Annotated in this window: 115 protein-coding genes and 1 tRNA gene (2 of these 116 running past the window's edge); 25 read left to right on the top strand and 91 right to left on the bottom strand. The window is 37.9% G+C overall.

The genetic code is table 11. The features are described 5' to 3' along the window. Positions 1-1185, bottom strand: the 5' portion of a protein-coding gene (locus BQ5341_RS09400) for a PD-(D/E)XK nuclease family protein (protein ID WP_071131729.1). 2454 nt of this gene lie to the left of the window's left edge; 1185 of the gene's 3639 nt are visible here — the first part of the coding sequence; it begins with the start codon at positions 1183-1185; its stop codon lies beyond the left edge, outside the window. 203 nt (positions 1186-1388) lie between these two features. Here BQ5341_RS09400 and BQ5341_RS09405 point away from each other — a divergent pair, with 203 nt between their 5' ends. Further along, a complete protein-coding gene (locus tag BQ5341_RS09405; protein WP_071131730.1) occupies positions 1389-1991 on the top strand; it encodes a nitroreductase family protein in 603 nt (200 codons plus the stop codon). Between the two features lie 96 nt (positions 1992-2087). Here BQ5341_RS09405 and BQ5341_RS09410 read toward each other — a convergent pair whose 3' ends face one another. Then, positions 2088-2297: a hypothetical protein gene (locus tag BQ5341_RS09410; RefSeq protein ID WP_071131731.1), complete on the bottom strand. Its 210-nt coding sequence runs from the start codon at positions 2295-2297 to the stop codon at positions 2088-2090. Positions 2298-2484: 187 nt separating this feature from the next. On the opposite strand from BQ5341_RS09410, the gene BQ5341_RS09415 reads away from it, so the two are divergent. Then, a complete protein-coding gene (locus BQ5341_RS09415) occupies positions 2485-3012 on the top strand; it encodes an HdeD family acid-resistance protein (protein WP_071131732.1) in 528 nt (175 codons plus the stop codon). 24 nt (positions 3013-3036) lie between these two features. On the opposite strand, the gene BQ5341_RS09420 is transcribed toward BQ5341_RS09415, so the two are convergent. From BQ5341_RS09420 to BQ5341_RS09445, 6 genes are all read right to left on the bottom strand, one after another. Beyond that, entirely contained in the window at positions 3037-3687 is a 651-nt protein-coding gene (locus BQ5341_RS09420) for a DUF805 domain-containing protein (protein WP_071131733.1), read from the bottom strand. A gap of 151 nt (positions 3688-3838) precedes the next feature. Further along, a complete protein-coding gene (locus BQ5341_RS09425) occupies positions 3839-5230 on the bottom strand; it encodes an L-cystine transporter (protein ID WP_071131734.1) in 1392 nt (463 codons plus the stop codon). Between the two features lie 219 nt (positions 5231-5449). Beyond that, positions 5450-5635, bottom strand: a complete 186-nt coding sequence (locus BQ5341_RS09430) for a hypothetical protein (RefSeq protein ID WP_071131735.1) — start codon at positions 5633-5635, stop codon at positions 5450-5452. Between the two features lie 110 nt (positions 5636-5745). Next, positions 5746-6132, bottom strand: a complete 387-nt coding sequence (locus BQ5341_RS09435; RefSeq protein WP_071131736.1) for a DUF1149 family protein — start codon at positions 6130-6132, stop codon at positions 5746-5748. Between the two features lie 4 nt (positions 6133-6136). Then, a complete protein-coding gene (locus BQ5341_RS09440) occupies positions 6137-6751 on the bottom strand; it encodes an HAD-IA family hydrolase (protein ID WP_083378665.1) in 615 nt (204 codons plus the stop codon). 361 nt (positions 6752-7112) lie between these two features. Continuing rightward, positions 7113-7826, bottom strand: a complete 714-nt coding sequence (locus tag BQ5341_RS09445; protein ID WP_071131737.1) for a hypothetical protein — start codon at positions 7824-7826, stop codon at positions 7113-7115. A 222-nt stretch (positions 7827-8048) separates the two neighbouring features. On the opposite strand from BQ5341_RS09445, the gene BQ5341_RS09450 reads away from it, so the two are divergent. After that, positions 8049-8633: a type IV toxin-antitoxin system AbiEi family antitoxin domain-containing protein gene (locus BQ5341_RS09450; protein WP_071131738.1), complete on the top strand. Its 585-nt coding sequence runs from the start codon at positions 8049-8051 to the stop codon at positions 8631-8633. Beyond that, the gene (locus tag BQ5341_RS09455; RefSeq protein WP_071131739.1) at positions 8626-9471 is read left to right on the top strand and encodes a nucleotidyl transferase AbiEii/AbiGii toxin family protein; all 846 of its coding nucleotides are present in this window, start codon (positions 8626-8628) and stop codon (positions 9469-9471) included. The genes BQ5341_RS09450 and BQ5341_RS09455 overlap by 8 nt, the downstream gene beginning before the upstream one ends. A 191-nt stretch (positions 9472-9662) precedes the next feature. Here BQ5341_RS09455 and BQ5341_RS09460 read toward each other — a convergent pair whose 3' ends face one another. Next, positions 9663-10139 (bottom strand): sigma-70 family RNA polymerase sigma factor, encoded by a 477-nt coding sequence (locus tag BQ5341_RS09460; protein ID WP_071131740.1) that lies wholly within the window; start codon positions 10137-10139, stop codon positions 9663-9665. 264 nt (positions 10140-10403) lie between these two features. Here BQ5341_RS09460 and BQ5341_RS09465 point away from each other — a divergent pair, with 264 nt between their 5' ends. Beyond that, the gene (locus BQ5341_RS09465; protein WP_071131741.1) at positions 10404-11108 is read left to right on the top strand and encodes a hypothetical protein; all 705 of its coding nucleotides are present in this window, start codon (positions 10404-10406) and stop codon (positions 11106-11108) included. A 225-nt stretch (positions 11109-11333) separates the two neighbouring features. Here the strand turns inward: BQ5341_RS09465 and BQ5341_RS09470 are convergent, their stop codons facing one another. The 19 genes from BQ5341_RS09470 to BQ5341_RS09565 form a co-directional block, all read right to left on the bottom strand. Continuing rightward, on the bottom strand, positions 11334-12017 hold the full coding sequence (locus BQ5341_RS09470) for a hypothetical protein (RefSeq protein WP_071131742.1): 684 nt from the start codon (positions 12015-12017) through the stop codon (positions 11334-11336). Positions 12018-12112: 95 nt separating this feature from the next. Continuing rightward, a protein-coding gene (locus tag BQ5341_RS09475) for an IS3 family transposase (RefSeq protein WP_106396145.1) occupies positions 12113-13284 on the bottom strand; the annotation gives its coding sequence in 2 pieces (ribosomal slippage) (positions 12113-13008 and positions 13008-13284; 1173 coding nt in all). A 57-nt stretch (positions 13285-13341) separates the two neighbouring features. Beyond that, complete coding sequence (locus tag BQ5341_RS09485) at positions 13342-13755, bottom strand: hypothetical protein (protein WP_071131743.1); 414 nt, start codon at positions 13753-13755, stop codon at positions 13342-13344. A gap of 109 nt (positions 13756-13864) precedes the next feature. Then, positions 13865-14782, bottom strand: coding sequence for a WaaS/CpsH family glycosyltransferase (locus tag BQ5341_RS09490; protein ID WP_071131744.1), 918 nt, complete (start codon positions 14780-14782; stop codon positions 13865-13867). Positions 14783-14791: 9 nt separating this feature from the next. Continuing rightward, entirely contained in the window at positions 14792-15772 is a 981-nt protein-coding gene (locus tag BQ5341_RS09495) for a nitroreductase family protein (RefSeq protein ID WP_071131745.1), read from the bottom strand. A gap of 1 nt (position 15773) precedes the next feature. After that, positions 15774-16874, bottom strand: a complete 1101-nt coding sequence (locus BQ5341_RS09500; RefSeq protein WP_071131746.1) for a polysaccharide pyruvyl transferase family protein — start codon at positions 16872-16874, stop codon at positions 15774-15776. Then, positions 16861-18279 carry a lipopolysaccharide biosynthesis protein gene (locus BQ5341_RS09505; protein WP_071131747.1) on the bottom strand — a complete coding sequence of 473 codons (1419 nt, stop codon included), beginning with the start codon at positions 18277-18279 and terminating at the stop codon, positions 16861-16863. The genes BQ5341_RS09500 and BQ5341_RS09505 overlap by 14 nt, the downstream gene beginning before the upstream one ends. After that, on the bottom strand, positions 18272-19546 hold the full coding sequence (locus tag BQ5341_RS09510; RefSeq protein ID WP_158661770.1) for an O-antigen polymerase: 1275 nt from the start codon (positions 19544-19546) through the stop codon (positions 18272-18274). The genes BQ5341_RS09505 and BQ5341_RS09510 overlap by 8 nt, the downstream gene beginning before the upstream one ends. A 189-nt stretch (positions 19547-19735) precedes the next feature. Continuing rightward, on the bottom strand, positions 19736-20683 hold the full coding sequence (locus tag BQ5341_RS09515) for a glycosyltransferase (RefSeq protein WP_071131749.1): 948 nt from the start codon (positions 20681-20683) through the stop codon (positions 19736-19738). 39 nt (positions 20684-20722) lie between these two features. Then, positions 20723-21868, bottom strand: a complete 1146-nt coding sequence (locus tag BQ5341_RS09520; protein ID WP_071131750.1) for a glycosyltransferase — start codon at positions 21866-21868, stop codon at positions 20723-20725. 37 nt (positions 21869-21905) lie between these two features. Beyond that, positions 21906-22736 carry an NAD-dependent epimerase/dehydratase family protein gene (locus BQ5341_RS09525; RefSeq protein ID WP_071131751.1) on the bottom strand — a complete coding sequence of 277 codons (831 nt, stop codon included), beginning with the start codon at positions 22734-22736 and terminating at the stop codon, positions 21906-21908. Between the two features lie 5 nt (positions 22737-22741). Next, complete coding sequence (locus tag BQ5341_RS09530; RefSeq protein ID WP_071131752.1) at positions 22742-23356, bottom strand: sugar transferase; 615 nt, start codon at positions 23354-23356, stop codon at positions 22742-22744. 8 nt (positions 23357-23364) lie between these two features. Beyond that, a complete protein-coding gene (locus tag BQ5341_RS09535) occupies positions 23365-25185 on the bottom strand; it encodes a polysaccharide biosynthesis protein (RefSeq protein WP_071131753.1) in 1821 nt (606 codons plus the stop codon). A 51-nt stretch (positions 25186-25236) separates the two neighbouring features. Next, entirely contained in the window at positions 25237-26004 is a 768-nt protein-coding gene (locus BQ5341_RS09540; RefSeq protein WP_071131754.1) for a tyrosine-protein phosphatase, read from the bottom strand. A gap of 311 nt (positions 26005-26315) precedes the next feature. Then, positions 26316-27011 carry a CpsD/CapB family tyrosine-protein kinase gene (locus BQ5341_RS09545; RefSeq protein ID WP_071131755.1) on the bottom strand — a complete coding sequence of 232 codons (696 nt, stop codon included), beginning with the start codon at positions 27009-27011 and terminating at the stop codon, positions 26316-26318. Between the two features lie 9 nt (positions 27012-27020). Beyond that, on the bottom strand, positions 27021-27815 hold the full coding sequence (locus BQ5341_RS09550; RefSeq protein ID WP_071131756.1) for a YveK family protein: 795 nt from the start codon (positions 27813-27815) through the stop codon (positions 27021-27023). Between the two features lie 58 nt (positions 27816-27873). Beyond that, entirely contained in the window at positions 27874-28938 is a 1065-nt protein-coding gene (locus tag BQ5341_RS09555) for an LCP family glycopolymer transferase (protein WP_083378667.1), read from the bottom strand. Positions 28939-29272: 334 nt separating this feature from the next. Beyond that, positions 29273-29473: a cold-shock protein gene (locus tag BQ5341_RS09560; RefSeq protein ID WP_071131757.1), complete on the bottom strand. Its 201-nt coding sequence runs from the start codon at positions 29471-29473 to the stop codon at positions 29273-29275. Between the two features lie 496 nt (positions 29474-29969). Next, positions 29970-30578 carry a superoxide dismutase gene (locus BQ5341_RS09565; protein ID WP_071131758.1) on the bottom strand — a complete coding sequence of 203 codons (609 nt, stop codon included), beginning with the start codon at positions 30576-30578 and terminating at the stop codon, positions 29970-29972. Positions 30579-30775: 197 nt separating this feature from the next. On the opposite strand from BQ5341_RS09565, the gene BQ5341_RS09570 reads away from it, so the two are divergent. Continuing rightward, the gene (locus BQ5341_RS09570; protein ID WP_071131759.1) at positions 30776-31594 is read left to right on the top strand and encodes a DUF1189 domain-containing protein; all 819 of its coding nucleotides are present in this window, start codon (positions 30776-30778) and stop codon (positions 31592-31594) included. 47 nt (positions 31595-31641) lie between these two features. Continuing rightward, on the top strand, positions 31642-32607 hold the full coding sequence (locus BQ5341_RS09575; protein ID WP_071131760.1) for an NAD(P)-dependent oxidoreductase: 966 nt from the start codon (positions 31642-31644) through the stop codon (positions 32605-32607). Positions 32608-32659: 52 nt separating this feature from the next. On the opposite strand, the gene BQ5341_RS09580 is transcribed toward BQ5341_RS09575, so the two are convergent. After that, positions 32660-32956, bottom strand: a complete 297-nt coding sequence (locus tag BQ5341_RS09580) for a HesB/YadR/YfhF family protein (protein ID WP_071131761.1) — start codon at positions 32954-32956, stop codon at positions 32660-32662. A 152-nt stretch (positions 32957-33108) separates the two neighbouring features. Between BQ5341_RS09580 and BQ5341_RS09585 the strand changes: the two genes are divergently transcribed. Further along, a complete protein-coding gene (locus BQ5341_RS09585; RefSeq protein ID WP_071131762.1) occupies positions 33109-33540 on the top strand; it encodes a hypothetical protein in 432 nt (143 codons plus the stop codon). Positions 33541-33630: 90 nt separating this feature from the next. On the opposite strand, the gene BQ5341_RS09590 is transcribed toward BQ5341_RS09585, so the two are convergent. The 6 genes from BQ5341_RS09590 to mltG all read right to left on the bottom strand — a co-directional run bounded on the left by BQ5341_RS09590 (position 33631) and on the right by mltG (position 38753). Next, positions 33631-34293, bottom strand: coding sequence for a potassium channel family protein (locus tag BQ5341_RS09590; RefSeq protein ID WP_071131763.1), 663 nt, complete (start codon positions 34291-34293; stop codon positions 33631-33633). A 131-nt stretch (positions 34294-34424) separates the two neighbouring features. Continuing rightward, positions 34425-35057 carry a response regulator transcription factor gene (locus BQ5341_RS09595; RefSeq protein WP_071131764.1) on the bottom strand — a complete coding sequence of 211 codons (633 nt, stop codon included), beginning with the start codon at positions 35055-35057 and terminating at the stop codon, positions 34425-34427. Then, positions 35050-36120, bottom strand: coding sequence for a sensor histidine kinase (locus tag BQ5341_RS09600; protein WP_071131765.1), 1071 nt, complete (start codon positions 36118-36120; stop codon positions 35050-35052). Before BQ5341_RS09600 ends, BQ5341_RS09595 begins: the two co-directional genes overlap by 8 nt. Beyond that, positions 36117-36851, bottom strand: coding sequence for a cell wall-active antibiotics response protein LiaF (liaF, locus tag BQ5341_RS09605; RefSeq protein ID WP_071131766.1), 735 nt, complete (start codon positions 36849-36851; stop codon positions 36117-36119). The genes BQ5341_RS09600 and liaF overlap by 4 nt, the downstream gene beginning before the upstream one ends. A gap of 158 nt (positions 36852-37009) precedes the next feature. Beyond that, positions 37010-37489 (bottom strand): transcription elongation factor GreA, encoded by a 480-nt coding sequence (gene greA / locus BQ5341_RS09610; RefSeq protein ID WP_071131767.1) that lies wholly within the window; start codon positions 37487-37489, stop codon positions 37010-37012. A gap of 169 nt (positions 37490-37658) precedes the next feature. After that, a complete protein-coding gene (gene mltG, locus BQ5341_RS10775; protein WP_071131941.1) occupies positions 37659-38753 on the bottom strand; it encodes an endolytic transglycosylase MltG in 1095 nt (364 codons plus the stop codon). Positions 38754-39967: 1214 nt separating this feature from the next. Here mltG and BQ5341_RS09620 point away from each other — a divergent pair. Beyond that, positions 39968-41473 carry a L,D-transpeptidase family protein gene (locus tag BQ5341_RS09620; RefSeq protein WP_071131768.1) on the top strand — a complete coding sequence of 502 codons (1506 nt, stop codon included), beginning with the start codon at positions 39968-39970 and terminating at the stop codon, positions 41471-41473. A 49-nt stretch (positions 41474-41522) separates the two neighbouring features. On the opposite strand, the gene BQ5341_RS09625 is transcribed toward BQ5341_RS09620, so the two are convergent. From BQ5341_RS09625 to BQ5341_RS09635, 3 genes are read right to left on the bottom strand one after another with little or no spacing between them, the layout of a single operon-like run. Further along, positions 41523-42221 (bottom strand): NTP transferase domain-containing protein, encoded by a 699-nt coding sequence (locus BQ5341_RS09625; protein ID WP_071131769.1) that lies wholly within the window; start codon positions 42219-42221, stop codon positions 41523-41525. A gap of 25 nt (positions 42222-42246) precedes the next feature. Next, positions 42247-43221 carry a DMT family transporter gene (locus BQ5341_RS09630; RefSeq protein WP_071131770.1) on the bottom strand — a complete coding sequence of 325 codons (975 nt, stop codon included), beginning with the start codon at positions 43219-43221 and terminating at the stop codon, positions 42247-42249. After that, positions 43211-45076 (bottom strand): phosphotransferase, encoded by a 1866-nt coding sequence (locus BQ5341_RS09635; protein ID WP_071131771.1) that lies wholly within the window; start codon positions 45074-45076, stop codon positions 43211-43213. Before BQ5341_RS09635 ends, BQ5341_RS09630 begins: the two co-directional genes overlap by 11 nt. A 242-nt stretch (positions 45077-45318) precedes the next feature. Between BQ5341_RS09635 and BQ5341_RS09640 the strand changes: the two genes are divergently transcribed. From BQ5341_RS09640 to BQ5341_RS09650, 3 genes are all read left to right on the top strand, one after another. After that, on the top strand, positions 45319-47781 hold the full coding sequence (locus BQ5341_RS09640) for an N-acetylmuramoyl-L-alanine amidase (RefSeq protein ID WP_071131772.1): 2463 nt from the start codon (positions 45319-45321) through the stop codon (positions 47779-47781). A 16-nt stretch (positions 47782-47797) separates the two neighbouring features. Further along, positions 47798-49384 (top strand): glucosaminidase domain-containing protein, encoded by a 1587-nt coding sequence (locus BQ5341_RS09645; protein ID WP_071131773.1) that lies wholly within the window; start codon positions 47798-47800, stop codon positions 49382-49384. Positions 49385-49498: 114 nt separating this feature from the next. Beyond that, positions 49499-50239 (top strand): CDP-alcohol phosphatidyltransferase family protein, encoded by a 741-nt coding sequence (locus BQ5341_RS09650; RefSeq protein WP_071131774.1) that lies wholly within the window; start codon positions 49499-49501, stop codon positions 50237-50239. 302 nt (positions 50240-50541) lie between these two features. Here BQ5341_RS09650 and BQ5341_RS09655 read toward each other — a convergent pair whose 3' ends face one another. The 11 genes from BQ5341_RS09655 to BQ5341_RS09705 all read right to left on the bottom strand — a co-directional run bounded on the left by BQ5341_RS09655 (position 50542) and on the right by BQ5341_RS09705 (position 64340). After that, positions 50542-53751, bottom strand: a complete 3210-nt coding sequence (locus BQ5341_RS09655; protein WP_071131775.1) for a KxYKxGKxW signal peptide domain-containing protein — start codon at positions 53749-53751, stop codon at positions 50542-50544. Between the two features lie 651 nt (positions 53752-54402). After that, on the bottom strand, positions 54403-55647 hold the full coding sequence (locus tag BQ5341_RS09660; protein ID WP_071131776.1) for a flippase: 1245 nt from the start codon (positions 55645-55647) through the stop codon (positions 54403-54405). A 16-nt stretch (positions 55648-55663) separates the two neighbouring features. Beyond that, positions 55664-56389 carry a glycosyltransferase family 2 protein gene (locus tag BQ5341_RS09665; protein ID WP_071131777.1) on the bottom strand — a complete coding sequence of 242 codons (726 nt, stop codon included), beginning with the start codon at positions 56387-56389 and terminating at the stop codon, positions 55664-55666. Then, positions 56382-57407 (bottom strand): WaaS/CpsH family glycosyltransferase, encoded by a 1026-nt coding sequence (locus tag BQ5341_RS09670; RefSeq protein WP_071131778.1) that lies wholly within the window; start codon positions 57405-57407, stop codon positions 56382-56384. Before BQ5341_RS09670 ends, BQ5341_RS09665 begins: the two co-directional genes overlap by 8 nt. Then, positions 57407-58543, bottom strand: coding sequence for an SDR family NAD(P)-dependent oxidoreductase (locus BQ5341_RS09675; RefSeq protein WP_071131779.1), 1137 nt, complete (start codon positions 58541-58543; stop codon positions 57407-57409). The genes BQ5341_RS09670 and BQ5341_RS09675 overlap by 1 nt, the downstream gene beginning before the upstream one ends. Then, a complete protein-coding gene (locus BQ5341_RS09680) occupies positions 58536-59594 on the bottom strand; it encodes an acyltransferase family protein (RefSeq protein WP_071131780.1) in 1059 nt (352 codons plus the stop codon). The genes BQ5341_RS09675 and BQ5341_RS09680 overlap by 8 nt, the downstream gene beginning before the upstream one ends. 20 nt (positions 59595-59614) lie before the next feature. Further along, positions 59615-60643: a dTDP-glucose 4,6-dehydratase gene (rfbB, locus tag BQ5341_RS09685; protein WP_071131781.1), complete on the bottom strand. Its 1029-nt coding sequence runs from the start codon at positions 60641-60643 to the stop codon at positions 59615-59617. 9 nt (positions 60644-60652) lie between these two features. Further along, positions 60653-61225, bottom strand: coding sequence for a dTDP-4-dehydrorhamnose 3,5-epimerase (rfbC, locus tag BQ5341_RS09690; protein WP_071131782.1), 573 nt, complete (start codon positions 61223-61225; stop codon positions 60653-60655). 4 nt (positions 61226-61229) lie between these two features. Beyond that, complete coding sequence (rfbA, locus tag BQ5341_RS09695) at positions 61230-62102, bottom strand: glucose-1-phosphate thymidylyltransferase RfbA (RefSeq protein WP_071131783.1); 873 nt, start codon at positions 62100-62102, stop codon at positions 61230-61232. A gap of 70 nt (positions 62103-62172) precedes the next feature. Beyond that, positions 62173-62988, bottom strand: a complete 816-nt coding sequence (locus BQ5341_RS09700) for a glycosyltransferase family protein (RefSeq protein WP_071131784.1) — start codon at positions 62986-62988, stop codon at positions 62173-62175. Continuing rightward, positions 62988-64340, bottom strand: a complete 1353-nt coding sequence (locus BQ5341_RS09705) for a hypothetical protein (RefSeq protein WP_235836398.1) — start codon at positions 64338-64340, stop codon at positions 62988-62990. Before BQ5341_RS09705 ends, BQ5341_RS09700 begins: the two co-directional genes overlap by 1 nt. Positions 64341-64524: 184 nt before the next feature. On the opposite strand from BQ5341_RS09705, the gene BQ5341_RS09710 reads away from it, so the two are divergent. Beyond that, positions 64525-65646 carry a glycosyltransferase family 4 protein gene (locus BQ5341_RS09710; RefSeq protein ID WP_071131785.1) on the top strand — a complete coding sequence of 374 codons (1122 nt, stop codon included), beginning with the start codon at positions 64525-64527 and terminating at the stop codon, positions 65644-65646. 28 nt (positions 65647-65674) lie between these two features. Here BQ5341_RS09710 and BQ5341_RS09715 read toward each other — a convergent pair whose 3' ends face one another. Next, on the bottom strand, positions 65675-66598 hold the full coding sequence (locus BQ5341_RS09715) for a YihY/virulence factor BrkB family protein (protein ID WP_071131786.1): 924 nt from the start codon (positions 66596-66598) through the stop codon (positions 65675-65677). A gap of 119 nt (positions 66599-66717) precedes the next feature. Next, positions 66718-67482: a type I methionyl aminopeptidase gene (gene map, locus BQ5341_RS09720; RefSeq protein ID WP_071131787.1), complete on the bottom strand. Its 765-nt coding sequence runs from the start codon at positions 67480-67482 to the stop codon at positions 66718-66720. Positions 67483-67622: 140 nt separating this feature from the next. Between map and BQ5341_RS09725 the strand changes: the two genes are divergently transcribed. Continuing rightward, positions 67623-69485 (top strand): alkaline phosphatase family protein, encoded by a 1863-nt coding sequence (locus BQ5341_RS09725; RefSeq protein ID WP_083378670.1) that lies wholly within the window; start codon positions 67623-67625, stop codon positions 69483-69485. A gap of 53 nt (positions 69486-69538) precedes the next feature. Next, on the top strand, positions 69539-69982 hold the full coding sequence (locus BQ5341_RS09730) for a flavodoxin (RefSeq protein ID WP_071131788.1): 444 nt from the start codon (positions 69539-69541) through the stop codon (positions 69980-69982). Between the two features lie 64 nt (positions 69983-70046). Here BQ5341_RS09730 and BQ5341_RS09735 read toward each other — a convergent pair whose 3' ends face one another. After that, the gene (locus BQ5341_RS09735) at positions 70047-72257 is read right to left on the bottom strand and encodes a bifunctional metallophosphatase/5'-nucleotidase (RefSeq protein ID WP_071131789.1); all 2211 of its coding nucleotides are present in this window, start codon (positions 72255-72257) and stop codon (positions 70047-70049) included. A gap of 181 nt (positions 72258-72438) precedes the next feature. After that, on the bottom strand, positions 72439-72987 hold the full coding sequence (locus tag BQ5341_RS09740) for a TetR/AcrR family transcriptional regulator (RefSeq protein WP_071131790.1): 549 nt from the start codon (positions 72985-72987) through the stop codon (positions 72439-72441). A gap of 271 nt (positions 72988-73258) precedes the next feature. Between BQ5341_RS09740 and BQ5341_RS09745 the strand changes: the two genes are divergently transcribed. After that, complete coding sequence (locus tag BQ5341_RS09745; RefSeq protein WP_071131791.1) at positions 73259-74494, top strand: aminopeptidase; 1236 nt, start codon at positions 73259-73261, stop codon at positions 74492-74494. Positions 74495-74548: 54 nt separating this feature from the next. Here BQ5341_RS09745 and BQ5341_RS09750 read toward each other — a convergent pair. Next, positions 74549-74622, bottom strand: a tRNA-Arg gene (locus BQ5341_RS09750). A 180-nt stretch (positions 74623-74802) separates the two neighbouring features. On the opposite strand from BQ5341_RS09750, the gene BQ5341_RS10600 reads away from it, so the two are divergent. After that, positions 74803-74964, top strand: coding sequence for a hypothetical protein (locus BQ5341_RS10600; RefSeq protein WP_162840228.1), 162 nt, complete (start codon positions 74803-74805; stop codon positions 74962-74964). A gap of 93 nt (positions 74965-75057) precedes the next feature. On the opposite strand, the gene BQ5341_RS09755 is transcribed toward BQ5341_RS10600, so the two are convergent. The 10 genes from BQ5341_RS09755 to sfsA form a co-directional block, all read right to left on the bottom strand. Further along, a complete protein-coding gene (locus BQ5341_RS09755; RefSeq protein ID WP_071131792.1) occupies positions 75058-75471 on the bottom strand; it encodes a DUF3284 domain-containing protein in 414 nt (137 codons plus the stop codon). Between the two features lie 2 nt (positions 75472-75473). After that, a complete protein-coding gene (locus BQ5341_RS09760) occupies positions 75474-75689 on the bottom strand; it encodes a hypothetical protein (RefSeq protein WP_071131793.1) in 216 nt (71 codons plus the stop codon). A 9-nt stretch (positions 75690-75698) separates the two neighbouring features. Further along, positions 75699-75926 carry a hypothetical protein gene (locus tag BQ5341_RS09765; protein WP_071131794.1) on the bottom strand — a complete coding sequence of 76 codons (228 nt, stop codon included), beginning with the start codon at positions 75924-75926 and terminating at the stop codon, positions 75699-75701. Between the two features lie 71 nt (positions 75927-75997). After that, complete coding sequence (locus tag BQ5341_RS09770; protein WP_071131795.1) at positions 75998-77428, bottom strand: PTS sugar transporter subunit IIC; 1431 nt, start codon at positions 77426-77428, stop codon at positions 75998-76000. 88 nt (positions 77429-77516) lie between these two features. Continuing rightward, positions 77517-77837, bottom strand: a complete 321-nt coding sequence (locus tag BQ5341_RS09775; RefSeq protein ID WP_071131796.1) for a PTS lactose/cellobiose transporter subunit IIA — start codon at positions 77835-77837, stop codon at positions 77517-77519. A gap of 87 nt (positions 77838-77924) precedes the next feature. Then, positions 77925-78245, bottom strand: a complete 321-nt coding sequence (locus tag BQ5341_RS09780; protein WP_071131797.1) for a PTS sugar transporter subunit IIB — start codon at positions 78243-78245, stop codon at positions 77925-77927. Positions 78246-78379: 134 nt separating this feature from the next. After that, positions 78380-81088 (bottom strand): sigma-54-dependent transcriptional regulator, encoded by a 2709-nt coding sequence (locus BQ5341_RS09785; protein ID WP_071131798.1) that lies wholly within the window; start codon positions 81086-81088, stop codon positions 78380-78382. 80 nt (positions 81089-81168) lie between these two features. After that, positions 81169-82425: a DEAD/DEAH box helicase gene (locus tag BQ5341_RS09790; RefSeq protein ID WP_083378671.1), complete on the bottom strand. Its 1257-nt coding sequence runs from the start codon at positions 82423-82425 to the stop codon at positions 81169-81171. A 28-nt stretch (positions 82426-82453) separates the two neighbouring features. Continuing rightward, on the bottom strand, positions 82454-83470 hold the full coding sequence (locus BQ5341_RS09795) for a Gfo/Idh/MocA family protein (protein WP_071131799.1): 1017 nt from the start codon (positions 83468-83470) through the stop codon (positions 82454-82456). Between the two features lie 71 nt (positions 83471-83541). Beyond that, positions 83542-84255: a DNA/RNA nuclease SfsA gene (gene sfsA / locus BQ5341_RS09800; protein ID WP_071131800.1), complete on the bottom strand. Its 714-nt coding sequence runs from the start codon at positions 84253-84255 to the stop codon at positions 83542-83544. A gap of 127 nt (positions 84256-84382) precedes the next feature. Between sfsA and BQ5341_RS09805 the strand changes: the two genes are divergently transcribed. Then, positions 84383-86272 carry a M13 family metallopeptidase gene (locus tag BQ5341_RS09805; RefSeq protein ID WP_071131945.1) on the top strand — a complete coding sequence of 630 codons (1890 nt, stop codon included), beginning with the start codon at positions 84383-84385 and terminating at the stop codon, positions 86270-86272. 307 nt (positions 86273-86579) lie between these two features. Here the strand turns inward: BQ5341_RS09805 and BQ5341_RS09810 are convergent, their stop codons facing one another. The 3 genes from BQ5341_RS09810 to nagB form a co-directional block, all read right to left on the bottom strand. After that, the gene (locus tag BQ5341_RS09810) at positions 86580-87752 is read right to left on the bottom strand and encodes an MFS transporter (protein ID WP_071131801.1); all 1173 of its coding nucleotides are present in this window, start codon (positions 87750-87752) and stop codon (positions 86580-86582) included. 124 nt (positions 87753-87876) lie between these two features. Further along, a complete protein-coding gene (locus tag BQ5341_RS09815) occupies positions 87877-88242 on the bottom strand; it encodes a DUF4828 domain-containing protein (protein WP_071131802.1) in 366 nt (121 codons plus the stop codon). A 247-nt stretch (positions 88243-88489) separates the two neighbouring features. Next, the gene (gene nagB, locus BQ5341_RS09825; protein WP_071131804.1) at positions 88490-89200 is read right to left on the bottom strand and encodes a glucosamine-6-phosphate deaminase; all 711 of its coding nucleotides are present in this window, start codon (positions 89198-89200) and stop codon (positions 88490-88492) included. Between the two features lie 159 nt (positions 89201-89359). On the opposite strand from nagB, the gene BQ5341_RS09830 reads away from it, so the two are divergent. Continuing rightward, positions 89360-90016 carry a metal-dependent transcriptional regulator gene (locus BQ5341_RS09830; RefSeq protein WP_071131805.1) on the top strand — a complete coding sequence of 219 codons (657 nt, stop codon included), beginning with the start codon at positions 89360-89362 and terminating at the stop codon, positions 90014-90016. An 84-nt stretch (positions 90017-90100) separates the two neighbouring features. After that, the gene (gene zwf, locus BQ5341_RS09835) at positions 90101-91588 is read left to right on the top strand and encodes a glucose-6-phosphate dehydrogenase (RefSeq protein ID WP_071131806.1); all 1488 of its coding nucleotides are present in this window, start codon (positions 90101-90103) and stop codon (positions 91586-91588) included. Between the two features lie 54 nt (positions 91589-91642). On the opposite strand, the gene folP is transcribed toward zwf, so the two are convergent. Genes folP through pepA form a run of 8 tightly spaced genes read right to left on the bottom strand, consistent with a single transcriptional unit; the run spans position 91643 to position 96523 of the window. After that, the gene (gene folP, locus BQ5341_RS09840; protein WP_071131807.1) at positions 91643-92425 is read right to left on the bottom strand and encodes a dihydropteroate synthase; all 783 of its coding nucleotides are present in this window, start codon (positions 92423-92425) and stop codon (positions 91643-91645) included. Continuing rightward, complete coding sequence (locus BQ5341_RS09845) at positions 92422-92997, bottom strand: non-canonical purine NTP pyrophosphatase (protein WP_071131808.1); 576 nt, start codon at positions 92995-92997, stop codon at positions 92422-92424. Before BQ5341_RS09845 ends, folP begins: the two co-directional genes overlap by 4 nt. Next, positions 92994-93593 carry a GTP cyclohydrolase I FolE gene (folE, locus tag BQ5341_RS09850; protein WP_071131809.1) on the bottom strand — a complete coding sequence of 200 codons (600 nt, stop codon included), beginning with the start codon at positions 93591-93593 and terminating at the stop codon, positions 92994-92996. The genes BQ5341_RS09845 and folE overlap by 4 nt, the downstream gene beginning before the upstream one ends. Beyond that, entirely contained in the window at positions 93587-94072 is a 486-nt protein-coding gene (gene folK, locus BQ5341_RS09855; RefSeq protein ID WP_071131810.1) for a 2-amino-4-hydroxy-6-hydroxymethyldihydropteridine diphosphokinase, read from the bottom strand. The genes folE and folK overlap by 7 nt, the downstream gene beginning before the upstream one ends. Further along, complete coding sequence (folB, locus tag BQ5341_RS09860; RefSeq protein ID WP_071131811.1) at positions 94069-94434, bottom strand: dihydroneopterin aldolase; 366 nt, start codon at positions 94432-94434, stop codon at positions 94069-94071. The genes folK and folB overlap by 4 nt, the downstream gene beginning before the upstream one ends. Before the next feature lie 56 nt (positions 94435-94490). Further along, on the bottom strand, positions 94491-95099 hold the full coding sequence (gene ytpR, locus BQ5341_RS09865) for a YtpR family tRNA-binding protein (protein ID WP_071131812.1): 609 nt from the start codon (positions 95097-95099) through the stop codon (positions 94491-94493). 23 nt (positions 95100-95122) lie between these two features. Then, positions 95123-95437 carry a thioredoxin family protein gene (locus BQ5341_RS09870; protein ID WP_071131813.1) on the bottom strand — a complete coding sequence of 105 codons (315 nt, stop codon included), beginning with the start codon at positions 95435-95437 and terminating at the stop codon, positions 95123-95125. Positions 95438-95446: 9 nt separating this feature from the next. Further along, the gene (gene pepA / locus BQ5341_RS09875) at positions 95447-96523 is read right to left on the bottom strand and encodes a glutamyl aminopeptidase (protein ID WP_071131814.1); all 1077 of its coding nucleotides are present in this window, start codon (positions 96521-96523) and stop codon (positions 95447-95449) included. Positions 96524-96691: 168 nt separating this feature from the next. On the opposite strand from pepA, the gene BQ5341_RS09880 reads away from it, so the two are divergent. Continuing rightward, positions 96692-97027 carry a hypothetical protein gene (locus tag BQ5341_RS09880; protein WP_071131815.1) on the top strand — a complete coding sequence of 112 codons (336 nt, stop codon included), beginning with the start codon at positions 96692-96694 and terminating at the stop codon, positions 97025-97027. A gap of 219 nt (positions 97028-97246) precedes the next feature. Continuing rightward, positions 97247-98425 carry a DUF998 domain-containing protein gene (locus BQ5341_RS09885; protein WP_071131816.1) on the top strand — a complete coding sequence of 393 codons (1179 nt, stop codon included), beginning with the start codon at positions 97247-97249 and terminating at the stop codon, positions 98423-98425. Positions 98426-98460: 35 nt separating this feature from the next. Here the strand turns inward: BQ5341_RS09885 and BQ5341_RS09890 are convergent, their stop codons facing one another. From BQ5341_RS09890 to yycF, 5 genes are read right to left on the bottom strand one after another with little or no spacing between them, the layout of a single operon-like run. Beyond that, positions 98461-99267, bottom strand: coding sequence for an MBL fold metallo-hydrolase (locus tag BQ5341_RS09890; protein WP_071131817.1), 807 nt, complete (start codon positions 99265-99267; stop codon positions 98461-98463). Between the two features lie 47 nt (positions 99268-99314). Then, positions 99315-100142 (bottom strand): two-component system regulatory protein YycI, encoded by an 828-nt coding sequence (gene yycI, locus BQ5341_RS09895; RefSeq protein WP_071131818.1) that lies wholly within the window; start codon positions 100140-100142, stop codon positions 99315-99317. Beyond that, on the bottom strand, positions 100143-101432 hold the full coding sequence (locus BQ5341_RS09900; RefSeq protein WP_071131819.1) for a YycH family regulatory protein: 1290 nt from the start codon (positions 101430-101432) through the stop codon (positions 100143-100145). Further along, positions 101429-103270 carry a cell wall metabolism sensor histidine kinase WalK gene (walK, locus tag BQ5341_RS09905; RefSeq protein WP_071131820.1) on the bottom strand — a complete coding sequence of 614 codons (1842 nt, stop codon included), beginning with the start codon at positions 103268-103270 and terminating at the stop codon, positions 101429-101431. Before walK ends, BQ5341_RS09900 begins: the two co-directional genes overlap by 4 nt. 12 nt (positions 103271-103282) lie before the next feature. Further along, positions 103283-103978 carry a response regulator YycF gene (yycF, locus tag BQ5341_RS09910; protein ID WP_071131821.1) on the bottom strand — a complete coding sequence of 232 codons (696 nt, stop codon included), beginning with the start codon at positions 103976-103978 and terminating at the stop codon, positions 103283-103285. A gap of 183 nt (positions 103979-104161) precedes the next feature. Between yycF and lepB the strand changes: the two genes are divergently transcribed. Then, on the top strand, positions 104162-104671 hold the full coding sequence (lepB, locus tag BQ5341_RS09915; protein ID WP_071131822.1) for a signal peptidase I: 510 nt from the start codon (positions 104162-104164) through the stop codon (positions 104669-104671). 123 nt (positions 104672-104794) lie between these two features. Here lepB and BQ5341_RS09920 read toward each other — a convergent pair whose 3' ends face one another. From BQ5341_RS09920 to dnaX, 11 genes are all read right to left on the bottom strand, one after another. Continuing rightward, on the bottom strand, positions 104795-105403 hold the full coding sequence (locus tag BQ5341_RS09920; protein WP_071131823.1) for an alpha/beta hydrolase: 609 nt from the start codon (positions 105401-105403) through the stop codon (positions 104795-104797). 263 nt (positions 105404-105666) lie between these two features. Continuing rightward, positions 105667-106782: a DNA polymerase IV gene (dinB, locus tag BQ5341_RS09925; RefSeq protein WP_083378673.1), complete on the bottom strand. Its 1116-nt coding sequence runs from the start codon at positions 106780-106782 to the stop codon at positions 105667-105669. A gap of 70 nt (positions 106783-106852) precedes the next feature. Further along, positions 106853-107770 carry a 16S rRNA (cytidine(1402)-2'-O)-methyltransferase gene (gene rsmI / locus BQ5341_RS09930; protein ID WP_083378674.1) on the bottom strand — a complete coding sequence of 306 codons (918 nt, stop codon included), beginning with the start codon at positions 107768-107770 and terminating at the stop codon, positions 106853-106855. 48 nt (positions 107771-107818) lie between these two features. Further along, on the bottom strand, positions 107819-108157 hold the full coding sequence (locus BQ5341_RS09935) for a DNA replication initiation control protein YabA (protein ID WP_071131824.1): 339 nt from the start codon (positions 108155-108157) through the stop codon (positions 107819-107821). Then, positions 108150-108968 (bottom strand): PSP1 domain-containing protein, encoded by an 819-nt coding sequence (locus BQ5341_RS09940; protein ID WP_071131825.1) that lies wholly within the window; start codon positions 108966-108968, stop codon positions 108150-108152. Before BQ5341_RS09940 ends, BQ5341_RS09935 begins: the two co-directional genes overlap by 8 nt. Before the next feature lies 1 nt (position 108969). After that, positions 108970-109872 (bottom strand): DNA polymerase III delta subunit-related protein, encoded by a 903-nt coding sequence (locus BQ5341_RS09945; RefSeq protein WP_071131826.1) that lies wholly within the window; start codon positions 109870-109872, stop codon positions 108970-108972. 40 nt (positions 109873-109912) lie between these two features. Continuing rightward, on the bottom strand, positions 109913-110242 hold the full coding sequence (gene darA / locus BQ5341_RS09950; RefSeq protein ID WP_071131827.1) for a cyclic di-AMP receptor DarA: 330 nt from the start codon (positions 110240-110242) through the stop codon (positions 109913-109915). A gap of 34 nt (positions 110243-110276) precedes the next feature. After that, the gene (gene tmk / locus BQ5341_RS09955; protein ID WP_071131948.1) at positions 110277-110915 is read right to left on the bottom strand and encodes a dTMP kinase; all 639 of its coding nucleotides are present in this window, start codon (positions 110913-110915) and stop codon (positions 110277-110279) included. Between the two features lie 53 nt (positions 110916-110968). Continuing rightward, positions 110969-111565 carry a recombination mediator RecR gene (gene recR / locus BQ5341_RS09960; RefSeq protein WP_071131828.1) on the bottom strand — a complete coding sequence of 199 codons (597 nt, stop codon included), beginning with the start codon at positions 111563-111565 and terminating at the stop codon, positions 110969-110971. A gap of 60 nt (positions 111566-111625) precedes the next feature. Beyond that, complete coding sequence (locus tag BQ5341_RS09965; RefSeq protein ID WP_071131829.1) at positions 111626-111934, bottom strand: YbaB/EbfC family nucleoid-associated protein; 309 nt, start codon at positions 111932-111934, stop codon at positions 111626-111628. 89 nt (positions 111935-112023) lie between these two features. After that, a complete protein-coding gene (dnaX, locus tag BQ5341_RS09970; RefSeq protein WP_071131830.1) occupies positions 112024-113853 on the bottom strand; it encodes a DNA polymerase III subunit gamma/tau in 1830 nt (609 codons plus the stop codon). Positions 113854-114020: 167 nt separating this feature from the next. Here dnaX and BQ5341_RS09975 point away from each other — a divergent pair, with 167 nt between their 5' ends. After that, a complete protein-coding gene (locus BQ5341_RS09975) occupies positions 114021-115304 on the top strand; it encodes an SPFH domain-containing protein (RefSeq protein WP_071131831.1) in 1284 nt (427 codons plus the stop codon). A 24-nt stretch (positions 115305-115328) separates the two neighbouring features. Further along, positions 115329-115343 carry the beginning of a TFIIB-type zinc ribbon-containing protein gene (locus BQ5341_RS09980; RefSeq protein WP_071131832.1) on the top strand. The gene runs 1122 nt beyond the window's last position, so the window shows 15 of its 1137 coding nt (coding positions 1-15); the start codon lies at positions 115329-115331; the stop codon falls past the right edge of the window.

Consider the following 115343-nt stretch of genomic DNA (forward strand, 5'->3'; position numbering starts at 1 on the left):
TCGCGCCACATCTTGGTAGCGAAAATTACCTTCATGCACTAAAAATAAACTTTCCAAAAATTCCACTAAAGGATGTTGTTTCATCGTTAAACTTTGACTAAACATCATAGGAATTTCGTTTTGAGCAAAAATATTTTCAATTAATTCTTGATACAAAGAAAAATCCCGCAAATAAAGACCGATATCTTTATAGCGCACGCCACTTCGCACTAAGCGTTTGATTTCTTTGGCCACCCACAACACTTCTTCATAGGCGCTTTGTCCTTCGATTAAATGTAAAAAATCATCTACTGCTGGTATTTTTTGTGGTTCTGGCATTTTTTGAAAAGAATCCCGCCAAAAGGTCGCCACTTCTTGGGCCGCTGAATTTTCCGGTTCGGCCACTTCTTGCACCCACTGGGAAATATTTAATTCTCGAGCTACTTCTTGAAATTGCGCCACGTCAGAAACTAACCAGTTTAAAAAATCCGGCGCTTGTGGATCGTAGACTTGATCTAAAACTACCGTGGCGTTTCCAGCCATTAAAGAATTAATCACGCGACGTTCTTCAGGATTAAATTGTTGAAATCCTAAAAAAGTAAAACCTGTCTGACTAACATCTTCTGTCGCTATAAATTCAGATAAAGCTTGCAGCAAACTAGTTTCTCTAAGTTTAAAATTTGGCAACTCTTTGACATATTGCTCGTATAAAAAAAATAATTCCGTCAGTTTTTCAGCTTCTACTCGTTTTAAACTTGGTAGTTGACTCATTTCTAATAAGTCGCCGGCCGTTAACGCCCCTTGTTGCAACTCAGTAAATAAACTTTGCAGCTGGTCAATGAAACCTGGCGCGTTGACTTGGCTTTTTAAGAGCACCAATTCTTCTTGATTTTCTAGCAAGACTTTTTTAATTAGTAAGGGCATCCCCACTTCAGAAATCGCCTGATTCCCAAAAAAAGCCGAGTTTTTCAAATAAAACCAAGCTAAACGCGAGAAACTAAAGACTTGAATATTTAAAAAGGCGTTTTGCTGATTGAAGTCTTTGATTTTTTTCAACAAAGAAACTTCTTCTTGAAACTTAATATGGTTAGGCGCCACAAAAAAGAGCGACTTGATTTGTCCACTCTCTAAATCTGCCAGTCCGCGTTTGACTAGTTGATCTTGATGCAATGCTAAAATTGAACCTTGGGCAATCGTTAAACTCACGGTATTCACCTAATTTCTATATTTTTTCTTCATTAGTTACATTTATTTTCAAGTCATTTTTTTGTTTACTTTCAGAGTCCCTTTTGTGATTTCATTTTAACATATTTTCCCGCAAAAAAATTTATCGAGCATATCACTTTACTTACTTTTAGTTAGCTGTTAAACTTACAAAGTAAAATCAAATCGCAAAGGTGGAATTTAATATGTCAACTCAACAATTTTTAGAAAATCTTAAATTACGTCGCTCCATTTACTCATTAGGTAAAGACGTTACTTTATCCAAAGAAGATATCGTGGATTTAATTGAAGGTGTTGTAAAAGAATCGCCAACAGCTTTCAACTCTCAAACACAACGGGTCGTTATTTTGTTCGGTCAAGATCATGAAAAATTATGGGACATCACTGCTGAAGCTTTGAAACCATTAACACCAGCGGAAGCTTATCCTAATACTTTGAAAAAATTAGACAGCTTTAAAGCCGGCTTCGGAACAGTCTTATTTTTCGAAGATCACGATGTCGTGAAAAATTTACAAGAACAATTCACACTTTATGCTGACAACTTCCCTGTTTGGAGTGAACAAGCATCTGGTTTAACTACTGAAAATGTTTGGGTTTCCTTATCCATCGCCGGTCTTGGCGCCAACCTTCAACATTACAATCCAGTAATTGACGAAGCAGTTGCTAAAGAATGGAACACACCAGCTAATTGGAAATTACGTTCCCAACTTGTTTTCGGTTCTGTTCAAGCGGAAGCTCCTGAAAAAGAATATATGGACGATGCCGATCGTTTTAAAGTATTCGGCTAAAATGCAAAAAAAAAATTCGTTGGGCCTCCCAGGTCCGACGAATTTTTTTGATTAAAAAAACACTTGTTTTGATTTGTTTTTCATTTCACAACGTTATTATTCATATTCAGAAATAAAATCACAATAACGTACAACAACTTTAGAAGCTTTCTCAACGACGGCAATTTTGTCACATTGCGCATGATGACGAACATAAATAATACTGCTTCTTTCAAATTTACTAATGACATCCCCAATGACAGCGCCCTTTATACCAACTGCTTCACACAAATAACTTTTCCCTATTTCAATTTTCTCTTGATCCATAAAATCTTCCTCTCTATTTAAGTTGAGTTTAGAATAACATACCTTTCTAGAAAATGAAACGTTTTTTAAAAACACTGTTGTTATTTAATTATGAATTAAAAAACACTCTATTTTTTAAACTTATTTTTGGCATTTTTTACCAAAATTCGTTACAATTAGGTCGAGAAATGATAAAGGAGGAATAATCATGCGTTCATTTATTGCAGCCCTACGCAAATATCAATTACTACAAGCTTTCGTTTATATTGTTTTAGGCATTTTTTTATTAATCAATCCCGACAGTTTTTTCAAAATAATGATTTATTTGTTGGGAGGTTACTTCATTGTAATGGGCCTTTTAGGACTGATCAGTGAAATCCGCACCAAAATGCCTAACCGAAGTTCAGTCGTCTTACAAGTTTTACTTATGTTGACAGGTGTTCTTGTCATTATCTTTTTACCAACTTTAATTGGCCTGATGAATGTGATCTTCGGATTATTTATTTTCGCTCATGGTATTGGTAAAATCTTTGACGGCTTGAATTTGCGCAAAGAAGTTATTAACACCGGTCGTTCCATTATTTTATACGGCGCCCTTTTAGCGATATTAGGGTTAGTCATTTTATTTAATCCATTTGCTACCACCTTATTTCTATTCCAAATCACCGGCCTGATTCTTATTATTACCGGCCTGATTGATTTAGTCAGCTACTTTGGCTTACGAAAATATTTCTAAATAAAAAACAGTGGAGACTCTCAATTAAGAGAAGTCTTCACTGTTTTTTATTTCCTCCACATCTTCTGGCGGATCAATAAAACTAGATTTTTGTTTGAAAAAGAAATTAGCTACACCACTTGTTTTCTCGGTAGTAAAAGTTCCTGTTGGCAAAAGCGTCACAATAAATAGTCCCAAGGTGAAAATCATTTGAATCGGACTATAGGAAGCTCCTGTTTGATATCCGTTTTGAACAGTTGTCGCAATATTAACAGTTGTAAATGAACCAAAAAGAATATTTATAATAATCAGCAACACTTGGGCGCGACCGCGAATCCCCACGTCCCGCACGCGGCGCACTTGTAAAGCAAGGTTTGGCACAAAAATAGCTAAAGAAAAAATAACTAAAACGATCAAAGGACCCATTGAACCCCATAACGATTGGAGAAATTCACGCTCACTTAACTCATCGACGACACTGCTTGCATTGCTACTAGAAATTGCCGTCAAAACAAAACTAATCAGCGGAGCAACTGCCCAAACAATTAAAAAGATACTAATGATTCCAACAATCAGTTGCATCCACCAATACCCTGCTCGCGTGCTTCGACCTTTAAAATCAACATATCCTTTAAAAAAATCAAGGAAAGCTGTTTTAAAAGTTACTTTACCTGGCCGTTCTTGAATTTGTGCCATTTTAATTCCCTTCTTTCTATAGAAATACTTTTATTTAATATTAGGCTAAATACTAATATTTAGCAAGCTTGAAGGCCATTTTTACTACGATTTTCCCCACAAAAAAAAGCGAGCACGCAGCTCGCTTTTTCATTTTTATTTTAAATTTATTTTATTCGTTTTCAGCAATAACGGCTTTCGGATCGTTTAAGACTTCGCGATTCAGATCTTTCACCCGAGCGCTAGTTAATACACCGGCGACCATTGAGCCAGAAACATTGACAGCTGTCCGCGCCATATCGATCAAAGGTTCCACAGAAATGACTAAACCGACAATGGCGATTGGCAAATTCATTGAACTTAAAACGATTAAAGAAGCGAACGTTGCGCCTCCGCCGACACCAGCCACACCGAAACTAGAAATCGTGACGATAGCAACTAACATCAAGACAAATTGTAATGAGAAAATATCAACACCAACTGTTGGCGCCACAATCGTTGCTAACATGGCTGGATAAACACCAGCACAGCCATTTTGCCCAATGGACAAACCAAAACTTGCGGAAAAATTAGCTGTAGCATCATCGACACCTAATGCTTCTGTTTGCGTTTGAATATTTAAAGGCAACGCACCGGCTGAAGACCGGGAAGTAAAGGCGAAGCTCAACACTGTCCAAGTTTTTTTCAAATAAGTAATCGGTGAAACTTTAACCAAGCCCAATAATAGAAAATGAACTAACATCACGACGATTAAAGCCGTGTACGAAGATAAAACAAATTTTCCGAGATTGACAATGGCTGCAAAATTTGACGTTGCCAAAACTTTCGTCATTAAGGCAAACACACCAAATGGCGTTAAGCGCAAGACTAAAGTGGTAATGCGCATTACTAATTTATACAAAGAATCCATCAGATCGGCAAAAAATTGTCCTTCTTTAGGTGCTTTGCGTTTAATTCCAAGATAAGCCACACCAACAAAAGCGGCGAAAATTACTACACCAATCGTTGAAGTTGCCCGTGTGCCAGCAAAATCGGCGAACACGTTACGGGGAATAAAGTTTAAAATTTGTTCAGGAATTGATAAATTTTCTACTGTTTCTTGGCGAGTTACTAGTTCCGCAATCCGCGCAGTTTCAGCAGAGCCTTCTGTAAATGCTGCCCCGTTTAAACCAAAAAGTAAAACCGATCCGTATCCGATTAGAGCGGCAATCGCCGTTGTCCCGAGTAATGACATTAAGACCGTTGAAGAAATTTTTCCTAATTTCTCCGTGACTTTCAACCGGGTAAAGGCTGAAACAATTGAGACAAAGACCAGCGGCATAACGAGCATTTGTAAAAAGGCTACGTACCCTGATCCAACAACATCCATCCACGAAACCGCCGTGGTGGTGACATTACTTTCCGTTCCTAGCGTCAATTGTAAAATGACCCCAAAAACAATCCCTGCGCCTAATCCAATAAATACTCGTTTAGAAAATGACGCGTGCTTTTTTTGCATGTAATACAGACCGTAAAGTCCAGCTACAAAAATCGCGAGAACTAACAAAATCAATGCAAGTTCCATTTCCATTCCTCCATTACTCAAAAATTTTTAGCTGCAAGAGAGTAAAGGTCTCTGATGGCTGACTAAAGCCATCCTGAAGTTAATCAGTAACTCGTTTAGTTTACCAAAGATTGAAAGATTGCGCTAGCCAAATCCCTTGAAAAATCGGCGAATTTCTATAAAAATTCTCGAAAACCCTTTCGAAAAATGATTAAAAAAAAGAGCCGCAAAACTTCTGCGTCAATCAGAAGTTTCACTGTTCCTTTTTTTATCTAAGCCAATAATTTCTCGTTGTTTACGATTGGCCTCATCAGCAATATATTTCATCACAAATTTAAATTCTTTGGCAGTGGCGTTTTCTGATAAATTAGCTACACTTTTATTGTATTTATTAATAATTTGTTGGACTTGCTCTTTTTCAGTCATCTAATTCTTCCTCCAATTTTTCTGGGGTAAATTGCAATGCCAAAATAATATTTTGAAAAAAACGACGGTACATCTTTAAAAAATCAGATGTCCGCCGTTTTTTATTTCAATTATTGTTCTGATTTGCCTTCAAAAAAGTTCAAGCGAATGCCGGGACGATCCGTGGCAATTTCAGTGACTTCTAAAGTCAGGCGCTCAACGATTTTGAAAAGTGGTAAAGCGAGCTCATTAATTTCTTCTTGGGTTAAGTCTTCTTGTTTTTCCACTTTGCGATCGACCAAGTGGTTAATTTGACTAATGGCGCCGCTAATAACGAAGCGTTCAAAAGCCAATTTAAAATTCAAGCGACAACCTAGTAATGAATCGGCTTCTGGAAAGTCCTCTTTCCCTTTTAAAGGGGCAAAGCCAACTTTCATTTCTGTTTCAGTTTTGTCTTCAGGCAAACGAAAATCAAAATGATAATGCTCAACTAATTCGGGATTACGTTTTATTTCCATAAATTCACCTTTCCATGTGCAAAATTTCAGATAAGACTCTAATTTCTTTAGCGCCAGACACGTTTTCTATCCCCTCTGGATTAAAAAACAGACTAGAAATCCCCGCATTTGCAGCAAAAGTCATATCCAAGAGACGATCGCCAATCATCACGGTCTCTTTTTTATCCAAATGGTTTTTCTCCACCAAATAAAGTAGACTTTCCGGATCCGGCTTGCGCTTAAATTGATCATCTGCAGTTATTATACCATTAAAAAAGCGCAAAAAGTCATTCGCTTGCAAAATTTTTAGCGCACTAATATCCCGATGCGTAATCAAAAAATGCTGCCCACCCTTTTGTACCAAACTCGTTAGCACTTCTTGGGCATGAGAAAATGGTTGCGGATTTTTTTGATAGCTAGCTTCTAACTTATGATAATATTCGTCAAATTTTTTTTGCAATGGAACCGGCACATTTTCAGCAATCACCGCTCTGACGGAACTATTTAACATCGCCTGGCGCAACATGACTGGCGCTGCAAGATGATAATAAGAAAAAGTTTCCGCCAAAGCTCTTTCCATCTGGCCATACGTATCAAAAAGCGTCCCATCAAAATCCCAGATAAAATTTTTGTGTAACACGCGCAAACCTCCTTCATGCTGAAATTTTTGGAAATGACTTATTGAAATTCCAAGAAACTATTTGAACTTTTCGTAACGGGTCGGATCGATAGCATAGATAACCTAGCGCTGACCATTTATCCACATAGAATACAATTGTTTTTCTTTAGGTGTTCATTTTTCTTGGCCACTAGTTCAACTGTGGCATTTGATTTGGCAATCCTTTTAAAATGTTAAACATTTTTTGCGAAAATTAGATAGGGGAATTGTTTTCATAAACTCAGATCCTTCAAGTACATAATAATGTACGCGTGAGTTCAAGTCAAAAAGCCAAATTTTGGATTTTTCAAGCACTAGCTGAAAATTTTTTGGTAAGCAGGATTCAAAAAATATTCCGAAATGTTTTAGGTCTGTTTTGAATTTTCGGAGTGTGTAAATTCGGATCAGGTGGCCTGGGGTTGGTAAATATTCTAGCGAGGTGATTTATTCGCTGCTGGCTACTGGGCGGATTGGTTAACTCAGAAATCTCATGGAATTTAGCTCGCTGCAATCTGTCGAAAATACTTATATGGCTCATTTCTGTCGGCACACTCTCTTTTCTTTCACCTGCATTTAACAACTGGCGCCCCACCCACTGCACGCCTCTTTTCGCCCGTTGCCAAAAATGTTTCAGATTGACGAATTTTTTCTCTAGTAAAAATATTTCCGCTTTGGAAAAATATTTTTTCAGCTGCTGCCACAACACTCGGACGATTGTACTTAAAATCTGTTTTTTCAAAAGACGCCGCAGCAGCGCCCGCACCCGATTTTCTAGCGGAAAATAAAATCCATTCGGTGTCGCCAGATTTTGGCGTATTTTTAAGAGAGCGACTTCTTTTAAAAAGCGCAAGTCTGACGGATCCTCTTGATAAAATTGAACAATTCTTTTTTCGATTGTTTTATTTTTCAGTTGCATAAATTGGCGGGAAGATAATTTCGTTGTTTCGGTGGTGTTGGTGGTTGCGGTGGTACTTTTCCTTGACTTTGTATTTGTATTTGCATTCATTTTTTTAATCATCTTTGCATTCGTCAGTGTCGCCAATTTTTTCTTCATCATAATAGCCTCCAAGTTTTTTGTCTGTTCAGCTTGCGCTGCAACATCTCCACTTATTGATACGAAACAGCCATCGCCAAGTGTTCCAAAAAACTTTTTTGCAAAAAAAAATGATCCGCAATTAATAAATTTCCTCCACTTGATTCACACTACATGAACAAAATTTAATCGGTTCAATTCACGTTTCATTATGTTTTCATGCTATAATAAGTTGAGGTGATTTTTATGTTAGATACTGAAACAAAAAATATTTTCATCAAATATAACGGAACACTTTCAACCAAAAAAGCCGCAGAATATAATATCGATTCTTCCACTTTACGAAAAGCTTTCTTAAGAGGCGATTTGGAGCGGCCATTTCGTGGTATTTATGTCCTGCCAAATTCCATTGAAGATGATTTTTTTGCGATTCAGCAAATTTATTCAAAAGGCATCTTTTCACATGAGACAGCGATGTTTCTCCACCGCCTGTCAACCTTTGCGCCCTTCAAATATTATATGACGTTCCCAGCCGGATACAGCTCCTCCACCTTCAAAAAAAATTTAATTGAGTATAAAAATGTCAAGCCAGAATTCTTACAAATTGGCCAAACTGAAATGACCACACCAAACGGCAATATTATTACCGTATACGATTTGGAAAGAACAATCGTCGACATTCTATCTTCTAACCAAGTTCAAAATTTTTCAGTAGAAGAATCGATCAAAGAATATTTAGACCGAGACGATAAAGATTTAGCAAAACTTCTTAAATACGCAACTATCTTAAATAGGAAATACATTTTAGAAAGGATCAAAAAATATGATTAATCCCGACAAAATGAAAAATCTCATCCGGAAAAAATCTAAAGAATACCAAATTGCACCTCAACAACTTTATTCTTTATTTGGTTTGGAACAACTTTTAATAAAAATTGAACAGTCTCCGTTTAAAGATCATTTCATTCTCAAGGGTGGATTTTTACTTTCGACAGTTTATGGATTAGAAAACAGATCAACCATGGATTTGGATGCTACTGTTCAAAATTTATCTCTAAATAATCATTTTATCAACAGGTTTACTGAATTTATCAATGCCCCAGATGCTGATGGCAATTCATATTTTACAGTCAAAAAAATAAAGGAAAATAGACATGATTTCATTTACCCAGGGTATAACTTGAAGTTAGATTTTGAAATTGGAACGGTTAAAATTCCACTTGATTTAGATTTTACAACTGGTGAAACGCTCCTGCCGACTCCAAAAACAACAATTCCTTTACTTTTTTCAGATAAAACTGTCCGTTTTCCTGCTTATCCTCAAGAACAGATTTTAGCAGACAAAATTTTTACTACTTTAGCTTATGGATCCTACGATGACCAAAATTCGAGGGCAAAAGATCTTTATGATATTTATTTTTTACACAAATTTCAATCGAATATGGATTATTCACTAGTAAGAAAAGCAATTGCTGTAGCTAACAAGCAAAGAAATATAGATTTGAAAATTGAAAGCTTTCCAGGTATCATCTCCCAACTTGAACAATCTAAACATCAACAACAACTTTGGCAAGATTTTCAAAAAAATCATTTTTATGCTGCAAATATTTCATTCCGTAGTGTTTTTACAGAAATAAAATCTGCTTTACGCGCCATCTTCCCGAAATAAAAACTTCTATTGGGAATTAACTTTAGGGTTTGATTTAATTCGTTAATTAATAGTCTGTTGCATTAATAAATTTTAAAAAAGCCGCGATATTATTCTGCGGCTTTTTTAATGTAAAATCATCCTATTAATGTTGCAAAGTTTTCTTAATTATTGATTATGCGATCTACCTACTCACCGACAAATCATCATCCCTATTTAAAAAATCTTTTCGTGGCCATTTCGATGGCGCCTAATCCACGATAAATCTTGCCCCGAGAACAACCAAGCGCACGGGCAATTTCGGCGATGGTTTGTCCGGCTAAAAGATGTTGGCAGATGAGCTTTTCAAATTTTGGTAAACTCGCTAAAAATAAATTTACCTCCATCTCTGATCGCGCAGAAAAATCTGCCACCACCACTTCCATCGTCTCCCCATAATAATCCGTCCGAGTGCTGATTCGAATTTCTTTACGCACAATGTCTAACACCCGGCAGCGGGCCGACGTAAAAGCCACTTTTTCAAAATCAGCCAACGTCTCACTTTCGCCCCACATCTCCCACAAAACCAACAATACGTCTTGTTGATAATCTTGATACTTGTCCTGATAAACACGCAATCCGCAATGTTTTAAAATTCCCGGCACCAAGCGCGGGTGTGCTTCTAAATAATCCATAAAATTTTCTGTCATGTGAATCACCTCAAATTTATTTGAGGAAGGCCTTCCACCTATTCAGCATAAGAAATTTTTACAGATTAGACCAATTGCCAAATATAATAATAAATGCCAAATTTAACGGGGAATTTCGAACCTGATGACTTATGTTACAAAAATATTAAATAACGCCTGTTATCGAACCGTCTCGATTTTCATTCTGATAAAAAACATTTATAATTAATTTATCAACCACTCGGTCTTAGATTAAAAAATTTTCAAACTTCTGGGAGGATTTTTATGGACTCATGTGAATTAACGCACATTTTGCAATCGGTGCACCAAGACCAGCAACAAATTTTTCCACAGGCAGCCTTTGATAATGACTCCACCGGTTCAACGACTTATCCACAGTTATCAGAAGTACTGGCGATTTGGCCGCAAAAAAATAAGGAAAAAAGAGGACATAAGGAGCACTGTTGGGTCTTGACGACTAGCGGACTGATTGAATATCACTTGTCATCGCGCCACGCGGTGCACCGTTGGACAGAAAATGATGATTACGATGCGGTGATGCAGGCGATTAATCTCAGCTGTGGCAAAGAAAAAGGTCTCGGCCTCAAACCTTACATCGCCTATGACATTTGTCTGCAGCCTTTAAGTCGGATGCGAGATCACCCGGTGTGGATTAATTTTCATCACGTGAAAGATTGTCACGCTACGAATCATGCGCTGGAAATTATTATGGCAGGCGGCTATCAACTGACTGTCGATTTGTCGAAGCATTCTTTTGAAAAAGTCCGCCAGGTTGCCGGCCGCTACTGTTGGCATTGCCAGCAATATTATGCCGACCTGACTCATATTAAAAATCGTCTCACTACGCCAATTTTTGCTGATATTTGGGAGAAATTCAAAGGACAAGAACCTATGAACTGGACAAAATTTATCTTAGATGGTCAAAAGATTGTGATTGAGGCAAGGGATCGAAGGAATTTTGGGGGTTGAATACGGTAGTTTTAACATGATTTATTTGGACGATAAAGTTTGTCATAGCAAGAAATGGATTTTTTGATCTAAAATTCTTGGGGAAGTATTTTCTTTTACTTTGGGTTTGTATAACCTTAAATATTGTCATAAACAGATCACAATAAAAAATGGTTTGATGATGATTGATGTCAGTGTGCTATTTAACTTCCACTTACAAAGGCCCCTAAAAGTTGGAATTTTGATTCAAGTTTTGATGTCCATATATTTTTCTTTATTTCTAAAATGAAAAGGTTTCAATTTTGATTTTTCCACTTTGAAACTGGAAATTATTTTATTTTCTACAAAGTATTTCAAGACACGAATATTATTTTCAGTATTTTCTATATTATTCTTCCTCCCGACTATAATTAATCCTATATTTTCTAAGCCTACACGGTCAAATGTATTTTTTAACTCTTCTATGGAAACTTTCTCGAAATTAGCATACGTCAATTTCTGCAAGGTTGTTCTTCCTAATCTGCTCTGCATAACTAAATCATTGAATAGTTCAATTGATATTTCGATTTTATCATCTAAAATCTTCTCTACTTGATTAATTGCATTCCTTTTCACCGTCTCTTGGATTTCTAATGGTAAATCTGAATACTTAAGATACAAATAATCAATTTCTTGTTCATCTGGAAATCGTTCAATAATTTTAGCAGCAAGGATAGGTGAATCGATAAATTCATTATATGAATAAGGAAACTCAGAAATTAAATCTAGAATTTTAAAACTGCTATCTTGACTTAACTCCTTTTGGTTATCTTTCAATAATGTAACCAATTCTACGTTATTTTCGGACACTTTTATGAATGATTCTAAATATTGGTCAAGATTCCTTAAAGCAAATTTTGAAACTTGAAATGGCAACACTTTTTTTGACAAAATTTATAAGGTGTCATTTTTTGTCTCGTGTTATTATTCCGATTGCCCTTGACAATGAGCCTCCTCGGATATGATTCTCTACGGCAGAAGCTCACTCAAATGAATGAAGCCGCCTCACTCGGTGTATCATATCCGCGCTCATTATCAAGGGTTCGCTTCGCCAATCTCTGATAACGAAATCCAATTGGTGTCTCGTAACCAAGTGTCCCATGCAATCGTAAATGATTCCACCAATTGACGTAGTCAAATAATTCTAATTCTAACTGTTCCAAAGACTCAAACCGAAATTGATGAACAAATTCTACCTTCACTGACTTGTATGTAGATTCAGCTACTGCATTATCATAAGGACAACCTTTTTTGCTCAGAGAGCGAGTAATGCCAAAGGCTCCAATAATCTCTTCAATCGTTTGATTGTCAAATTCTTTTCCACGATCGGTGTGGAAGAGCTGCACTTCTGTCAATGGATAAGAAATACGAGTAAAAGCCCGCTTGACCAAGCTTGCATCTTTTCTTTTGCCACAAGAATACCCAATAATTTCTCGATTGAACAAATCAAGAATCAAACAAATATAATGCCATTTTTTCCCAACACGTACATAAGTTAAATCAGTGACAATAGCTTCCAGAGGCTCTTTATTTCTAAAATCTCGAGCTAAAATATTATCTGTTTTTGATTCATTACAGGAAGAGGAATGGTTTTTGAAATGAGCCAAAGTATAGCTCGATTTCAATCCCCGTTGTTTCATGATGCGACCGATTCTCCGACGACTCACTTGGATGTCGCGATTCGCTAAGATTTGTTTTAATTTTCTTGTGCCGTAAGCCTTGCGATTACGAACAAATTCTTCTGTGATAGCTTCTTCCAATTCAGCTTCATTTTTTACGAGTTTTGGCTGGTAATAATACGTTTGACGGGAAATTCCTAAGACTTTACACATCGCTGATATCGAGTATTTGTGCTTATTGGCATCAATTACTTGTCTTTTCGTCCGAATATCAGCGCTGCTTGCTTTAAAATATCATTTTCCATTTCTAGCTGTTGGTTTCGCTTGCGCAAAGCGATCATTTCTTTTTGTTCTGGGGTCAAGTTATCTTTCTCTTTGAAAGAACCAGAGGTTTCTGCTTGTTTAATCCATTTATCAAAAGAAGAAGCGGTTAATTCATACTCACGAATAATTTCTACCCGTGATTTTCCGGCTAGATATAGATCGACTACCTGTTGTTTAAATTCTTTTGAATAAGTTCTTCGTGGACGTCTTGACATAAAAATTCCTCCAGTGTGTTTTTTTCTATTCTACACACCTTATTTTTTTTGTCTAGTCTAGTGTAGCCGATTCAATTTATGAATTTTATCAAAAACCTCTTTATCAAGGTAGCTATCTATGTCAATAAAGGCCTCAGATTGAAAGATATTATATTTCATTGTTGTACCATAGAAATCTACTTCGAGTTCTCCAATTCCATGCTTTTTTAAAAAACCATTTTTCTTTAAAATAGAGTTAACTTTATTTGATCCAAAATTTGTAGAGTAAAGTTTATAACCATTTTTTGCTAAATTAAGGGCAAGATTTCCTAGAAATGGCGTTAAATCGGCATTTAACCAGGTTGTACTTTTAAAATCAAAACAAACATCTGCATTTATCACTGGAGATTCCAGCGAATTTATTTGTCTAAGTAAATCATCGATAACACTATACTCAAATGAAACTTCTTTGGGAAAAATAATAAACTGCATGTGCATCACCTCTAGAAAGATAATTTATAGATTTTCTACCCTCTGATTTTTTTTAAAATCACTATTCGGAAATAACATCCACATTATACATCTTTACTATGGATTTATCTCAAATAAATCTTTGTACCCATCCCTCAAAAGTGTATTGGTCCATAATTTCTTTAAGAACTTCTTGGAATGGCGTATTCATGAACTCCTCTAGTCCTTCTAGGTCATCCACTCCCAAAATAAAAATATTTTTTTTATAATAAAAATCAGCCTGCTCAATATTTTTATTGTTCGTTATTAACTTTTTTTTCATGAACATAGCTTCCAAAGTTCGCAAGCTAATGCCAGACTGTCCATCCTGTAAAATTTCTAAAATAGCTCGACTTTCGTTTTGCATTTTAAGAAGATACTTATAGGATACTTTTGGTTGATAGGGAAATCCTTCCATGTCGTTATCAGTAGAAACAACATAAAGTTTCAAGCTGATGTTTCTTTTTAAAAAAGATTCTTTTACTTCTAGTAATTCCACAACTCTTCCTTTATCCCCGCCAATAAAAACTACATCATTTTTTATATCTTGATTAACATTCAAGACGTCCTTAATTGGCTCAAGATCAATGTACTGTTTACTAAATATCAAATTGTATTTTTTACTGTCATCTTCATCAAAAGTGTAAATTGAACAATTTAGATTCAAAAAATATTTCAATGGAACTTCCATTGAGACCGGATTGTTATACCAGACAAACACTGAAATTTCCGGAAATTTTTTGTTAATGTATCTAACCACAGCAACTGACTGCGGAGTTGCGACAATAATTAGCTTTTTTATCTGAGGTAATTTTTTCTTCCAAGAATTATCAAAAAGAAAGCTCAACCAAGATCGACCGAGCTTTAATTCAATTCTAGATCCTAGCTTAGTTGCTATAGAAGTATTAGTAAAGATCGTATGCATATTAAATCCTAACCTAATTGCATCAGGAGAATACGTGGCCGATCTCTTAGATACGGTCAAGATAAGTATTTCGTTTGAATTCATATCGCTCTCCTACAGAAAACTGGTCATATCTTCAACAACATCTCTATTTGAAACTGGAGTTTTGAAAGTATCTGGATAGCTACCAAAGGAAACAAAAGCAATTAAGTTTTCATTCTCAGGAATATGAAGTAAGTTTCTCACTTCTTTCATTTTTGTGAGATTTAAATTACTATTCAAAGCGCAGCTAGCTATCTGATAATGAGTTAAGCTATACAAGAGATTCATTAAATAAATCCCACCATCAATAAAGCTTTCATTCCGCTCATTAAGATGCCCAAAATAGCTCAAGTCAGAAGTTACTAAAATTACTCCAGACACATTTTCCGCCATTCCTTGAATCCCATTTTGCAATTTTAATGTTTCTTGAACCAGTTTATCATTCATAACAACGTGCAATTTTACTGATTGACGGTTGCAAACTGAAGGTGCATTATTGGCCAGACTAATAACTTTTTCAATTTGATTTTTAGTAATCTTAACAGTTCCATATTTTCTAACAGATCTTCTACTAGCAGAGAAGTCTTCAAAGCTTGAATTAGAAAGTTCCGAAAGTATTTGTCCACTAAGCAGCAGTTCTCCTCCACTGACCTGATTTTCACCTAAATAAACTTGAAAAGGAGCTAATTTGTTCTTCATCTCTGAAACATAAAAATTATTTTGTTCGTGAACCTGGACATAACGGTTTAACACTGCTATACCCGTAAGAAATCTTTTATCATATTTATCGCAATCGTGTGCTACCCATTGATTTAATAGACTCATTAGCCGATTAGTTCTTTTCTTTCCAAAACCAAGTCTCAGAGTATCATGTGACAATCCTTTTTCTATAGCATGGTATTCAAAAGTAATTTCTCCTCTTAGATTTTCAGTACTCATGTGTCGCCGTTGAAAATAAAAAGAATAGTGTAAAAATCTCATGAAGTCATTTCGATAACTAAGTAACAAACGGGTTGGACCTAAAACTACTTTTGCTTTGTCTTTAATTGTCATTTTAATCCTCCGAATTAATAGCCGTAGTGAGAAACTCCATAGTCTCTGCACGTTGTTTATTTAACAGTTTATTCGCATAATCAAAATCAATATCATTAATCTCAATTGTTTTTGAATAGTCTTCTAAATGGCGGTTCTCAAGATGCATCACTTTTAATATACTAGCTATTCTAGTTGAAAATTCTCCTGGGTAGATGGATATAAATGGAATATTTAAATTAATACTAAAAGCTGTAGCATGAAAGGAATCTGTAATCACACAGGAAGCATTTAAGAATAAGGAAACAAACTCTTTGACTTCGGGTATAAAAACTGGTTTGCCTGTTTTTATAAATTGATCATACCGAATGCATATTCTTAATAATTCTAATCCGTTTTTCCTTGCATATTCTTTTGTAAATTTATCGAAATTAGAATTTGAATTCAATTGGTAAATTAAACAATATTTTTTTCTTTTGGGACTTTCTCCAGCAAATTTAGCCCAAAAATCTTTATCTAACACTAGAGTTGGATCTAAAACATGCACCGCTCCAGCAATATCCAAATCATTAATAATGTCTACTGCACTATTTTCACGAACAGAAATATGTCGAAAGTCAGCTAGTAGATTCTTTGTTTCAACTTTTTCCCAATCATCTAGCTTTTCCTTACCAAAACTACTAGCAAATGAAATCTTATTACTCCCACTTGGAGCATAACTTAAAAAGAACTCAGGTATTAATCCTAGATTCCATTTTGAATTCCAAACTTGATCACTTCCGACACAATAGTTGTCACTTACAATTGGGTTTTCCAAAAAATCCTGAGTGGTTGAATATGTATTTTCGCTTAAGTTAATATTACTCTTAAGGAATCCCCCAAAAACTGTTTTCCATTTCTTAATAGTTGGAAGTAGAATAATTTTTTTAGTGAGTTTAATTAAACCTTTTTCCTTTTTTGTCCATGTGTCTAGGATTGCTTCATCTGACGCATCTGGTCTAATATAATTTACAAATTCAACTTCTAAATTCATATTTTGAAATATTTCTTGTGTAGCTAGAGTCTGCAACACAGACCCGTAATTTTTAATCGCATGCAATGTAATCACACTAATTTTTTTCAATAGATTTCATTCCTTTTATATTATTTAAGAGATTTTTAACTTTCTTAATATTGAAGCTTAAAAATATTACATACGATAACCCAAAAATGCTCGCTCCAATAATTGAATCAAATTTGCTGATACAAAGTAAATAAATAATCACTAATACAGCATCCGCTAAAGCCCCACTAGGATTTTTTTTCATGAATTTTCCTAATATTCTTTCACTAGAATAGTTCCGCAACCAAGTTACTAACACTAAAGAATATAATAGTAAATCCATAGAATCAAAGACGTACACAAAAAGTAGAGTGAAAACGATGCTTAATACTACGGACAAAACATTTAAGATAAGTAGTTCTTTCTCTTTTCTAAATACCTTAAAGAAAGTTGTATTCAATAATTGCATTTTCCCGTTTGAAGTACACAATGGCAACAAAATTCCAAAGTAAATTAGCCCTGTTTCATAGGCAGGTAGCCAAACACCTAAGATACTTTTTATTGGAAAGTAAAAAATAAGCATAGCTGGTAATAAAATATTTAGACCGTCACTAATCAAATAATAATATTTCTTTTTTTGCTGATCCCCGATTGAGCTCAAGGCAGGAAAAAGCACCATACTCACTTGATTTATAAACAGTAAGAAAAAATTAACCAATGTAAGTGCGAAAGAAAATTTCGAAAAAACCTCTATTCCCCACTCTCTATCAACTAAGAACCTAGAAAAGCCTAGAATAAGCATCGAAGCAATATTCGATAACATTAGTTTACTACCTACACTAATCGTTCTAATGGATTTCACAAAGGTAGCTTTCAATGATAGGAGTGGACTAGCAAAAATATCTTTTGCTTTAAAGAGACAGTAAATCAACATTATTAACTGTGCAAAATTATAAACATAAATAAATATTTCAAAATGAACTCTGTCAAAAACCAACATTATTGGAAAAAATACGAGGAAAACTATTCTATTAATAATCATTGACATAGAAAATATTTTTGTCTGATTTACAGCTTGAAAAACATAACCAATGAAGTTAGCAGCTGAAAAAAGCAAAAAGTTAATCAGTGTTTGATTAACTATAAACTGTCTCTCAGGTGATAGATTCAGGAACTGGGAAACAAAAAAAATAAAAATAGCAATAAGTAGCTCAAAGGAACAACCAAATAAAAATTCCGACTTAATTTCAGATTTATCGATTGTCTTCCAGGTTTTACCTCCAGTTAATAGATAAACACCATCATTTAATCCAAAATGAAAAAAAGCAATGTAACTAGAATAGAAAATAAAAAGTTGCCAATAGCCAAAATCTTCAACGCCCAAAAGCTTTGGAGCAACCAGTGAAAGAATTACACTTAGGAGTAAAGAAATTCCTTGGGCACCAAATGCAAAGATCAAATTTGTGAATAAGCTCTTCTTAAACATGTTCACTCTCCCAATTCGATTCATTATCATCTTTACGAATAACTAACTTACTAAAAATTAACATATAGAAAATAAATTGCACAAAATTAACTGAGATAATTCCTTGTGAAAAGTAATCGTTTATCGAATAAAGAAATAACGGATACGTCATTGCCCCGTAAATCATTATTGAAAATATTTGATTTTTGTCTCTATTTTGTTTGATATATTGATAGAAGATTGAATAAAATAAGCTAGTAAATGAGGTAACTAGAAAATATCCTAGCGGGCCAAAATCTTGTATACTTCTTCGAAAGCCATTGTATATATTACCGAGATTAATTCCATTGAAATATCTAAACTCTAAATGTGGAGAGTACATTGGCGTATTCAATATTCCCAGTTTTATTAGAAGTGTATTTATAGAGTAAAATGTTTCTTCACCAAAAATACTATGTGATACACCCCTGTCTCTAATATATAAGTCAAATAATTTTATGGGTCCACCAAGATAACTTGACAAGTATTCGATGGCGCTAGACTCATCTAATCTCCCCGAAAATGTCCTAATTAAATAGAACAATCCGAAAAATACTACAACCAAAAGGGCAGACTTAGCAACAAAAGAAAATTTCACTTTTTTTCGTACAAAAATTAACATATAATAAGCGAATCCCGCTGTGAATAGTTTGATAATATTAAATCGACTTCCGGAAGATATATTTGTTAAACAGAGTATTAACACTGGAAGTATCAAAAGAATTTTTTCGTAAATTTTGCTTGTTTGAAAGTTTCGAATAAAGATGTAAAGGAACACGAATGCAACAGCAAGAGAAATTTCACTTAAGAAACTGACTAATCTGCTAGTCTGAAGGTTTTCAAAAGACGTAACAATTCTATAATTATAAAGAAAATTATCTGTATCTCCCAAAGAGCCAATTGCTTGTACTTGCCTTCTTGTCAAAATTAAAACTATCAATTGGTATGCACTTGAAAATATCGCAGCCCACTTATTAATGTATACTTTTGCTCTATGCTGTTGACTTTCTAATTTTAAGGATCTGGATTGTTTTCTGAGTCTAATATTTTTTGCAAAAGAATCAACTAAAATAAATATCTGAAGTCCAAAAAATATATAAAGAACTGTTAAAATTCCAAAATCTGAAAGTCCCCATAAAGTATAATTGTAAGAAGAAAATAACCAACTAACAGCAAAACTTGCGCTAACCAAAAAGGAGGGAGAAAAAATATCTTTTCCCGTAAATAAATAGCTTTCAAAAATACTCATAAAAATTAGGATTCCTAATAGAAAAAACAAATTTGCTCCTCCGATTCTCTCTCATCTGAAATTACCAACACCAGTATCATAAACAAAAAAAAGGATATTTAGCGTTTTGCATACATTATTATAATGTTTAATTTAAATATTAAAAGTAGTATTTAACTTGAATTTTCGAAATGTTGTAAAAGAATTTATTCAATTGTCGTTATGCTGATTCCAGAGAGTCGAACCAAGAGCTAAGCTAACTATGCTTGCAACCTTTACTTTGAGTCTGGCTCTTTCTTTCAATATACCCATACTATTGTACTTTATGATTCTCTTTTTTATATCATTTCTAATTTCAGTTTCAGATTGAGGAACTTGCTTTAGTAACCCAAACAATGAGCTGACTATTTTTGAACGTGTTGCATTTATTAACTCAGGATATTCTTTTGGGATCACTATGTACATTTCATCCAAAAAAGGTAGAATATCGAGTTTCTTATTATTGAACTTCGTATTAGTAATACTTCCAGTTCTTTGATAGTAGAAATAATCTTTTGAATATACTATTCCAATACTATTGGATTTCATGAAGAGTTTGTATGTAACTGGAGTATCTTCATATAATTTACCAACAGGATATCGAATATTATTAAAAAATTCTGCCTTATAGATTTTTCCCCAGGCTGAGTTATCGAACTTTTTTTGTAGCAGCATTTCTTTTATTCCATCTGAAACAGAAAGACACTCATCAGACCTCGGAGGCACTTCTTTAGATTCTTTCGAATTGTCATACCAATATTGTAGTTGGGAAACGGCAACTTCACAGTCATATTTTTTTGTTACATCAACTAAATTTTTCACATAATTGATTGCAATAAAATCATCAGAATCCACAAAAGTTACATATTTCCCGGTCATGTAATCTAATCCAGAGTTTCTAGCTGAAGAAAGACCCCCGTTTTCTTTTTCCAATACAATAATCCGTTGATCTAATACTCTATATTTTTCAAGAATCATCCCACTATCATCGGTTGATCCATCATTTACAACAATAATTTCTAATTCTAAATAAGATTGCTTCACAATGCTGTCTAAACATCGCTCTAAGTATTGAGCAACATTATAAACTGGCACAATGATACTAACTAAATCTGCCACCTGACCCCTCCTCATACTTATTCGTAAAAATAATTATTTTTAAACCTTAGAATATATTAGCTTCATAGCTTTATTTACTTTTTCGATATCATATTTTTTGGCTAGCTCTACACAACTACTTTTAAGTTGAATTTTTTCTTTTTCTGAAAAATTCCCCCATTTTACAATAGCTTTTTTGACTTCATTTTTATCTATTGGATTGCTAATTGTAAAGCCTGTCTCGTAGTTATCTGTGTAATCCTTAATCCCACCAACCCAAGATGATATTAAAGGAACTCCGGCAGCCATTGCCTCAAGACCTGCTAAACCTAATCCCTCTCTTTTTGAAAGAAATAATGATAAATCAGAAATCGCCAAATATTTTATTACTTCTGATGTGTAACCCATGAATTTTATTTGATTGTCTAAACCAAGATCGTGAGCTTTCATTTTCAAGTCTTTTTCTAAAACACCTTGACCACAAATTATATACTTATAATTAGATCCCAGATTGGCCATAGCTTTAATTCCAGTGATATGATTTTTGTTAGTATTCAGCTCACCAATCGAAATGAGAACTGTATCTGTTTCTAAAATACCCAATTCTAGTCGTAATTGTTGCTTAACATCTTCAGAAACATCTGTTTGAAATTTTTGATAATCAATCCCTACGCCAGGAATTTGAACGACTTCCCCAGCTGGGAATTTTTTCGCGATTTTTGTATCTTCGTTATTAATAGTCAATAGTACATCGGTCCAACGTGAAAGATATCTCTCAATTGGATAAAAGATGAGCCAGCTCTTTAAAGGCCCACCCTTATAGAAATGAAATCCATGTACTGTATAAATAACTTTTGATTTTGAATTTCTGAATGCCAGACGAGTAAGAACACCACCAATTGGTGAGTGGCAATGGACAATCGCATAGTTATTTTGGGCAAGTTTTTTTAAGATAGTTAAGCAAACTTTATTTTTAGAAATATTACCCATCCCCCGAGGAAAATCAACTTGAATACAATTGACCCCTTCCTCTTTTAGGGATTTTTGCAATTGATTTGCAACTTCTTCAGTAATATTACCCGGCTCTTCAAAATTTGTAGCAACATCCACCTGATAACCCAGACTGATCAAAAGCTCTATGTTTTGCATATTAAACTGCTCAATCATCGAAGCCACTGAAGCTACAATCAAAGCTTTTTTAACCATCTACGTCCTCCATCTTAAATTCAATAATCTATGCTTTTTAACCTTCCCTGTCATAAACCAAATTCCCAAAAGCCTTATTAGTAAGTCTCCCAATCTTCCCAGGTACATATCCTAACAGACGAATCAACCAGTTCATCCAAGAAAAAAGATAGATGTTCTTTCCATTTTCCTTAGCAATGTCTCTCACCATATGGCTTGTTCTGACATACTCATTATTTTGCGGAAAGAAAAAACCAGCATCCTGTTTATCCACTCGCTCTTTGACAAACTCGCAAAGATTTCCGATATACAGCATCGATCGTTCATTTTTCACATCTGGGAACACGGGCAATTTATTAGCTATTTTTACTAATTGTTGATAATTTCCTTTACTTCCCGGACCATAAATCATTGGCGGTCGCAAGATAGCCGCTTTAAAACTTTCTGTATTCAAAGGTTCCAAGCCAACTTCAGCTTGCAGCTTACTATCCCCATAAAAATTGGACGGATTTGGTTTTGTTTCTCTAGTAATTACTCTTTTTTTATTAATGTTCGTCTCTTCACCGTAAATAATGATGGAACTCATATAAATAAACTGACCCGGTTTTCCAGCCAAGTCAGTCTGATATTTCTTAGCGGTCTCAATAGCCAGATCTGTGTTGACTGCGTAATATAATTTTTTCGTTTCTTCACTGACATTAGAAACATCAGCATGAGCAATCCCGGCAACATGGAAGAGTGAATCATACCCAGAAAAATCCTTCTCTTTCCAAGTCCCATCTTTCATATCAATCGTCTCAATCTGATACTCGTCACCAAATTGCGCCATATATTTCTCAAAGGAGGTGCCGATATAACTATTGGCGCCAGTAATTAAAATTTTCTTCATCTCGATTACTTCCCCTCCTTGTTATTTATTGTACCGGTGCCGCCTTCAACCACGCCATCTGATTTAAAGACGGCGCCGATTGTGCCAAAGAAACATTTGATATCCAGCAGGAAGCTCATTTCCGCGACATATTTTCCATCAAGTTTTGCTTTGACATCGATAGCTAATTCATCTCGTCCACTAATTTGTGCTAAACCAGTTAATCCTGGGCGTACATCATTTGCGCTGTATTTATCTCGTTCGCTAATTAAATCCTCTTGATTCCACAAACTTGGACGCGGTCCGATAATCGCCATATCGCCTTTTAGAATATTAACCATTTGCGGTAATTCATCAAGACTAGTTTTGCGCAAAAATTTTCCAACTTTTGTAATAAACATATCGGGATCACCTAACAGATGTGTGGGCATTTCTTTTGGCGTGTCCGTCCGCATCGTTCGGAATTTATAAATTTGAAAAAAAGTTTTACGTTGTCCGACTCTTTTTTGTTGAAAAATTACCGGCCCTTTTGAATCAAGTTTAATTGCAATAATAATTGCTAGAAAAACCGGTGAAAGTACGATTAAACCCACCAAGGACAACAAAAAATCTAATAGTCGTTTGAAAAAGTGTTGATACATTCCCTCACCTACTTACTAGATTCTCGGGCGAACTTGATTAGTTCTTCCGATAATTTTTGGTCATCATGTTTTGGTAATCCTTCGACGAACGCGCGAATTTCAGGGCGCGTGAAGCCGTGGACGGATCCGATAAATATTTTATCGAAAACTTGTTTTTGATTTTTTTCTTTATCGACTAACAACGTTTCGTAAAGTTTTTCTCCAGGTCGAATGCCGGTTTCAAGAATTTTAATTTCGTCTTCGGTATATCCTGACAAAGCAATCATCTTTTTAGCGAGATCAACAATTTTCACTGGTTCGCCCATATCAAGAATAAAAATTTCACCACCGCGAGCCAAAGTACCGGCTTGTAGTACTAGACGGCTAGCTTCTGGAATGGTCATAAAGTAACGGGTCATCCGAAAATCAGTCACCGTCACGGGACCACCTTTAGCAATTTGTTCTTTAAACAACGGAATCACAGAACCACGACTGCCCAAAACATTTCCAAAACGAACAGCAACAAACTTGGTTCCGTTGGCTTCATTTGGTTCATTCATACTAGTAACAATCATTTCGGCGATTCGTTTGCTGGCTCCCATCACGTTCGGCGGGTTGACTGCTTTATCCGTCGAAATCATAACGAATTTTTCAGCGCCAATTGCTTTAGCAGCTTCAGCCACATTGCGAGTACCGTAAATATTATTTTTCACTGCTTCAGTAGGATTCCATTGCATCATGGGCACATGTTTGTGGGCGGCCGCATGATAAATAATTTCCGGCCGGTATTCTTCCATTAAGTAAAAGATTCGCTCGCGATCTTGCACATCGGCAATAATCGGTATAAATTCGGTATCTTTTTCTTTAAAATTATTCGTAAGTTCACGATGAATTTGATAGATAGAGTTTTCACCATGACCTAAAAGCAAAATTCTTTTTGGAGTAAAACGCATCAGTTGGCGTGTGATCTCGGAACCAATTGATCCGCCGGCACCCGTGACTAAAATTGTTTTTCCGTTGACGTCATCAGAAATTTTTTCCATGTCGAGTTTAATTTCTTCCCGACCTAAGACATCCACCACGTCAACATCTCGTAATTTAGAAACAGAAATATTCCCATTGGCAATTTCTTCAATAAAAGGTAATGTATTTAATTTGACTTTCAAAGGGGAAACTAGGCTAATGATTCGTTCATATTCTTGCGGTTGAATGGAAGGTACGGCGATAGTCACCATTTGAATATTGTATTCTTCAATTAAAGCAGGCAAATCATTGGTGGTGCCGACTACCTTAACCCCTTGGAAATAAATTTCTTTCTTATTCGGATCGTCATCTACAAAAGCTACTAGATCGATATTCCGATTCACAGAATTATTAATACTCCGGGCCAAAACTCCCCCCGCCGCACCGGCGCCCACAATAATTGTCCGCATCGCGTTAGGCGCTAGCTGATTTTGGTGAATTTTACGTTCATTTATAATCCGCCAAGTTAAACGACTCCCGATAATTAAGAAAGTAGTCATCAGATAACTCAAGAAAATGTAACGTCTTGAAAATGTTGTTTCTAAAATAAATCCTAACGCAAAATAAACCACTAAAAAGCTCGAGGTGGTCGCCATGAAAATGGCCACCAATTCCTTTAAGCTGGTGTAGCGGTTAATTCGTTGAAATACTTTAAATAATGCTGCAAAAATCCAGTAAGCAATTATTTGAGCAATCACTGACTTCACCATAAATTGAAATCCCGGATGGACAAATGGATCCAAAAACATATCAGAAATTACATTTGCGATAATAATTAAAATAGCATCTATAACGACTAATGAAGCAATTTTTTGTTTTCTATTCATTCTAAAAACCAACTTTCTCCCTAAAATACACTTTTGGTTTTCCGTAGTCGTTTAAAACCACAAAAAGCCTTTCTTTTGTCCAATTTTCGAAAACTCCGGACGAATCACGTCATCGCCGTTGAGTACCCTGCGTGATATGCCTTCAAAAGCCTCCACTTTTTCCGGACCGAACTTATTCAAAATTTCTGCGTATGCTTCTTTTAAATAAAAAGTGCGGCGCTTGATATGATGGGCATCACTAGCTACCATTTGCACCAAGTTGTGTTCCACCATATCATGTGCGGTTTGCTGAATCTCTTTACCAAAAATTCCCACAATACTTGGGGCGGTTAATTGTGCCAAGCAACCCATGTCCAGATATTCAATTAGGGCGTTAGGATCTTTGATAAACGTTCCATTGCGCTCGGGATGAACAATAATTGGTGTTTTTCCGGCAGCCAAAAGTTCACCTAAAACTCTTATGGCATAACTGGGCGCTTCCCGGGTAGGAAATTCAATTAAAATATACCGATCACCGACGTCACAAAACAAAATATCATTTTTATTAATTTCATTCATAATTTCAGGGAAAATGCGGACTTCTTGTCCTTCGTAAAGTGTCAAAGGAATTTCTCTAAGATCTAATTCTTTTTGCAATTCGTCAACTTTTTCCATGACGCTGGCCTTAGAATTAATATATTTTCCATTATGATGATGTGGGGTGCAAAGAATATGAGTAATTCCCTGGCTGACTGCTTTACGGGCAAGATTAAGCGCATCATCGAGGTTGGCCGAGCCATCATCGATACCTGGCAAAATATGACAGTGGAGATCTAACATTTTTTTTGCACCTTCTTTCTTTTGGTTGGTTGTAAGACTATGTAGCGTTGAGGAGTGCTCAACGTTTTTGTGGTGGTGATGGGCGGGCTTTTTCTGTCAGCGGCTAGGCAAAAAGATAAAATCTCTGACGAATGTTCCATTCGTTTTCGATTTTCCTATTTTGCTACGCCCCTCCCGACAGAAAAAGCACCTGGGTTGAACGGGCTTTTTGTGCTAGTGCTTGGAAAATAGACCGAATACTTGCTGTCGGCTTTGCCGACATTCACCATTCGCCTAATTTTCTATGTCACTAACCAGCACAAAAAGCACCTTTATTTATACTCGTATTCGTAATAGGCGCCGTTGGTTCCGCGTTCTACTCCGTTGAAGACGACTCCTAGGACGTTGGCGTTGACGATATCTAGTAATTTTTTAGCGTTAGCTAAAGCGCTTTTGTTAGTTACTTTTTGGCGAACGGCTAGGATTGTGCCATCTGTTTTAACGGCCATTACTTGGGCGTCGGTGACCGCGACAACGGGTGGCATATCAAAAATCACTAAGTCAAATTGATTTTCAACCGCTGCGATTAAATCGGTCATGCGTTGGCTGCCTAAAAGTTCAGCTGGATTTGGTGGCTTAGGTCCAGAAGTTAAGACTTTTAAATTTTCGGTAACAGTGGTTTGACAAACTTCATTAATGTCCAATCCGCGATTACTTAATAAACTGGATAACCCGCGGCCATTGGTTAAACCGAAAGTTTTATGAACGGTTGGTTTTCTTAAGTCGGCATCGACTAGTAACACTTTTAAACCGCTAGTAGCAAAAACAACAGCCAAATTTGCTGAAGTCGTTGATTTGCCTTCTGAAGGACCGGATGAAGTGATGACGATTGATTTTAATTTTTGGTCCACCATGGCAAATTGAATATTCGTTCGAATCGTCCGGTATTGTTCAGTGATTGTTGAACTTTGATCGATTAAGGTAATTAAGTTAACGCCATTATGAGTATCTTTAATTTTTTTAGCCATCGTATCCTCCTAAACCCGTGTCCGTGAGCGCCGGGAAATTTCTTTGTCGCCATTTTCTGTTGGCCGTGGCGTACTGTTTCCATTGCTTGGTCTTGGAGCAACTTTTTTCAATTTGACGCTGAGTTCTTTAGCCGTCATCTCTTGCACACTTCCCAAAATCACTAAGCCCAACTCGTCTTGAATAAAGCGATTGTCTTTGACCGTTTTGTCTAGTAATTCTATTAGAAAAGCAATCCCGACACCAATCATTAAGCCTAAGACTAAACCAATGGCGATATTTAATTTTTTATTTGGGGAAACGGGCGTCAAGTTAGCTTCGGCATCAGAAATTACTGATACTTTATCGACTTTCAAAATCTCGATGACTTTTTCTTGGAAAACAGCTGCTGTGATATTGGCGATTGCTTCTGCTTCGTACGCATTGTCAGATGTGGCCACTATCGAAAACATTTGTGAATTTTGTGATTGCGTAACATTAATCATGCCATTTAAAGTCCCAACTGATCCTTTAAAATTATTTTCTGCCTCAGCACGCGTTTGTACTTCGGATAATACGGCGTTGCCTTTAATTAAATCTTTATACGTGTTGAGCATCATTAAGTTAGCATTGACATCATTGACACTGGTCTGCTCGCTTTGGGGCAAAGTGACAATCAATTGTGCCTCGGAACTGTATTTAGGAGTAATGATGAAAAAAGTCAGGAATCCTGCTAACAGCGTCCCCACCACCGTCATAATTAAAATTAAACCTAATCTTTTTTTCAAAATGCCAAAAATTTCTCCCAAACTAATCGTTTCTTCCATTACTTCCTCCAAAAAATATAATTTTTTCTTCTATTCATATGTTCTCAGTAAATCAACTTTACTGAACTTGCGTTAACTCGGTTGAAATTAAATTGTGAATTCGCGTAATTTCTTCAGTCGTTGGTTGTTGATAATAAATTCCCGTTTCACCAATTGAGCCATCTGACAGGCCACCAGGGGCGGTCATTTGTTCAGAGGTAATTGTTCCAAAAGCATCGCGATAGTTTAGTGCGACATCTTTCATTTGATCCCAAGTCAAATCGGTTTTCATATTGTTAGAAATCGCCGAAAGAATTGTTTGATATTGGGTGACATTATTTAAAGATAAAGTCTTTTTGACAATTGCTTCAATCACATCACGTTGCCGACCTTGCCGACCGAAGTCCCCATTAGGATCGTCATAACGCATCCGAATGTAAGCAAGCGCCGTTTCACCAGAAAGATAAACGGGGCCTTTTGTAAATGTCACGCCAGTAATCGTAAAGTCTAGCGGATTTTGCACCTCGATACCACCAATAGCATCCACTAAATCTTCCAAACCCTTCATATTAATTTGCACATAATGATCAAGGGGCACATCTAGTAAATTTTCAACAGACGCAATCGACATCGCCGCACCGCCAAATGCGTAGGCGTGGTTTAATTTATCGCTTGTGCCGTAACCGACGATTTCCGTGTAAATATCACGCGGAATCGAGGTCAAGGTTGTTTTTTTCGTATTGGGATTAATCGTAGCCACCATAATCGTATCGGAACGCCCTTGTTCCGTCCGTCCTAATTCGCCAGTATCAATTCCTAAAAGCAAAACAGAAAATGGATCTTGCTGTTCCATAGTCACTGTTTCTTCAGTTGGCCGTTTCGTGGGCTCAATGCGCTCGACAGTTTCGTGAACCTCATTGACTGCGCCTTTCACATCAAAATACATCTTAGCAAATACCGCCGCTCCGGCAATAATAATAACGGCTAAAATGCCTAAAATAATAAGTAAAACTCGTTTACCGACACTTTTTTTCTTTTTCTTTTTAACCCGCACTCTTTGCAGTGGTGCTTGGGAATTATTTTCTTTAGAAGGTTCTGTCTGATCGTTTTTTTGATTATCTAATGGGGATTGATTGTCTGCCATGCTTACACCTCGTATAATTTCATGAATTTTTTATCTTTTCTTTTAATAAATTTCAGGCGATTAGCTAAATTATAGCACAAAGGTTTCGGAAAAAAATGAAAAAATCATAAAAAAACAAGCTTGGTATAGACATTCCTTCAAAAAAAGTCAACTTACAAAATATTTTTCGTAAAATATGGTCAAAATAAAAAAAGAAAAGCCTTTCATTCTATTTTTAAGGTTTTTTTTATAGAAACATAAAATATTAAATTTATGTTACAAAGATTACTAAACAATTGCAATGAAAAAAATACACAAAAAAACCCCGCGAGAATCTCGCAAGGTTAAAAAGTTTTTAAGCTCTTGTAACGTCAGCTGCTTGAGGTCCACGAGCGCCTTCAACGATATTGAAGTTCACTGCTTGTCCTTCTTCTAGAGATTTGAAGCCGTCGCCTTGGATTGCGGAGAAATGTACGAAGATATCGTCGCCACCGTCAACCGTAATAAAACCAAAACCTTTTTCGTTGTTAAACCATTTTACTGTACCATGTTCCATTTGTTATTGCCTCCAATTGTTTACTGGGTTTTTCTCCCAGTAACATTATACGATAGAAAAGGTTTTCTTACAATAGGTTGTCGAAGGAATGATTAACGCTGTAGAAAATTAGGAATTCTGAGGACGAATGTTTCATTCGCCGGAAGAATTATCTATTTTCCTAAGCGTTATTCCTAAGACACCGTTAAATAGGTTATGTTAAGAGCGACAAATATCGTAGGAAAATAGGAAAATTTTTTAAAATTGCTTTTTAATTTTGAAAGAATTTTATCTTTTTCCCTAGATATTGCTCTTAACATACCGATAATAGGTTATTGAAAGTGCGTTAAGTGGTGTAGAGAATTAGGAAAATTTTTCGAAAATCCCGATTTTGGATTTTTAAAAATTTTATCTATTCTCCTAACCACTGCACTTGAAATACCGTTAAATAGGTTGTCGAAGGCCTCTTTCAAAAAACAAAAAAACTCGGCGTTAGCCGAGTTCTCCCGCGGTACATCTATTTGGCGGCGGCAAAAAGTTCGTTGACTTTTTCCCAGTTGACCACATTCCAAAACGCATCTACGTAATCAGGTCGCACATTTTTGTAATTTAAGTAGTAGGCATGTTCCCAAACGTCAATCCCTAAAATAGGTTTTTTGCCGTCCGTTAACGGATTGTCTTGGTTTAAAGTCGAAACCACGGCCAACTTGTCACCATCAACAACAAGCCAAGCCCAGCCAGATCCAAAGCGACCTGTTGCTGCTTTTTTCATTTCTGCTTTTAAATCGTCAAAGGATCCGAAAGCTTCATCAATAGCTGCAGCTACATCTCCAGTTGGTTTTCCACCAGCATTTGGCGCCATCATTTCCCAGAATAAGCTGTGGTTGTAATGTCCCCCGCCGTTATTTTGGACTGCGGTTTTCACTTCAGCTGGCAAATCATTGAGATTAGCGATCAATTCTTCAATTGATTTGGCAGAAAGTTCCGGATAATTTTCCAAAGCTTTATTCAAATTAGTGACATACGCTTGGTGATGTTTGTCATGGTGAAGCTTCATGGTTTCCGTATCGATGGTTGGTTCTAAAGCTGAGTAATCATAAGGCAATGCAGGTAATTCAAAAGACATGGTGGTTCCTCCTTAAAATTTTTTTTCTTACTAAAGATAAACATATCATGAATTCTATTTCCGGCAAAAAATAATGCTTGTGCTTTTTGTACAATGATTTTTCTTCTATATAAAATACGCCATTCAGGCAACCTCGATTGTTTTTCCTGAATAACTTCGCTACAATAAAGATATACGTACTGGAGAGGCGGAGAAATATGACTTTTTGGCAAGGATTACGCTATGCCTTAACCGATTTTAGAAAATTAATGAATGTGGTTTTTATGCCATTTTGGAAAGTGATGGTTTATAGTTTATTTTTGGCCGGCATATTAACCGTGCCGATTGTCTGGCAAATGGGTCTAGCCAGTGACACTTTTAAATCTGACGCCCAAACAATTACCCACCAACTGCCGGATTTTGAAATTAAAAATCATCAACTGACGGCTGCTAACAATCAAAGTGGTATTTTTATGACCGATCACTTAATTGTTACTTTTGATCCCGGTGATCAACGAACGGCCAAAGAAGTGTATGCTGATGCGTCGATTTCGACAATTTCAGTGGGGCTTTTTTCTGATCAAGTAGTTGTCGGCCTGCCAAGCTCTGAAGTTTTAAATTCGGTGCTGGGGGGAAATCATTTTACTTTTAACTACGACGAGGCCAACCTCGAAGGATTTTCCAAAGCAGAATTAAGCGACACCTTGCAAATGCGCCTGCCTTGGTGGTTGTATGTTTTATTATTTTTAGTGGCGCTCTACCCGGTTTTATTAAATTTATTAATCAATATTATCTTTTTGACCATCGCCGGACTGCTCTACGGATTAATGAAAGGCGTGCGAATTCGCTTTATGGCCGCCATGAAAATGGTGGTATTTGCCAGCACTTGGTCAGTCGTGGTGATGGCCGTCTTAAGTTTTATCGGTCTACCTTACAACGAAATGTTTGTCATGATGGTCTTAACGTTAATTGTCTTTTCCCAGATTTTGCGGGGATTCCCACAGCTGCCAAAACCGGGAACTGATCAAAAAAGTTAATGAAGTTAATTCTGTACTTTGTTTAAAATGTTTAAGGAGGATTCAGAATGGAAAAAATTATTTTTGTCGGTCAACGTTACTCTAATGAAGAACTCGCTCGTTTGCAAAATAGTTTAACTAAGAAATTTGACGAAACGTATCGCGTCGTTAAAAAAGTCACTGAGCAAGAAAAACGGCAGATTGTAGCAATGTTAGACTCTGATCCAAAATTACTGGCTGAACTTTTAGCAGACGAAAATTCTGCCCTTCAATTCGTGCAAGTCATCTCTACAGGGATTGATTATTTGCCGCTGGAACGCTTAGAAGAGCGCCAAGTAAAAATTGCTAACGGGCGCGGGTTACAAAAAAACGCCGTGACTGAACATGTTTTAGCGGTCCTTTTTGCCCATCAACGCCAAATTTTAACCGCTGTTCACGATCAAGATCACCATATTTGGCGGCGTCCATTTGCTTCCATGAGTAACTTTTTTGGCAAAAAAATTATCATCGCCGGCACTGGCGTGATTAGCCAGCATTTGGCGAGTGTTTTAATCGCGCTTGGGGCAACCGTTGACGGCATTAACACGACAGGACATCCGGCTGAAAATTTTGACAAAACTTTTTCAATCAACGAATTAAGCAAGGCCGTGAAAGACCACGATATCATCATTAACTTATTGCCTTCAACTCCTGAAACGCAGCAAATTTTTAACGCCAACTTATTTGCCGAAATGCAAACAGGCGCAAGTTTTGTCAATGTCGGCCGCGGAGATGCCGTGGTGATGGAGGATTTAGTCGCCTCATTAAACGACAATCAATTGTCCTTTGCCGCTTTAGATGTCTTTGATCCGGAACCTTTGTCCGATACTTCCCCATTATGGGCCCATTCAAAAATTTTAATTACACCTCATATTGCCGGCATGACTGATGATTTGTTCCCCCGATTTTATCAATTGGCTGAAAAAAATCTTTTAAGCTTTTTGGAAAATGGTCAGGCTGCCAAAAATCAAATCGACTTTGATAAAGGCTATTAAAAAACAAAAAAGTTTGCTTCAGGTTTTTAGCCTGGAGCAAACTTTTTTTAACTTATTTTTGTTCGATAAATTCGTAAATGGGTTCATCTTTTTTTTCATCGTAATCAATGTTTAAATCATGATCATGGAAAAACCATTCATCATTTTTTTCGATGTAATAATCGATGTCATCAATATTTTCGCTATATAAAGCATCGTCTGGCTCGCCCACATTCATCCCCATGGAAAATCCTTCGTGAATGGCGGTTTTCCCGTAAACTTTCCCGAAAAATCCTACCGCCGAACCATTTTTTAAGCCGACCTCTTTTTTAAACCAAGCTTGCGCTTTTGGTGTGACTGAAATTTTCAACACATCGCCCCCCTTATCAACATTATTTTAGCATAGTTGTCAAAAATCTTCGGGCCAAATGCTTTCAAATGCTTTTTTAAATTCTAGTTAAGTTTTTAAAATCTTCACCGGCAAATCTCCATCTGTGAGATAATGTAAAAAAGGAGGTTTCTATGCGTAATACAAATTCGAAGTTTTATACCAAATTTCTACCAAAAGTCATTCAATTTATGAAAGGACGGTACGGTCAAAACGATGCCTTAAATAAATTTCTTACTCGCACCGGCTTCTTTTTCTTGTTGGTAAGTTTGTTCTGGTGGCGGCCGATTTTTTTACCGTTAGCCATTATTTTTTTATTAATTTCATGGTTTCGACTGTATTCTAAAAAGATTTACGTCCGGGCCAATGAAAACCAAAAATTTCTCAAACAAACCTCCGGCATCCATCGTTTTTTTCATTTTTACATTCGGGCCTTTAAAGAACGCAAAACGTACAAATATTTTCATTGTAAAAATTGTCACCAAGCCCTCCGTGTCCCTCGTGGTCGTGGCGCCTTAGAAGTGACTTGTAAAAATTGCCACCAACAAATGAAAACGAAAAGCTAAGTGAAACGATCCACCAAATTAAAACCAGACAAAACCAATTAAAACCAAAAACCGCCCCGTCACCTGACGAGTCGGTTTTTTTGTCTTATTTTATTTGCTCATTTGATCATCGAGCGCTTCTACATCATTGGTTTCGCCAATCACTAATAGCGAATCATTTTCTTTAACAATTTCTGTGGCTAAAGGCGAGACAATCAAATCACTTTTCCGACGAATGCCAATCACATTCAGACTAAACCGTTGACGGAAATTCAAATCTAGCAAACTTTGATTGAAAAATTTAGGATTAGTAACATTGACTTCCGCAATCGAATACTGATCAGATAGCTCCAAGTAATCCATAATATTTTTAGAAATTAAATGATGGGCAATGCGAACACCCATATCCCGCTCTGGATGAACAACGCGATCGGCGCCGATTTTTTCTAGCACCCGGGCATGATTTTCATTTTGCGCCTTAGCTAAAATCCGCGGCACACCCATTTCCTTAACCATTAAAGTAACTAAAATGCTAGCTTGAATGTCTTCACCAATGGCAATAATCACCGTGTCAAAATTACGAATCCCCAAACTCCGCAACACCCCTTCATCTTGGGCGTTGGCTACTACGGCATGGGTGGCCACATTCATATATTCATTCACCTGATCTTCATTCATATCAACAGCCAAGACTTCTTGTCCAGCGGCGGCTAACGTCCGGCAAATGCTCCCTCCAAATCGACCTAAGCCGATAATGGCAAAATTCTGTTTCATTACTTCCCCTAACCTTCCTATTTATCATTAATGAATTCATTATACGCAACAATTGTCATTTTGTAACGCATTTTCATAAAATAAAAACGCCCACCGCTTGTGGACGCGTAAATGTACCATTCAAAAATTTTTTACTCCGCTAAATGATGTTGAAACGCATAAATCGCCGCTTGCGTGCGATCTTCCACTTCTAGTTTAGCTAAAATATTGGAGACGTGGGTTTTAACGGTTTTTAAAGTGATAAAAAGTTCGTCAGCAATTTCTTGATTGCTATATCCTTTGGCAATTAATAATAAAATTTCATTTTCACGATTAGTTAAGTCTTCATGTAAAACAGGTTCATTTTTGCGCGCCATCCGTTCCATCATTTTTTCGGTGACTTCTGGTTCCAACACCCGTTCCCCGCGAACAGTGGCACGAATCGCGTTAGCAATTTCCGCAGCCGAAGAAGTTTTTAACAAATAACCAGCAGCGCCAGCTTCAATGGCAGGATAGACTTTTTCGTCATCAATAAAACTCGTCACAATTAAAATTTTCGCTTGCGGCCAATCTTTAAGAATCGCTTGGGTGGAGGCGATGCCGTCCATCACTTCCATCACTAAATCCATCAAAATCACATCCGGGCGCAAATCTAGCGCTTTTTCGTAACCGATTTGGCCATTTTCTGCCTCACCAATCACTTCAATATCATCTTGAACGGATAAATAAGCGGAAACCCCCATCCGCACCATTTCGTGATCATCCACTAACAACACTTTAATCATTTTTTTCCTCCTTGGACCTTGGAATTTTAATTTCTACTGACGTCCCTTGCCCTTTAAAACTAATTATTTTCACCGTGCCACCAAGACCAGCGACCCGCTCTTTAATATTAGTCAGTCCGTAACTGCCCGCCTTAGAATCTTCCGTATCAAAACCGACGCCGTCATCGACAAAGCGCAATAAGACATTGTTACCAATTTCGTGCAAATAGACTTCTAAAGTGTTAGCTTTGGCGTGGCGCAACGTGTTGGACAATAATTCTTGGACAATCCGAAACAGGTGATCTTCCACCCCTTGCGGTAACTTAACGTCCTCTGCTTCCCATTTTAAACCAATTTGAATTTTATTTTGCAATTCTTTTAATAATTGCTCAATCCCTTTTTTCAAACTTTTTCCTTCCAAATTAGTCGGCCGCAAATGTAAAAGCAGCGCCCGCATTTCTGATTGGGAAGTATTAATAATCGAGGCCACTAGCGCCAATTGTTTTTTAAATCCATCTGGCAATTCTTGTTTTTCCGATTGCTCCGTCAGCGCAGATAACATCATCATGGCGGCAAATAATTGTTGGGAAACTGAATCATGCAACTCCCGAGCCAAACGATGACGTTCTTGCGTGAGAATTTCTTCTTTCGTTACGCCGTCCACCATTTCTGGCCGAGCATTGACGACTTGTAATTCTTGCGATAAATTTTGCAATTTAGCGGCAATCGCCATAATATCCCGATCGATATTTTGAAGTTCCGGATCATTTTGGGTAATCGGCCGACTGAGGTAGGCATTTTCATATGTCCCGGTAGCTAAAAGATGAATTTTTTCTTCTAGGCGATGGGCTTGCCCTTTTTGGGTAAAAGTAATAATCAAAAATAAAATAATAGCTGCAAACAATGAAATCCCCAGCAAATACAAGAGTAGAGGAACGCCAAAAATCCGTTCCCCTAAAATATGTTCGAAAAATTTTTCCTCAGATTGCGCCGATACATATAAAAACATCGTAAAAATTAAAATTAGAAAAGTGGAAATGGCGCCATATAAGGCCACCATTTTCCGCTGATTGCTTCCTGTCATACAAAAATCACCTCAAGATCCCCAAAGAAACTAGAAGTAACAATTTTTAAGCGACGTTCGTTGTGGTCGTAGTCTTCAGAAAATAATTTTATCGCTTCATTTTTCATAGGATATTCTTCTTGATTAAAAATAACTTTCCCCACAAAAGTCGAATGCTCCACCATTAAACCAATCCCCGCTGGCACTAAAATCCGCGTCCGGCCAAATCCTTTACGGACCATAATCACCGAATCATTTTTCGGCAGCAACGTATTGCCTAAATCAATAATCGTATCGCCAGATAGCGCGGTAATATTAATATCGTCCCATTCATAGACTTCATTCATCCCGATGCGATCGTTAGTAAACCATGGCCGCTTGTAGCGCCGACCGCCTTTTGGTGTGGGCGTAACAGAATCGACTCTTTGCATGGATTTTTCTTTCCAAGGCGCTTTATTAAATAAATCCACCCCAGAAATTTCTACACCTTTAAGTCCGACAAAAACAATTCCAAAAATCAGCATTCCCCAAAATGCCCACGCATTAAACAAAGCGATACCGCCACAGACTAGACCAAGAAAGGCTAGAAAATTACGTGAACGCTTGTTATGGGTGTTGCGCGCGGCAAAAAAGATCAAAAAGATGCCGACAAAAAGTAAAATCAACAATCCTGTATTGTGTCCCACTTGCCAAAGCATCGCCAAGGCTAATAAACTTTCAACTACTATAAAAAAACGCCAAGCGCTATTCACAATGAAGCCCTCCTTTTAACATAGTCTAAGTATATGGCAAAATCAAGCCGATCACCCCAAGCTAAAGTCTAAAATGTTTCTCAGTCTAAAGTCGTAGATAGCCATTTTTTATTTGCCGGAAAAGAAAAAAATCGTAGCCCAGGCTACGAAATTTTTTATTAAGCTTGAGCGACGGCAAGAATTTTGACTTTCATTTCGCCACCAGGAGTTGCAATCGATACTTCATCGCCAATATGACAGCCAATTAACGCTTTAGCAATTGGACTTTCGTTAGAAATTTTTCCTGATAAAGGATCTGCTTCAGCGGAACCAACGATGGTATATTCTTCAATATCACTTTCGCCAATTTCTTGGAAGCTGACTTTTTTCCCGATAGAAACTTCATCTTGGGCCACATGACCATTATCAATAATTTCGGCAAAACGAATCATCGTTTCTAATGTCGAAACGCGCCCTTCAACAAAGGCTTGTTCATCTTTGGCTGACTCATACTCGGAATTTTCCGAAAGGTCCCCAAAGCCCCGCGCGATTTTAATCCGCTCCACAATTTCCCCGCGGCGCACGGTTTTTAAATATTCTAGTTCTTCTTCTAATTTCTGTTTACCTTCTACGGTCATTGGATAGACTTTTACTACCATGACAAAAACCCCTTTTTCGATATATATTTTCAAATTCAATATGTTGACTAATACTAATGTAAGATAGCAGACTCTCGACAAAAAGTAAATAACAAAAACTCATTTAACGAAAATTTTTATTAAAAAAGCTTTGACGGAGTGAACCGCCAAAACTTTTTGCGGAAATCTTTTAATTATTCACGTATTGAGCCACTAATTGATTATGCTCGTCTAGCGTTCGGGCGTAATAAACGATCCCGGTGGTGATGTCAGCGACGAAATAATAATAATCATTGGCTTGTGGATATAAAACGGCTTGAATGGACGCTTCAGACGGACTGTTAAATGGTCCCGGCCCGTAACCGCGGTTGGCATACAAATTATACGGTGAGTCCACTTGCGTATCTTCAATAGTTAACAGTTCTTTGTGTTCATCTAAAGCATATAAAACGGAAATATCTGATTGCAACGGCATATCAATTGCCAAACGATTATAAAAGACTTGAGCGATATTCCGCCGATCTTCATCTTTACTGCCCTCTTTTTCGGTTAGGGAAGCTAAAGTTAACATTTGTTGGACGGTAATTCCGCGCGTAGCAATTTCATCGTAATAATTACTCAAGACATCAGCAGATTTTTGAACCATTTGGGCAACTAAGCCATCTATTTCTCCACCCGGCGTTAAGGTATAAGTCGCTGGGAATAAATATCCTTCCAAATGATAGCGCGTATCAGTAGCATCAGCGGCAGACTGTAACAACTCAGGGAATTTTTTTAATTGCGCTTGGAAAAATGCTTCGTCATTAATAACTTCCATAAAATCTTGCTTCGTGTACGGTGTATTTTCCTCAATGGCAGTCCCGATTTGATCAATCGTGTAGCCTTCTGGAATTAACAAGGTTTGCTGCACCGTATCGCCGGCTTTTAAAGTACTGGCAATTTGATCCAGCGTCATATTCGGCGCCAAATCGTAAAAACCCGCTTGAAAACCACTTTGATTATGTAGCTTCATATAATAGTTGAAAACAACGGCAGATTTGATAATTTTATTTTCTTCAAGCACGGCGCCGATTTGTTTATTGGAAGAACCTAGCGGAATTTCTACTAATTCAGTAGTGGAATTTGCGGTATCCAGCGGTTTTTGCCCCGACTGCCAAAAATTCCAAAAAGAAATACCACCAATTAAAAGAACTACGACAAAAACCAAAATCAAAATAGCCACAATCCGCCGAACAAAGACATTTTCTTTTTGGCGAACTTTTTTCTTGCGTTCACTAGTTGGCATTTCGTTATTCTCCTTCAATAAATCTTGCACCGTTTCTTTCTTTTTAGAAGAAAGACGACTGGATGAGCGCGTTGAATCTGTATTTTCGTCGTTAGATTCGTTTGGGTTGTTTGTTGCAGTAACATTTGTTTCAGTAACAGAATTTTCGGCAGCATTTTCGGCAGCGTTGGTTTGAGTCTCAGCTTGGCTCTCCAGAGTTTCCTCTACTTTAGACAAATGAGTTGTGGCTTGTTTTTCCAACTTTTCAGCGCCAACTTGATTTTTTTTTCGATCAAAGCCGATTTGTTCAGGATTTTTCCGGGTGAATAAATTATTTTCATTTGCATTATTTTCTCCAGCTGGAACTTCGGCAGATGATTTTCCACCTCGAGTAATTCGCACCCGAGATTTAGCTGGCGTTTTATTGGTTGCCGATCTATTTTCTATTTCCGAAGAATCATTCGAGGTCTTGGTTAATGCTTGATCTTGTTGGCCAAGCCGAACATCTTGTTGTTGCATTTTTTCTTCGATGCGACGAGAAAAGCGATTAGCATCCACTTTTTTACGGGACGCGCGACTACCAAGTATGTCTGAAGTTGCCGGCCGTTTAGTAGCTGGTGCCTTTTTATTTTCTTGCTCTTCTTGGTTATCTTGCCCATCGCGTATCGAGCGCAGGACTTGTTCTTTAAGACTCAATTCATCATTTTTAATTGATTTTTCGTTTGGCTCATTGGATGTTGGTTTTTCTCCCACGCCAATCCCCCTCATTCCGTTCATTTTCGCTTTTCCTATTATAACTGATATTGCCGGAAAAATGAACGAAAGAATCGTGATATGGTACAGTAGAAATTACAAATTTTTATTTCCAGAAAAAAATCAGCACCATTTTCCACTTCTCTAAGATAAGAAAAATGGAAAATTACCGCTGATTTCAAAATCATTTCTTTCTATAAATAATGCTCAATCGGTACTTACAAAATCAGCACATTAAAACAAACCCATACTGGTAATTCCAGCAAGTATCAAAAGTCAATAGCAAAGTTATAAAATCAAAAATGTAATCGCTGTTATTATACTCGATTATGATAGCGTTGTCTAGTGCTATTTGATAGGTTTTAGAAGAATATTATCTGTAAGTATTATCCTTTCCTTAAAATAAAGTCTTCCAATAATAGACTAACATTTGTTTTTAAATTCAAAAATTTGTATAATTAAAATAAGAAAGGAGCATTATTATGAAAAAGAAAATAGTTTTAACGTTAGGGGTTTTACTTTTTTCAACACAAATTTTTCAAGTGAACACATCGGCCGATGATCAAACAGTTAGTTCAACCCAAAGTACCAGCGAACTAGTTGAAGCAGCACCGGCAGATGAAGTGATTTCTACCACTGTTCAACTAGATGTATCGGCTTTTCAAAGTACTTATGCCGAAATTCAACAAATTTTATCTCAGACCGACCAATATGAACAAGACGGAGCCTTACAAGCTTTAATTACAGAAGTCTATCAAGAATTTTCTTTGGCCGACTTAAATCAAGGATTGCTTGATGGTAGTTATGTAACGACACAAGAAGAGCTTGATAATTATGTTTTAAAATTACAATCCTTAGTTGATCATTTGACTTTGGCATCTTTACCTACTGGCTGGGTTTTACAAAATGGTACCTGGTTTTACTTTGACCAAAATCATCAAATGGTCACTGGAAAACTAACGATTGGCAATCATCATTTTTTACTAAATGACGATGGTTCTTTATTTACTGGTTGGTTATTTGAAAATGGTCAATGGTCTTATTATGATCAAAGTGGTTATCTTCGGACTGGCTGGACGCAAGTCGGCAAACAATGGTATTTACTTGATAGTAACGGCATCATGCTCACTGGTTGGCAACTTGATGGAGGCAAATGGTATTTCATGAGTGAAGTGTCCGGGGCCATGTCAACTGGTTGGGTACAAAGTGGTGGCACTTGGTATTTCATGAGTCAAGTGACCGGTGCTATGTCAACTGGTTGGGTTTCTAGTGGTGGTTCTTGGTATTATCTCAGTGGAAGCTCTGGCGCGATGTTAACCGGCTGGCAATTACTTAACGGCACTTGGTACTTTTTAAATCCTAGTGGTCAAATGCAAACCGGCTGGCTGAAAATTGGTGGCACTTGGTATTATTTTAATAACGGTGGCGCCATGCAAACGGGTTGGATTACTTTAGGCGGCAAAAGATATTATTTGCAAAGTTCTGGAGCTATGACGATTGGTAATCTTCATATTAATGGTATTTTTTATCATTTTGACAACAACGGTTACTTTGTTGATGAAGTGTGGAACTCGCCAAGTGGTGGTGTTCAACCGAATTTAGCTGGTCGCCGTAATTTATCCGTTGGCGTTTCTTTAAATCAGCAAAGAGTCTTTATTTATGAAGGAAATGCGCTTATCTACACGATTGTAGTTTCCACCGGGTTACCTGGCATGGATACTCCTACTGGTCGTTTTACGATTCAAGCTGAAAAAGGACCCATCTTTGGTGGCTCATTAGGAGGCGCTCGTTACTATCGATCTTTCCTTGGACACGGCGTTTATCTTTTCCATTCGTCTGTAATTGATGGCCGAGGAAATTATATTGTTTCTGAAGGTCGTAAAATGGGACAAAAAGCTTCCCACGGTTGCATTCGGATGCCCGTTCCTGATGCCATTTGGTTCTACAATCAAATTCCATTTGGGACACCCGTTCATATTTATAATTAAAAAATCAAAAACAGGTTCAACCGCCCATTTGGTGGTTGAACCTGTTTTTTTATTTTTTATTTTGTCGAAACTTTTCTTCGATAAAATAATAATTTTCTTGCGTATCCATTTCGTAAATACTATCTTGAGGCAGTTGAGTTGTTGTGACGCTTAACTCTGTCAGCATTGCTACTGGAATATCATCCCAATATCCTTTGCTATTTAAAAGAAGATTTTCTTTTAAGTAATCAGAAAAGACAGCTTTAATTTTCTCAGCATCTTCTTTTGACCAAAAAGTAACCCCGGTCATGGCTGGTAATTTTTCAGCAGTAATTTTCATCTCGACTACTTTACCTTGCGCATCACTAATTGGACACCACTCTGCCCCATCTTCTTGACGCACCATAGTAAAATAAGTGCTTTGCGCCGGCTTTTGAAAAATATTTTTAGCAAAAACGGTATCTCCATCAATGACGAAACTATCATTAAAATAAGGCAGTCCTTGGTAAAAAGTGTAAATATTATTATATTTAGCAAAATCCGGATTGTTATGGAGGACAACTCCTGGAAACATTTGCGGCAGATAAGCAAAACTTTCCGCTAAGTAACCTGTTAAAATGTGGATTTCGTCGATGCCAGATTCATTTAAAAATCGAATCGTCCGCTCTAAATTAGGCGTGCCAGCAATGGGCAATAGCGCCTTATGTTTTGTTTTTGTCATTTCTTTAAAGCGTGATCCGAGACCCGCTGCCATAATCAATGCATTCATGAAATTTATAAAACTTCCTTCTATATTATATTTCTGTCGACTTCTTTGGTTTCAAAATAAAAATTTGCAAAAATTCTTTAGGATTATCCGTCGTTAAAATCGACCCGGCAATAATCAAGACAGCCAAAATAACTTCTTTAAAACTTATCCCATTGCCAAAGAAAATCCCGATAAAAATAGCCCAAGCAGAATAGCTTATATTTAATCCCATTGCCTTAATTGCCCCAATACTATCGATAGAACGATAATAACACAAATATGAACTTGTTCCAGCTAATGCCGTCAAAGCGATGACAATAATTGCTGGACTTTGAATAATTTCTAAAACAAGCGGATAGCCGCCGATGATTGGAATAATAAAAATACCATAGACTAGCGCCGAAACAAGTTGCCGAATTTGGAGAGCAAGATCGGGTAGCAAATCATTTTTCATGCCATAAGCGGTGATAACAGCTTCCATCCCCCAACCAAACACACATAACAAAGCAAACAAAATGCCTAGCACAATATTTTGTGGCGCTTCAGGCGATGTAAATCCGAGAATCATCGTTGCGCCCATAGCAATCGCCAGACCTAAAAATCCCCGTTTACTCATCCGCTCTTTCAAAAATAAATAACCGAAAAATGCGCCAACTGCTGGATACATGGCTGAGATAATTGCCGTGTTAGAGGCTCCGATATAACGAATCGATAACATATAACCGGTCATCCCAATGGGGCCACCAAACAAGGCCGCAATAGTTACGAAACGACCGCTCCGCTTTGGCCAAGATTTAATAAAGTTCTTTAGATTTTTATGAAAAGCTGTGTAAATCAACATCCAAATACTTGAAAAAAAGTCATGTAAGAAGGTGGAAACTAACGGTGCTAAAGCTACCGCTCCGCTTAATGGCGACATCGCCAAAATGACGCCCACCAAAACAGTATCTAAACCCCACAAAAGTCCTCCGGCTAAACCTGTTGCAATTCCTTTTCCTTCACTGGTGATTTTATTGTTCATCTGCCAACACCTCTTCTAGTTGTTTTTTACCGCGATTATATCGGTCAATTCCGTATGCCCCAAAGCTAACACCCGCTGACTCTTTGGCAATCGTCCAGACACTCCACAAGACATCTTGATAAATTTGAAACATTTTTACTTTTTGTTTTTCAGCTTTGGTCGCTGGTCGACCAAAATATTGTTCTAAAAAGTAATTTAACTCCGTTTCAGTTAACTCACTTTCAATCGAAAAAGCAGCCAAATCCCAAGATGGATCGTTCATCCCTGAATATTCCCAATCTAATAAATATAATTTGCCACTTTGACCATCTCTGACAAAATTTTCCGCCACCAAATCATTATGACAAGGGTAACGAAGTAGGCCGTATTTATTTTTTAAAATTTCCGTCATCTGCAAAACATCTTCTCTAAGTTGTTGATACTCAGGATAAAAAGGCACATTTTGCGCTTGAACTAAATCTTCATATTTTTTCCATTCATCCATAAAAGAAAAATCATTGGGAAAAGTGATATCTGCCGTGTGTAAATTTTTCAAAATTGTCGCTACTTCACGCATCGTTTCTTGAATACGGGCAGTTCTCGGAGATAATGTTTCCGCTTCAGTGACGGCTTTTGTAATTTTGATGCCGGTTTGCGGATTGATATATAAAGTATCGACATTAATATTTAACGCGGATCCGATTTGGGCGTTTAATGCTTCATTATCCCGATTAATCATCACTTCCGTACATTTGCCAGGAATCCGAATAAAGTAATCTTCACCGTTAATCACCGCTTGATAATTCGTATTAGTCATTCCTCCAGCAAAATGAATATCTGAAATATCTTGTGGCGCTAAATTTAAGATTTCGATTAATTTTTCTTTAGCATATTCCACTTGCCGTTCATCTTCGTGTCTTTGAATAGTCGGCCAAATATAGTGATTAATTTGCGTTAATGCAGCCTGGTCGTCTAAATCACCCCAAGCAACATTATCGGAAGTAACACATTTTACTTCATAGGTTTGCGCTGCTTGTAAAATTAAATATTCATAATTGAGCCATTGATTATTATTTTTAGCGTAAAGGTTTTTCATTTCTTTTAGCAATTCTCGGGAAATTTTAGAAATCCCCATCATTTCAGCTGACAGGCGATTCATTTGACGAATATCTTTTGAAATGCGAATCAGATTATCTTCTTCATCCATATCAACAAAAGCTTCATCGCCAGAACCTGATAAGGCCACCGTAGAAATCGTATTGGCCGCCTGGTTGGTCAATAATTGATCTAAAATATATTCCTCATACACCAAATCTCCATCAATTAAGATAAAGTCTTCCTCTAATAAAGGAAAAACTTTACTTAAAGAAGACATCGTACCCGTTAAAGTGTAATCAGGATTTTCAATTAAGGTAACAGTAGGACTAGCAAATTTTTCAAATGCCTCTTTTTGATACCCCACCACAATAGTTATTTGGTTCACACCGCGATCATTTAACAATCGCAAAGTTCGCTCCAGTGAAGTGACGCCTTCCTCGTTGATTGGCACTAGACACGCCGGTTTAGAAAAATCAGGAGCAAACCCAGCGGCTAAAATAACCGCCTGGGTTACTTGGGCTTTTTTACTGGCCAGTTGTAGTTTCGTTGCTTTAAAACTTTGTAAAAGTTCTTTGAGCTTATTCTCCCCTGAATCCGTTAAATAATATTGAAAATGGCGGGCCTTACTTTTATCAACGATAATAAAATCGTGATCCTCTAAATAACTCAATAAGGCATTCGTTGTTCCTAATGAAAGTTCGGCTTTTTCGGCCAGTTGTCGTTGAGTAACTTCCGACTGATTGTGAATCATTAACAATAAATCATAAATCTTATCCATCAAAACCCTCTCCTTTTGTTCATTTTCTGAACGATAATTTATTCTACCATTTGACCTAGAGGATAACAAGCTTTTTTCTCAATATTTTTTGACTTTTTTCAATTTTTTTTTGGCTTTTTTTGGCTTTTTCAATTTTTCTTTTATTTTCAGCATTTTTTTAAACAAAATTTTGGTTTCGTATTCAAGAAATTAAGATTACGTGTTAAAATTGTAACTATCAAAAGAAAAATAGGAGTTTTAAAATGAAAAAATTAATTCTTGCTTCCAGCTTGCTTTCAGTCCTTTTAATCAATTCATGGGACGTTACGGCTCAAGACAATCTCCCCACAAGTTCTAGTTCCCAAAATGAACTTGTAACAACTACAGAAAGTCAGTCAACTTCTACAACTTCTTCATCCAGCACCACCGCTTCCACTTCTTCTTCAGCAAGCACTTCTCCTTCCTCAACTGCTCCATCTAGTGAAAACACCAATAGCTCTGAGTCTTCTTCCACTAGTGAAAGTACGGCACCAGTAGCACCAACGCCACCCGTTCAAAAAGAGGAACCAGAAAAAATGGCCCCTCAAGCCCCCGTGCCATTTGCTCAGCCAAATCTCAATGATGTGGCCGTTGCTTCATTAGATAGTGTGAATCAACAAATTGTCGCAAACACATTAGCTCAGATTGAAATTCGACATCTACCTAAGTTACCGATTATGGATTATATTTCTACCGGTCGTCCTCGTGGCGTGGTGATTCATGAAACAGCTAATCCTACTTCGACTATCGAAAATGAAATTTCTTATATGTATAAAAATTATCGCAGTGTGTTCGTCCACGCTTTTGTGGATCAAAATAAGATTATCGAAATTCATCCTACCCAATATAAAGTTTGGGGTGCTGGCAGTTATGCCAATGATTATTTCGTCCAAGTAGAATTAGTTCGTCATACTGGCAATCGCCAAGCTTTTTATAAATCAATTAACAATCAAGCATATTACGCCGCTTTGAATCTCAAAAAATTTGCTTTAAATCCAAGTCGGGCGAATTCTGCTAGTACTTCAACGAATCCAATTGGCTCTATTTGGGGGCATTTTGAAGTTTCTAATATTTTAGGCGGCACAGATCATGGGGATCCAGTTGGCTATTTCAATAATTTTGGTTATTCATTTGCCCAATACTTTGAAGTGGTGAAATATCATTTTAATCGTTTGCCAGACCAAATAGCTTTTGCTAAATCGATTCCATCTCCTGGAAGTTATAGCCAGTTTTCAGGTGCTCGTAAACCTATTTATCAAGCTATTCCTAACACAGGATCAGGTGAAACTATTTTAGCTTGGACCGATCAACAACCAGGCGCAGTTAATATTTTGGAACTAGCGGAAACTTCCGCAGATACTTGGGCCAAAGTTACCGTAAATGGCATCACCGGTTGGGTTTCTCGCTCTGCTTTACAAACAGGTTGGTATAAAAATGACAATCAATGGTATTACTTTACTGCTCAAGGACAAGTCCAGACTGGTTGGTTATCATTAGGCGGACAAAATTATTATTTCAACCAGAACGGTCAAATGTTGACCAATTGGCAAATGATTAACAGCCGCTGGTATTATTTTGATGCTTCCGGCACAATGCAAAAAGGTTGGATTTTACTAGGCGATAAATATTATTTCTTAAACAGTCAAGGTCAAATGTTAACCGGCGAACAAAAAATCGGTTCATTGATTTACTTCTTTGATGCTTCCGGAAAAATGATGACCGGTTGGCAACAAGTCGGATCCGCTCACTATTATTACGCAGCAGACGGTCATCGCCAAATGGGTTGGCTCAATCAAAATGGTCAGACTTATTACTTTGATTCCGGTAAAAATGGCGCCGCTGCTTCCAGCTTAACTAAAATTGACAATAAGCTCTATTTATTTAATGCCGACTTCACGCAAGTTAAAGGAACAGGCTTAACCGAGTTGAACGGTCACACTTATTATTTTGAAGAAAACAGTGCTTTGGCTACCGGATCTAAAATAATTAATGGTCAAGTGTATTTATTTGATGAAACAACCGGCCAACGAGTAGATTCTGGTGTCTTCCGGATTTCTGGCAAACTTTATTTATTTTTAAATGGTAAAACAGCTCCAAAAGGTTGGCAAAATTTTGCTGGCAACCGTTATTATATTCAAGCAGAAGGCCTCGTTACCACTGGCTCCCTAACAATCGATGGCTCTCTCCATTTCTTTGATGAAAATGGCCTAGAAACTGCCGGTTGGGTTTATCAAAATAAAGCCTGGTATTACTACTCCGGCGGCAAGTACACTACCGGTTGGGGACTTATTAAAAATAAATGGTATCTTTTTGACAACAATGGCAAAATGTTTACCGGTTGGCAATTAAAAAATAAACACTGGTACTTCTTAAATCGCAACGGTGATTTAGCGATTGGTTGGGTTTATGATGGAAGTACTTGGTATTATTCAAATCGCAGCGGCGAAATGATTACTGCTTGGCAATTTGTTAATGGTCATTGGTACTATTTCTCCACTACTAGCGGAAAAATGGTCACTGGTTGGGCAAAAATTTGGAAAGATTGGTTTTATTTAAGTGACGGCGGTGATATGCAAACGGGCTGGCGTTTAATTAATTCGCATTGGTACTACTTCTATGCTAACGGCGCCATGGCTTATAATACGACCATTGGCGGCTACAAATTAAATGCTTCGGGAACTTATTAAAAATGGGGAGGAAACAATGATCAAAAAATTATTTATGATGACTTTTCTATTCGGTTGTATGGGGCTTGCTACCATTCAGGAAGTACATGCCGATAACCACGGAACAAGTATCACCAGTCAGCAAAATGGTTGGAAAAAAGTTGATGCGCACTGGTACTACTATCAAAATGGTCAAAAACAAGTCGGTTGGCAATCAATTTCTGGAACATGGTACTATTTGAACCCACACAATGGTCAAATGGCCACCAATTGGCTCAAAGAAAATAATACTTGGTACTTCCTTGGTTCTGATGGCAGCATGAAAAAAAATTGGCAAAAAGTCAATGGCACTTGGTACTTTTTTAACAACAGTGGAAAAATGTTAGAAGGTTGGCAACGCGTTGGTCAAAAGTGGTACTTTCTAACACCTAACAGTGGCGCCATGAAAACTGGTTGGCTCAAGCAAGGATCTATTTGGTACCTTTTGCATAATGATGGCGCCATGGCGGTAGGCTTTAACGTGCTTGGTGGTGCGACTTATTACTTTAATTCTTCTGGTATTATGCAGACTGGTTGGGAAAGTATTAATCATATTTACTATAACTTTAATGCATCAGGAGCCATGCGCCACGGCTGGTTTAATGAAGCTGGAACATGGTACTTTTTAAATAACGCTGGTCAAATGCAAACAAACTGGCTAGCTATTGGCAACACTTGGTATTTCCTTAACAGTAATGGCGCAATGCACACTGGTTTTTTAAATAGTGGTAAGCAACGCTTTTATTTGAAAGCCTCAGGAGACATGGCTCGGGGAAATCAGAATATTAACGGTGTTAGTCATAATTTTGCCAACAATGGTGAACTACTTGGTTGGACTACAGCGGCAGGTTACGAGGAATTCGAGCCGGTTTTACAAGATTTTAAGCCGTATGCTTATAACGCAACGGTAAAATTAGCTAATTCTCCAATATATAATCAAATCTTCCGCAGCTCTGCTGATTATCGCACCGTGGGCAATACGAATAGTTATTTAAATCAGACTGTCCGAGTGACTGATGAATTAATTACCAAAAGTGGTCGCTTTGTGGCTTTTACTTTAAACGGTCAAAAAGTTTGGACAAAAAAAGAAGTTCTTTTTCGTGATGACTTCCAACAACAATTCGTCAATATGATTAAAGGACCTGGCGAGACGGTAATGAAAGAGCGTGATCAATTCGCTTCCGTCATGTTAGCGCAAGCCATTTTAGAATCTGGTTTTGGTCAAAGCACACTAGCAAGTCAGCATAATAACTTTTTTGGCATTAAAGCTCCTGCTGGTTATCCCGGTCTTTCGGTTGTCGTACCCACCCAAGAATGGGATGCAGCAAAAGGCGAATATATTACTATTGAGGCTTCTTTTAAAAAATATCTCACACTTGAAGAGTCCTTTGCCGATCGCGCTTTATTTTTAGAACAAGGTGGTAATACTGGCCAAGTTGACTACTATTACGGGGCCTTTAGATCAGTAGCCAAGACCTATCAAAATGCGACTCTTTATCTGACAGGCCGCTATGCGACAAGCCCTACTTATAATGTCCAACTCAACAATTTAATCGAGTATTGGGAACTTTATACTTGTGATTAGAACAAAAGTAGAGAACAGCTCAATTGTTCTCTACTTTTTTGCTTTTAGACCTTGAAAACTAGCCTAAAAGAAAGTAGTATAAGGATATTAGGTCTTTTATTTTGGAGGGATAAAATGCAACTAACGAAAAAAGAATTTAAGCAAGATTTATCAAAAAAAATAGATTGGAATGAATTATTAATTTACTTTTCAGCTTCCTATCTAATCTCAAATCGTATTTCACCAGATTTTTCTTATTACTTTATCAAAAAAGGCACGAAACCCAATCGGATTACTCTGTATATGATTATCTCTGGTATCTTGGGCGGTTTGTTTTTCATGTTCCCTTTTCTTTGGGCCAAAATTGTTGGGGCAATTTTGATTCAACTGTGGTTTATCTTAGATTGTTCAGACGGTGAAGTCGCCCGTTATACGAAAACTTTTTCAAAATTTGGATCTGAATTAGATTTTTTGGCCCATATGATTGATCATCCTTTTTTCTGCATCTCCTTTGCGTTATCTTTAATTCAACTAAATCTTTATCCTGCTTGGTTGGTTTTAGCTACAGTTTTTGGCTGTTTGTTTCTTGATTCGACTATGCGAAATCTTATTACGTTAGAAAAATTTACCGATGAGCCTTCTGAAAAAACTTTCCATGCGCCTACTAGAATGACTCTTAAAAACTGGTTAAAAACAATCTTCAATACTTTCCTCTTTTTCCCAAATGTCATTTTATTTGGCGTTTTAGTTTACTTCATAGATTTTGCATTTGGTACGCCATTTTTCTTGATTCTACTTTTAGGAAATTTCGTTACTTCTCTGATCATCATTCTTCTTAAACTAAAACGAAAACTCAATCAATATTATTTTAATTAAAAAAATTAACCACTCATGACAGAGCCTTCCGAGGTTCTGTTTTTTTATGTAAAAATTCAAAAAAATGGTAGCTAAACGACTTTGAATTGTAATTCATAGATAGAACATAATCATTTGCTGGTGGCCGCTGTGACCTCCTTAACAGTACAATTTTAGCTCTATACAACGTTTAACAGTGAACACTAAAACTTCGGCTCTACTTCTAAAAGACAAAAAAATACGCCTCAAGTCATCAAGACTTGAAACGTATTTTTTTTACTTATTTGTTAATGAAATTTCCCCTTATTAATATAGAAGGAAAATTAGTTAACCCAAGCACCACTGATATCAAAGACATAACGTACGCCGTTGATTACTCGTGAAGTACTTACAAGTACGTTGCCATTAGGTACAGCATAGTACCATTTATTAGCAACTAATAACCAACCAGTTTTCATTGCGCCTGAAACTGTGCTCAAGTAGTACCATTGACCATTAACTAAAGCCCAACCAGTTGCCATAGCGCCATTAGCGTCTAAGAAGTACCATTGGCCTTTAATTTGAGCCCAACCAGTTAACATTTTACCTGAAGTTGTGCTCATGTAGTACCATTCACCGTTGACTAATTGCCAACCAGTTTTCATAGCACCTGATGTTGTGTCTAAGAAGTACCATTTTCCGCCATCAAGTAACCAACCTTTAGAAAGTTCGCCACCTTGGTAGAAGTACCATAATCCATCTTCGCCTAAAGTCCAGCCATCAGCTTGTAAAAGAGATAATAAGCGAGCTTTTTCGTCAGGATCTTTAACTTTAGCAATTGCAGCTTTCGCGCCATCAAAGTCACCTTGTCTGATTAATTTTTCAGCAAGAGCAATCCAAGGAGCGTCAGAAATAGCATTGTCAGCTTTAATTAAAGAAGCAGCTTTTGCATTAACAGCAGCAGCAGTCGTTAATTTAGAAACTTCAGCTTTCAAAGCTTGTTTTTGAGCAGCAGAGCTATTAACAAGTCCATCAATTACTTCATAAGCAGCAGATTTAGCTTCACTCAAAGCTTTTGCATCATTTAATAATGCTTGTTGAGCAGCTTGTGTAGCTGGATTTTTCATGTTATTGACAGCAATTTGAGCTTTTGCATAATCAGCATCTTTCAATGCTTGTTTAACAATCGCAACTTGTCTTTCATCATTGATTGAAACATTTTGATCAATAGCAGCTTGCAATACAGCAGCTACGCCAGCTTTAGTAGTAGCGGCACTTACTTTATTTTGGTAAGCAACTTTTTCAGCATTTGTTAAGCTATCTAAACCAGCAATTGCATTTTTAGCAACTTCTTGTCCAACTTTGAAATCTTCACTAGCAACACCAGCTAAAGCATCAGCATTACGAGCATTTTCTTGAACATTGTACAATTCTTTTTCAGTACTTGTTGCAAATGCTGCAGCAATATAACTTTGTTTGTCAGCATTGCTTAAGTAGTCAAGTTCAGAAATATAGCTAGCTACTTCATTTTTCTTAGCTTGGAAAGCATCAGCAGCATCTTCTAATTCTTGATCATAAGCAACAGCTTTATCAACAACTTTTTTAACATCTTTTACTGTCGTTGCAGCAGCAACTTCAGCTTTGTAAGCTTCTTTAGTAGAAGCTGGAAGATATTCTAAAGCATCAATTGTGTTGTTTGCAGCAGCTTTTGCATCAGCTAAAGCTTTAGCAGCAGCAGCTTCTTCAGCATTTAATTTATTCAAAGTAACAGCAGTGTTGTATACATTTTGAACAGCAGCTGAATCTTTAGCTGCATCAACATCAGCAATAGCTTGTGCTTTTTGAGCAGCAGTTAAGCTTGTTAATGTTTCTAAACCTTGTTTAGCTAATTCTTTAGCTTCTTTTAATTCTAAGCTAGCAACGCCATCTTTGAAGTCTTGTGCTTTAGCAGCAGCAACAGCAGCGTCTACATCAGCTAAAGTTTTAGCAGCATTAACTTTCGCAACAGCGCCAGCTTTATCAACTAAATATTCTAAAGCATTTACTTCTTTAACAGCAGCAACTTTTGCTTCAGCTAAATCAGCAGCATCAGATAATCCTTTAGCAGTAGAAACAGCAGCATTTACTTGTCCAACTGAACGAGCAGCAGCAAGATTTGCTTCAGTAGCTTTTACTTGTGCATCAGTTAAGTTAAAGCCAGCAATAGTTACTTTAGCTTGAGCAACAGCGGCATCAACAACAACTTTATTAGCAGCGTCTTCAGCTTTAGCAGCAGCAACAATACCAAGAACAGAGTTCACGTCTTTTGGATGTGCTTGGATTGAAGCTAGGTAATCATTTTCAGCAACTTCTGATAAATATTCCAAAGCACTTACTTGACCTTTAGCAGCTTCAACGAATGCTTCAGCAAATTCAACTAAGGCATCGCCCCAAGCATCAGAAACAGCTTCAACATCAGCTAAAGTTTTAGCAGCAGCAACTTTATTAACAAATTCAGTTACTTTTGCAGCTGGAACGCTGTAAATTGAACCATCAGATTTAATTTTAGCTGTCAATTCATCTTTAGCAGCTTTTAAATCAGCAGCAGCTTTTTCAGCATCAACATAGCCTTGAGCTTTTGCTTTTGCAGCTGCAATTGCATCTCTAGTTTCTGCTTTGTCTAAAGCATCTTGAGAAGCTTTTTTGTTAGTTGCATTTTGGACAGCATCAACAACAAGTTGTGCTTCAGCGCGTAAAGTTTCTTCAGTAGCTGCATCTTGAGCTACAGCTGCAGCATAAGCTGTATCAACTTCAGCATTAGTTGTTGCTACATTAATTTGTTTACGGAAAGAATCTTGTTCAGTTGCTGAAAGGAAAGTTAAAGCTGGTAATTTTGCAACATAAAAAGCTTTGTAAGTAGCTAAATCTAATTTAGCGTCAGCTACTACTGCTGCGTCAACAACCGCGTTAGCTGCTGTAACATTAGCTGCTTTAGCAACTACTGCTTCAACATTTGCAATGGCAGTAGAAAGATCTTCGCTATAAGCTTCGTTTAAGAAATTGCTACCACTTGATAATGAAGAAACTACATTACTTACTGCAGTCTTTTTTTCAGCTGCAGGTAAAAATTTAAGACCATTAATCGTTGAAATTTGGCTTGCGCCTTTTTCAGCGGCTAATACGTCAGGGAAAGCAACATATGCTTGATGTTCAGCATCAGCAACAGCATTTTCGTCTGCAGCAGCTTCTAATAAATCAGCAAAAGTTGATTCGTCAGAGATTTTGAAAGCTTCGAAACTTGGTGCTGAAGCTACTAACAAGTTTACATGGTCGCGTGCTGCAGTTTTGGCCTCATCTAATTTTGCCTTTACAATGGCAACTTCTTCAACAACTGGAAGTTTAGCACCTTCAGCTGCATGTGATTCTACGGGTGCGCCTAAACCAGCGGCTAATAAACCTAAGATAACTGGTGCTACAACCCAGCTTTTTTTCGATTTATACATTTTGTAGATTTTTTTACTTCCATTATCTACAGAAGATAAATCGTCATGACGAGCATTTTTGTTTTTCTTCATAAACTAGAGACCTCCAATGTTTTTTATACTACAAGTGAATTGTATCCAATTCATTTCAAAATGTCAATAATAATTTAAAGGGCTTTATAAATTTATGTCTTGTTCCAAATTGTGTATTTTTATTTTTGTAACCCGTGTTTTTTTATGGAGATTCCTGTGTTCTTAGGATTCTTGAAAAGAGTTTCCAAATCGGAAATTAAAAAACAAATCGGATAAAATGCAGATTTTCTTTTTGGTCACTTTTTATAAAAATATCTTTGTATTTTGATTCTAATGAATTATTTTGCGTTTTTTTATCCCTCAACGTAATATACGGTATAACGAATTTAATAATTGGTGTTTTTTGGTTTTTTTAGAATAATTAAATAACATTTTTTCTTATTGGCGTTTAAAAAGATTTTTCTTTCTCTTGTTTTTTGAATATTTCTATTTCGTTTTTTAATCCCCTTGTTTTTTAAAACATTTGGTTTTTAATTTTCATTTAACTTACCTTTATTAGCAAGAAATTTAGTCTTTTGGCTAGATTTTCCGAATTTTTTTTAGAATTTATCCTAAAAAAAGGGCAAAGATTGATTTTCTAGGCGAAATTAATCTTTGTCCTTTTTTAAAAGCAAAAAAAAGCCCTCTTTCAAGTGAAAGAGGAACTGTCATTTATTTTAAAAATACTTTTTTCTTTTTTAGAAAAGTTACTACAAAAATGGTTAACAATACTTCAGCGCTAAGTGCACTGATCGCTGTTCCGATTGCCCCAAAGTTCAACGTGAGTGTAATTAAAAGGGCGACAGTAAAAATTGCCACAATGACATACATTTTCGACAATTCTTTTTGAAAGCCAGCTAAAGCCATCACTAACATCCCTAACGTATTTTCCCAGGCGTAAAATAATGGTAGAAAGGCCATAATTTGAATTAAAATAATTGAATGGTTGAATTGATCGCCGAAAATTAATTGTAAGATTGGCCGTGCGCCAAACAACAAGATCAGGCATCCAACGGCAAACAGAATCGTCATCACTATTAATAACTTTTTAACAAAAGTAAAGGCTTGTTCTTTTGATGACTCGTATTGTAAAGATAATTTTGGATAAAAAGTTTGAATAATCGGTAGCGCAATTGTTGAACAGACGCGGATCACGGTAAATGCTAGATTAAAATAACCAGTGATCGTATTGGTCGTCAGCAATCCTAAGATAAAAATATTAGTCGTCGTAAAGGTTGAGCTGGCCATATTGGTTACAAAAAAATCGCGACCTTCTTTCAGACTGTCTTTTACATCTGACCAACGAATTTTAACTATCCTGACTTTAAAGTGCCAACGAACATACCACCATGAAATCAGTCCAATTGTTATGTAACCTAAAGCATTTAGAAAAGCAACTAGCAAAATATCGTCACTTGACTTAACAAAAATAAATAAACCTAATGTAAAAATGAGTTTAGAAACAAAATTTAAAATTCCCACCGCACTCATTTCTTCAATCCCTTGGAAAAACCAAATAGGAAACAAGGCATTTCCCACTACGATTCCAAAGTATAAAATGTAAAGCAATGGATTGATTTGCATTTTAGGAATAAAACTCATCATGGCTAACAAAATAACAAAACAGCCACCAGTTAAAAGGAGTTTACTAACCATTACTGTCGTAAATAAGTGATTCACCTTTGCCTCATCATGACGGTTGATCGAGGCTTGTCTGGTGGCTGTTATATTAAATCCATAGTCTACCACTAGTAAAAAGTAAGTCATAATCGACTGAGCAAAACCAATTAGCCCATAATTATCCACACCCAAAACTAAGGCAATATAAGGCATCGTGATGAGTGGCAGCAATAAATTAAGTACTTGAATACTACCAAGTGAAGTCAGATTCAGCAAAGTTTTCTTTTTTGAAGTCACAAAATCATTCTCCTTTTTAATTGGTTTTCACGCGATAAAAGAAGACAAAGTAAATAATGCGAAAGCGCCAAAGTAATTTTTCACGTAAACTTGACTGATTTTCTACGGTAGTCACTGTATCTTCATGGCGACGGTATAAAACTAATTTTTCAGAAATCAAGGCGGCTTTATGGTGCTTGTTGGCTAAAATGCCAAACCACATGTCGTGCATTGGGACTTTTCTAGGGATCGGCAAAAGTGGTGAAATGAAACTTTTACGAAAAGCCATGGCACAACCAATAAAGGTATTTTTGAGAATATTTTTTCCAACTCCGAGTCCCGTATTACGATAGGCAAAAAATGAAGGAATCATCACTTCCAACTGATTATCAACAACTGTAATATCAGACATGAATAAATCAATTTCTGGTTGTTTAGAAAAATGCTCTAAAAAAACGTCAACTTTATTAGGAAGCCAAACATCATCTTGGTCACTCAAAAAAATGATTTCATTACGACAATGGCTCAATGCGTAGCTAAAATTAGCAATCACGCCTTTTTCTTGGCAAAAAATTAATTCAACACGAGAATCATGATGATAATTTTCATCAATTATTTTAACCGTTTGATCGGTTGATCCATTGTCTGAAATCACTAATTGATCATTAGGTGCAAGCTGGCTTATAATACTTTGGATTTGAGTGAGTACAAATTTTTCTCCATTATAAGTTGCCATGGCAACTGAAACGCTTGGTCTAGTCATGATAATTCCCTCCTGTTACAATTCCCAATAACTCACAAACAAAATAGTGAATATCGTATCGTCGATAAACTTCCTCTGGTATTTCCTGATAAGTGGAGCGCAAAAAATTTTCAGGGACTTGGACATCCGTGCGATCGACAACACAAATGTTTTCACTGCGATAAAAATCATAATGGACAACATCTGAATTAGTCGTAATTAACTTTTTCTTGGCACCGAGCATTTCTATAGTTCGCATGGTTAACCCACTTTGGGCAGGATGTTGAATATCGACAACCGTTTTAGCCGCGGCTAACTTTTCTTGCAAAACGTCTTTGTTTAAGGCTTGATAGTGAAAATCATTTAGCTGCGCATTGGGAATGATTTTTTTCAAGTATTTATAATAGTAAAACATTAACTTTGAAGGAATAAAATAATAGAAAAAAACCGACCGTTTCTCAGCTAGAAAGGCTTTTTTTATTTGTTCTAAAATAATAAAGCGGTCTGAGTGGATTGTGCCGACAAAGAACAAGTCTAAGACGTTTTGTTCTGACTTTTGGAGTGTTTCATAACTTGTATCAAAAAATAACGGACGAAAATGCCAACCATATTTTTGACAGTCTTGATAATCGAATGAAGACACTAAATCAAAATAGGCCGCCTTTTCTCGATTGTGGATTTTATTTTCCATAGAATCCCAAAAATACAGTGTCTTAAAGGATTTGGGAAAATAGTTGGCTAATTCCTCCAAAAAAAATATCGGGGTAGCCTCTCCTTGACAAATCAAAATATGATCAAAGGAAAAATCGGCCGTATCTGACAATATTTTTTGGTAGTATTTTTTGATTTGATCTTGCATGAGGCGAGGATTAATTCTCAGCATCGCTTTTCCAGCTGTGGAGTTACTAGGGCGCTCATCATAAAAAGTAACTTGAGCGCCCAGTTTCTCTAAGGCTTTTTGAAGCATTTTTTCATAGCCGAAAAACTTAGGTGCTAACAGTAAAATATTTTTTCCGTCCAAAGAAAGGGGCGTGTTCATTATTTATATAGTCCTTTTTCTTTCATTTCAGCGATGGAAGCTTCGTAATTGTCTTTTTCGATTTCTTGTTGATTGACCCAGTCAGCAAAATGACCAATGCCCTCGTCAAAACTTACTTTCGGCGTGAACCCTAGTAAATTATGAATCAAAGAAATGTCGGCAAAATTGTGACGAATATCGCCTAGACGATAATTCCCACTAACTTTCACTTCGGTTGGAATCCCATATTTCTCAATTAAAGTTTTAGCAACAGTAAGGACATCCGTCTTCTCGCCTGTTCCGACATTAAAGGAGTGGAAATTTGCTTCCTCTTTTTCAATGCCTAAAATAGTAGCGTCAGCAACATCATCAATATAAACAAAATCACGAGTTTCCAAACCATCTTCAAAAATATTTATATCGTTGCCGTTTTTAATAATGGTAGAAAAAATAGACAAAATACCCGTGTAAGGATTTTTTAATGATTGTCCTGGACCGTATACATTTTGATAACGGTAAGTAACTACTGGAATGCCAATGGATTTACCAATCATCAAAGATAATTCTTCTTGAGTATGTTTTGTTAAACCATACGTTGAAGTTGGATGGATTTTAGAGTCTTCAGTAGTACCAACGAGTTCAACCTCTCCGTTACAAATAGGACATTTTACTTCGAAATCGCCTTTTGCCATATCTTCATCGCGCCGTTCAATCGGATAAACATCGCCATCTTTCGCACAATGGTAACGGCCTTCTCCATAGATAGCGCGTGATGAAGCTACAACAACTTTTTCTACTGCTGTTTTTTTATTTGTTAAAATATCCCAGAGCAGAGCGGTTCCGCCAATATTAATATCTACATATTTTTGAATATCATACATTGATTGGCCGGTTCCAGTTTCAGCTGCTAAATGGACGATAATATTTTGATTTTCCAGGGCCTTTTCCCAGTCTTGACGATTCCGGACGTCCCCTTTAATAAAGTTAACTTTGCCTTTAATTCTTTGATAAAGCTCAGAATTATCGGGATTTTCCCCGTGAATTTGTGGTGATAAAGAATCTAGTACGGTTACTTGATAGCCTTTTTTTAACAATTTAAGAGCAATTGTACTACCGATAAAACCTGCTCCGCCTGTAATCAAAACATTTTTACTCATGGTTCAATCCATCTACCTTTCGAATTGGAAATAGTTTTTTATTTTTAAGCTTCATGCAATTTTTTTCGATAAGATGCCAAGAAATGTAAGCACAAATCATAACAAGTGGTAAGGTGAAGAAAAAATTTTGCAATTGAGAAAGTTGGTTATGAAACAAATACATCAAAAGCTGCTGAATGATGAAAGAATAAATATAAATCCCGTAAGATAAGTCGCCAAAACGACTGAAATTAGCTAGCTTTGGTACCGGTCCTAATGAGAAGAAAAAGATAAGATAGCTACCTGCAAAAGATAGCATTTCTGGCAAATGTCCTAAAAATATGCTGGCAATTATTAATACAAACGCCGCCAAAGCAATTTTACCATTTAGAACAATAGTATCCCGCCAATAGTAAAATACCATTCCAGCAAAAAAATACATGCCTAAAAGCCAATAATAATAGCCTGTTTGAACATTTAGAAAAACCATTACTAAACATAAGCCATATAAAATAAGACTAGTTTCTTTGCGTAATAATTTACTGAGACCTAAAACAATGATCACTATATAGTAAAAAAATTCGTACCAAAGTGTCCAAATCGAACCATTGATAGCATTCGGATAAATATTTTCAGTAAAGACACCAGGTAAATTGTAGCGCATAGTATACAAAGTCATATTTTTAAGATAATCCCACGTCATTGGATGTTTGAAATAGGCTCCTAGTGGCAAATCGGATACTAACGGCCCTAAAACAAAAGCCGATAATAAGATGACTACAATAAAAGCGGGCATAATCCGCAAAACCCGGGCTTTAAAAAATTGAACAACATTATTCGTTCTTTGATAGCTCATGGGAATTAACAAACCAGAAATCACAAAAAAAATCATTACTCCTAGAGATCCGGCGGTCATTTGTCCCCGACTAAGCAAATAAATAAATTCATGATTGTTCCCTGTTCCACTTAACGGATAGGAGTGAAACCAGACAATTAAAATAGCAGCAAAAAAACGGATGATATCAAAATTATTGTTCTTGGTAACGACCAAGTGACTGCTTTTAGCTTCCATCGTTCTCCTTTAGCCAGGACTTACTGCCCTACTTGCGCATATTTATTTTCAACTGCTTGTTTTTCAGCTTTCCACCAGTCTTGGTGTTTTGTATACCAATCAATGGTATCTTTTAATCCTTCGTTAAAATCAGTGTATTCAGGTTTCCAGCCAAGTTCTTCACGTAATTTCGTAGAATCGATGGCGTAACGTAAATCATGACCTGGACGATCATTGACATGGTCGTAAGCGTCAGGCTTTTGACCCATTTCAACTAAAATTTGTTCCAAGACAGTTTTATTGTCTTTTTCACCGTCTGCGCCAATTAAATACGTTTCGCCAATTTTTCCTTTAGTCAAAATCGTCCAAACAGCACTAGAATGGTCATTCGTATGAATCCAGTCCCGAACATTTTTACCATCGCCATACAATTTTGGTTTAATGCCAGACAAAATATTAGTAATTTGGCGAGGAATGAATTTTTCAATATGTTGGTAAGGGCCATAATTATTAGAACAATTTGAAATCGTTGCTTGTAAGCCAAATGAACGGACCCAAGCGCGGACTAATAAATCAGATCCGGCTTTCGAAGCTGAATAAGGACTTGATGGATTGTAAGGCGTATGGTCGGTAAATTTTTCACCCGGACCGTCGCCATGACCTGGTAAATCTTCTCTTAAAGGAAGATCACCATAGACTTCATCAGTAGATACATGGTGGAAACGGACATTATTTTTGCGGCAAGCTTCTAGTAAAGTGAAGGTCCCGACTAAATTTGTTTGAATAAATGGTGATGGATCTTTTAAGGAGTTATCATTGTGAGATTCAGCGGCGTAATGAACGACAGCATCACAATCTTGCACTAACTCGTTGACTAAAGGACCGTCAGCAATATCTCCGACTACAAGTTGCACCCGATCTGCAGGAAGTCCCGCAAGATTTTCGCGATTGCCGGCGTAAGTTAATTTATCTAAAACCGTTACAAACACATCAGGATGATTGTTCACTACATAATGAACAAAATTAGAACCAATAAAACCGGCGCCTCCGGTAACAATAATTTTTTTCATCTGTTCCTCCTAGATTTCACCGTAAACAAACGGATTATTTTTCTCAAATTCAGCAAACGTTGGGTGATGTGCATCTTTTTCAGAAGTGATGGCTTTAGCTAAATCAAACGGCCAGTCAATTTTCAAAGCGGGATCGCTAAACATAATGCCACCATCAGCTTCTGGTGCATAGTAGTTGTCGCATTTGTACAAGAAATTCACGTCATTAGTTAAAGTACAAAAACCGTGAGCAAATCCTTTTGGTACTAAAAGTTGGCGGTGATTGGCTTCACTTAAAATAAAGCCTTCATGTTGCCCATAAGTAGGTGAACCTTTACGCATATCGATAATCACGTCGTATAAGACACCAGTGACTACCCGAACAAGTTTTGTTTGCGCAGCCTGGCCTAATTGGAAATGCAAGCCCCGAACAACGCCTGCTTGGGCGGAAAAAGAATGGTTATCTTGAATAAAATTATAATTTAGTCCTGCTTCTTGAAAAACTTTTTCTGAATAACTTTCGGTAAAGTACCCACGATGGTCGCCAAAGACGGCCGGTTCTACGATAAAGGCATCTTGTAACGTTGTTTTTGTAACTTTCATTTTTTTATTTTCCCTCCGCAGCTAAACGCAACATATATTGACCATAATCATTTTTCTTTAACGGTTGGGCTAAAGCAATCAACTGATCGCGATCAATGTAGTTCATTCGATATGCAATTTCTTCTAGACAAGCGACTTTTAAGTTTTGCCGTTTCTCAATGGTTTCAATAAAAGTTGACGCTTCAAGCAAAGATTCGTGCGTCCCAGTATCTAACCAAGCAAATCCTCGACCCATGACTTCAACAGATAATTCGCCAGCTTCTAAATAAACTTTATTAACATCAGTAATTTCTAATTCGCCACGTGGTGAAGGTGCAATATTTTTAGCAATTTCAACGACGCGGTTGTCGTAAAAGTAAAGACCAGTAACGGCAAAATTAGATTTTGGCTCTTCCGGTTTTTCTTCAATCGAAATAGCTTGCATCTCTTCGTTAAATTCCACTACGCCAAAGCGTTCTGGATCGTTGACATGATAGCCAAAGACAGTGGCGCCGACTTCTTTTTGGGCTGCTCTTTGCAACATTTTAGAAAGACCGCCACCATAATAAATATTGTCGCCTAAAATTAAGCAGACCGAATCATCCCCGATAAATTCTTCACCCAAAATAAACGCTTGGGCTAAGCCATCAGGACTTGGTTGCACTTTATATTGAATATTAATCCCAAGTTCTTTACCATCACCAAATAATTGTTCAAAACGAGGTGTGTCGTCAGGGGTAGAAATAATTAAAATATCTTTAATCCCCGCTAACATTAAAGTAGACATTGGGTAATAAATCATAGGTTTGTCGTAGATGGGCATCAATTGTTTCGATGTGGCTTTCGTTAGAGGATATAATCGTGTACCAGATCCTCCTGCTAAAATAATTCCTTTCATAGTGACCTCTCCTTTTGTATGCTTTTCTTATTTTACCACAAGTCTGATTTCTTTATTCTGGAAAACATCTCTATTTAAATTGTCGATACGCTTGCCAAGTTCGTTTCCAAAAGTAGCGATCTTTTTCTTTAACGAATAATTTAACGGTTCGTTTTAATAATTGTTTTTTATGATTATTTGAAAACTGAGTATTGTAGCGTTGATAAAAAAGTTGCTCTCCTTGAAGAATACTCTCAAAGCGCTGATGGCTTACTTTTGTGTAATCAAGAACAGATAAGTCGTGCTGAATGATTTCTGGCAACACTCGTAAAGTGTATCCTCGTTTTCCCATTTCAAAAAACAACCAATGATCTAAAAAATCTAGCGGAAAATCATTATTAAAGCCGCCAATCACTTTTAGAAAATCGACATTTAAACATGCTCCGGAATTAATTCCCGTAAAAGGTTCCGAATATTCTCCGGCCGGCAATCCAGTAAATCCTTGCGCAATATAGCGGTCTGCTTTTAGCGGGGAAATTTGCTTTTGTCCGGCAAAAATCTGGGGGACAATCGCGCCAACTTCTGGCCCAAAATCTGCAGCTAAAAGCTCTTTTACGTAAGAAAGTGAAATTTGTGTGTCGTGATCCAAAAGTAAAAGTCCCAAACGATCTTCATTCGTTGCTAACAATTTTTCAAGCGCAAAGTTATAAGCTACCGCCACGCCCAGATTTCTCGGATCGTGGTGATAACTGACTGGTAATTGATTGAAACTCTCCTCTTGTGTAAAAGGAGAGTTGTCATAAATTAAAGTAGAAATCCCCAAATCAGCCAGTTCATTTAGCAATGGGTAAATGGGAAGATCTTTTGCATTCTTTTTGTAGACAACTAAGACAATACTTAATTTCATTAGGCGACCTCTTCATTTTTGTTGTCTTTACTATCTCTAAATAACTTGTAGCTTAATACAATGACTGGCAATAAGAAGCCTAGGCCAATGGGACCATTTAAAAACGGATTAATATTGGTTACTAAAATCATTGCTAAAGTGCAGCCTAACAATCCAATATTGATATTATCTAATTTTTTTCGAATCATGAAACTTCGGAAAAAATAATATAACGGAAGGAGCGCATAAAGTAGCCAAATCAGGGTACCAATTAAGCCTTGTTCGACATATATATCCACAAAACTCATTTCAATACCGGTAATTCGATCACCAATTTTCGTCCCATAACCATTTCCGACTATAGCGCCCACTTTAGAAGCTTTAATAATCCGAATGGAATCTTGAAATAAAACCAAACGAACATTCATGGAGACATCTTCCACTGGTTGTTCTTCTTGATATTCACTTTGACTTGCGCCACCAGGTTCACTGAAACGAGAAATTGTCGAATTCGTGTAAAAATAAAAAGTACCCATAATAGCAACCACTAAAATGATTAATCGACGTACATTATTCTTTTTGCTTAAAGCCAAACTTTGCCGATTTCCCCAGAAATAAATAACAATTTTAGTAAGCACATAAGTTAGAAGACCCACTAAATAGCCTAAATACAAACCACGAGTTTCAGATAAAATAACAGAAACAGTTCCTAACACCATTACCAAGCCTTGAAACTTAGTCAATTGTTTTTCCATTAATTTGATGGTGCCAATAATTAAAGTAAACAAAACTAAGAAATGCGATTTATAAAAAACACCTCTGGACGGTCTGAAATATAAGTCACCTGGAAAAAGTGCGTTCACATCTTTATAAAAATAGTAAAATTGGCTGTCAGTCATAAATTTACCAATTAAGGTAATCGTAATTGTAATCAGAGAAACTACCAACGTGGCCCAAAAAAGGACCGTGACCAGATTTTTTACTGAGAATCGTTTTTCATCAATATAGTAAATAAAAGGAATAATCAAAATAACAAAAATCACCCGCAACGAGTCTGTGACAATCATTCCCAGACCATGATGATTCATTATCCCTAATAAAGCGCTGGCTCCAATCCAGACGACCATCGCAATACTTAGCCAAAAAATGGCCGTATTTGGTTTAATAAAATAGCTCAACAATTCTTTTCGAGAATCCTTATTTAAGATAAATCGGCAACCGAAAATCAACAATATCCCAATAAAAAGTACTTGGCGAATGGATAAGGGTCCGATTTCAATAAAACGACCTCCTCCACCAGCAAATAACTCAAAAAACAGAACGAACAAAAAGTACTTTTCAAATTTAGTAATTTCTTTTGTTTTCACTAACACTATCCTACTTCCATAAAAATTTTATTTTCTCCTAAAATAAATCCTTCCTAATCTTAATAAAACAGCCGATGAAAATCAAGTCAGGCCCATAAATCTAAAATATTCTTAAAGAAGCATAGCATGAAAATTGTTTCTATTGTAGAATGGAGATAGTTCTTTATCTCTAGGAAAGTGAGTCTCTTACATGAATTACACTTTTAACATTTTTTTCAAACTCTTTGTCACCTTTCTGCTTTCATTAGTCATTACTCCTTTAGTTCGGATGTTGGCTTTTAAAATCGGTGCCGTCGACAACCCTAATGCCAGACGGATGAATCGAATAGCGATGCCCACAATTGGTGGCTTGGCTGTTTTTATAAGTTTCTCAATTTCTGCTTTCTTATTATTCGACGGAATAGTTCCCCGGGACTATTTGATAAAAATCTGGATTGGGGCTGCGATTATTGTGGCCACTGGTATGATTGACGATGTGAAAGAGATTTCTCCTAAATTAAAAACCCTCGGCATTTTGATTGCTGCTTTAGAAATTTATTTTGTTGCTGGTATCCATTTTGATCAATTAACGGTGCCTTTTTTGGGGACGATTCACTTGGGCATCTTTGCACTCCCTATGACCATTCTTTGGATTATGGCAATTACCAATGCCGTGAATTTAATCGATGGACTTGATGGACTAGCATCAGGCGTTTCCATCATCGCCCTTGGAACAATTGGTGTGATTGGTTATTTTTTCCTTCATCCAGATGCGATTTATATTCCAATTTTAATTTTTATTTTAGTCGCTGCTATTGGCGGATTTTTCCCTTATAACTTTTATCCGGCAAAAATCTATCTTGGTGACACCGGCGCTTTATTTCTAGGTTTTATGATTTCTGTTTTATCGTTACAAGGTTTGAAAAATGCAACGATTATAACCGTTATTACACCCATGATTATTCTAGGCGTGCCCATAACGGATACAGTTTTTGCAATAATTCGCCGCTATATCAATAATCAACCGATTTCTTCAGCCGATAAAATGCACTTGCATCACCGCTTACTTTCTTTAGGTTTTACTCACCGTGGTGCTGTGTTGGCCATTTACTCTTTAGCTTTACTTTTTTCATTAATTGCTTTTTTACTCAGTTATAACAGTAACTCTTGGGGAACAATTTTATTAATTCTCTCCCTGATCTTTGGTCTCGAACTTTTCGCCGAGCTCATCGGTTTAATGGGGCCAAATCATCAGCCGGTTCTTTACTTTTTCCATATGATTGGTAGTAAAGAATTCCGCGATCAAAATTTGCATAAGAAAAAGAAAAAATAGCGTCCTGCTGGGCGCTATTTTTGTATCTTTATGAATTTTTACGACGCTTAAACCAATCTTTAACTCGACGAAAGTGATCTACCACATCCCTACGTTCTTCCAATTCTTCCCCCAAGAAGACTTCGGCAATTACCGCGTTTAATACCGCCCCTAGTATAATTATCGTGGCGGCAAAATTGAGCCACAGCATTAAGACGATGAAACTTCCGATGATTTGATAACTAGCCATAGCTGGTGAAAACATCGCCATATAAATACCAAATACTTGTGAAAGTAAGAGCCACCCGATGGAAGTAAATATAGCACCGGGTAAAACGTGTTTTAATTTAATTTTGGCATTAGGCAATACTCGATAGATGAGAATCATCACTACAACTAGGCCAATGATGACTACTGGCCATTTTAAAGTGGCGAAGGTGTCGAGAATATTGGTAGAAAAATGGAAGACACTTTGGAACCAGTTGAGGACTTGTTGACCGATTCCTAAGACTAAAACCAAAGCTAATAAAGCAATAATCAATAAAAACATCATTAAAAAAGAAACTATTTTGGCCCAAATAAAATTTCGGCGCCCCTCGACGCCATATGCTTTATTCATCGCGTTTTGCAAGGCATTAATACTTTTTGACGCCGACCAAATCGTTGCCAAAGCTGAAAAAGAAAGAACACCGGTGGAACTTTCCGTCAGTAAATTTACCACGGCTGGTTCCAATTGCTGATAAATTTCAGTTGGCATCAGCTCTTTAATATAAGGAAGGACGGTATTGGGATCAAGATTTAAATAAGGTAAAATACTGCCGACTGTTAGCAATAATGGAAACAAGAAAAGTAATAAATAATAAGCGACCACCACCGCCGATGTCCCCATTTCCGCATCTTTCATTCGCTGTGCGGTAATTCGGATGATTTGCAATAATTTTTGATTTTTAATATATTTTTCAATCAGTCCCATCTTCGTCCTCCTTTCTTCCGATCTTTATTTTAATAAATGAACAAAAAACAGCTCCGCAAGCGGCGGCTAAAAGTTAGTCGTTGTTTGCTGGAGCTTTTCGCGCTATTGCTAAATTTAATTTAGTAAGTTCCTTCAACACCTTGACTTGTCAGTAAAAGTGGGCCGTTTTTAGTAATCGCCAAAGTATGTTCATATTGACATGACCATTTACCATCTCTAGTATAAGCGGTCCAACCATTTGGATCCATCTTCATTTTCCAAGTGCCAATGTTAACCATGGGCTCGATGGTAATTAACATACCTTCTCTAAGACGCATGCCGCGCCCAGCTTCCCCAAAATGTGGAATGTTTGGTTCTTCGTGAATGGAAGGACCAATTCCGTGACCAACAAAATCCCGGACAACGGATAAACCTTCACTTTCCACATAAGTCTGAATCGCATGACCAATATCGCCAATCCGATTGCCAACTTGCGCTTGTTCAATTCCTAAGTACATGGATTTTTTAGTCACATCCATTAAATGTTGAATTTCAGGTGTCACTTCCCCTACTGCATACGCCCAACAAGAATCAGACATCGCACCTTTATATTCCACGCACATGTCGACCTTGATTAAGTCGCCATTTTTTAAAACTTCTTTGCGGGGAAATCCGTGACAAATTTCCGAATTTACGGAAACACAAGTCGCATATTTATACCCTTCAAAGCCCATTTGCGCCGCAATAGCACCATGGTCTTTGATAATTTTCCGGACAAACATTTCAATGTCCCAACTAGTAATACCTGGTTTAATAAAGCCCCGTAATTGTTGGTGAACATTGGCCAACACTTCGCCGGATTCTCTCATTGCTTCAATCTCGCGAGCTGATTTTAACGTAATCATGATTTTTATCGCACTCCTATTCAATCATAGTTTAGCATATTTCAGAAATTTAACAAATAGTTGACATTTTCATGGAAACAATCATTTTATTCTTAATCTATGTTAAAATGCCTATAATATCGTTTTTTGGGGGAACACAAATGCTAATATTAATTTTCATTTTTTTTGCACTGCTACTAATTACATACAAAAGAAGCAAATATCGTACCACGAGAAGCGCTATTTTTCGCAGTTTGTGGCTAGTTATTTTAACGACTGTCGCCACCTTATTTGGAACTAGACTCGTTCATGGCACTATTTTACCAAACTTCCTTTTTTGGCAAACTTGGGTAAAATCACCGCGTTGGTCGCTACTGATTTTTGTCCTTCTAGCTGGATTTATTTTAGGTGGTATTATTCTTTTCACGTGGAATCAGATCCTAGGAAAAATTCATTTGAAAAAAATAACTTTTTTCGATGGCTTTTTTTTAAGTTTAACAATTCTTTTGATTTTTATCGGCTTTTTGATTCCTTTATCTAGTTACTGGGGGATGGATCATTTCAGCAATCTGGCCATTGATCAAATCGTTTATCATTTAACGGAACCTCTACAAGGATCTGACGCTTCGCAAATTTATGCTTTCATTGAACTTCCTTTTTTAACCGCACTTTTTGCAACTTTTCTAGCTGGTGAAATCATTTATCAAATGTTAGCTTTTTCTCATAAGAAAGTGGCGATTCCTACTTTGCGGAAAAAACCGAAACGTCATCCTGCCCTCCGCAAGTTTTTCCTATTATTATCAGGAATTATCATTTTGTTGGCTGGATTTACTTTAGGTCTTTCTCGGATTGGCTTTGCCGAAGTTCGCGCCTACTTTTTTGAATCTAGTACGTTGTATGAAGATGAGTATGTCGACCCACGAACAACAGAAATTGTCTTCCCAGAACAAAAAAGAAATTTAATTTATATTTTTCTAGAATCTATGGAAGGCACTTATTATTCCACTGATTTAGGGGGCGGTCAAGAAGAAAACTTGTTGCCTAATATGGCTGACTTATCTGAAAATGGTGGCACCAATTTTTCTAATTCCAATTTATTAGGTGGCGCCTTGCAAGTTCCTGGCGTAGGTTTTACCGCGGGTGGAATGGTAGCTCAAACAGCTGGTATCCCACTTATTACGACAGTAAATGGGAATGACTACGGGAACACCTCTTCTTATTTGCCTGGAGCTTATTCTTTAGGGGAAATCTTGGCAGAGGCTGGTTACAATCAGACCTTACTTTTGGGCTCGGAAGCTAGTTTTGGTGGTCGCGATAAATATTTTACCCAACATGGCAATTACAATATCGTTGATTACAACTCCGCCATTGAAAATGAATGGATTCCAGAAGATTATCTTATTTGGTGGGGGTATGAAGATGCTAAACTTTTCGAATTCGCTAAAAATACCATTACTGAAATGTCCACTGGCACTCAACCTTTCAACTTTACGATGATCACCGCTGACACTCACTTTGAGGACGGCCTAGTAACGGACCAGACGCCAATTATCTATGACGATCAATATTCTAACGTCATTCATTATTCTGACCAAATGGTTTATGAATTACTAACTTGGATTATGGAACAACCTTTTTATGAAAATACGACCATTGTTTTAGCAGGCGATCACTTAAGTATGGATAAAGATTTCTTCGATAACTTACCTACTGATTATGAGCGCAATGTCTTTAATTTGTTTTTAAACTCTGCAGTTAGTACCGATAATATTAAAAATCGGCAATTTTCTACTTTAGATTTATATCCTACAACGCTAGCCGCGCTTGGTGCAGTCATTCCTGGAGACAGACTCGCTCTTGGTACTAATTTATTCTCCGAAACACCCACTTTAATGGAAGAATATGGTTTCGATAATCTTTACTCCCAAATGGCTATGGGTTCAAAATATTACTCACAAAAAATTATGAAAAATTCAGAAGCAGAAGTGGTCAACACACTAGATGATTCCGGGACTAGTGAATAAGTGCTCTGTGTGCTAAAATAATTATAGAAAATATTTAGGGGGACAAACATAAGATGGCACTGGCAAAAATTGTTTATGCTAGCTTAACCGGCAATACCGAAGAAATCGCCGATATTGTAGCTGAGGCGCTAGAAAATTTAGATATTGAAGTAGAAATTGATGAATGTGGCGATGTAGATGCTGCTGATTTTGAAGAGGCTGATCTTTGCATCGTGGCTACTTATACTTACGGCGATGGTGATTTGCCTGACGAAATCGTCGACTTTTACGAAGATTTGTTAGAACTTAAACTGCCCGGAAAAATTTATGGTGTGGTAGGTTCTGGCGATACTTTTTACGGTGACATGTTTTGCAAATCAGTGGATCAATTTGACGAAGCATTTGCCAAAACTGGTGCTACAAAAGGCGCTGAATCCGTCAAAGTTGAACTAGACGCTGAAGAAGATGATATTGAACGCTTAGAAGCATTTGCCAAAACTTTAGCGGCTAAAATTTAATATTTTTAAAAAAACAGGACTGCTGACGAATTTCGCCAACAGTCCTGTTTTATTTTTTATTATTTTAAGCTACCCAAGCGCCTGATAAGTCGAAGGTATAACTTACGGAACGAATTACCCGTTTTGTTGACACCAACAAGTCACCATTTTCTGTGGCATAGTACCATTTGTGGTTAACTAGCAACCAACCTGTTTGCATTTTGCCGCTAACCGTGGATAAATAATACCATTGACCATTCACTTGCGCCCAACCAATCTGCATAGCGCCAGTTTTTGATAAATAATACCAAGATCCATCAGTATACAACCAACCTGTTAACATTTTCCCGGAAACAGTGGATAAATAATACCATTTGCCGTTCACTTCTTGCCAACCAGTAGTCATAAAGCCAGTTTCAGCATTTAAATAATACCAAGAGCCGTCAACAAAAATCCAACCAGTGACTTGTTGGTCATTTTCCCAATACGTCCATTGACCTTCAACTTGCCGCCAACCATCTTCTTCAATTGGAGACTCGACTAAGTTCTTCCGGTCTAAAGCTGGTGTTTTGATTTTTTCATCGCCGAAAGAAGAAATATAATTAACGAAAGTTTCTGTATCGGGGTCCATTGCTCCGACTAATTTAGCTTCCGTAAATCCACTAAAACCATCGCCGCCACCAAAGAGGAAGTCGTTAATCACTACCCGATAAGTTTCATCCCAAATAACTGGTGAACCGTCAGTTTTGACCATATCAACTATTTCTTCTGGATGGGTGGCATCATCAGATTTAAGATAAGAATATCTTAACCCACCGATTTGTAAGAAATACTTGTCAGATTGTTGTTGCAAAACATTATGAATTTGTTCGCCGGTCATTTCGACAATTTGCATAATATTCCCAAATGGTTGCACAGCTTGAGCTGCTCCCCAAGTGATAGTACCATCTTCAGTAACGAGAAGATCGGCTCTAATTCCGCCATTATTGGTCATAGCAAAATCAACATCCAGCCCTTTTACTTTCGCTTGGGCGATTTGACCGTCGACAATTAAATTGCCCACAGGTGATTCGCGGTTTTCGTTCACTTCTCGTGTGATCATATCCGTTGCTTCTGCAGTTCCGATTTTAGCATTTTGAATGGGGGCAACTAAATCATTCGCTTCATCAACAATAGCTTGCACTTCTTCATTTGGAACAACGCCAGCATCAGGGGCAACAGCATTTACAGTGGCTGTTAGTACTTCTTTAAAGTCTTGCGTTGCTACATCAAGAGTCCCTTGTACATCAATGTATCCTTTACCTTGAGAGGTGGATTGCACCACGCGAGTTCCTTCCACCAAGCCATTAGTATACATATGGTTATGGCCGGCAAAGAAAACATCGACGGAGTTATCCGGATCTAAAACATTGACTTCTTCTAAAATTGCTGCGGCATCTGAAGAGACATTCCCTTCACCATCTGAATTAGATGGAACATGGGCTAAAACAACAATAGCGTTTACTCCATCAGCTTTTAATTCATCTGCATATTTTTCAATCGTTTCCGCTTCGTCTAAGAAGCTATAATCTTCATAATGTTCTTTGAGGACAAGATTAGGAACTTCAGTAGTGACAATACCGATAAAGCCTACATTCACTTTGTCTCCATCCGCGTCTGTTACTTCTTTGACGGTGTAAGGTTGCCAGTCAAAAGGAATTTCGCCGCTTTCTTTGTCGACTAAATTAGCAATGACGATTTCGGTATTAGAAGCTTCTTTTGCGTAACCTTCAACTAATTCTTGAATCGCTGGGTTGGAAAATTGATTTGCTTCAGGCATTGCACCATTCATAATCCGGTTGAATTCTGCCAAACCTTCATCAAACTCATGATTTCCTAGTGTGCCGACGGAAAAATTCATTTGATTCAAAATCTTAATCGATGGTTCGTCTTGCAATAACCCAGAGTTAGCCGGCGATGCACCAACCATATCACCAGATTGAACTCGTAAGGAAACCCCATTTGGATTGGCACTTACAAAATTCGATTCCGCTTGATCCAAGTAGCCAGCTAATAAGGCTGCTGTTCCCGTACTACTTACCGAGTTTCCGGCATCATCCCGAAATGTCCCAGTTGTTTCTAAGGCGCCGTGGAAATCATTTATTCCTAGCAGTTGCAACGAGACTTGTAGATCTGTTGTTGCCATGGTACTAGCAGATGTTCCTTCTTCGGCAAAAATATTAGCTGAAGTGCTTAAAGCTACAGTTGATAATAAAACTAGCCAACTGCCCTTACTTAACCAAAAACTTCTCTTCATTACTAATCCTTCCTTCTTGTGTTTAGACAAGCTAAACGAATTTTGTCACCGCTTTATTTTGGGGACAATTTAATCATAGCAATCCGATTTTCTTAAGTCAATCTAAATAAAAAAAACAGCTAAAAAGATTCTCCGAACATTCGGAAACCTTTTTAGCTGTTGTTAAAATTAAAGCTTGAAGTTAATCAAAAATACTTTTATCTCGTTTACTCAACGCTTCATAAGAATCTTTTATAATAGAAATTAATTGCTCTTCAGTGGGCATAATAATATGTGAGCTCATGAGTGACGCTAAACCGGTAACAATTATCCACGTTCCGTAATGCAACGCATCCACTTGTCCTTTTGATAAACTTTGGTATTTATTATCTTCTGAAACTCGCTTAGTATACATCCGATAAGAGAAATTGTGCATCCGCTCGCCGCCACCGTAATCTTCCAAATACAAAGCTTTGTATAATTTATTTTCACCCATGGCAAAATAAATATAATTCAGCCCCATATCTACAATCGAATCTCCGGTGCGGACTTCATTAAAAATAACTTCCCCCAAATAATTTTCAATCCGTTGAAAAATGGTCTCTTTCAGCGCGTCCATACTATGAAACTCAGCATAAATCGGCGCAGTCGATGTCCCCATCAATTTAGCAATATTGCGGGCGGTAAATTTATGAAATCCTTCTTGGGCTACTAGCTCATACCCTGCCTTAATTATATCCTCGCGGGTAATCGTTTTTTTCTAGCCATCACGTACATCCTCTCAACAGAATTATCTAAGACTCGTTAATTACATATCCTCAGTTATTATAACATTAGTTTGCCTTGATTTAAAGAGGTTTTTTAAAAGCGGTGTCACTAATTTTTAACAACTTGGCTCCGCCATTCCTTTTGCAAAAAAATTTTCTCGTTTAGTTATTTAATGCAACATTCTCATAGAAAATTATCCCGAAAAATGTTATGATATCATAACCATATCTTCACTAAAATTAAGGAGGATTCATATGTTGAAAAATTTCCAAGAAAATTTAGAAAAATACGCTGACCTGATTGTGGAAGTTGGTGTCAACGTGACTGCCGGTCACACAGTAGTTTTGCAAATTGCGACTGATCAAAGACAGTTGGCCCATCTGATCGTGGAAAAAGCTTATGCAAAAGGAGCCGCCGAAGTGCAAGTGCAATGGAGTGATGAATTTGTGCAAAAACAATTTCTGTCTCACGCTGCTACTGACCGTTTGGAAAATGTTCCCGCTTATCGTGGCACACAAGTAGATTATTGGCTTGAAAAAAATGCTTCCCGTATTTCGGTTGTTTCTAGCAATCCAGATGCATTGGCCGGCGTTGATGGTCAACGTGTGGCTACTAATCAAGCCGCACTCGGTAAAGCCCTGGCGAAATTGCGCCAAGCGACGCAATCTAATCAAGTTTCTTGGACGGTTGTGGCGGCCGCTAGTCCTGATTGGGCCAAAAAAGTTTTCCCTAATCTTTCAACTTCTGAAGAACAAGTGGATGCGCTATGGCAAGAAATTTTCAAAACAACCCGCATTGACCTTGTCGATCCGGTTACTGCTTGGAAAAAACATGATGAAACGCTTTGGGCTAAAGCCAATGAACTCAATGCTGAGCAATTTGACGCGCTTCATTATACAGCTCCTGGCACCGACCTGATTGTTGGATTACCTAAAAATCACCGCTGGGAAGGCGCTGGTTCAAAAAATAGTCGGGGCGAAGTTTTTATGGCTAATATGCCTACTGAAGAAGTCTTTACCGCTCCTGATCTTCGTCGGATCGATGGCGTTGTTTCTTCAACAAAACCATTAAGTTATGCTGGAACGACTTTATCCGGGATGAAATTTACTTTTAAAGATGGTAAAGTGGTGGATTATTCCGCTGAAGTGGGTCAAGATGTTTTAGCTAAACTTCTTGCCATTGATGAGGGTGCAAAAAGTTTAGGCGAAGTGGCTTTAGTTCCTGATCCTTCCCCGATTTCTCAATCAGGTATTACTTTTTACAATACTTTATTCGATGAAAATGCTTCGAATCATTTGGCCCTAGGATCTGCTTATGCTTTCAGTCTTGAAGGTGGCACGGAGATGTCCCCTGAAGAACTTACGGCTCATGGCTTGAATCGTTCTCACACTCATGTAGACTTTATGATTGGCTCTAACAAAATGAATGTGGATGGCATCAAACAAGACGGTTCAATCGTTCCTATTTTTAGAAATGGCGACTGGGCTTAAAAATAAAAAAACGACTAGCAAAATTTTGCTAGTCGTTTTTTTATAAACAGGTAACGTCCCCGATTGGAATCGAACCAACGACCTACCGCTTAGGAGGCGGTCGCTCTATCCTACTGAGCTACGAGGACCTGAATCTATTATACCGACTTCAAAAAAATTGTGCAATGACCAATGAATAAAGTGTTTTTTTAGCAAATTTTTCGATGGAAATTTCATTAAAAAACATCTAATTCGAGTTTTTTCTTTCCAACTGTCCAATCGGCGTGTTATAATAAGATTGTGAAAAAACGATTACAGGAGGAAAGACAATGCCAGAAAAAACAAAAGAAGAGATTTTTGCTAAACGTCAAGACAATTACAAGGAAGAAAAAAAAGAAGTCTTCGCTAAAGCATTGAAAGACCACCATGATCCAGAAGATCCTGAAGAAAAAGAAGTCACTGAAAAAGACAAAGCAGTCGAAGAAAAATAATTAAAATAAAAAAATTGTCAGCTTTCACAAGCTGGCAACTTTTTTTATTTTTCTTTGTTATTAAATAACAAGTGTTACACCATAAAATAACAATTAATAAGTCGCTTCAATTTGTTTCAGCATTGACTTAAAGCGACGTTTCCGCAAAAAGCCCCACAAAATTCCAACAGTAACATCGTTGATTTTTTGAATAAAACCAAAGCTTTCCATTTTTTCTTCATAAACCACAGCGCAACTACGAGAATCTAGCGGTTCAATGCGATATTCCACATAGAAACGATTTTTAGTAGTTGAAGTGGTAAAACCGTAAACGGCATTATCGATAAATTTATCAATCGTAATCTTTGCTCTAGCTCGTTTGTTAAACTCTTTTACGTATTCAATATTTTGCAATTGTTTACGGGTAATCCGTTTGCCGGTGTGGCGCTCCACATCATAAATGGCCGAATCGGCGATCTTATCGAAGAAAAAAGTAGCTGGGACATTTAAATTTTGATGAATTTCCATGGCTATTCCTCCTCTTTTTTATCTTTTTCAATCGCTGTTTGTTCTGCTTTTTCTTTTTTGGCTTGTTGATTTCCCCGCACCAACATGACCGTGCCTAAAATAATCATCCCAAATGAAGCAAGCATGCCGACAATATTATAATTTCTAGTAGCTTGATTGGCGGAAAACATAAACATTAACAGTCCAAGACTAACTATAAATAACCCGTTTTTAATCATCGTGTCTCCTTAATTGACGCCGTGAGCGGAAAAATAAAGCACGGAACCCCAATCTTCTTCTTTAATGCGACTTTTTGCTAAGCGGGCAGCATCTTCAAAATCTTCAGTGCCACTGACATTAAAAAGTAATTTCAAGCCTTTTTTTTCTTTAAAAGCAAAGGTCACGCCATCTTTTTCAAAGCTATTTAAGACCTCGATAATTTTATCTTGTGACAAAGCTGAGTTAATTTCAATCATGTTAAAAATCCCCCTTAAGTATGTATAAGATCAGACTAGCACAAAGCCAGCCTGATCTCAAATAATAATTCTTAATCTTCGACTTGTAATTTGTTAGCCGAAATAACGAATGGCAACCAGATGAAGAAGGTAATCGCCATGTTGATCAAAGTAACTACTGGTGCACGCCAGTCAGCGCCTGTTGCTAAGAACGACATTAACATAGGTGGCACAACCCAAGGAACAGCTTGTGATACTGGGTTAACGAGTCCAGCATAAGTTGCTAACCAACCAATAGTAGTTGCTACTAATGGAGCTAACAAGAATGGAATGAACATAATTGCGTTCAAGACGATTGGTAAACCAAACATCAAAGGTTCATTAATGTTGAAGATACCAGGTCCAACAGCTAATTTACCAACTGTTTTGTAGTCTGCACGTTTGCTAAATAGTAAGATAGCGATGATTAAAGTAATTGTACCACCGGAACCACCAAACCAAGCAAAAGCATCGAATGAACCACGAACCCACATGTAAGCTTTTCCGTCAGTAATAGCAGCTTTAACAGCGGCTGGTCCGATTAAGCCTTCATAACCATTTTGAGCGACGTTAATGTTAGCGATTTGGGCAACGCCCCAAACGCCTTCCAAAACTGGTGCCAAAACGTTTGGTCCGTGAATCCCGAAGAACCAGAAAATTTGAACAAACAAAGTAACAACCAATACCCAACCGAGTCCTTGAGATGCACCCAAGAAAGGTTCAGCAATATATTTTTGAATGAGGTTGATAAGTAAGTCACCATCGCTCAATTTACCAACGATGAAGTAGATAATTGCAACAACATATAATGCAACGGCCGCAGGAACAATGGCTGCGAACGCTTTGGAAACTGCAGGCGGTACTGAATCAGGCATTTTGATAATGATGTTATGTTGCATCAATTTCGCATAAATGACTGTGGCGATAAAACCAATAATCATAATGGTGAAAAATGCATTGGCATCTAATTGCCCAAGTTTTAACCAGCCCCAAGAACCAGTTGTGATACCTTCAGCGGTTGCTGATAAACCAGTATCGGCAGTTGTAGCATTGATTGCAGATACCGCAGAAGCGTCTAAAGCAACTTCTTGAGTACCGGCAAATGAAAAGCCAATCCCTGAAATAAAAGCTGACAAGGAAACAATCCCACCAGCGAGATCATTTACTTTGTAAGCACGTGCTAAGTTATACCCCCACGAAAACGCGAAAATTAACCCGGCAATTGCCAACGTCCCGTTCCACACGTAACCATTAATTTGAATGATTTCGCGAATGACAGGAATTTCATTACCATTGTAATCTGGCCAAAAAGCTGGCGGCAAATCACGAATAATAGCGTTAAGCATTGTACCAATGGCCCCTGCCATCGTTGCTGGCATGGTACCGATAAACGCATCACGTAAAGCTACGAGATGTTTCTGTGCGCCAATTTTGGCCGCAACTGGCAGGATGTGTTTTTCCATCCATGCTGTTAATCCGTTCATTTTGAATCCTCCTTAAAAAAATTTTTTATATAAAGAAACTCTTTATACCAACTTTAGGGAGATAATATCTCCAGTTTTAGGGTAAACCCTATTTTTCATCAATCCGACGATAGATGTCGATTAATTCTTTGGCTAAATCACAAAAGGCAATAGCCGTCATTAAATGATCTTGACTGTGAACCGTCAATAAAGTCACTGGAACGTGGGTCCCTTGTGCTTCTTGAGTTAACATACCCGTTTGTGAATGATGCGCTAAAACGAGTGATTGATTCGCGTCTTTCATTTTGGCGTCGGCTGCTTCAAAGTCACCAGTTTTAGCGGCTTGAATAGCTTCCATCGCATCGCTTTTTGCATTACCAGCGTTCATAATTAATCCCATGATCGCTTCAAGATTTTTTTCGTCTTCCATCGTTTCCTCCTTGTCAATTGGCTTTCCTTAAAATAATTGCTGAAAATCTTAGAAATTTAATTTTTGCTTGATTAATCTTTTATTTGATTAATCTTTTGCTAAGGAAAGTGCTTGGTCTAAAACTTTTTCGCCATTCATCAAGCCATAATCGGCCATATTAATGATATCCATGGGAATCCCTTTAGGTGCTAATTTTTGTTCGAATTGGGATTTCATAAAACGTACTTGAGGTCCTAATAATAAAACGTCAACATTTTTTGCTTCTAAGTTGTTGTCCGCATCACTAGCGGCTACAGCAAAAATATCAGCATCCAATCCTCTTGCTTCAGCAGCTTTTTGCATTTTTGAAACAAGTAAACTAGTTGACATCCCCGCGGAACAAACAAGCATAATAGTTTTTTCAGCCATTCTCTAATCCTCCTTTATTTTTTCTTACATCTTTATATAGAGCAAGAAGCGTGCCAAAAGTAAAAGTATAGACAAATGCCTAAAAATCAGGCGATGGTCTATACTTTTATCTTTACACATTCTTAATATTTTACTTACACACTACCGATAGTGTGTAAGTCTGATGATTTATGGAGTTGATTTTCTAATAACATTTGCGTTAAGAAGGCAAGTTCTGCTTCTGGGAGTCGCAAGTGATAATTTTTTTCTAAAAGCATAAAATTAGTTCGCACAGTATCCATTTCTAGACGATATTTTTTTTGAAAGACTGCTAAATTTGGAAAATCCCGATGATGCTGGCCTTTTAGAATCGAATCAAAAAGTACGGCGACATGCATAATTAATCCAGTATCGACACCTGGTTCTAAAATAATTTTTAAATCATTTTGAATTTGGCGTAAAGTGCGTTGGATTTGCAAAACAAATTGAGACAATACAGGCACTTCGGTAATGGTTTGTTCTAAAGATTGGGCGATTTTTTCAACCGATAATTCTTCATTAGCAATTCGCTTTAAAATATTTAATTGATCGTCTTGGAATAAATCTAACGCTGAGAAAAAAGGAATATTTTGATAATCTACATCAACTGTTCCGGCAATGGCAATCACTTGATAATCTTTTAATAAGTTGTCGATATGTTTTTTAAAAGTTGTTTTTTCAATAAATTGCATCTGAATGACTTCGACTTTTTGATGGTTCACCACCGGATGGATCCGTTGATACAACCGAGCCGCCACCCCTTCACCTGTAAAACAAGCTACGACAATCGCTTTTTTCTTTTGTAATTGATTTTTTTGGTTGGCAAATTGTTCCCGCACCGCTGATTCAAAATTCAGTTGAATATTTTGATAAATATCTTCCAGTGAACGCCCGACCGTGCTCATGCGGACAGCTTCTAGCACGACTAAGGTTGAACTCATGGTAATCGCCTTAGTACGAACGCCGGTCTCTTCATAAATCATAGTGCCAAAAGCATTGAGGCTCCCCATATCAGTTAAAAGTAGAACGCCATTAGTTAAGACTTCTTTATATTCAATAATATAATTTTTCAGTTGTTCATACATTTTTTGGACTTCCAAAGTCAGCGGCATATTCATGGCCATGCCTTCTTGGGTGCCTAATAATTCTTGGACAGTTTCTAACATGGAACTGGCGGTGGATTTCCCGTGCATTAAAACAATGACCCGGACATTATTTTCCGCCACTGGCACCATTTCCCCGACATCAATCGACAAAAACATGGAAATAAAACCAATTTCGTCAAAAGGAATTTCCACGTCATTTTCTGCTTCAATCATCCCTGATAAATCAATCGCCACTTGAAATTCTTTAGAAAATTTCTTCCGAACATTATTCAAATCGGGATGGACAATAATATGACCTTCACGAAGGCGTTCCAACGTGGATTGCAAATGCAAAGAAAAAGCAAAACGCGCTTTTGGTCCGTATTTACGCTGTAAAATGCTTTCGGCGTAATCATAAAGACGATTGGTTAGGTCCCAAAGTTGATCAGAAATCAATTCTTCATGAATCGAACTTCTCGTTAATTCTTTAACGTAAGTGGTGAAATAAGCATCCACATCGCGACTAATTAAACTTTCTAAATCGATAACTTCTAATTGTTTTTTGGAAAATTCTTCCACCTTTGCTTCTATACTATTGTAAACATCCATGCTTTGCGTGGGGTCTTGTGACCAAACCACTTCAGACTCCCCTGGTTCAAAGGTCAAAAATTGCGCTTTTTTATCGACAAAATGATCAAGCCGATCGGGTACTTCTTTCATTTTTAGCAGACCTTTTTGGACTTGGAGCGGTAAATCTTCTTTGTGAATCGTTAAAGAATCTTCATTATGCGTTCGGTAATGGAGAAAAGCTTTGGCACAGACAAGTTTCAAATCCCGCTTCACTTGACCGATATTGCCTTCTGCATGATACAGCATAAAGGCTAAGACAGCTTCTCGTTCAATATGAATTTTTTGATGGAGGCGATTGGCTTCTTGTTTAATGAACAACGAAATAATTTCATAGCGTTCATCAAGTGTGCGGTCGTCAAGGCTAGGCAAAGTAATCGACATAGGAATGCGGCGGTTAAAAGTCGTTAGAAAATTTTCCGAACTTTCCGTTGTCGCGCCGATAATTTGGACCGAAGCTTCATAGCTTTGCGCACTTTCACCAAGTGGCCGGTAAATTCCTTTATCAATAAAAGTAAAAAGCATTTCTTGGCCTTCTGGTGGCAGACGATGAATTTCATCAAGAAATAAAATCCCGCCGTCCGCTTGAGCAACCAAACCGGTGCGATCTTCATTGGCGCCAGTGAACGCTCCTTTTTTGACACCAAAAATATGAGCAAAAAGTAATTGCGGATTTTGCGCGTAGTCGGCACAGTTAAAAGAAACAAAGGGCGCGGATTTTTCCAGACTCTCTGATTCAATGGCAAATTGATACATACATTCAGCAAATAAAGATTTACCAGTACCCGTTTTACCAAAAATAATCGTATGTAGTCCCCGCGGCGGATATAAAATGGCGGCCTTTGCTTGTTGAATAACTACTTTTAGCGAATCATCCACACCTACTAGACTATTAAAAGAAACTTGCGAGATTTCATCGGTGATATTTTCCACAAATTGATACACTACTGGTCGCGTATTACTTTTAATAATTAACTTTTCTTTGGCGAGTTCTGATAAATAACGGCTAACATTGGTGCGATCCAGCGCTAATCGGTCCGCGACTGCACTAGCTGTCAGTCCCTTGGCATCTCTTTTTAAGAGGATCAAAATTTCATCTTTACGATTCGACACAAACTCGTCTCCTTTGTAAAATTTTCTAATTTAAGCATAACACAAAAAAGCGCTTAATTGCGCTTTTTTCAGGAGAACAATTAAGATTTTTTCGGTGTTTTTTTGTCTGGCTTGGCACTAGTTTGCGTATTTCCTGGCAATTGTGTTACCAAATGTCCACCATATAAAAATTGTTGGGTGAACGTTCCGGGTAGTTTTTTTAATCGGGACACTTCTTCTGGTGCGACTAAAAGAAGAACTTGTCCGGCTTCGCCCATTCGGCCAGTCCGCCCTTTGCGGTGAATAAATTGTTCCACATCATGGGGAAAATCAAAAAAGATAACATAAGGTAATTGGGGCAAATCCAAACCACGAGCTGCCAGATCAGTCGTTAATAAAAATTGGGCTTTACCTTCTTTAAAAGCTGTCAAAGCCATTTTTCGGACAAATTTATTTTCATCAGACGCGAGATTGGCCACCGGAAGTTTTTCGTAAATTAATTTTTCGTTCACATTTCCTAAATCAGCCAATTGGTGGAAAAAGACCAAGGCTGACATCTGAGGAATTTGGGCCAATTTTTTTAAAATATCGACTTTTTTACGTTTTTCCACTACGAGATATGTTTGGAAAATATTATCCAGTTGTGAATCGATCTTTCCAACATTTAGTTTTTCAGTTTCGGCAAAAATACTTGCCGCTTTTTCTGGAGCAAGTGGTGTCGCTGAAAATCCTAACAGTTGATAATTTTTAATGCCGTGTTGCAAGATTTTTTCAGTAAGACTTTTATCTTCTTTTAAAAGTTGATCAACTTCATCTAGAATAATTATTTTAAGATCGGGCCATTTAATTTTTTTGCTCGTGAGCAGTTCCAGCACTCGACCTGGCGTGCCCACTAAGACATTAGGTTTAGCTTTTAGCTTTTCTTGTTGGCGTTTAACATTACCGCCACCGATCAGGGCCGCTACTTGCATCCCTAAAAGTTTGGCGTAAGGTCTGGCAACTTCGATTGTTTGCATCGCCAGTTCTTGACTCGGCGCTAAAATTAATAATTGAGCTTTTTTGTCCATGGTTTTTAAGCGCAATAAACTTGGCAGCAAAAAGGCGAGCGTTTTTCCAGATCCCGTGGGCGCTACGGCTAAAATTTCTTGGCCGAACTCAATTTTGGCAAACGTTTCTTCTTGAATTGGGGTAGGACTTTGGAAATGATTTTCCTGCCAGAGGGGCTGAAAAATTTCAGGAATTAGTTTGGTAGAGTCGACAGATGCAGTTGATTCAGTTAAGTTGGTAGATTCAGTTAAATCTTGTGCTTCTTGGATTTCGTGCGGCGTTTGAGAGGTGTTCATTTCTTTTTCGGTCATTTTATTTTCCTTTTTATAATTATTTTAGTTAGTCTTTTGGCATATCAGCTGCAAAGATTAAGCCTGAATTATGGCGCAATCGTGTCAAAACGAAATTTACTTGGCGGGATAATTCCACCAGTTCTTCATATTGTTGCCCCAACTGAAAATCGTCCGGGTTGTTCATCATTTCCGCAAAGCGATTTGCTTCATAAACCATGGGATTATCGGCCAGTGTAATCTTGTTGGTAGTTGTCGTTTGACTCGTCCGCTCAAAATGCGACACTTCTTCAATTCCCGTAATCGTCGGTGTAAAAATAGTGCCGGCCGTGGTGTAAATTTCATTAGACGTAGTGGCATCATTAATTTTTCCACAATGTAAAGTAACATCAAAATGATCATAACGTAAGAGCGCCGTCCCCCGCCCATCAACGCCGGTGGCAACTTTTTGGTACCGATAAAAACTTTCTTCCGGACTGCCAAATAAACTCACCGCGGCATAAACTAAATACACGCCTAAATCCATCAACGCTCCCCCGGAAAATTTTGGTGAAAAAATATTCGGTTCTTCACCGGCTAAAACGGCATCGTAGCGGGAAGAATATTTAGCATAAGTAAAATCGGCACCGACAATTTTGTTAGCTGTGGGCATTGAACTTTGTAATTTTTCAAATCCTGGTTCGTGAATATGGCGCGCGGCCTCAAAATAAAACAAGCCTCGTGTGGCTGCTAGATGAATAATTTCTGACATTTCGTGTGGCGTAGAAAATGCCGGCTTTTCCACAATAATATTTTTTCCAGCAAGGAGGGCTGCTTTCGCTTGAGCAAAATGGACACTATTGGGCGAGGCAATATAGACCACTTCTACCTCACTTGCCAAAAAGTCCGGCAAATCCGAAAAACCCACCGCGGGCCTATGTCCTGCTGAAAACTCTGTAGCAAATGCCGTGGCCTTTTTTTTACTGCGAGAATAGACGGCTGCAAGTTGATAATGACCGGTTGTTTGCGCCGCTTCAATAAATTGCTTAGTAATACTACCTGTTCCAATTACACCTAATCGCATGATTTTCCTCCTTAATTTTTACTGATTTTTGTTTTTTTATTTTGATGCTTCGTTATTTATTTTATTTCATTTGCTTATTCTTTAAAAAGATAATCTAATTGAAAGGGAATTTGCTCCTTTAAAGAAATTCCCCCAACAGTAACATGACAATTATAACATAGAACCTGCGTCCCACCTGCTTGGGCCATTTGAATGGCTTGTTGCAAATCGGGCTGACGGTCTTGAAAAATTGTTCCTAAAAAAATCGATTCCGCTTGAGCAATAAAAACGACAAACGTTTTAAAGCCGTCTTGTTGGGCTATGCGTAATTCTTCCACATGTTTTAAGCCGCGAAGTGTTGGTGCATCGGGAAAAGCTCCAATATGATTTTTTTCTAAGGTCATCCCTTTGACCTCCAAAAAAGCTTTTTGACCTTGATCGTCTTCCAAATAAAAATCAAATTTCGAATGAAGATACGTCACTTCGCGTTTGATTTTAGTCAGTTGAGACATGCCAGGAAGAGAAATTACACCAGTTTTCAAACCTTCATCCACTAAATTATTAGGTAATTGACTATCAATATTAAACCAAGTCTGGTCTTTTTTAATAGTCACCAAGTCATAATGGGTTTTTCGTTTGGGATTGGCATCATAGACTAAGCCCACCTCAACTCCTGGCAAAAAAACTTCCGCGCCGCGTCCGGTATTTTTTACATGGACCGTGACAGTTTCCGCCGCTAATTGGCACTGGGCCACAAAACGATTCGGTCGAGCTAAAAAAGTGGCCATGTGAATATTTGGATAATTCATTTATTTCCCTTCTTTTTTTAAGAATTTGCGTTATACTACTGGTAACGAAAAATTTTGGATTGTATTTATTCTAGAAAAAATTTGAAATTTTTCGGATTCATTTTATTTAAGGAGTGATTGGATGAGTATCGATGTAAAAGAAGTACCCCAAGATTTTTATGAAGCGGTCAACGGAAAATGGATTGAAACGGCCGTCATTCCAGGCGACAAAAGTGCCACCGGCGGATTCAATGACTTAGTTGACGATATCGAAAAACTATTAATGAAAGACTTTGCACTTCTCGATGAAAAAAATGTCGACGATCCTCGCCAAAAAGAATTTTTGAAATTTTATCAATTAGCTAAAGACTTTTCACGCCGAGAAACAGAAGGCGTAGCTCCTTTACAACCTTACTTAGATCGAGTGGAAAATTTGGAAAACTTGGCTGATTTAAATCAAGCCTTGCCTGATTTTTTCTTTGGCGATTTGCCAACACCATTCCAATTAGGCGTGCAACCTGATATGAAAAACGCCGAGATTAACGCGCTTTATGTAGCAGCTCCTGGTCTTATTTTACCAGATAAAACCTCTTATGCGGAAGAAAATCCTAACCGAGATCAACTCTTAGCCATTTATCGACAAATGGTGGTGGCGATGTTTGAAAAACTCGGCCGAACAACGGAAGAAGCAGAAAAATTAGCCCAGGGAACGCTCGAATTTGATTCATCTCTCGTGCCTTTTGTTAAAAGTCATGAAGAATCGGCAGAATATGCGAAATCATACAATCCGCAAGATTTTAAAACATTTGTCGCCAACAGTAAAAATATTGATTTGGCTCAATTGTTGCCCGCATTAATCGGCGAAGAAATTGATACCGTGATTGTAGAAGAACCGATTTTCTTTGCCCATTTAGATGAATTAGTTAATGAAGAAAATTTCAGTAATTTAAAATCATGGCTCACTGTTCGCACCGCTATTAGTTTAGCTGGGTTAACTACGGAAGAATTTCGTCAATTAGCCGGCACTTATAGCCGCGCACTTTCTGGCAAAAAAGAAGCCTCTTCTCCAGAAAAATCAGCTTATTATTTGGCAACGAGTCTATTCGACCAAGTAGTTGGCGATTATTATGGCCATAAATATTTTGGCGAAGCGGCTAAAGCTGACGTCTTGTCCATGGTAAAAAAAATGATTGGCGTGTATCAAAAACGTTTGAGCGAAAATACTTGGTTAAGTGAAAATACCCGCGAAAAAGCCGTGGAGAAATTGAACGCCATTACTATTAAAGTTGGTTTCCCTGATGAAGTCCCTGCTGTTTTTGACAAATTAGTCGTTAGCAAATCATCTTTGTTGGATAATACGCAAGCATTTACCAAAGTTTTCATTGCCAAAAACTTGGCTGAATGGCATCAACCCGTTGACAAATCTCGCTGGGGCATGAGCGCCAATGTGGTGAACGCCTACTACTCTCCTTCTCAAAATGAAATCGTCTTTCCCGCAGCCATTTTGCAAGCACCTTTTTATTCAATTAAACAATCTTCTGCTGCTAATTACGGCGGTATCGGAGCTGTGATCGCGCACGAAATTTCCCACGCTTTTGATAATAACGGCGCCCAATTTGATGAACATGGGAATTTAAATAATTGGTGGACTGAAAAAGATTTGGCTCATTTTAAAACGTTGGCTGAAAAAATGGTCGCAGCTTTTGAAGGCCAAGAAACCCCAGCCGGCAAAGTTAATGGCCGTTTAACAGTTTCTGAAAACATCGCCGATGCTGGTGGGCTAAGCTGCGCCTTAGAAGCTTTGAAAGAAGAAGAAAAGCCTGCTTTAGATGACTTTTTTGTCAACTGGGCAACTATTTGGCGGACAAAATCAACGCTAGCTTATCAACAAATGTTGTTATCCTTCGACGTCCACGGCCCAGCCAAATTACGAGCCAATCTCCAAGTCAAAAATCTCAAGGAATTTTACACCACCTTTAACATCACCAAAAACGACGCCATGTACCTAGCCCCAGAAAAACGCATCGCCATTTGGTAAAACAAGGATGTCGAAAAGCCGATTTGCGCTGTAGAAATTTAGGGAAATGGTGTAAGTCAGCTTGCTGACTGAAGGCATTTTGTCTAATTTCCTAAGCGCAGGCTTTGAGACACCGTAAAACAAGGTTGTATTTTGACCGCTAAGCAGTGTAGAAAATCAGGGAAATGGTGTATGACTGCAAAGCAGTCATAAGGCATTTCATCTATTTCCCTAACTACTGGACAAAATACACCGTCAATAAAGTTGTAGAAATTCCCACAAAAAAGTGGCACTCAAAATTTATTTTTGAGTGCCACTTTTTCTTTTTTTATTTTTCCGTTCTTCCGTACCCAATAACACAGAGAATTGTCGCTGCTAAGGCGACGATGATTGCTGCCATTCCGTAAAAAATCCCCCAGCGATCGGACATTGCGCCAGTAATCATCGGCATCATAATTGATCCTAATCCCGAAATCACTAATAAAGTCCCCATCGCCATGGGAAATTCTTTAATAAATCCTCCGGCCGCGGCAATCGTCGTGGGATACACGCCGGCCATCGTTAAACCTAAGCCGAAAATCGCCACCGTAATGATAATTGGTGTCCGACCCACCAATAAAATTGCAAAAAACACTGTCATTCCTAAAGTTAACCACAGCAATATTTTTTTCTTGGCAAAACGATCACCAAAAGCTGACACTGATAAGCGTCCGATTAAAACGCCAATCCATAACAATGAAGCCAAAAATTGCGCATAACCGATTGTCAAAATTTCAGCGTCCACAAAATATTTGACTAACCAACCGTTAATTGTTGATTCGCCGCACATGTAAAAAAATAACAGCCCGGCTAAAATCCAAAACTTTTTCTCCCGCAAAAAAGTATAGTTTGCTTTAACTTTCACTTTTTGTTTTACTTCAGGCATTTCCATTTTGGAAAATAAAAATAGAGAAATCAGCGTTAAAATAATAATAACTACGCCGCTCATTTTCCAACCGTCAAAGCCCAATAATTGCACCGCAGCGATGACTAAATATGGCGCCAATAGAGCTCCAATGGCAAAAATGCTGTGAAGAAAACTCAATGCTGAAGCTGAAGAATTGGAGATTTCATTTACGACTGAATTATTAAAATTAGAAATACTGCCGCGACTTAATCCAGTGAATAAAAACGACAAAATCAGTAAAAACGGATTGCCAGTGGTGATCATTAGCAAAAATCCGGCCGTCACAAAACTACTTAAAAAAATCACCGACCGCTTGCGACCTAAATAAAGTGGCAAAATACCGGCAATAAAACTCGCCAATAAATTTCCGACATAGTGCGCTGACAAGAGTGAGCCGGCGACGGTATCACTCAAATGGTACGCGCTAGAAATGTACGGCAACAAAGAACCCATAATCATTCCATACAAACCGTTAACGGCAAAAACATAATAACAGCATTTTAAAACATAGCGTTTCTTGGCATCCAATGCTGTGTAAAACTGGGGCATTTTCATTTTTTTCCTCCTTAAGACAATACCTCCATTATACCGTTGAAAAACTTTTTGAGAAGACAAAAAAAGGCTTTGGCAAAACTTCGGCCAACTGCCTAAAAAGCAGTGAAGTTTTTTGCACAAAAGCCTAATTTTTTTTATTTCTCGTCAGTAAATACGTTTGATCATCGGCCTCATCGTAAATCGACACCGGTCCATTATTATCGGCAATAATTTTAATTTGAAAGCCAAATTCATCTTGCCAAACTAATTGATCATTGGATAACTCTTGCAAGGCGCCGGAAACGTGTTGCCGGTTAATGAAAATCCGATACTGTTGGTCAACATGCAAATGGTGGATAGCATTTGGTTTGGGAATTGTAAATTCGAAATGACCGATAAATTTTTCCGGATGTGCTTCTTTTTTATCTGGTAATTTTTTTTTCGCCACTAAGCCTGCCGCCAATCCTAAAATCGACGCACCCACTACAAATGGCCATGCTTTCTTCTTCATTTCCCACCTCCTACTCGTTAGCTCTATTCTACCACGTCACAAAAATATCCGTTAAGTAAAAGGTTGAAAAAAAGCGTTTTGTGGCGTAGTGAATTAGGAAAATTTTTTGAAGCTTGATTTTGGATTTCAAAAATTTTATTTGTTCAGCTAGACACAGCTTTTTTCCACCGCTAAAAAGGTTGAAAAAAATTAACAAAACAAAAAAACTCTGCATGATTTGCCAGAGTTCTTTCAGGTGATTTTGATTTTATTTTTGAGTTAACAAGCTTGCAGCGTCGGCATCTAAAATAACCGTCACGTGTGGATGATTTTGCAAAACACTTGCCGGCACATCTTCAGTCACGGGACCTTGGACTGTTGCGCGGATGGCTTCGGCTTTGTCTTTTCCATAAGCCATCAAAATAATTTCTTTGCCTGCCATAATTGAAGCAATTCCCATGGAGATGGCTTGCGTTGGCACATCTTCTTCTTTTTCAAAAAAGCGCGTGTTGGCTTCGATGGTTGAGTCGGTCAATTGTACTTGGTGGGTTTTGGAGGCAAATGAAGTATCGGGTTCGTTAAAACCAATATGACCGTTGCGGCCGATTCCTAAAATTTGCACATCAACGGGATGTGCGGCGATCACTTCGTCGTATCGCGTGCATTCCGCCTTAATATTTTCCGCTTTTCCATTTGGCACGAATGTTTCTTTAAATGGTTTTTTGCTAAATAATTGTTCTTCCATAAAATGACGATAGCTTTGGGAATCTTCTCCCGATAAACCAACATATTCGTCTAAATTTACTGAAGTCATCTCAGAAAAATTCACGGCACTTTCGGTCATTGCTTGATATAAAGCGATTGGTGTGGAACCTGTTGCGAGTCCTAAAACTTTTGCTCCGTGTTCCATTGCTTCTTCAATCATTTGAAAAGCTTTTTGTCCGCCAGCTTGCGCATTATCCACCACTAAAATTTTCATAATTTATCCCTCACTTGTCTTGGTATAGACCAATAATATCATGAAAATTGATTTGGTGCAACGAATTACTTTGGCGGAAAAATTTTTCTAATCAAGGAAAGCGCCATTTGAAAAAAATTATGCTAAACTATAATGAAGATTAAAAAAGGAGTGCAGCACATGACGCCAAACCGCGAAGATTATTTGAAACTAATTTTAGAATTAGGGGGCGACACCCAAAAAATTAATAATAAACAAATTGTTGCCGGCCTAGCTGTATCGGCGGCGTCTGTTTCAGAGATGTTGACGAAGTTGGTGAAAGAAAATCTAGTCGCCCACACGCCATATCAAGGGGTCCAGCTTACTTCATCAGGTTTACAACGGGCCAGCTCCTTGGTGCGCAAGCATCGTTTATGGGAAGTTTTTTTAGAGGAAAAATTGCACTATACTTTTAACGATGTCCACGAAGAAGCCGAAGTTTTGGAACATGTGACTAGCGATCAGTTGGCTAATCGTTTGGAAAAATTTTTAGATTTCCCAACGGCTTGTCCTCACGGCGGCATTATTCCTAAATTTCAAGAAAACCTTCATGAACAAAAACGCAAAACGATTGTTGATTTTCCGGTTGGCACCACGATTCGTATCGCCCGGGTGCTAGACGAAAAGGATTTGCTAGATTACTTAGTCGGTCTCAATGTTTCGTTAAATGATGTTTATACAATCGCTGAACTTCAAGCAGACGAAGGGCCGGTGACTTTGGCCAATGACCACAAAAAAATTTATTTGCGCCACAAAACTGCCAGCACAATTTTTGTCGAACCAGTGGAACAAGTTTAATTTTTCATTATTACATTAAAATTTTCAAGACCTTCATGACAAAGATTTTATCGTAAAGAATTTCATTTCAAAGAGGGGAACAGTATGGAAAAATCAGCATTAATCATCTTATTTGGCGCCACCGGAGATTTAGCTCAACGGAAATTGTATCCGTCTCTTTTTCGATTATTTCAAAAAAAGGAATTAAATCAGCATTTTGCCGTGATTGGTACCGCGCGTCGGCCTTGGACCGATGAACATTTTCGCCAAGTGATTAGTGAATCTCTAGGTGATATTGGAGAAAAAGCTGAAGTGGACGAGTTTGCGCAACATTTTTACTATCAATCCCACAACGTCAATGATTCCGAGCATTATGTCACCTTAAAAAAATTGGCTGAAAAGTTAAATCAACAATATCAATGTGACAGCAATTATTTGTATTATTTGGCGATGGCGCCGCAATTTTTTGGCACCATTACCCAACACCTCAAATCTGAAGAAATTTTAGCACCCGGCTTTAATCGGCTGGTGATTGAAAAACCGTTCGGCACCGATTTAAAAAGTGCGGAGCAATTAAATGAAGAAATTCGCGCCGTTTTCCCTGAAAAAGAAATTTTTCGAATTGATCACTACTTAGGTAAGGAAATGATTCAAAATATCGCTGCGGTGCGCTTTGCCAATCCATTATTTGAAAAATTGTGGAATCGCGACTCGATTGAAAACGTCCAAATCACTTTTGCTGAAGAGTTGGGCGTGGAAAACCGTGGCAACTATTATGAGCACGCTGGCGCCTTAAAAGATATGGTTCAAAACCACGTCTTGCAAGTTTTAGCTTTATTAGCCATGGAAGTGCCGACTCGTTTTGCTCCTGAAGAAATTCGCGCTGAAAAAGTGAAAGTTCTTTCGGCTGTTAAAATTCTTGAACCAAAAGAAGTTGCCGAAGATTTTGTTTTCGGTCAATACGACAGTGGACATTTAGGCGACAATCAATTTTTGGCCTATCGTCAAGAAGAAAATGTTGCCCCAGATTCCCAAACGGAAACTTTTGTCGCTGGGAAATTTTCCATTGATAATTATCGTTGGGCCGGCGTTCCCTTTTACATCCGCACCGGCAAGCGTCTAACTGAACGTGGGACGCGAATTAATATTGTCTTTAAAAATTTGCCTGTCGATTTATTTCAAACAACAGCTGGACTCGGTCAAAATATTTTAACGATTTATATTCAGCCAACTGAAGGATTTTCACTGCTGATGAATGGGAAAGAAATTGGGCCAGAATATTTGATTCGTCCGATTAAACTAGACTATCGCAACTCTGAAGAGCTGACAAGTAACTCCCCTGAAGCTTACGAAAAATTATTGTTGGATGCTTTAAATGGCGATTCCATGAATTTCACTCACTGGGATGAAGTGGCGCAATCTTGGCGGATTGTCGATGCTATCAAAGAAGGATTTATCGAAAATAATTGTCCGGTAAATCTTTATCCAGCGCGTGCCATGGGACCAGAAGCTAGCTTTGAGCTATTGGAAAAAGATGGGCACCAATGGATTTGGCAACCAGAACAATGGTATCAAGAACGAAATTTATTATAAAATAAAAACGAATGAGGCGATTACGCTTCATTCGTTTTTTCGTTATTTAATTGTTTAATTGTTTAGTTGTTGCCAAACATCAATTGCTTGTTTCATTGCTAACACATTGTGGACTCTGACTATTTCTACCCCTTGGTTCAATAAAAAAAGTGCGGCGGTCACACTGGCAACATCGCGATTTTCGGCAATTTTTTCGCCACTCATTACACCGATTGTGCGCTTACGGGAAACCCCATAAAGTAACGGGAAATCATCTACGCGAAAAAGATTTGGTTGCTGCATTAAAAAAATATTTTCGGCTACCGTTTTGCCAAAACCCACACCTGGATCAAAGCAAACCCGCGCAAGATCAATTTCATTTGCTAAAAGAAGTTCTTTTTTAGCTGCAAAAAATTGTTGCAAGTCGTCAACTAACGGTAGATTCCGTCTTTTTTTGGAGTGCATCACTACCACATTCGCTTCTGGAAATTTTTTTAAAACTTCAATCATGGCCGGATTTTCCAAACCGTGAATATCGTTAATGATATCAGCCCCTTCAGCTAAACAAGCTTCAGCGACTTTGGGAAAATAAGTATCAATGGAAATTGGCAGTGTCGTTTTGGCGCGAATTTTTTTTAAAACTGGCAAAACACGCGCCAGCTCAATTTCTTCGTCAATTTCTTCATAACCTGGGCGGGTCGATTGACCACCTAAATCCAAATAATCGGCCCCTTGGATAATTAATTGTTGGGCGTGCTCGACGGCTTTTTCTGCAGAAATAAATTGCCCCCCGTCAGAAAATGAATCCGGCGTAACATTGACGATGCCCATGATTTGATTAGGTTGTTTAAAATTCATGGCCTTTCCTCCACTTGTGGCAAAATGTTTTTTAAAGCTTGCACCCGCGGGCTTAATTCGTTTTGTCGCGTTAAATTCATTTGGCCGAGTGTTTGCCGAAATGCTGCTATATAAAAAACTTCTGAAAAACCAAATCCTAATTTTCCTTTTGGTTCAACAATTTCGCCGGCTAAAGATTTTTCCGCGGTAAAAATGGTTTTTGGATCCACATAATAGACTAGACTTGCTGTCAAAAGCGCCCGCTTATCTTTTTGATCTTTTAATAATTCCAAAATCTGCAAGTTCATTTGACGCTCAGTACCGTGTAAACTCCGGCTTGTAAAAAGTCCTAATTTATTAGGGATCGCTGCTAATTCCAACCCTCCATCATCACCTAAAACTGGCTTGCCGAGGAGCTGACTAAAAAAACGAGCTTTTTCCAGCGCATTTTCTTGGTAACTGTTGGCTTTTTCTGCCGGCGCTTTTGCGTCACAAATGCTGCTTGCTGTCACAAAAGAAATTTCTGGAAATGCCCGCTTAAATTCATTTAATTTTTGCGGATTACTAGTTGCCACAATGATTTCTTTAATCATTTGATGGCTTGCCAAAATTCGCTTTTTTTATTTTCTGGGAAATTTTTCGAAAAATGAATCGTCGTAGTCACGGCTTCTGGTGTTTTAATGCCCCGCATTGTCATACATAAGTGCCGAGCTTTAACTAAAACGACTACCCCATCATTTGGCACATGTTGGTTCAGTAAATCGGCGAGTTCCGCTGTTAAATCTTCTTGAACAGACGGGCGCGAGGCCACATGTTGAACAAGTCGCGGAAATTTGCTTAAGCCCAAAACTTGGCCATTTGTAGGAATGTAACCTACTGTGACCGTCCCAAAAAAAGGCAACAGGTGGTGTTCACACATGGAATAAAAATCAATATCTTCAACGACTACTAAATCATCGACATTTTTGGTGGGAAATAATTTGTAATCAGAAAATTCACCTTGCAAGCCGGAAAAAACTTCCGTGTACATGCGCGCCACTCGCTGAGGAGTTTCTAATAAGCCGGGGCGATTCACATCTTCGCCTACCGCTTCTAAAATCATTTTCACTGCTTGCACAATTTTTTCTTGATCGACTGTTTTTTCTTGATCAACTGCTTTTTCTGAATCGAAATTTTTTTGCTCTACCATGTGGCACCTCCCCATTTTTTTACTTCTTGGGCATTTCCTGATTGCTGAATCCATTTTTCGATGGTTTCACCAAGTAATAATTTTTCACTGTAAACATCCGCCAGTGGAATTAAGACAAAACTCCGCTTCGTTAACTCAATATGCGGCAAGTTTAGCGATGGCGTCACCATGGAAATTTCCCCTAACAATAAAATATCCAAATCAATATTGCGTGGTCCCCAGCGATATAATTTGACGCGACCCATTGTCTGTTCTATTTTTTGCGTTTCCGCCAATAAATCCAGTGGCGCAAAAAAAGTTTCAACGGCCAAAACAGCATTTAAAAAATCAGCTTGATCCGTCACGCCATACGCTTTTGTTTCATAGATTGCCGATTGCGCTAAAACTTCAATACCCGCAGCTAATAAATAGTCACGGGCGGTTTGTAAATTTTTCAGCCGATCGCCTAGATTGCTACCTAATGCAATGTAACCTTTCATTTCTTGAAATTTCTCGTTTCTTCGATTTCGATATAATCATAAATGCCAGCCATCGGAACGGAAAATTTGCGGATTTTGACCGTCGCGACTTCTACTTTGTCAAAAAGTTTTTCAATTAAATCTAAAATACCCACTACTAAACTTTCCATCAAATTATACGAGTGGCTCTTAACAAACTCCGCCACTTGCGCGTTAACCTCGGCGTAACTGACAGTATCTCCGACTTGATCGGTTCGGCCAGGATTTTCAATTGGCACCGTCAATTCCAGATCAATCGCAATTGGTTGGCCCAATTTTTTTTCTTCCGGCAAGACACCATTATACGTATAAAATTTTAAGTTTTGAATGCGAATTTTCCCCATAATTCTCCTCCTTTGGCTAACTTTTTCATTTTACTTTAACTTCAAGTGTTTATTTTTTAGCTTCTTGTATTGGGATAAGCTTGACCGACAACCGCTGCTTCTGGCAAAATCAAAATCCCTTTTTCTTTTGGCGCATTAGGAATCCCTAACTCGCGAGCGGAACAAAGCATACCAAAACTTTCGACGCCTCGCAAAACGCCAGGAAAAATGGCGGTCCCGTCAGGCATTAAAGCACCAGGCAAAGCCGCAACGACTTTTTGACCGGCCGCTACATTAGGCGCGCCACAGACAATTTGTAAAATTTTCCCGTCAGCGACTTCCGTTTGGGTAATGGATAAATGATCAGAATCTGGGTGTGGCACTAATTCTAAGACTTTACCGACAACAATTTTTGGTTGGTCGTCAACGACTAATTGTTCTTTAAAATTTTCTTTGACTAAGCGTTGATTTAAAAAATCTACTTCTTGCTCGTTTAAAAAAACTTGCCCCGCTTTTTCTAGATGCAAAGCTTCTGCGACTTTAAAAAAATTAAAGCCCACCGTTTTATTTTCAGTAAATGTCCGAGTCACATCGCCCCGTGTTTCGCTTTCCACCACGAGACCGGCGGCACTTTCCAACATCACAATTAGACAATCCCCGATTTCCGGATTATAAACAGTAATCAATTTTTTCCTCCTTTATTGTGGGTTTAAGCGATATTTTGCAAAAATGCTTCCACTTCAGCTTTTGTTTTACGATCTTTATTTACTAATCGGGCCACTTCAGCTCCATCGCGTAAAACAACAAAGCTCGGAATCCCTAAAATGTGCCACTCAATAGCTAAATCTAAAAATTGATCGCGATCGATTTCTAGAAAATCATATTGAGGAAAATCCGCCTCAATTTCTGACATAAACGGTTTAATATAATGACAATCCCCACACCAGCTGGCAGTAAAAAAGAAAACTTTTTGGCCCGTTTGCATGATGCTGGAAATTTCTTCATAACTTTTTGGCGTAATCAATCCTTGGACCTACTTTCCGTAAATAATTGTATTCACTGTACTTTGATTAAGAGATTCTAAAAGTTTAATCAATAATTCCCGAGCGGCTTCAAAATCAGCAATCGAAAACATCGTTTGATGGGTATGAATATAACGCCCTGGTACGCCAATGACTGTTGATGGCACGCCGTTATTTGAAGTATGAGCCGCCGTTGCGTCCGTGCCGCCTTTACTTACATAATATTGATAAGGAATATGGTTCGTTTCAGCGGTATCTAAAATAAAGTCCCGCATATTTTTTAACATAATCATTCCTGGATCAAAAACCCGAATCAAAGTTCCCTCACCTAAATGACCATATGTGCCATTTTTGGTGTGAATATCATCGGCTGGTGAACAATCTACTGCAAAAAATAAATCTGGTTGGAATTTGTGAACGGCACCTTTTGCCCCACGCAAACCAACTTCTTCTTGCACGTCACTACCGGCAATCAAAGTATGTTTCAACTCCGTATTTTGCAAAGCTTCTAAAGCTTCAAGCACCATCACGTTGCCGTAACGATTATCCCAAGCTTTACTAATAATATTTTTACGATTCGCAGTGTAAATTGTTTCCACATCAGGCACAATCGTGTCCCCTGGGCGCACGCCAAAACTTTCGGCTTCTTCTTTTGAAGAAAAGCCAGCGTCAAATAAAATATCAGCCACTTGCACATTGCCTTGGCCATTAGAGCCCCGCAACAAATGTGGTGGCACGCTTGAAGAAATTACTGGATAATTTCCTTTAGCCGTTTGCAAAGTAAAACGTTGTGCAGAAACGACATACGGATTCCATCCGCCTAAAGGTTGAACGTTAAACAAACCATTATCATTGATGCGCACTAACATAAAACCAACTTCATCCATATGAGCGGCTACCATAATTTTTGGAGCTTTCGCGTCTTTATTTTCCCGAATACCGAATACGCCACCGAGACCATCATATTCAATTTTATCCACAAGTGGTGCCATATGTTCCGCCATATACGTGCGGACATTTTGCTCAAAACCTGATGTGCCTTGAAGTTCAGTTAATTCTTTAATCCGTTGAAATGTTTTTTCTTCCATTTTTATCGTCACCTTTTTCTTATTATTCTTACCTATTATACATATAAACGGGCTTTTCTTCTAGTTGTTGAGCTTCTTTAGTGAGTTGCAAAAGACTCGGAAATTCTTCGCGTTTAAAAAAATTTGTGCTACAATAACGGTAAGAACTCACTAATGGGAGGATTTATTATGCCTGAAGAAAATACAAGCGCACTTTTTAAAAATGGATTGGCTTTTGGTCTCGGCTTAGGTGCAGTGATTGGCAGTTATTCCGCTTGGCTTTTAAAAGCGCAAGCCAAAAAAGCGCCCGAAGAAATTTTAGCCAAAGTGAAAAATGCTTTTTTGAAAGAAGGACCCATCACCGGTTCATGGATTGAATCGACGAAAAAGAAAGTCCGCAAATTTGCCATCACCCAAGAAATTTATCAAGGCGGCATTCACCGCGTTGAAGACGGCCAAAACATCCAATACGCCTTCACCGCCGACGCCAACACCGGCAGCATAGTAGAAATACACCGAATTTAAAAAAAAGGATGTGAGAAATTGCGGGTTGGGGCGTAGGAAAATAGAAAAATGGTGCATGGCTGTAAAGCAGTCAGAAAGCATTTTATCTTTTTTCCTAACCGCTACACTTGAAACACTAGGAATCAAAACAGCCAAACCTTCCTACCGACTTTCATCCTTGAAAGTCTTTTTTTAGTATTGTTCACTAAAATTCACCATCAGAAGTAAAGGAGTTTACCCATGTCCAAAAAATTTTTTCTCGAAATCCCTGAAGAAGTATTACATGATCTGCCCATTAATTTAGATAAACCTTTTTCGTTAACAGTAGACAATGACAAAATCAATTTAACCCAGAGCAAGTCACCAACAGCTATTCAAGCTATTTCTTTGCGCTGGTTTATTATTCCTACCCTTATTGCTAGTGTTATTTTTGCTTTATTTTTTTGGCAACAAAAAATCACTCAGATTCCGCTCACTGGGACGATTTCGATTTCTAGTTTTGTCTTACTGTTAGGATTAATTTTTGGGATGATCTGTTTTACCGCTTTTTTTATTAAAGAAAAGCGCCATGAACAATCGGCGACGGCCAAAAATATTTATTGGCGAAATTTCCCGACAATTTTATTATCTTTTGCTATGGCATTGGCTTTTGTGATTATGGTTTTTTTCTGGACTTTGGGTATCGTTTTTAGAGCGGCGACTTTTGATTTGTGGACAGCTACCACCCTCTTTGCTTTATTTACGGCGATTATTAATTACGCCATGATTAACTTTGCGCTGGCGCTGTCCCCCCGTTTAATTTTGCAAGTCTTAATCGCGGTTATTGTCGGCGGCGTTGGTTTTTCCATGATTACTAATTCCAGTCTCCACTGGTGGAAATTAAATTTTTCATTTTTAGGCACGGCTGAGGCTAAAAACGCATGGCAATTTAATTTAACTTTGATGATTTCTGCCTTATTAATGATTGCTCTAGTGGATTATTTATTCGTCGCCCTGCAAAAATATCAAGCCAAAACATGGCGGCTAAACACATTACGAATTCTACTGACTCTAACCGCTGTTAATCTCGGCCTTGTGGGATTTTTTCCAAATAACGGCTTAGGACGACTTCATGAACTGCACAATCAAGCAGCGAATTTTCTTGTGTATATGATTATTCTTTTGATCATTGGCATTTATTGGCTCTTGCCTAATGTCACGCGAGAATTTCTTGGGGTTTCTTATGGGATTGCGGCGGTGTTGATTTTAGGCGATATCTTGTTTCAAGTCTTTCACTATTTATCCTTAACCGCCTTTGAAATGATTGCTTTTGCGCTGGCTTTCAGCTGGATTATCCTCCTGCTGCAAAATTTATTAAAACTAATGGAACATCCGAAAACATTTGAGATTCAATTGAAATCCATCAATAAAGAAGAATAAAGAATAAAAAAAAGAAGCCGCAACGGCTTCTTTTTTTATAATGAGAACAACGGTGTTGCTTCTTCTGGATCGGTATCATACACTTTAAAATCATAGTCGACACCTAAGTCGTGTTCCCGTAAATTATTTTCCATCGTTAAATGGGCAATTTCTTTTAAATTATTTTCTCGGGACAAATGCCCTAGATAAATTCGTTTTGTTTTATCCCCTAATACTTCTTGCATCACGTCGGCACCATCATCATTACTTAAATGACCATAGTCGCCCAATATCCGCTGTTTTAACGGCCAAGGGTAACTTCCCATCCGCAACATTTCCAAATCATGATTACTTTCCATTAAATAAGCATCAGCGTTTTTAATAATTCCCCGCATCGCATCGGAACAATAACCAGTGTCTGTCAGCATCACAAAAGATTTTTGATCTTTATGGAAACGATAAAATTGTGGCGCCGCCGCATCGTGACTGACACCAAAACTTTCAATATCTATATCACCAAACGTCATGGTTTTACCCATTTCAAAAATTTCTTTGTCCTGAATTTTCCCAAGAGAGTGTTCCATCGCCTGCCACGTGCCTTCATTGGCATAAACGGGCAAATGAAATTTCCGCGCCAACACGCCGACACCTTTAATATGGTCCGTATGTTCATGAGTCACAAAAATGGCATCTAGTTCATTGGCATCCACGCCGATGGATTGGAGTAATTCAATAACTTTTTTGCCAGAAAGCCCAGCGTCTACTAAAATTTTCCTTTGAGCCGATTGAATAAATGTGGCGTTACCGGTGGAACCAGAAGCCAACATACTAATTTGTAAGCCAGTGTTTAATCCTGATTGCATTTCAAAAATCTCCTTACTTTTCAACGCTTAGTATACGATAATTTTTCTTAATTTTCCACCGTGGGAATCGTATTGCCGGTGATAATCGTATTATTTACGGCATTGACTTGCTCGAGATGCGCTTTTTCATCGGGGGCGGTAATGGAAACAAACCAAATTGGCACATACACATTTTTTTCCCGGACCTTTAAAATCCGACCGTATGCTAACTCCAGCCAATTAATTTTAGCGTTTTGGGGAATTTTTGAATTGTAATACAACGTAGAAATCGCATCACTTTCCGAAATTAAATCTTGTTTTTCTCGTAAATTTTCTATTTTATCCAAATGCGTATAAGAAGCTTGTTGAATGGAAAAAACATCTCCTTGGACGTTGTGCATGGAAATCTGCATTTTGGCTGTGTCGTCAAAAAAGGGCAGACCTTCATAAGCTTGTCCGGCAATTAAATATGGCGCCTCGCCATCCAAATTCGAAGCTTTTTCTAACAATTGATATTCTCCTGCCACTTCAAGTGTCGCCGGATCCGTCAAAAAACCTTTGACATCTTCAGCTAAAGTCTCGGTGTTGATTAAGTAATCGTCAGTGAAACTCACCACTTTTTGATTCAAAGTGGTATCTTGATCAGCGGTCCGACTGAGTACTTTTGGAAAAATCGTTTCTTCAGCTGCGATAAAATAACCTTGCGGACTTTCTTTAGAAAAAGAATCTTCATAGACAATTTTATCTCGGGACAAGCGCGTTTCCACAGCATCTTTTTCATCAAAGTTGCCATTGTAATTTTCCTCGGAGCGACTTTCCATAAAAATCGTCAACAAGAAAAAATTAATTCCTAAAAAAGCAATTAGGAAAATTCCTTGAATTTTACGAAAATCCATCTAGTCGTCCCCCTCTAACTGCGTCATTAATTGGGACAAACTTACCCATTGGTGATCATATTGAACAAACCATTCCGGCATTAAATCCACCACTTGACTTGTCTCTTTTAAATCTTTCCAACCGTACCCAATTTGCAAATTAGTAATTTGGGTCACGTCGCCCCCAGCTTCAGTAATTTCAGATAAGACGGTTTCTGTTTTGACTAATTGGACCTCTTCGTCACTAGGAACGGGAATTTGAATCGTCTGGACGTTCGTCATAATTTGGGCCAAACTGTCTCCGGAAAAATTAATTTCCAACTGCCCTCTCACATGATCAGAAAAAAGCGGATATCCTTCGACAAATGTTTTGAAAGTTAACGTGGCGCTTCCTTCATCAAAATAGCGTAAATTTCCCAAGGTCACCCCAAGTGATGCCACATAATCAAAACTTTTTTTGTATAAATTATCGCCAACAACGGCTGGGTTTCGATCATCGGTTGTAAAAACCACTTGACCAGTTTCATTATTAATCGTTAAATTTTCCCCTTGCTCATTGCCATAAAGCAAATCATCGCCACTATCATTAATCGACAAATCATCTGGATCTTGGAAAAAAGCACTGGTGAAAGTCGTATACGGTTGGCTGCCTAAAATATAGGAATATTTTGGCAAAGAAAAATCTTCATCTACATAATAAGTTTCTTGTAACACTGGATGCCCAATCGTTACGGGCAAAAAATGCAATTCGTCATTTTTCAAAAGTGATTTAATTTTTACACTAGAAATTTCTAAATCTGCACTATAAACCGCATGGGTGTCATCATTTAATGCAAAAAATTTATTTTTGGCAAAATCAATCACGATCCGATCAAAAGTAATTTTTTGATAATTTTCATTGCCATAATTAAGGTCCAAAGAATAGACATCCACATATTCTCCTAGCAAAAAGTGACCAATATAATCTAATTCCAGGGCATCTTGCGTCGCTAAAACTTCTTGAAAATATTGTTCATCATTTCCTACTTGTTCTAACGTCCCAAAATCTCCTTTAATCAGTTCAGCTTGCAACAACGATAATAAATTTTCCGAAACAGATAATAATTTTTGATCTTCTTGGTGCCAAATCGCTTTGGCAGGCAAAAAAACTTCGGTAGCTGCTTTCAAACTTCGCTGGGTCACATTGGTGCTTACTGTTTCTGTTTCCGGATCAGAAGTAATGGGCCGCATCCAAATTAAATAAGACAAAATCAAACTAAAGGCCACTAATAAAATTAGCAAGACGCGCGATAATTTATCTTTTAAGGTCATTCCCACCACTCCTCATCATAAGGTTCATACGGTAGTGAAATATAAAAACTCGATCCGCGACCTTCTTCACTCGTCGCCCAAATATCGCCACCGTGAGCTTTAATCACTTCTCTGGAAATGGCCAAACCAAGTCCTGATCCACCTTGCGCTCTTGAGCGAGCTTTATCCACGCGATAAAAGCGATCGAAAATTTTATTCATATCTTTTTTAGGAATCCCAAGTCCTTGGTCTTTCACTGAAAAAATCACATGTTTATGAGTATCAATTAAAGAACAAGTAATCGTCCCGCCGTCTGGAGAATATTTGATAGCATTATTCATAATATTATCCAGCACTTGAATCATTTTATCGGTATCAATTTCCACCCAAAGCGCCCGCGTCGTAAATTCCCGCTTAATAACATATTTTTTCTCGCTCTCATCTTCATTTTGAACAATCATATCAAAGCGGTCCAAAACAAAATTAACTAACTCATTGAAGTTGACATATTCGGTTTGTAAATGCGTGTTCCCCGAGTCCATCCGGGATAAATTCAGCAAATCATTAATCATACGAATCATCCGGTCTGTCTCTTCCAAAGTCACTTTCAAAAATGTTGGCGCGATTTCTGGATTTTCCCAAGCACCATCAGACAAAGCTTCAATATAAGAACGCATCGAAGTTAACGGCGTCCTAAGTTCATGGGAAACGTTTGAAACAAATTCTCGTTGTTCCCGTTCATTTTTTTCTTGTTCAGTAACATCATGCAGTACACAAACCAAGCCAGAAATAAAACCAGACTCCCGCCGAATCATAGAAAAGTCCACTTTTAAAATCAATTGATGTTGGCCTTCTTTTTGCGACCAATCAATTAAAATTTCCCCTGGATCTTCCAATAATTTTCGTAAAGTATAGTCTTCTTCAATATCTAGCAGTTGTAAAATCGATTGTCCTAAAACAGATTCCGATTCTACTTCCAATAAATTCATAGCCATTTCATTAATAATAATCACATTGCCCCGGCGATCGGTGGCAATTACCCCATCGTTCATGTGAGATAAGACTGAGTCCAAACGATTTCGTTCGGCTTCCATGGCATCTTGGGTTTCTTCAATTTGGACCGAAAGTGCGTTAAATGTTTCCGCCAATTGTCCCAATTCATCGCGGCCATAAACTTTGACTTTGCCGGTATAATCTCCGCGGGCAATCCGCAATGCTTGTTCTTTCATTTCATCGATTGGTTGGGTAATGGAACGGGCAATCAAGACCGCCACTACAATAGAAACCGCTCCTGCCAAAAGTGAGGCGGTGAAAAAAATTAGGGCAATGTCATTGACATCTTGATATCTTCTTTCAATATCACTTTTAACATATAAAACCCCAATCGCCGCCGTTCCCGTAGAAGACGTAATCGGTTCAATATTACGCCAAACGCGGTGTCGATCACTATCGATAATTTCTTCTTTTCTAGAAGAAGAAAAATCATTTAATACTTTTAAATCATTCTTTTTGCCCACATCACTTTGTTTCGTTAAATCAGTAGTGGCACGGACAAGGCCCCGGTCATCTACGACCCGGACCTCCAGTGTGTCATTGGTGACAAAATCATCCAGTACTTTGCGCAAATTTAAATTCACTTCATTACGATCATCTGTCTGATTTTCCAATTCAGCGGTTAAACTTTTCGCTAAAGTTTCCACTTGGGAATTGGTTAAATTTTCAAAATCAGTAATCGTATTTTTTTCTAGCTCGCGAATAAAATAAGCGCCGATAATTTCGATAGAAATGAGTAGCAAAAGAATGAACGCAATGGCAATCTTAAAATTAACTGATTGAAAAAAGCGAATCTTCTTTTTCATTGATAACTCCTATTACTCAGGATTTCGCAAATAATAACCCACCCCGCGGCGCGTTACTAAATAAGTGGCATGAGACGGATTGTCTTCAATTTTTTCTCGCAAACGACGGACCGTCACATCAACCGTCCGGACATCGCCAAAATAATCATAGCCCCAAACCGTTTGCAATAAATGTTCACGGGTCATCACTTGTCCTAAATGCTTAGCCAAATAATGCAACAGCTCAAACTCGCGATGGGTAAGTTCTAAAGGTTCACCCCGTTTGGTTGCCATATAGGCCTCCGGATGAATGACCAAATCCCCAATTGTCAAATCCGTCACTGGTTCTTCAACGGCTTTCGCCGCTCCTTGCCCGCGACGCAAATTGGCTTTCACTCGGGCGATAAGTTCGCGATTAGAAAATGGTTTGGTGACATAATCATCGGCGCCTAATTCTAACCCAATAACTTTATCAATTTCTGAATCTTTGGCGGTAACCATAATAATTGGCATATCAAAATTTTTGCGAATTTCTCTGGCAACTTCTAAGCCGTCCATTTTTGGCAACATTAAATCAAGGATCACTAAATCAGGTTCCACTTCGTTCACTTTTGCGACAGCCTCTTCACCGTCATAAGCGGTAAATACCTCATAACCTTCTTTGGTTAAGTTGAATTTTACAATATCTGAAATTGGTTTTTCATCGTCTACTACTAAGATTTTTTTCAATTTATTCACCTCAACAATTTAGATTTCACTTCTATTATACATGATTTCGCTTAACTTTTCACGAATTGATCAGTTTCCCTCTTTCTTCAGGGGAAAAAAGAGAAATTCATTTTTTTGTTCGAATGAAGATTTGATGATAAAATTTACTTATAGATTAAAAAACGTTCATTTAAAGGAGGGCCTATGAAAAAATTAATGGTATTTCTAGTGGCGTGCGCTGTTTTTTTAGGCTTGGCCCATGTCTTTGGTGTCGCCACAATTAAAGTGACTGGCACATCGATGGAGCCAACTATTCCTAATCAAGCACGCATTGTCGGTTACAACACAAGTGTCATTAATCGTTTTGATGTTGTCACTTTTATCGCCCCAGATGACGAGGACGCCAATTACATCAAACGAATTATTGGTTTACCAGGAGATTTAGTGGAGGTAGTTTCAGGCGAACTTTTTATTTCCGGCGAAAAAATTTCTGAAGCTTTTTTACACCCAGATACTGAAACGGAAAATTTTGTTTTATATGATGTTTGCGGACAAATCACTGTTCCACCCGATTATTATTTTGTCTTAGGAGATAATCGATCTGCCAGTAACGATTCCCGCCGCTTCGGCTTTGTCCCTAAAGCCAATATTGAAAAGAAGGTCGGTTTTATTTTGTGGCCACTAACTAATCTGGGGCATTTTTCAGAAAAATAAAAAGGACCCGCTAAAAATTTAGCGGGCGAAGGAGTTTAAAAATGAAAAAATTTACTTTGGAAAGGGTGTTGCTTTAAGTTGGTATGTTTATATATTAACGAATAGTTATGAAGAAATCGTGAATTATCCATTATCTTTTTGTTGTTTTAACCACCGTTTAGCGCTAGATAATTCTTCCATAGTAATGTTATGGCTTTGATTTGAGCGAAAAATTTCCACCTCAGCTTGCCGAGATGTAAATTGTTCTTGTAATGTCTGAAAAGATTCGTCGGATACAATCGGATCATTGTCGCCAAAAGAAAGCCAGACTTTATTATCTTCCAAAGAAAAATCTTTAGTGTCCACGCCTAATGACATAGGATGGAAAAATAAGCCTTTGTTTAGTGGCGTGTCACGTTCCAATAAAAGATGCGCCCCAATATTAGCCCCATTAGAATAACCAACTAACGTCCAATCACTAACAGCGATTTGGCGTTTTTTTGATATTTCCACAATTTCAGCATATAGCGCATCGGTTTCCATTTCTAAAGATGGCAAGTCAAATTGATTCAAACCATTCCGCTTGAAAAAACGATTCATCCCGTCTTCTTCCACTTCACCGCGAAAAGAAAGAATCGTACAATTCCCCGCCAAAAAATTGGCGATTTGGACCAAAGATTGCTCGTCGCCGCCGGTTCCATGGAGCAATAATAAATGTTGAGGATTTTCTCCTAATTCAAAAAAATATTTCACGCTTAAACCTCCTAAATCTTTCTGGCTTAATCTTAGCAAAATTTCCATCCCAATACAAAAAATCTGCTTACTAATTGTAAGCAGATTTTTTGTGCTTTTCACAAGCTAATTTTCTATGGTATTTCCCGCAAAATTCACAACCTATTTTAACGGTGGGAATTTTGTTGGGACTTGTAGAATAGATAAAATTTTTAAAAATCCAAAATCATGATTTTCAAAAAATTTTCCTAATTCTCTTCGTCCCATAACACAAAATTCACAACCTATTTTTTAAACAAGGGTAATGGGAGGTTTTCGTAGGTTAATTCTTCCAATCCGGTGATGGTGATGCCCAATAGACGAATCCCGATGACCGGGTCAATCGTTTCGTCAAATAACTCTTTAGCATAAAAATAAATATCCTCTTCTTTTTGCAAATAATCTTTCAAAGTTTTTCGTTTGGTAATGGTGTTGTAATCACCGTCCCGCACTTTTAAAACGACAATTTGTCCTTGCTTTTGATATTTCAGCATACTTTCTGCCACTTTTTTAGCCAGCTGGCGAAGTTCGGTCACCACTTCATCTTCTGTAAATAATAATTTCCCATATGTATGTTCTCGCCCCATCGATTTGCGAATTCTCGCTGGATTAACGGGATCATCGTGAATTCCCCGGACTTTGCGGTACAGCGAATAACCCATCTTCCCAAATTCATTAATCAATTGCCATTCGGATAATGCGGCTAAATCTTTACCGGTAAATACACCTAGTTCGTGCATTTTAGGGACTGTTTTTTTACCGATGCCATGAAATTTTTCGATGGGCAAAGCTTGCAAAAATGCTTCTGCCTTTTCCGGCAAAATCACTGTCATGCCTCGCGGTTTTTGAAAATCCGAACCGAGTTTCGCTAAAAATTTATTGTAAGAAACTCCGGCTGAACAAGTTAAATGTAATTCTTGATAAATATCTCGCTGAATTAATTTGGCAATTTTAATCGCCGACTTGGCATTGATTTTATTTTCCGTCACATCTAGATACGCTTCATCAATCGAAGCTTGCTCCACAACATCAGTATATCGATCGAAAATGGCTCGGACTTGCGCCGAAACTTCTTTATAATAGGTAAGATTACCCGCTTTAAAAATTGCTTTCGGACATAATTCATACGCTTTTTGTGCCGACATCGCCGAATGAATCCCAAACTCTCGCGCTTTATAATTGGCGGTAGTCACGACTCCACGCCCGCCAGTATCTTTGGGGTGGCGGGCAATCACCAATGGGAAATTTTTTAATTCCGGCTGATCGCGTTCTTCAATCGATGCAAAAAAAGCATCCATATCAATATGAATTATTTTACGACTTGTATCTTTTCTTAGCGGGAAGCCTAATTGACTTAACACAAAAAAACCTCCTTGCACAACGTAATTTGATTATACACCAAACACACGTTTGCCACTAGGAAGTTTTCTTTTAAAGTTCGTGAAATATTTTATAGACTTCTTGTTTTTTTAATTTTCGAACCGTCGCGACTTCTTTAATAATCTCTTTATCGGTCAGTCCTTGGTCTTTCAATTGGGCAAAATGATCGGCAATTTCTTCCGGATAATTTTCAGTGGATTTTTTTTCACTATTTCCTGATACTAGTAAAATACATTCGCCTTTTAGTGTTTCTTTTTCAAGAATTTCTAAAAGTTCCGCCAACGTTCCCCGTAAATATTCTTCATGAACTTTCGTCAGCTCTCGACAAATCACTGCCGGCCGATTGCCAAAAATTCCTAAAATATTTTTGATCGTTTCTTTCAAACGATAAGGTGACTCATAAAAAATCAATGTCTCAACTTGGTTTTCTAACGCTTCTAATGCACTGACTTGTTCATTTTTTTTGCGGGGCAAAAAGCCATAAAAAGTAAAAGGCTGTGGCGCCAAACCTGAAGCAATTAATGCCGTCATTCCAGCAGTAGCTCCTGGCAAAGAGACCACGGGAATTTTTTCATTTAAGGCAGCCACCACTAATTCATGACCGGGATCTGAAATAGACGGCATCCCGGCGTCACTTACTTGGGCAATGTTTTCCCCTTGCATTAATTTTTCCAAGAGCTGTGGCACGCGTTGACTGACATTATGTTCATGTAAAGAAATTTGCGGCGTATGAATTTCAAAATGATTTAACAATTTAATCGTATTGCGGGTATCTTCAGCAGCAATTAAATCACAACTTTTTAAAGTTTCCACCGCCCGAAATGTCATATCTTGCAAATTACCAATCGGTGTGGGCACTAAAAACAAAGTCCCGCTTTGACTGCTTTGACTATATTGACCATTGTTCAGACCTTCAATATCTGCTTGTTTTTTTACCACGTTTAATTTTTGAAAACTTTTTTGACGCATGGAATACTCCTTATGGTTGTCGTGATGGTTATCATGAAAGTTGCTTTTTTATCGATTGCGCTCGCCGTAAATGACATCGATGCAAAACGCACAAGATTCATCATTTTGCCGGCGCTGACCATACATCACGTTGCAAACGTGAAAGCCTTCTTCGTACAATTTTTCTAAATTCATCCGTGATTTTGATAATTCTTGGCGAGTTGGGGTATGTTCCTCTTTATCTAAGTCTTCCAAATGCTGACGTAAATGTTGATTTTCTAATTCCAACTCGGTATTTTTTTCTACTAATTGGCGCAAACCATCTTTCATTTCTGAAAGTTGATTCATCGTGTCTTTTAATTCCACTTCCAATTGGTCAAAACTATCATATAAAGAGCGTTTATCCATGGCGAACACCTACCTTAGCAACCTCGCTATAGTCATATTCCAAGGTTTGATCTAACGAGGCTACTTTTACTTTGACCACCCGAGATAATAAATTCAAGCCAACCACTTTTCCCGTTCCTTCAGGTGTCGTGACTTCTTGGCCGTAATCGGGCATCACTTTTTTTGCTTCTTCATATTGGGCGTCTTCATATTGCAAGCAACACATCAAGCGCCCACATAAACCAGAAATTTTAGCAGGATTCAAAGAGAGACCTTGATCTTTTGCCATTTTAATAGAAACTGGCATAAAATCTCCTAGAAAAGTCGCGCAACAAACTGGTCGACCACACGGACCAATTCCTCCTAAAATCTTGGCTTGATCTCTTACGCCGACTTGACGCAATTCAATTCGCGTTTTAAACACGCCAGCCAAATCTTTCACTAATTCTCGAAAATCTACCCGACCATCTGCGGTGAAACAAAAAATTAATTTACTTTTATCAAAAGCATATTCTACCGAAGTAATTTTCATATCTAATTTGCGTTGGGCCACTTTTTCTTTGGCTAAAACCCAAGCATCTTGGGCTTCCAAACGATTTTTATCATACGTAGCTAAATCTTGGGGCGTCGCTTTTTTAATAATTGTTTTAAGGGAACCGACAATTTCTTTTTCGGCGAGCTCTTTTTCAGCCAGGGCCACAAAGCCAATTTGCTGACATTGCAAACTTTCTACCACCACTGCTTCGCCCACTTCGTAAGTGACGCCTGGACTTGGGGCATAGTAATACATGTGCCCGACTTTTTGAAAGACGATACCGACTACTTGAACCATTTTACCCCTCCTTTTTCATAATTAAGACACTTTGTTCTAAAACATTTTGAAAACTAACATTGCTTTGCCATTTATGTTTGGCTTGTAAAATAATTTCACTGCTGCGGGCTTTTTTTAAAGCTGGCAACATTTGGCGATGAATCTCAAATAACAAAAGTGAAAAGAAAAATTCTTGCTGTTTTTTTTCTTTAAAATAAGGCACTAATTTCGTTTGGACCGAAATAAAACTATCCCAAGAGGTAGCGGTAAATTGTTCACCAAAACTTTCGGCCAGTTTACTAGCTTCTTGAAACCAAGGATCAGCTTCCATTGTTTCTGCTTCTTCTTTACTATCCGTTAAAAAGAGAAGGCGCGGAATATTTTCTGCTGGAATGGTTTTGGCTAATTGTTTTTCTAGCAAACTTTTAGAAAGTGGCAAAACGTGCATCAACTGGACCCGCGATAAAATCGTCGGAATAACTTTTCCAATCGCTGTCGTCGTTAAAATCGCTAAAGTTTCATTTTGCGGATCTTCTAAAAATTTTAATAAACTATTCGCGGCACTGACGGACATTTTTTCGCAATCAATAATCATAAAACCTCGTCGATTGGTTTCCATCCCGGATTTACCAAATTCCGTTTGCAACTGACGAATTTGATCAATTTTAATTGTTGCCCCAGTTGGCTCCACCCACACGACATCGGGATGTTCCTTTTGGGCGATCCGAGTACAATTATTACATTGGCCACAAGGATCGAAATCTTGCGGGTTTTGACAAAAGAAGGCTTGCATCAAAAACAGAGCGACTTTGGAAAGTTCACTACTGTCTTCACCTTCAAAAAGATAAGCATGGAAAAGACGCCCATGCTTTAAACTATTATGGAGTTGTTGGTAAATGATCGGTTGTTCAGGTAATTGTTCCATAATAGTCTCCTTTTACTTATGATTGATTTTAATTTTGATCTTAATATTGTTGGAAAGCATCCACTGGTAAGACAAAGCACGTCGCCCCGCCCACTTCCACTTCTACTGGATAGGGCACTTGGCCGTCCAAAGAAAGATCCAGCGAAACTGGTGTGGAGACATATTGTTTGCGGGCTTGGCAAGTTTCTTTAATCAAATCAAGTGCTTCTTGCACGCGATTATCATCAATCCCAATAATAAATGTTGAGTTCCCTGATTTCAAAAAACCCCCCGTTGAGGATAATTTCGTAGCCCGAATATTAGAATCGATAAACTCATTGGCCAAACGGTTGCTGTCTTTATCTTGTACAATAGCTAAAATTAATTTCATAAAAAATCTCCACCTTTCAAAAAATGATTTATTTTTATAACTTATCGCCTACATATTTTTGAATCACTTGCAGACAATCTTCCACCACGTGATCTAAATCAGCTTTGGCGTCGATTTTTTTAATCCGCTGGGGATATTGTTCCAACAACTGGATATAGCCATGGCGGACCCGTTGATGAAATTCTAAACTTTCCACATCCAGACGATTCACTTCCATCGAACGATGATTTTGAATTCGAGAAAGTCCGGTTTCTGCATCAACATCTAAATACAACGTTAAATCAGGCGTCCGACCATTGGTGGCAAATAAATTAAGTTGCGCCACTTCTTTCATCCCTATTTTCCGTCCTGCTCCTTGATAAGCAAGCGAGCTATCTACAAAACGATCACACACTACAGTAGTCCCCGAAACTAGTGCGGGTTCAATAATTTCTACCAAATGTTGACGGCGACTAGCGGCATAAAGTAAAGCTTCTGTTCGTTGATCCATATCGGTATTTTTTTTATCTAAGACCAGCCCACGAATTTTTTCAGCAATGGGACTGCCGCCTGGTTCGCGGGTGGTGACAATATTTTTTGTTGCTATTTTTTTCAAACGAGGAATCAGTTCATTAATAACGCTCGTTTTTCCTGCGCCATCGGGACCTTCCACTGTAATAAATAATCCTTCCAAAAAACCGCCTCCATCGTAGTAATCATACTGTAAACCATCCGAAAACTCAATCATTACAGCTCTCGGCGCCCTTCTACAGCTTTCAATAAAGTAATTTCATCTGCATATTCAATGTCCGAACCAACGGACAAACCATGCGCTAAGCGAGTCACTTTAATTCCCGCAGGTTTTATTAACCGGGATAAATAAATTGCCGTGGCTTCCCCTTCAGTCGTGGCGTTGGTGGCAATAATGACTTCTTTAACAATTTCATTATGCAACCGAGTAATCAGTCCGGTGATATTAATATCTTCTGGACCCGTTCCTTCCATTGGCGAAAGAACGCCATGTAAAACATGATACAATCCGGTATACTCGCGCATTTTTTCTAGCGCCATCACATCTTTTGGTTCTTCGACCACAAGAATCGTTGACTGATCTCGTGATTTATCTTGGCAAATTTCGCAAGGATCACTTTCAGTAATATTGCCACAAATCGAGCAATAACTTAAATCACGTTTGACGGCAATTAATGATTTGGCGAACTCATTAACATCTGTTTCATCCATATCAATCACTTTAAAGGCCAGTCTGGTGGCTGTTTTTTGACCAATTCCCGGTAGTTTCATAAAACTTTCCATTAATTTGGCCACGGGTTGTGGATATTGCATACTGACCTCCTTTTTAATTCTGTAAGTCAACGTTTAACTAACGATAATTATTTTGAAAAATTAAAAGCCAGGCATCCCTTTTGTATATTTACCCATTGTTTTTTGAGTCGTTTCTTCGATTTGATTTAGCGCATCATTAATAGCTACAACGAGTAAATCTTCCACTGTTTCCGCATCTTCTGGGTCAAGTGCAACTGGGTCAATTTTCACTTCTTGTAATTTTTTATTCCCGGTAAAAGTTACCGTCACGACTTGTCCTGCTGTAGCGGTAAAAACTTGTTGATCTAATGTTTCTTGCACTTTGCCCATTTCTTTTTGCATTTTTTGCATTTGGCGCGCAATGTTTTGCATGTTGCCCATGCCTCTCATCTGTTTTCCTTCTTTCTATAGTAAACACTCTTTTAACTCGTTAAATTCAAATTATTTATTTTTTTGTTTCAATTTCAAAGATGACTTTTTCAGTCTTCCAAAACTTCTACCAGGTCTGTTCCAAATAGAGCCACCGCTTGTTCCACTAGTTGATCATTTTTATTATCTGGGGCCACTTCTACTTCTTCATCGGCTAAATGAGCCATGTTTCCTTCTGCATTTTCCTCTGGCTCACTGTCACTAGAAGCTTTCAACTCGTCTTTGTGTAAGGCGATAAAATTTTTTCGCAAAGTCGGCCATGCTTCTTTAGGAATAGCGACTAGTTGAAACGGTTGACCAATCAGCTGATCAAATGCTTGAGAAACTACTTGATGAAGATAGGTATCCGCTTGCGCTCGGCTAGCCAGAAATTCATAATCAAAAGCGATCACCATCGCATCTTTTGAAGCAGCCACCACTTCGCCGGCTTTTAACATCGCCCGCTGGGTCACATCTAAAATTTGCAATAAGTCCTCCCAATGATGACGCACAGCCTGCAAATCTTCTCGCCGCGCATTTTTTAAAACTTCATAGACGCGCGCTTTAGGAATTTCAGCTGTCGGCGTATTGCTTCTAGTAGCTGGCTGACTTTTTTGCGGACGTTGCGCGTGGCCGGTTTGCATTTGTTGGCTTAAAGTATTTACTTGTTGTTGGAGCTGTTTAATTGTTTCTTGCAAATGATTCATTTCGTCGCGATTTTCTAGCCCGTTTTCTTCATTCGTTAAAGCAGATTTATTTTCCATGCTCATTTTTTCAGACAATATTTTGGCCGGCGCTACTGGAGAACTTTCTGCTTTATTTGCAATCGTCGCTAGTTTCACCGTCATCACTTCCAAATAAAGACGACCGGCATTAGTGAATCGCAAATTTTGTTGGGTTTCATTTAAAATATTAAAGGCGGTGTAAATCGTCTCTGGTGCCAAATTTTGCGTTAAAGCAATAAATTCTGGGGTAATTTGGTTAGTTTGTTTATTTAAAAATGCTGGCGACTGCTGATACATCAAAACATCCCGCAGCTCGTTCATTACATTTTCCACTAAGCGTTTCGGTTCTTTGCCATTTTGCAAAATATTCGCCAATGTCGCTAAACTTTTTTCCACATCATGGTCAGAAATTTGTTGCAAAAAAGTAATTAACGTCGCACTAGATAAACTCCCCGTAACAACGAGGGCCGCTTCTTGGGTGATTTTCTCGCCACTAAAAGCAATCGTTTGATCGAGAATCGATAGTGCATCTCGCATGCCGCCTTCTGCTGCCAAAGCTACAGTTAACAGGGCATCGTCTTCATAGGGCACATTCATTTTATCTAAAATTTCTTTTAAATGAGGGACAATATCGGAAACTTCAATTTTTTTAAAATCAAAGCGTTGGGTCCGGGAAATAATTGTCGCTGGAATTTTGTGCGGTTCCGTGGTTGCTAAAATAAAAATAACACTTTCAGGTGGCTCTTCTAACGTTTTTAATAAAGCATTAAAAGCACCGGTGGAAAGCATATGAACTTCATCAATAATATAAACTTTAAACGCCGTTTGTGTGGGAGCGTATTTCACTTTATCCCGCAGTTCGCGGATTTCATCTACGCCATTATTCGAAGCGGCATCAATTTCAATGACATCGTTGATTTTCCCAGCTGTAATTCCGAGACAAATTTCACAAACATTACAAGGTTCACCATCTACTTGATGGGGACAATTAATTGCTTTAGCGAAAATTTTCGCCGCCGATGTCTTACCAGTACCACGTGGGCCGGTAAATAAATAAGCATGACTTGTTTTGTGGTTGGCGATGGCATTTTTCAGCGTTTGGCTAATGGCAGTTTGTCCAATAATATCAGAAAATTTTTGCGAGCGCCAGACGCGATAGAGCGCTTGATAAGCCATTTGTCCACCTTCTTTCCAAAAACTTTTCTACTTTCTATTATACATAAAAAACCGACCCTTTGAAAGTGAATCTATTGATTTTTTCTAATGCTTTTCCCTTCAAAAAGGCTGAAAATATGGAAGCGTGGTATAATTGCTTTAAACAAATAATTACTGGAGGGATTTTCATGGGATTATTAAAAGCAGCTACATCAACAATCGGAGGGGCGCTGGCCGATCAATGGCTAGACGTCGTGGAACCAAACGATATGGGTCAACAAACTGTCGTAACGACTGGGATTAAAGTCCGTCAAAATGATAAACGAGGCAGCAACCGCAAAGGCACTGAAGATGTCGTTACTGACGGATCAGTGATTCATGTTTATCCTAACACTATGATGCTGTTAGTGGATGGCGGGAAAATTATCGACTTCACCGCTGAAGAAGGCTACTATACCGTAAAAAATGATGCCGCCCCCTCATTATTTAAAGGGAATTTTAAAGGTGCGATTGAAGAAAGTTTTGAGCGTTTTAAATTTGGTGGCGTTACACCGCAAAAACAAAAAGTTTATTTTATTAATTTGCAAGAAATTAAAGGGATTCGTTTTGGCACCAGTTCTCCGTTAAATTATTTCGATAACTTTTATAATGCAGAATTATTTTTGCGGGCGCACGGCAATTACTCGATTCGCATTACAGATCCAATTTTATTTTTCAAAGAAGCGATTCCAAGAAATACCGATCGAGTGGAAATCGATGATATTAATGAGCAATACTTGGCTGAATTTTTAACGGCTCTACAAAGCGCCATTAATCAATTGTCGCAAGATGGTCAGCGGATTAGTTATGTTCCGTCAAAAAGCGTGGAACTTTCTAAATATATGGCTGAAGTTTTAGATGCTGAATGGAAACAAAATCGTGGCATGGAAGTTGCTAGTGTAGCAGTCTCCAGTATTTCTTATACGGACGATTCGCAAAAATTAATCAATATGCGTAATCAAGGTGCCATGTTGGGCGATGCTAACGTACGCGAAGGTTACGTGCAAGGGGCGATGGCTCGCGGGATGGAAGAAGCCGGGAAAAATCCTGGTGGTGCAGCTAGCGGATTTTTCGGTGTCGGGATGGGAATGAATCAAGCTGGAAATTATTTTTCCGATGCCAGTCGCCAAAATGCGCAGCAAGCCCAAGACCAAGCGCAAAAGCAAGCCCAAAATCAAAACCAAAATCAAGGCGCCGGAGCTAATACCAATGCCAACGCTGACGGACAATGGACTTGCCCAAAATGTGGCACAGTAAACACCGGTCGTTTTTGTAGCAATTGTGGAACGGAAAAACCAGCTCCGGTTGCTGAAAATACAAGTTCAAAAATTGAAATGAAATGCCAAGCCTGTGGTGAAGTCGTTGATTTGAGTAATGGCGTTCCGAAATTTTGTCCTCATTGTGGCAAGCCTTTTGTTGGCGCCCCACTTTAAAAATAAAAAAGGAAGTGCGTCTGCATGGAAGCTGTCACT

The sequence above is a fragment of the Enterococcus timonensis genome, from assembly GCF_900104595.1.
Lineage (GTDB): Bacteria > Bacillota > Bacilli > Lactobacillales > Enterococcaceae > Enterococcus_J > Enterococcus_J timonensis.

Excerpts from the sequence above, each read along its gene's own strand:
- darA (WP_071131827.1), bottom strand. The coding sequence starts at position 110,242 with ATGAAATTAATTTTAGCTATTGTACAAGATAAAGACAGCAACCGTTTG.
- BQ5341_RS09780 (WP_071131797.1), bottom strand. The coding sequence starts at position 78,245 with ATGGCTGAAAAAACTATTATGCTTGTTTGTTCCGCGGGGATGTCAACT.
- BQ5341_RS09570 (WP_071131759.1), top strand. The coding sequence starts at position 30,776 with ATGACTTTTTGGCAAGGATTACGCTATGCCTTAACCGATTTTAGAAAA.
- BQ5341_RS09670 (WP_071131778.1), bottom strand. The coding sequence starts at position 57,407 with ATGAACACGCCCCTTTCTTTGGACGGAAAAAATATTTTACTGTTAGCA.
- BQ5341_RS09525 (WP_071131751.1), bottom strand. The coding sequence starts at position 22,736 with ATGAAGAAAATTTTAATTACTGGCGCCAATAGTTATATCGGCACCTCC.
- BQ5341_RS09810 (WP_071131801.1), bottom strand. The coding sequence starts at position 87,752 with ATGAAAATGCCCCAGTTTTACACAGCATTGGATGCCAAGAAACGCTAT.
- BQ5341_RS09675 (WP_071131779.1), bottom strand. The coding sequence starts at position 58,543 with ATGAGTAAAAATGTTTTGATTACAGGCGGAGCAGGTTTTATCGGTAGT.
- BQ5341_RS09590 (WP_071131763.1), bottom strand. The coding sequence starts at position 34,293 with ATGAAACAGAATTTTGCCATTATCGGCTTAGGTCGATTTGGAGGGAGC.
- BQ5341_RS09425 (WP_071131734.1), bottom strand. The coding sequence starts at position 5,230 with ATGGAACTTGCATTGATTTTGTTAGTTCTCGCGATTTTTGTAGCTGGA.
- BQ5341_RS09585 (WP_071131762.1), top strand. The coding sequence starts at position 33,109 with ATGCGTAATACAAATTCGAAGTTTTATACCAAATTTCTACCAAAAGTC.
- BQ5341_RS09465 (WP_071131741.1), top strand. The coding sequence starts at position 10,404 with ATGGACTCATGTGAATTAACGCACATTTTGCAATCGGTGCACCAAGAC.
- mltG (WP_071131941.1), bottom strand. The coding sequence starts at position 38,753 with ATGCCAACTAGTGAACGCAAGAAAAAAGTTCGCCAAAAAGAAAATGTC.
- BQ5341_RS09745 (WP_071131791.1), top strand. The coding sequence starts at position 73,259 with ATGTTGAAAAATTTCCAAGAAAATTTAGAAAAATACGCTGACCTGATT.
- BQ5341_RS09665 (WP_071131777.1), bottom strand. The coding sequence starts at position 56,389 with ATGACTAGACCAAGCGTTTCAGTTGCCATGGCAACTTATAATGGAGAA.
- BQ5341_RS09725 (WP_083378670.1), top strand. The coding sequence starts at position 67,623 with ATGCTAATATTAATTTTCATTTTTTTTGCACTGCTACTAATTACATAC.
- BQ5341_RS09415 (WP_071131732.1), top strand. The coding sequence starts at position 2,485 with ATGCGTTCATTTATTGCAGCCCTACGCAAATATCAATTACTACAAGCT.
- BQ5341_RS09420 (WP_071131733.1), bottom strand. The coding sequence starts at position 3,687 with ATGGCACAAATTCAAGAACGGCCAGGTAAAGTAACTTTTAAAACAGCT.
- BQ5341_RS09555 (WP_083378667.1), bottom strand. The coding sequence starts at position 28,938 with ATGGCAGACAATCAATCCCCATTAGATAATCAAAAAAACGATCAGACA.
- BQ5341_RS09755 (WP_071131792.1), bottom strand. The coding sequence starts at position 75,471 with ATGGAAATTCATCAAAATTTAAATGTCCCAGCTACTTTTTTCTTCGAT.
- BQ5341_RS09455 (WP_071131739.1), top strand. The coding sequence starts at position 8,626 with ATGATTAATCCCGACAAAATGAAAAATCTCATCCGGAAAAAATCTAAA.
- BQ5341_RS09625 (WP_071131769.1), bottom strand. The coding sequence starts at position 42,221 with ATGAATGCATTGATTATGGCAGCGGGTCTCGGATCACGCTTTAAAGAA.
- folK (WP_071131810.1), bottom strand. The coding sequence starts at position 94,072 with ATGAAAGGTTACATTGCATTAGGTAGCAATCTAGGCGATCGGCTGAAA.
- BQ5341_RS09460 (WP_071131740.1), bottom strand. The coding sequence starts at position 10,139 with ATGACAGAAAATTTTATGGATTATTTAGAAGCACACCCGCGCTTGGTG.
- sfsA (WP_071131800.1), bottom strand. The coding sequence starts at position 84,255 with ATGAATTATCCAAATATTCACATGGCCACTTTTTTAGCTCGACCGAAT.
- BQ5341_RS09445 (WP_071131737.1), bottom strand. The coding sequence starts at position 7,826 with ATGATGAAGAAAAAATTGGCGACACTGACGAATGCAAAGATGATTAAA.
- BQ5341_RS09770 (WP_071131795.1), bottom strand. The coding sequence starts at position 77,428 with ATGAACGGATTAACAGCATGGATGGAAAAACACATCCTGCCAGTTGCG.
- BQ5341_RS09830 (WP_071131805.1), top strand. The coding sequence starts at position 89,360 with ATGACGCCAAACCGCGAAGATTATTTGAAACTAATTTTAGAATTAGGG.
- BQ5341_RS09700 (WP_071131784.1), bottom strand. The coding sequence starts at position 62,988 with ATGAAATTAAGTATTGTCTTAGTTGTCTACAAAAAGAATGCAAAAGAT.
- BQ5341_RS09640 (WP_071131772.1), top strand. The coding sequence starts at position 45,319 with ATGAAAAAATTAATTCTTGCTTCCAGCTTGCTTTCAGTCCTTTTAATC.
- BQ5341_RS09945 (WP_071131826.1), bottom strand. The coding sequence starts at position 109,872 with ATGGAACAATTACCTGAACAACCGATCATTTACCAACAACTCCATAAT.
- BQ5341_RS09435 (WP_071131736.1), bottom strand. The coding sequence starts at position 6,132 with ATGGAAATAAAACGTAATCCCGAATTAGTTGAGCATTATCATTTTGAT.
- greA (WP_071131767.1), bottom strand. The coding sequence starts at position 37,489 with ATGGTAGTAAAAGTCTATCCAATGACCGTAGAAGGTAAACAGAAATTA.
- zwf (WP_071131806.1), top strand. The coding sequence starts at position 90,101 with ATGGAAAAATCAGCATTAATCATCTTATTTGGCGCCACCGGAGATTTA.
- recR (WP_071131828.1), bottom strand. The coding sequence starts at position 111,565 with ATGCAATATCCACAACCCGTGGCCAAATTAATGGAAAGTTTTATGAAA.
- BQ5341_RS09790 (WP_083378671.1), bottom strand. The coding sequence starts at position 82,425 with ATGACCGAAAAAGAAATGAACACCTCTCAAACGCCGCACGAAATCCAA.
- BQ5341_RS09560 (WP_071131757.1), bottom strand. The coding sequence starts at position 29,473 with ATGGAACATGGTACAGTAAAATGGTTTAACAACGAAAAAGGTTTTGGT.
- BQ5341_RS09900 (WP_071131819.1), bottom strand. The coding sequence starts at position 101,432 with ATGACCTTAAAAGATAAATTATCGCGCGTCTTGCTAATTTTATTAGTG.
- rfbB (WP_071131781.1), bottom strand. The coding sequence starts at position 60,643 with ATGAAAAAAATTATTGTTACCGGAGGCGCCGGTTTTATTGGTTCTAAT.
- BQ5341_RS09765 (WP_071131794.1), bottom strand. The coding sequence starts at position 75,926 with ATGATTGAAATTAACTCAGCTTTGTCACAAGATAAAATTATCGAGGTC.
- BQ5341_RS09550 (WP_071131756.1), bottom strand. The coding sequence starts at position 27,815 with ATGGAAGAAACGATTAGTTTGGGAGAAATTTTTGGCATTTTGAAAAAA.
- BQ5341_RS09540 (WP_071131754.1), bottom strand. The coding sequence starts at position 26,004 with ATGTTAGATCTCCACTGTCATATTTTGCCAGGTATCGATGATGGCTCG.
- pepA (WP_071131814.1), bottom strand. The coding sequence starts at position 96,523 with ATGGAAGAAAAAACATTTCAACGGATTAAAGAATTAACTGAACTTCAA.
- rfbC (WP_071131782.1), bottom strand. The coding sequence starts at position 61,225 with ATGAAAGTTACAAAAACAACGTTACAAGATGCCTTTATCGTAGAACCG.
- BQ5341_RS09430 (WP_071131735.1), bottom strand. The coding sequence starts at position 5,635 with ATGACTGAAAAAGAGCAAGTCCAACAAATTATTAATAAATACAATAAA.
- BQ5341_RS09730 (WP_071131788.1), top strand. The coding sequence starts at position 69,539 with ATGGCACTGGCAAAAATTGTTTATGCTAGCTTAACCGGCAATACCGAA.
- dnaX (WP_071131830.1), bottom strand. The coding sequence starts at position 113,853 with ATGGCTTATCAAGCGCTCTATCGCGTCTGGCGCTCGCAAAAATTTTCT.
- map (WP_071131787.1), bottom strand. The coding sequence starts at position 67,482 with ATGATTACGTTAAAATCAGCTCGCGAGATTGAAGCAATGAGAGAATCC.
- BQ5341_RS09715 (WP_071131786.1), bottom strand. The coding sequence starts at position 66,598 with ATGGGACTGATTGAAAAATATATTAAAAATCAAAAATTATTGCAAATC.
- BQ5341_RS09935 (WP_071131824.1), bottom strand. The coding sequence starts at position 108,157 with ATGGATAAACGCTCTTTATATGATAGTTTTGACCAATTGGAAGTGGAA.
- BQ5341_RS09495 (WP_071131745.1), bottom strand. The coding sequence starts at position 15,772 with ATGACAATTAAAGACAAAGCAAAAGTAGTTTTAGGTCCAACCCGTTTG.
- BQ5341_RS09450 (WP_071131738.1), top strand. The coding sequence starts at position 8,049 with ATGTTAGATACTGAAACAAAAAATATTTTCATCAAATATAACGGAACA.
- nagB (WP_071131804.1), bottom strand. The coding sequence starts at position 89,200 with ATGAAAATTTTAGTGGTGGATAATGCGCAAGCTGGCGGACAAAAAGCT.
- BQ5341_RS09595 (WP_071131764.1), bottom strand. The coding sequence starts at position 35,057 with ATGATTAAAGTGTTGTTAGTGGATGATCACGAAATGGTGCGGATGGGG.
- BQ5341_RS09735 (WP_071131789.1), bottom strand. The coding sequence starts at position 72,257 with ATGAAGAGAAGTTTTTGGTTAAGTAAGGGCAGTTGGCTAGTTTTATTA.
- BQ5341_RS09485 (WP_071131743.1), bottom strand. The coding sequence starts at position 13,755 with ATGCAGTTTATTATTTTTCCCAAAGAAGTTTCATTTGAGTATAGTGTT.
- BQ5341_RS09565 (WP_071131758.1), bottom strand. The coding sequence starts at position 30,578 with ATGTCTTTTGAATTACCTGCATTGCCTTATGATTACTCAGCTTTAGAA.
- BQ5341_RS09530 (WP_071131752.1), bottom strand. The coding sequence starts at position 23,356 with ATGTATCAACACTTTTTCAAACGACTATTAGATTTTTTGTTGTCCTTG.
- BQ5341_RS09965 (WP_071131829.1), bottom strand. The coding sequence starts at position 111,934 with ATGAGAGGCATGGGCAACATGCAAAACATTGCGCGCCAAATGCAAAAA.
- BQ5341_RS09760 (WP_071131793.1), bottom strand. The coding sequence starts at position 75,689 with ATGATTAAAAACGGGTTATTTATAGTTAGTCTTGGACTGTTAATGTTT.
- BQ5341_RS09575 (WP_071131760.1), top strand. The coding sequence starts at position 31,642 with ATGGAAAAAATTATTTTTGTCGGTCAACGTTACTCTAATGAAGAACTC.
- BQ5341_RS09650 (WP_071131774.1), top strand. The coding sequence starts at position 49,499 with ATGCAACTAACGAAAAAAGAATTTAAGCAAGATTTATCAAAAAAAATA.
- rfbA (WP_071131783.1), bottom strand. The coding sequence starts at position 62,102 with ATGAAAGGAATTATTTTAGCAGGAGGATCTGGTACACGATTATATCCT.
- BQ5341_RS09890 (WP_071131817.1), bottom strand. The coding sequence starts at position 99,267 with ATGCAATCAGGATTAAACACTGGCTTACAAATTAGTATGTTGGCTTCT.
- BQ5341_RS09520 (WP_071131750.1), bottom strand. The coding sequence starts at position 21,868 with ATGGTTAAAAAAGCTTTGATTGTAGCTTCAGTGGCTTCGATGATTGAG.
- walK (WP_071131820.1), bottom strand. The coding sequence starts at position 103,270 with ATGAAAAAGAAGATTCGCTTTTTTCAATCAGTTAATTTTAAGATTGCC.
- BQ5341_RS09680 (WP_071131780.1), bottom strand. The coding sequence starts at position 59,594 with ATGGAAGCTAAAAGCAGTCACTTGGTCGTTACCAAGAACAATAATTTT.
- BQ5341_RS09510 (WP_158661770.1), bottom strand. The coding sequence starts at position 19,546 with ATGAGTATTTTTGAAAGCTATTTATTTACGGGAAAAGATATTTTTTCT.
- BQ5341_RS09655 (WP_071131775.1), bottom strand. The coding sequence starts at position 53,751 with ATGAAGAAAAACAAAAATGCTCGTCATGACGATTTATCTTCTGTAGAT.
- BQ5341_RS09620 (WP_071131768.1), top strand. The coding sequence starts at position 39,968 with ATGAAAAAGAAAATAGTTTTAACGTTAGGGGTTTTACTTTTTTCAACA.
- folP (WP_071131807.1), bottom strand. The coding sequence starts at position 92,425 with ATGAATTTTAAACAACCTAATCAAATCATGGGCATCGTCAATGTTACG.
- BQ5341_RS09630 (WP_071131770.1), bottom strand. The coding sequence starts at position 43,221 with ATGAACAATAAAATCACCAGTGAAGGAAAAGGAATTGCAACAGGTTTA.
- yycI (WP_071131818.1), bottom strand. The coding sequence starts at position 100,142 with ATGGATTTTCGTAAAATTCAAGGAATTTTCCTAATTGCTTTTTTAGGA.
- BQ5341_RS10600 (WP_162840228.1), top strand. The coding sequence starts at position 74,803 with ATGCCAGAAAAAACAAAAGAAGAGATTTTTGCTAAACGTCAAGACAAT.
- folB (WP_071131811.1), bottom strand. The coding sequence starts at position 94,434 with ATGGGGAAAATTCGCATTCAAAACTTAAAATTTTATACGTATAATGGT.
- BQ5341_RS09940 (WP_071131825.1), bottom strand. The coding sequence starts at position 108,968 with ATGGTTCAAGTAGTCGGTATCGTCTTTCAAAAAGTCGGGCACATGTAT.
- BQ5341_RS09880 (WP_071131815.1), top strand. The coding sequence starts at position 96,692 with ATGCCTGAAGAAAATACAAGCGCACTTTTTAAAAATGGATTGGCTTTT.
- BQ5341_RS09600 (WP_071131765.1), bottom strand. The coding sequence starts at position 36,120 with ATGACAGGAAGCAATCAGCGGAAAATGGTGGCCTTATATGGCGCCATT.
- BQ5341_RS09710 (WP_071131785.1), top strand. The coding sequence starts at position 64,525 with ATGAATTACACTTTTAACATTTTTTTCAAACTCTTTGTCACCTTTCTG.
- rsmI (WP_083378674.1), bottom strand. The coding sequence starts at position 107,770 with ATGCGTCAAAAAAGTTTTCAAAAATTAAACGTGGTAAAAAAACAAGCA.
- BQ5341_RS09545 (WP_071131755.1), bottom strand. The coding sequence starts at position 27,011 with ATGGCTAAAAAAATTAAAGATACTCATAATGGCGTTAACTTAATTACC.
- BQ5341_RS09815 (WP_071131802.1), bottom strand. The coding sequence starts at position 88,242 with ATGAAGAAGAAAGCATGGCCATTTGTAGTGGGTGCGTCGATTTTAGGA.
- BQ5341_RS09410 (WP_071131731.1), bottom strand. The coding sequence starts at position 2,297 with ATGGATCAAGAGAAAATTGAAATAGGGAAAAGTTATTTGTGTGAAGCA.
- BQ5341_RS09635 (WP_071131771.1), bottom strand. The coding sequence starts at position 45,076 with ATGGATAAGATTTATGATTTATTGTTAATGATTCACAATCAGTCGGAA.
- BQ5341_RS09405 (WP_071131730.1), top strand. The coding sequence starts at position 1,389 with ATGTCAACTCAACAATTTTTAGAAAATCTTAAATTACGTCGCTCCATT.
- folE (WP_071131809.1), bottom strand. The coding sequence starts at position 93,593 with ATGGTAGAGCAAAAAAATTTCGATTCAGAAAAAGCAGTTGATCAAGAA.
- BQ5341_RS09975 (WP_071131831.1), top strand. The coding sequence starts at position 114,021 with ATGGGATTATTAAAAGCAGCTACATCAACAATCGGAGGGGCGCTGGCC.
- BQ5341_RS09490 (WP_071131744.1), bottom strand. The coding sequence starts at position 14,782 with ATGAATTCAAACGAAATACTTATCTTGACCGTATCTAAGAGATCGGCC.
- BQ5341_RS09505 (WP_071131747.1), bottom strand. The coding sequence starts at position 18,279 with ATGTTTAAGAAGAGCTTATTCACAAATTTGATCTTTGCATTTGGTGCC.
- BQ5341_RS09535 (WP_071131753.1), bottom strand. The coding sequence starts at position 25,185 with ATGAATAGAAAACAAAAAATTGCTTCATTAGTCGTTATAGATGCTATT.
- BQ5341_RS09775 (WP_071131796.1), bottom strand. The coding sequence starts at position 77,837 with ATGGAAGACGAAAAAAATCTTGAAGCGATCATGGGATTAATTATGAAC.
- BQ5341_RS09845 (WP_071131808.1), bottom strand. The coding sequence starts at position 92,997 with ATGATTAAAGAAATCATTGTGGCAACTAGTAATCCGCAAAAATTAAAT.
- BQ5341_RS09885 (WP_071131816.1), top strand. The coding sequence starts at position 97,247 with ATGTCCAAAAAATTTTTTCTCGAAATCCCTGAAGAAGTATTACATGAT.
- lepB (WP_071131822.1), top strand. The coding sequence starts at position 104,162 with ATGAAAAAATTAATGGTATTTCTAGTGGCGTGCGCTGTTTTTTTAGGC.
- BQ5341_RS09645 (WP_071131773.1), top strand. The coding sequence starts at position 47,798 with ATGATCAAAAAATTATTTATGATGACTTTTCTATTCGGTTGTATGGGG.